The sequence below is a fragment of the Nocardioides pantholopis genome, assembly GCF_003710085.1.
In the GTDB taxonomy this organism is placed as follows: Bacteria; Actinomycetota; Actinomycetes; order Propionibacteriales; family Nocardioidaceae; genus Nocardioides; species Nocardioides pantholopis.
In genome coordinates this window covers 454,441-567,538 of record NZ_CP033324.1, presented here as the reverse complement: position 1 = coordinate 567,538, position 113,098 = coordinate 454,441, and the positions used below count along the sequence as shown (strand labels likewise).

Annotated in this window: 103 protein-coding genes, 6 tRNA genes and 3 pseudogenes (1 of these 112 cut by a window edge); 31 read left to right on the top strand and 81 right to left on the bottom strand. The window is 72.2% G+C overall.

Annotated elements, in window-relative coordinates:
• Nucleotides 1-1,046: 1,046 nt before the first annotated feature.
• From EBO35_RS02650 to EBO35_RS20135, 5 genes and pseudogenes are all read right to left on the bottom strand, one after another.
• On the bottom strand, nt 1,047-1,829 hold the full coding sequence (locus EBO35_RS02650) for a TatD family hydrolase (protein ID WP_122816346.1): 783 nt from the start codon (nt 1,827-1,829) through the stop codon (nt 1,047-1,049).
• Complete coding sequence (locus tag EBO35_RS02645) at nt 1,826-3,124, bottom strand: hypothetical protein (protein ID WP_122816345.1); 1,299 nt, start codon at nt 3,122-3,124, stop codon at nt 1,826-1,828. The genes EBO35_RS02650 and EBO35_RS02645 overlap by 4 nt, the downstream gene beginning before the upstream one ends.
• A complete protein-coding gene (locus tag EBO35_RS02640) occupies nt 3,121-3,930 on the bottom strand; it encodes a hypothetical protein (RefSeq protein WP_122816344.1) in 810 nt (269 codons plus the stop codon). Before EBO35_RS02640 ends, EBO35_RS02645 begins: the two co-directional genes overlap by 4 nt.
• The gene (locus EBO35_RS02635) at nt 3,920-5,803 is read right to left on the bottom strand and encodes a KAP family P-loop NTPase fold protein (RefSeq protein ID WP_241153831.1); all 1,884 of its coding nucleotides are present in this window, start codon (nt 5,801-5,803) and stop codon (nt 3,920-3,922) included. Before EBO35_RS02635 ends, EBO35_RS02640 begins: the two co-directional genes overlap by 11 nt.
• Before the next feature lie 382 nt (nt 5,804-6,185).
• Nucleotides 6,186-7,498, bottom strand: a pseudogene (locus EBO35_RS20135) (ISL3 family transposase).
• 127 nt (nt 7,499-7,625) lie between these two features.
• Between EBO35_RS20135 and EBO35_RS02625 the strand changes: the two are divergent.
• Nucleotides 7,626-7,820: pseudogene (locus EBO35_RS02625) on the top strand (integrase core domain-containing protein); the annotation flags it as partial.
• A gap of 59 nt (nt 7,821-7,879) precedes the next feature.
• Here EBO35_RS02625 and EBO35_RS02620 read toward each other — a convergent pair.
• The 13 genes from EBO35_RS02620 to EBO35_RS02555 all read right to left on the bottom strand — a co-directional run bounded on the left by EBO35_RS02620 (nt 7,880) and on the right by EBO35_RS02555 (nt 18,014).
• Nucleotides 7,880-9,310 (bottom strand): hypothetical protein, encoded by a 1,431-nt coding sequence (locus EBO35_RS02620; RefSeq protein WP_122816342.1) that lies wholly within the window; start codon nt 9,308-9,310, stop codon nt 7,880-7,882.
• Nucleotides 9,311-9,727: 417 nt separating this feature from the next.
• Nucleotides 9,728-9,961, bottom strand: a complete 234-nt coding sequence (locus tag EBO35_RS02610) for a hypothetical protein (protein WP_122816340.1) — start codon at nt 9,959-9,961, stop codon at nt 9,728-9,730.
• Between the two features lie 508 nt (nt 9,962-10,469).
• Complete coding sequence (locus EBO35_RS02605) at nt 10,470-10,790, bottom strand: hypothetical protein (RefSeq protein ID WP_164477770.1); 321 nt, start codon at nt 10,788-10,790, stop codon at nt 10,470-10,472.
• 308 nt (nt 10,791-11,098) lie between these two features.
• Entirely contained in the window at nt 11,099-11,434 is a 336-nt protein-coding gene (locus EBO35_RS02600; protein ID WP_164477769.1) for a hypothetical protein, read from the bottom strand.
• 11 nt (nt 11,435-11,445) lie between these two features.
• Nucleotides 11,446-12,363, bottom strand: a complete 918-nt coding sequence (locus tag EBO35_RS02595; RefSeq protein WP_122816337.1) for a site-specific integrase — start codon at nt 12,361-12,363, stop codon at nt 11,446-11,448.
• Nucleotides 12,360-12,629 carry a helix-turn-helix transcriptional regulator gene (locus EBO35_RS02590; protein ID WP_164477768.1) on the bottom strand — a complete coding sequence of 90 codons (270 nt, stop codon included), beginning with the start codon at nt 12,627-12,629 and terminating at the stop codon, nt 12,360-12,362. Before EBO35_RS02590 ends, EBO35_RS02595 begins: the two co-directional genes overlap by 4 nt.
• A gap of 158 nt (nt 12,630-12,787) precedes the next feature.
• Nucleotides 12,788-12,860 (bottom strand) — tRNA-Ala (locus EBO35_RS02585).
• A gap of 71 nt (nt 12,861-12,931) precedes the next feature.
• A complete protein-coding gene (gene sepX / locus EBO35_RS02580; RefSeq protein WP_455429449.1) occupies nt 12,932-13,738 on the bottom strand; it encodes a divisome protein SepX/GlpR in 807 nt (268 codons plus the stop codon).
• A gap of 65 nt (nt 13,739-13,803) precedes the next feature.
• On the bottom strand, nt 13,804-14,388 hold the full coding sequence (locus EBO35_RS02575; RefSeq protein ID WP_241153830.1) for a GNAT family N-acetyltransferase: 585 nt from the start codon (nt 14,386-14,388) through the stop codon (nt 13,804-13,806).
• A gap of 35 nt (nt 14,389-14,423) precedes the next feature.
• Nucleotides 14,424-14,900, bottom strand: coding sequence for a MogA/MoaB family molybdenum cofactor biosynthesis protein (locus EBO35_RS02570; protein ID WP_122816333.1), 477 nt, complete (start codon nt 14,898-14,900; stop codon nt 14,424-14,426).
• A complete protein-coding gene (gene moaC / locus EBO35_RS02565) occupies nt 14,897-15,379 on the bottom strand; it encodes a cyclic pyranopterin monophosphate synthase MoaC (protein ID WP_122816332.1) in 483 nt (160 codons plus the stop codon). The genes EBO35_RS02570 and moaC overlap by 4 nt, the downstream gene beginning before the upstream one ends.
• Nucleotides 15,380-15,400: 21 nt before the next feature.
• On the bottom strand, nt 15,401-16,621 hold the full coding sequence (glp, locus tag EBO35_RS02560) for a molybdotransferase-like divisome protein Glp (protein WP_122816331.1): 1,221 nt from the start codon (nt 16,619-16,621) through the stop codon (nt 15,401-15,403).
• Nucleotides 16,622-16,631: 10 nt separating this feature from the next.
• Nucleotides 16,632-18,014 (bottom strand): UTP--glucose-1-phosphate uridylyltransferase, encoded by a 1,383-nt coding sequence (locus EBO35_RS02555; protein WP_122816330.1) that lies wholly within the window; start codon nt 18,012-18,014, stop codon nt 16,632-16,634.
• 23 nt (nt 18,015-18,037) lie between these two features.
• Between EBO35_RS02555 and EBO35_RS02550 the strand changes: the two genes are divergently transcribed.
• Nucleotides 18,038-18,664, top strand: coding sequence for a 5-formyltetrahydrofolate cyclo-ligase (locus EBO35_RS02550; RefSeq protein WP_122816329.1), 627 nt, complete (start codon nt 18,038-18,040; stop codon nt 18,662-18,664).
• A 19-nt stretch (nt 18,665-18,683) separates the two neighbouring features.
• On the opposite strand, the gene EBO35_RS02545 is transcribed toward EBO35_RS02550, so the two are convergent.
• Nucleotides 18,684-21,320 carry a penicillin acylase family protein gene (locus tag EBO35_RS02545; RefSeq protein ID WP_122819230.1) on the bottom strand — a complete coding sequence of 879 codons (2,637 nt, stop codon included), beginning with the start codon at nt 21,318-21,320 and terminating at the stop codon, nt 18,684-18,686.
• 88 nt (nt 21,321-21,408) lie between these two features.
• Between EBO35_RS02545 and EBO35_RS02540 the strand changes: the two genes are divergently transcribed.
• The 3 genes from EBO35_RS02540 to EBO35_RS02530 all read left to right on the top strand — a co-directional run bounded on the left by EBO35_RS02540 (nt 21,409) and on the right by EBO35_RS02530 (nt 22,890).
• Nucleotides 21,409-21,708 (top strand): FmdB family zinc ribbon protein, encoded by a 300-nt coding sequence (locus tag EBO35_RS02540; protein WP_122816328.1) that lies wholly within the window; start codon nt 21,409-21,411, stop codon nt 21,706-21,708.
• 80 nt (nt 21,709-21,788) lie between these two features.
• Nucleotides 21,789-22,454 (top strand): SAF domain-containing protein, encoded by a 666-nt coding sequence (locus EBO35_RS02535; RefSeq protein ID WP_241153829.1) that lies wholly within the window; start codon nt 21,789-21,791, stop codon nt 22,452-22,454.
• 61 nt (nt 22,455-22,515) lie between these two features.
• The gene (locus EBO35_RS02530; protein ID WP_122819228.1) at nt 22,516-22,890 is read left to right on the top strand and encodes an MscL family protein; all 375 of its coding nucleotides are present in this window, start codon (nt 22,516-22,518) and stop codon (nt 22,888-22,890) included.
• Between the two features lie 2 nt (nt 22,891-22,892).
• On the opposite strand, the gene EBO35_RS02525 is transcribed toward EBO35_RS02530, so the two are convergent.
• Both EBO35_RS02525 and EBO35_RS02520 read right to left on the bottom strand, forming a co-directional pair.
• Nucleotides 22,893-23,072, bottom strand: coding sequence for a hypothetical protein (locus EBO35_RS02525; RefSeq protein ID WP_122819227.1), 180 nt, complete (start codon nt 23,070-23,072; stop codon nt 22,893-22,895).
• Nucleotides 23,069-24,367 (bottom strand): LCP family protein, encoded by a 1,299-nt coding sequence (locus tag EBO35_RS02520; protein ID WP_122816327.1) that lies wholly within the window; start codon nt 24,365-24,367, stop codon nt 23,069-23,071. The genes EBO35_RS02525 and EBO35_RS02520 overlap by 4 nt, the downstream gene beginning before the upstream one ends.
• A 208-nt stretch (nt 24,368-24,575) precedes the next feature.
• On the opposite strand from EBO35_RS02520, the gene EBO35_RS02515 reads away from it, so the two are divergent.
• The 3 genes from EBO35_RS02515 to EBO35_RS02505 all read left to right on the top strand — a co-directional run bounded on the left by EBO35_RS02515 (nt 24,576) and on the right by EBO35_RS02505 (nt 27,930).
• Nucleotides 24,576-26,501, top strand: a complete 1,926-nt coding sequence (locus tag EBO35_RS02515) for a DUF1800 domain-containing protein (protein ID WP_122816326.1) — start codon at nt 24,576-24,578, stop codon at nt 26,499-26,501.
• Nucleotides 26,498-27,778, top strand: a complete 1,281-nt coding sequence (locus EBO35_RS02510) for a DUF1501 domain-containing protein (RefSeq protein WP_122816325.1) — start codon at nt 26,498-26,500, stop codon at nt 27,776-27,778. The genes EBO35_RS02515 and EBO35_RS02510 overlap by 4 nt, the downstream gene beginning before the upstream one ends.
• 79 nt (nt 27,779-27,857) lie before the next feature.
• Nucleotides 27,858-27,930: transfer RNA gene (locus tag EBO35_RS02505), tRNA-Arg, on the top strand.
• A 24-nt stretch (nt 27,931-27,954) separates the two neighbouring features.
• Here the strand turns inward: EBO35_RS02505 and EBO35_RS02500 are convergent.
• Nucleotides 27,955-28,446: a MarR family winged helix-turn-helix transcriptional regulator gene (locus EBO35_RS02500; protein ID WP_122816324.1), complete on the bottom strand. Its 492-nt coding sequence runs from the start codon at nt 28,444-28,446 to the stop codon at nt 27,955-27,957.
• A 119-nt stretch (nt 28,447-28,565) separates the two neighbouring features.
• On the opposite strand from EBO35_RS02500, the gene EBO35_RS02495 reads away from it, so the two are divergent.
• Nucleotides 28,566-29,357, top strand: a complete 792-nt coding sequence (locus tag EBO35_RS02495; RefSeq protein WP_122816323.1) for an SDR family NAD(P)-dependent oxidoreductase — start codon at nt 28,566-28,568, stop codon at nt 29,355-29,357.
• Nucleotides 29,358-29,367: 10 nt separating this feature from the next.
• Here the strand turns inward: EBO35_RS02495 and dacB are convergent, their stop codons facing one another.
• A complete protein-coding gene (dacB, locus tag EBO35_RS02490) occupies nt 29,368-30,747 on the bottom strand; it encodes a D-alanyl-D-alanine carboxypeptidase/D-alanyl-D-alanine endopeptidase (protein WP_164477767.1) in 1,380 nt (459 codons plus the stop codon).
• 284 nt (nt 30,748-31,031) lie between these two features.
• Here dacB and EBO35_RS02485 point away from each other — a divergent pair, with 284 nt between their 5' ends.
• The gene (locus EBO35_RS02485; RefSeq protein WP_122816321.1) at nt 31,032-31,685 is read left to right on the top strand and encodes a TetR/AcrR family transcriptional regulator; all 654 of its coding nucleotides are present in this window, start codon (nt 31,032-31,034) and stop codon (nt 31,683-31,685) included.
• On the opposite strand, the gene paaE is transcribed toward EBO35_RS02485, so the two are convergent.
• The 7 genes from paaE to EBO35_RS02450 form a co-directional block, all read right to left on the bottom strand.
• The gene (gene paaE / locus EBO35_RS02480; protein WP_241153828.1) at nt 31,682-32,794 is read right to left on the bottom strand and encodes a 1,2-phenylacetyl-CoA epoxidase subunit PaaE; all 1,113 of its coding nucleotides are present in this window, start codon (nt 32,792-32,794) and stop codon (nt 31,682-31,684) included. The genes EBO35_RS02485 and paaE overlap by 4 nt on opposite strands.
• Nucleotides 32,794-33,333, bottom strand: a complete 540-nt coding sequence (gene paaD, locus EBO35_RS02475) for a 1,2-phenylacetyl-CoA epoxidase subunit PaaD (protein ID WP_241153827.1) — start codon at nt 33,331-33,333, stop codon at nt 32,794-32,796. The genes paaE and paaD overlap by 1 nt, the downstream gene beginning before the upstream one ends.
• Nucleotides 33,334-33,338: 5 nt before the next feature.
• Nucleotides 33,339-34,247 carry a 1,2-phenylacetyl-CoA epoxidase subunit PaaC gene (paaC, locus tag EBO35_RS02470; protein WP_122816320.1) on the bottom strand — a complete coding sequence of 303 codons (909 nt, stop codon included), beginning with the start codon at nt 34,245-34,247 and terminating at the stop codon, nt 33,339-33,341.
• A gap of 23 nt (nt 34,248-34,270) precedes the next feature.
• Nucleotides 34,271-34,564 (bottom strand): 1,2-phenylacetyl-CoA epoxidase subunit PaaB, encoded by a 294-nt coding sequence (gene paaB / locus EBO35_RS02465; protein WP_206422642.1) that lies wholly within the window; start codon nt 34,562-34,564, stop codon nt 34,271-34,273.
• On the bottom strand, nt 34,561-35,514 hold the full coding sequence (gene paaA, locus EBO35_RS02460) for a 1,2-phenylacetyl-CoA epoxidase subunit PaaA (RefSeq protein WP_122816319.1): 954 nt from the start codon (nt 35,512-35,514) through the stop codon (nt 34,561-34,563). The genes paaB and paaA overlap by 4 nt, the downstream gene beginning before the upstream one ends.
• A gap of 70 nt (nt 35,515-35,584) precedes the next feature.
• Nucleotides 35,585-36,355 (bottom strand): signal peptidase I, encoded by a 771-nt coding sequence (lepB, locus tag EBO35_RS02455; protein WP_122816318.1) that lies wholly within the window; start codon nt 36,353-36,355, stop codon nt 35,585-35,587.
• Between the two features lie 59 nt (nt 36,356-36,414).
• Nucleotides 36,415-37,599, bottom strand: coding sequence for a saccharopine dehydrogenase family protein (locus tag EBO35_RS02450; protein ID WP_122816317.1), 1,185 nt, complete (start codon nt 37,597-37,599; stop codon nt 36,415-36,417).
• A 51-nt stretch (nt 37,600-37,650) separates the two neighbouring features.
• Between EBO35_RS02450 and EBO35_RS02445 the strand changes: the two genes are divergently transcribed.
• Nucleotides 37,651-37,920 carry a DUF2277 domain-containing protein gene (locus tag EBO35_RS02445; RefSeq protein ID WP_122816316.1) on the top strand — a complete coding sequence of 90 codons (270 nt, stop codon included), beginning with the start codon at nt 37,651-37,653 and terminating at the stop codon, nt 37,918-37,920.
• Entirely contained in the window at nt 37,917-38,744 is an 828-nt protein-coding gene (locus tag EBO35_RS02440; protein ID WP_122816315.1) for an NAD-dependent protein deacetylase, read from the top strand. Before EBO35_RS02445 ends, EBO35_RS02440 begins: the two co-directional genes overlap by 4 nt.
• On the opposite strand, the gene EBO35_RS02435 is transcribed toward EBO35_RS02440, so the two are convergent.
• Nucleotides 38,741-39,427 (bottom strand): metal-dependent transcriptional regulator, encoded by a 687-nt coding sequence (locus EBO35_RS02435; RefSeq protein ID WP_122816314.1) that lies wholly within the window; start codon nt 39,425-39,427, stop codon nt 38,741-38,743. The genes EBO35_RS02440 and EBO35_RS02435 overlap by 4 nt on opposite strands.
• A gap of 111 nt (nt 39,428-39,538) precedes the next feature.
• On the opposite strand from EBO35_RS02435, the gene EBO35_RS02430 reads away from it, so the two are divergent.
• Together EBO35_RS02430 and EBO35_RS02425 are read left to right on the top strand one after the other, a co-directional pair.
• A complete protein-coding gene (locus tag EBO35_RS02430; RefSeq protein ID WP_122816313.1) occupies nt 39,539-40,288 on the top strand; it encodes a hypothetical protein in 750 nt (249 codons plus the stop codon).
• Complete coding sequence (locus EBO35_RS02425) at nt 40,285-41,916, top strand: glycoside hydrolase family 13 protein (protein WP_122816312.1); 1,632 nt, start codon at nt 40,285-40,287, stop codon at nt 41,914-41,916. The genes EBO35_RS02430 and EBO35_RS02425 overlap by 4 nt, the downstream gene beginning before the upstream one ends.
• Here the strand turns inward: EBO35_RS02425 and EBO35_RS02420 are convergent.
• The 6 genes from EBO35_RS02420 to pdxH form a co-directional block, all read right to left on the bottom strand.
• Nucleotides 41,858-42,361, bottom strand: a complete 504-nt coding sequence (locus EBO35_RS02420) for a MarR family winged helix-turn-helix transcriptional regulator (RefSeq protein WP_122816311.1) — start codon at nt 42,359-42,361, stop codon at nt 41,858-41,860. The genes EBO35_RS02425 and EBO35_RS02420 overlap by 59 nt on opposite strands.
• Nucleotides 42,358-43,962 (bottom strand): MDR family MFS transporter, encoded by a 1,605-nt coding sequence (locus EBO35_RS02415; protein ID WP_317983519.1) that lies wholly within the window; start codon nt 43,960-43,962, stop codon nt 42,358-42,360. The genes EBO35_RS02420 and EBO35_RS02415 overlap by 4 nt, the downstream gene beginning before the upstream one ends.
• 405 nt (nt 43,963-44,367) lie before the next feature.
• Nucleotides 44,368-46,317 carry an ABC transporter ATP-binding protein gene (locus EBO35_RS02410; protein WP_122816309.1) on the bottom strand — a complete coding sequence of 650 codons (1,950 nt, stop codon included), beginning with the start codon at nt 46,315-46,317 and terminating at the stop codon, nt 44,368-44,370.
• Nucleotides 46,314-48,059 (bottom strand): ABC transporter ATP-binding protein, encoded by a 1,746-nt coding sequence (locus EBO35_RS02405; protein WP_122816308.1) that lies wholly within the window; start codon nt 48,057-48,059, stop codon nt 46,314-46,316. The genes EBO35_RS02410 and EBO35_RS02405 overlap by 4 nt, the downstream gene beginning before the upstream one ends.
• Nucleotides 48,059-48,658: a TetR/AcrR family transcriptional regulator gene (locus EBO35_RS02400; RefSeq protein ID WP_122816307.1), complete on the bottom strand. Its 600-nt coding sequence runs from the start codon at nt 48,656-48,658 to the stop codon at nt 48,059-48,061. The genes EBO35_RS02405 and EBO35_RS02400 overlap by 1 nt, the downstream gene beginning before the upstream one ends.
• A 59-nt stretch (nt 48,659-48,717) precedes the next feature.
• Nucleotides 48,718-49,386 carry a pyridoxamine 5'-phosphate oxidase gene (gene pdxH / locus EBO35_RS02395; protein ID WP_122816306.1) on the bottom strand — a complete coding sequence of 223 codons (669 nt, stop codon included), beginning with the start codon at nt 49,384-49,386 and terminating at the stop codon, nt 48,718-48,720.
• 66 nt (nt 49,387-49,452) lie between these two features.
• On the opposite strand from pdxH, the gene EBO35_RS02390 reads away from it, so the two are divergent.
• Nucleotides 49,453-50,556: a citrate synthase 2 gene (locus tag EBO35_RS02390; RefSeq protein ID WP_122816305.1), complete on the top strand. Its 1,104-nt coding sequence runs from the start codon at nt 49,453-49,455 to the stop codon at nt 50,554-50,556.
• 28 nt (nt 50,557-50,584) lie between these two features.
• On the opposite strand, the gene EBO35_RS02385 is transcribed toward EBO35_RS02390, so the two are convergent.
• Nucleotides 50,585-51,094 carry a GNAT family N-acetyltransferase gene (locus EBO35_RS02385; RefSeq protein ID WP_241153826.1) on the bottom strand — a complete coding sequence of 170 codons (510 nt, stop codon included), beginning with the start codon at nt 51,092-51,094 and terminating at the stop codon, nt 50,585-50,587.
• A gap of 173 nt (nt 51,095-51,267) precedes the next feature.
• Here EBO35_RS02385 and serC point away from each other — a divergent pair, with 173 nt between their 5' ends.
• Nucleotides 51,268-52,392 (top strand): phosphoserine transaminase, encoded by a 1,125-nt coding sequence (gene serC, locus EBO35_RS02380; RefSeq protein ID WP_122816304.1) that lies wholly within the window; start codon nt 51,268-51,270, stop codon nt 52,390-52,392.
• Between the two features lie 38 nt (nt 52,393-52,430).
• Entirely contained in the window at nt 52,431-53,159 is a 729-nt protein-coding gene (locus EBO35_RS02375; protein WP_122816303.1) for a VOC family protein, read from the top strand.
• 10 nt (nt 53,160-53,169) lie between these two features.
• Here EBO35_RS02375 and EBO35_RS02370 read toward each other — a convergent pair whose 3' ends face one another.
• The 23 genes from EBO35_RS02370 to rplJ all read right to left on the bottom strand — a co-directional run bounded on the left by EBO35_RS02370 (nt 53,170) and on the right by rplJ (nt 83,703).
• Nucleotides 53,170-53,679, bottom strand: coding sequence for a macro domain-containing protein (locus tag EBO35_RS02370; protein ID WP_241153825.1), 510 nt, complete (start codon nt 53,677-53,679; stop codon nt 53,170-53,172).
• Complete coding sequence (locus EBO35_RS02365; RefSeq protein WP_122816301.1) at nt 53,676-54,677, bottom strand: DNA topoisomerase IB; 1,002 nt, start codon at nt 54,675-54,677, stop codon at nt 53,676-53,678. Before EBO35_RS02365 ends, EBO35_RS02370 begins: the two co-directional genes overlap by 4 nt.
• Before the next feature lie 59 nt (nt 54,678-54,736).
• Complete coding sequence (locus EBO35_RS02360) at nt 54,737-55,750, bottom strand: hypothetical protein (protein ID WP_164477766.1); 1,014 nt, start codon at nt 55,748-55,750, stop codon at nt 54,737-54,739.
• Nucleotides 55,743-56,981 (bottom strand): class I SAM-dependent methyltransferase, encoded by a 1,239-nt coding sequence (locus EBO35_RS02355; protein ID WP_122816299.1) that lies wholly within the window; start codon nt 56,979-56,981, stop codon nt 55,743-55,745. The genes EBO35_RS02360 and EBO35_RS02355 overlap by 8 nt, the downstream gene beginning before the upstream one ends.
• A gap of 76 nt (nt 56,982-57,057) precedes the next feature.
• Complete coding sequence (locus EBO35_RS02350; RefSeq protein WP_206422641.1) at nt 57,058-59,853, bottom strand: FAD-binding and (Fe-S)-binding domain-containing protein; 2,796 nt, start codon at nt 59,851-59,853, stop codon at nt 57,058-57,060.
• Nucleotides 59,850-61,118: a hydroxyacid-oxoacid transhydrogenase gene (locus EBO35_RS02345; RefSeq protein ID WP_122819222.1), complete on the bottom strand. Its 1,269-nt coding sequence runs from the start codon at nt 61,116-61,118 to the stop codon at nt 59,850-59,852. Before EBO35_RS02345 ends, EBO35_RS02350 begins: the two co-directional genes overlap by 4 nt.
• A 23-nt stretch (nt 61,119-61,141) precedes the next feature.
• Entirely contained in the window at nt 61,142-62,032 is an 891-nt protein-coding gene (locus EBO35_RS02340) for an NUDIX domain-containing protein (RefSeq protein ID WP_122816297.1), read from the bottom strand.
• Nucleotides 62,033-62,052: 20 nt separating this feature from the next.
• The gene (locus tag EBO35_RS02335) at nt 62,053-63,288 is read right to left on the bottom strand and encodes a geranylgeranyl reductase family protein (protein WP_122816296.1); all 1,236 of its coding nucleotides are present in this window, start codon (nt 63,286-63,288) and stop codon (nt 62,053-62,055) included.
• 128 nt (nt 63,289-63,416) lie between these two features.
• Nucleotides 63,417-67,307, bottom strand: a complete 3,891-nt coding sequence (locus EBO35_RS02330) for a DNA-directed RNA polymerase subunit beta' (RefSeq protein ID WP_122816295.1) — start codon at nt 67,305-67,307, stop codon at nt 63,417-63,419.
• A gap of 85 nt (nt 67,308-67,392) precedes the next feature.
• On the bottom strand, nt 67,393-70,860 hold the full coding sequence (gene rpoB, locus EBO35_RS02325; RefSeq protein ID WP_396954394.1) for a DNA-directed RNA polymerase subunit beta: 3,468 nt from the start codon (nt 70,858-70,860) through the stop codon (nt 67,393-67,395).
• A 223-nt stretch (nt 70,861-71,083) separates the two neighbouring features.
• Nucleotides 71,084-71,908 (bottom strand): DnaJ domain-containing protein, encoded by an 825-nt coding sequence (locus EBO35_RS02320; RefSeq protein ID WP_122816293.1) that lies wholly within the window; start codon nt 71,906-71,908, stop codon nt 71,084-71,086.
• Nucleotides 71,905-72,540, bottom strand: a complete 636-nt coding sequence (locus EBO35_RS02315; protein WP_164477765.1) for a hypothetical protein — start codon at nt 72,538-72,540, stop codon at nt 71,905-71,907. Before EBO35_RS02315 ends, EBO35_RS02320 begins: the two co-directional genes overlap by 4 nt.
• Nucleotides 72,501-73,790 carry an MCE family protein gene (locus tag EBO35_RS02310; protein WP_122816291.1) on the bottom strand — a complete coding sequence of 430 codons (1,290 nt, stop codon included), beginning with the start codon at nt 73,788-73,790 and terminating at the stop codon, nt 72,501-72,503. Before EBO35_RS02310 ends, EBO35_RS02315 begins: the two co-directional genes overlap by 40 nt.
• Nucleotides 73,787-75,226 (bottom strand): MCE family protein, encoded by a 1,440-nt coding sequence (locus tag EBO35_RS02305; protein WP_164477764.1) that lies wholly within the window; start codon nt 75,224-75,226, stop codon nt 73,787-73,789. Before EBO35_RS02305 ends, EBO35_RS02310 begins: the two co-directional genes overlap by 4 nt.
• A gap of 11 nt (nt 75,227-75,237) precedes the next feature.
• Entirely contained in the window at nt 75,238-76,377 is a 1,140-nt protein-coding gene (locus EBO35_RS02300; RefSeq protein ID WP_122816289.1) for an MCE family protein, read from the bottom strand.
• Nucleotides 76,374-77,375: an MCE family protein gene (locus EBO35_RS02295; protein WP_122816288.1), complete on the bottom strand. Its 1,002-nt coding sequence runs from the start codon at nt 77,373-77,375 to the stop codon at nt 76,374-76,376. Before EBO35_RS02295 ends, EBO35_RS02300 begins: the two co-directional genes overlap by 4 nt.
• Entirely contained in the window at nt 77,372-78,406 is a 1,035-nt protein-coding gene (locus EBO35_RS02290; protein ID WP_122816287.1) for an MCE family protein, read from the bottom strand. Before EBO35_RS02290 ends, EBO35_RS02295 begins: the two co-directional genes overlap by 4 nt.
• Nucleotides 78,403-79,689: an MCE family protein gene (locus EBO35_RS02285; RefSeq protein WP_241153824.1), complete on the bottom strand. Its 1,287-nt coding sequence runs from the start codon at nt 79,687-79,689 to the stop codon at nt 78,403-78,405. Before EBO35_RS02285 ends, EBO35_RS02290 begins: the two co-directional genes overlap by 4 nt.
• Nucleotides 79,686-80,513 (bottom strand): MlaE family ABC transporter permease, encoded by an 828-nt coding sequence (locus tag EBO35_RS02280; RefSeq protein ID WP_122816286.1) that lies wholly within the window; start codon nt 80,511-80,513, stop codon nt 79,686-79,688. Before EBO35_RS02280 ends, EBO35_RS02285 begins: the two co-directional genes overlap by 4 nt.
• Nucleotides 80,514-80,517: 4 nt before the next feature.
• On the bottom strand, nt 80,518-81,279 hold the full coding sequence (locus tag EBO35_RS02275) for an MlaE family ABC transporter permease (protein WP_122816285.1): 762 nt from the start codon (nt 81,277-81,279) through the stop codon (nt 80,518-80,520).
• 26 nt (nt 81,280-81,305) lie between these two features.
• Nucleotides 81,306-82,259, bottom strand: a complete 954-nt coding sequence (locus tag EBO35_RS02270) for an ABC transporter ATP-binding protein (protein WP_122816284.1) — start codon at nt 82,257-82,259, stop codon at nt 81,306-81,308.
• Between the two features lie 310 nt (nt 82,260-82,569).
• The gene (gene rplL, locus EBO35_RS02265; RefSeq protein ID WP_122816283.1) at nt 82,570-82,959 is read right to left on the bottom strand and encodes a 50S ribosomal protein L7/L12; all 390 of its coding nucleotides are present in this window, start codon (nt 82,957-82,959) and stop codon (nt 82,570-82,572) included.
• Between the two features lie 87 nt (nt 82,960-83,046).
• On the bottom strand, nt 83,047-83,703 hold the full coding sequence (gene rplJ / locus EBO35_RS02260) for a 50S ribosomal protein L10 (protein WP_122816282.1): 657 nt from the start codon (nt 83,701-83,703) through the stop codon (nt 83,047-83,049).
• Nucleotides 83,704-83,975: 272 nt separating this feature from the next.
• Here rplJ and EBO35_RS02255 point away from each other — a divergent pair.
• Nucleotides 83,976-85,264 (top strand): annotated as a pseudogene (locus EBO35_RS02255) (aminotransferase class I/II-fold pyridoxal phosphate-dependent enzyme).
• Between the two features lie 90 nt (nt 85,265-85,354).
• Here EBO35_RS02255 and rplA read toward each other — a convergent pair.
• The 5 genes from rplA to EBO35_RS02230 form a co-directional block, all read right to left on the bottom strand.
• A complete protein-coding gene (gene rplA / locus EBO35_RS02250) occupies nt 85,355-86,074 on the bottom strand; it encodes a 50S ribosomal protein L1 (RefSeq protein WP_122816281.1) in 720 nt (239 codons plus the stop codon).
• A gap of 81 nt (nt 86,075-86,155) precedes the next feature.
• Entirely contained in the window at nt 86,156-86,587 is a 432-nt protein-coding gene (gene rplK / locus EBO35_RS02245) for a 50S ribosomal protein L11 (RefSeq protein WP_122816280.1), read from the bottom strand.
• 106 nt (nt 86,588-86,693) lie between these two features.
• A complete protein-coding gene (nusG, locus tag EBO35_RS02240) occupies nt 86,694-87,602 on the bottom strand; it encodes a transcription termination/antitermination protein NusG (RefSeq protein ID WP_164477763.1) in 909 nt (302 codons plus the stop codon).
• A gap of 49 nt (nt 87,603-87,651) precedes the next feature.
• Nucleotides 87,652-87,897 carry a preprotein translocase subunit SecE gene (gene secE / locus EBO35_RS02235; RefSeq protein ID WP_122816279.1) on the bottom strand — a complete coding sequence of 82 codons (246 nt, stop codon included), beginning with the start codon at nt 87,895-87,897 and terminating at the stop codon, nt 87,652-87,654.
• A 53-nt stretch (nt 87,898-87,950) separates the two neighbouring features.
• Nucleotides 87,951-88,023 (bottom strand) — tRNA-Trp (locus EBO35_RS02230).
• Nucleotides 88,024-88,132: 109 nt separating this feature from the next.
• Between EBO35_RS02230 and EBO35_RS02225 the strand changes: the two genes are divergently transcribed.
• Nucleotides 88,133-89,194 (top strand): adenosine deaminase, encoded by a 1,062-nt coding sequence (locus EBO35_RS02225; protein WP_241153823.1) that lies wholly within the window; start codon nt 88,133-88,135, stop codon nt 89,192-89,194.
• A 6-nt stretch (nt 89,195-89,200) separates the two neighbouring features.
• Here the strand turns inward: EBO35_RS02225 and EBO35_RS02220 are convergent, their stop codons facing one another.
• Nucleotides 89,201-89,641: a VOC family protein gene (locus EBO35_RS02220; protein ID WP_122816277.1), complete on the bottom strand. Its 441-nt coding sequence runs from the start codon at nt 89,639-89,641 to the stop codon at nt 89,201-89,203.
• A gap of 361 nt (nt 89,642-90,002) precedes the next feature.
• Here EBO35_RS02220 and EBO35_RS02215 point away from each other — a divergent pair, with 361 nt between their 5' ends.
• Nucleotides 90,003-91,154, top strand: a complete 1,152-nt coding sequence (locus EBO35_RS02215) for a hypothetical protein (RefSeq protein WP_122816276.1) — start codon at nt 90,003-90,005, stop codon at nt 91,152-91,154.
• Between the two features lie 8 nt (nt 91,155-91,162).
• Here the strand turns inward: EBO35_RS02215 and EBO35_RS02210 are convergent, their stop codons facing one another.
• From EBO35_RS02210 to EBO35_RS02180, 7 genes are all read right to left on the bottom strand, one after another.
• The gene (locus tag EBO35_RS02210) at nt 91,163-92,191 is read right to left on the bottom strand and encodes a UDP-N-acetylmuramate dehydrogenase (protein WP_122816275.1); all 1,029 of its coding nucleotides are present in this window, start codon (nt 92,189-92,191) and stop codon (nt 91,163-91,165) included.
• Complete coding sequence (locus EBO35_RS02205; protein WP_241153822.1) at nt 92,184-92,585, bottom strand: MaoC/PaaZ C-terminal domain-containing protein; 402 nt, start codon at nt 92,583-92,585, stop codon at nt 92,184-92,186. The genes EBO35_RS02210 and EBO35_RS02205 overlap by 8 nt, the downstream gene beginning before the upstream one ends.
• Nucleotides 92,582-92,980, bottom strand: a complete 399-nt coding sequence (locus EBO35_RS02200) for an FAS1-like dehydratase domain-containing protein (protein WP_122816274.1) — start codon at nt 92,978-92,980, stop codon at nt 92,582-92,584. The genes EBO35_RS02205 and EBO35_RS02200 overlap by 4 nt, the downstream gene beginning before the upstream one ends.
• Nucleotides 92,981-93,076: 96 nt before the next feature.
• Nucleotides 93,077-93,247 (bottom strand): 50S ribosomal protein L33, encoded by a 171-nt coding sequence (gene rpmG / locus EBO35_RS02195; RefSeq protein ID WP_122816273.1) that lies wholly within the window; start codon nt 93,245-93,247, stop codon nt 93,077-93,079.
• 51 nt (nt 93,248-93,298) lie between these two features.
• Nucleotides 93,299-93,372: transfer RNA gene (locus tag EBO35_RS02190), tRNA-Met, on the bottom strand.
• Between the two features lie 52 nt (nt 93,373-93,424).
• Nucleotides 93,425-93,497, bottom strand: a tRNA-Thr gene (locus tag EBO35_RS02185).
• 62 nt (nt 93,498-93,559) lie between these two features.
• Entirely contained in the window at nt 93,560-94,972 is a 1,413-nt protein-coding gene (locus tag EBO35_RS02180; protein WP_122816272.1) for an amidase, read from the bottom strand.
• A gap of 50 nt (nt 94,973-95,022) precedes the next feature.
• On the opposite strand from EBO35_RS02180, the gene EBO35_RS02175 reads away from it, so the two are divergent.
• On the top strand, nt 95,023-95,643 hold the full coding sequence (locus EBO35_RS02175) for a flavin reductase family protein (protein ID WP_122816271.1): 621 nt from the start codon (nt 95,023-95,025) through the stop codon (nt 95,641-95,643).
• Here the strand turns inward: EBO35_RS02175 and EBO35_RS02170 are convergent.
• Nucleotides 95,630-96,220: a DNA-3-methyladenine glycosylase I gene (locus EBO35_RS02170; RefSeq protein ID WP_122816270.1), complete on the bottom strand. Its 591-nt coding sequence runs from the start codon at nt 96,218-96,220 to the stop codon at nt 95,630-95,632. The genes EBO35_RS02175 and EBO35_RS02170 overlap by 14 nt on opposite strands.
• A gap of 162 nt (nt 96,221-96,382) precedes the next feature.
• On the opposite strand from EBO35_RS02170, the gene EBO35_RS02160 reads away from it, so the two are divergent.
• The 5 genes from EBO35_RS02160 (at nt 96,383) to EBO35_RS20130 (ending at nt 103,112) form a co-directional block, all read left to right on the top strand.
• Nucleotides 96,383-97,234, top strand: a complete 852-nt coding sequence (locus EBO35_RS02160) for a hypothetical protein (RefSeq protein WP_164477762.1) — start codon at nt 96,383-96,385, stop codon at nt 97,232-97,234.
• Nucleotides 97,235-97,281: 47 nt separating this feature from the next.
• Entirely contained in the window at nt 97,282-98,028 is a 747-nt protein-coding gene (locus EBO35_RS02155; protein ID WP_122816267.1) for a hypothetical protein, read from the top strand.
• Complete coding sequence (locus tag EBO35_RS02150) at nt 98,025-99,146, top strand: fumarylacetoacetate hydrolase family protein (protein ID WP_122816266.1); 1,122 nt, start codon at nt 98,025-98,027, stop codon at nt 99,144-99,146. The genes EBO35_RS02155 and EBO35_RS02150 overlap by 4 nt, the downstream gene beginning before the upstream one ends.
• Nucleotides 99,147-99,199: 53 nt before the next feature.
• The gene (locus tag EBO35_RS02145; RefSeq protein WP_241153821.1) at nt 99,200-100,054 is read left to right on the top strand and encodes a metallophosphoesterase; all 855 of its coding nucleotides are present in this window, start codon (nt 99,200-99,202) and stop codon (nt 100,052-100,054) included.
• Nucleotides 100,055-100,256: 202 nt separating this feature from the next.
• Nucleotides 100,257-103,112 carry an FAD/NAD(P)-binding protein gene (locus EBO35_RS20130; protein ID WP_122816265.1) on the top strand — a complete coding sequence of 952 codons (2,856 nt, stop codon included), beginning with the start codon at nt 100,257-100,259 and terminating at the stop codon, nt 103,110-103,112.
• A gap of 18 nt (nt 103,113-103,130) precedes the next feature.
• Here EBO35_RS20130 and EBO35_RS02135 read toward each other — a convergent pair whose 3' ends face one another.
• Nucleotides 103,131-103,412, bottom strand: a complete 282-nt coding sequence (locus EBO35_RS02135; protein WP_164477761.1) for an SAV_915 family protein — start codon at nt 103,410-103,412, stop codon at nt 103,131-103,133.
• Between the two features lie 136 nt (nt 103,413-103,548).
• Between EBO35_RS02135 and EBO35_RS02130 the strand changes: the two genes are divergently transcribed.
• Nucleotides 103,549-104,076 carry a hypothetical protein gene (locus tag EBO35_RS02130; RefSeq protein WP_122816263.1) on the top strand — a complete coding sequence of 176 codons (528 nt, stop codon included), beginning with the start codon at nt 103,549-103,551 and terminating at the stop codon, nt 104,074-104,076.
• Nucleotides 104,077-104,131: 55 nt separating this feature from the next.
• Here EBO35_RS02130 and EBO35_RS02125 read toward each other — a convergent pair.
• Nucleotides 104,132-104,214 (bottom strand) — tRNA-Tyr (locus EBO35_RS02125).
• 132 nt (nt 104,215-104,346) lie between these two features.
• Here EBO35_RS02125 and EBO35_RS02120 point away from each other — a divergent pair.
• Nucleotides 104,347-104,838, top strand: coding sequence for a YajQ family cyclic di-GMP-binding protein (locus EBO35_RS02120; RefSeq protein WP_164477760.1), 492 nt, complete (start codon nt 104,347-104,349; stop codon nt 104,836-104,838).
• A 68-nt stretch (nt 104,839-104,906) separates the two neighbouring features.
• Here EBO35_RS02120 and EBO35_RS02115 read toward each other — a convergent pair whose 3' ends face one another.
• Genes EBO35_RS02115 through EBO35_RS02100 form a run of 4 tightly spaced genes read right to left on the bottom strand, consistent with a single transcriptional unit; the run spans nt 104,907 to nt 108,728 of the window.
• Nucleotides 104,907-105,899 carry a sulfate/molybdate ABC transporter ATP-binding protein gene (locus tag EBO35_RS02115; protein ID WP_122816262.1) on the bottom strand — a complete coding sequence of 331 codons (993 nt, stop codon included), beginning with the start codon at nt 105,897-105,899 and terminating at the stop codon, nt 104,907-104,909.
• A 58-nt stretch (nt 105,900-105,957) separates the two neighbouring features.
• Nucleotides 105,958-106,830 (bottom strand): sulfate ABC transporter permease, encoded by an 873-nt coding sequence (locus EBO35_RS02110; protein WP_317983516.1) that lies wholly within the window; start codon nt 106,828-106,830, stop codon nt 105,958-105,960.
• Nucleotides 106,823-107,674 (bottom strand): sulfate ABC transporter permease subunit CysT, encoded by an 852-nt coding sequence (cysT, locus tag EBO35_RS02105; RefSeq protein WP_122816261.1) that lies wholly within the window; start codon nt 107,672-107,674, stop codon nt 106,823-106,825. Before cysT ends, EBO35_RS02110 begins: the two co-directional genes overlap by 8 nt.
• A gap of 25 nt (nt 107,675-107,699) precedes the next feature.
• A complete protein-coding gene (locus tag EBO35_RS02100) occupies nt 107,700-108,728 on the bottom strand; it encodes a sulfate ABC transporter substrate-binding protein (protein ID WP_122816260.1) in 1,029 nt (342 codons plus the stop codon).
• Nucleotides 108,729-109,050: 322 nt separating this feature from the next.
• On the opposite strand from EBO35_RS02100, the gene EBO35_RS02095 reads away from it, so the two are divergent.
• The 3 genes from EBO35_RS02095 to EBO35_RS02085 form a co-directional block, all read left to right on the top strand.
• The gene (locus tag EBO35_RS02095) at nt 109,051-111,030 is read left to right on the top strand and encodes a 2-oxoacid:acceptor oxidoreductase subunit alpha (RefSeq protein ID WP_122816259.1); all 1,980 of its coding nucleotides are present in this window, start codon (nt 109,051-109,053) and stop codon (nt 111,028-111,030) included.
• A complete protein-coding gene (locus EBO35_RS02090; RefSeq protein ID WP_396954379.1) occupies nt 111,027-112,133 on the top strand; it encodes a 2-oxoacid:ferredoxin oxidoreductase subunit beta in 1,107 nt (368 codons plus the stop codon). Before EBO35_RS02095 ends, EBO35_RS02090 begins: the two co-directional genes overlap by 4 nt.
• A 145-nt stretch (nt 112,134-112,278) precedes the next feature.
• Nucleotides 112,279-113,098, top strand: partial view of an immune inhibitor A domain-containing protein gene (locus tag EBO35_RS02085; RefSeq protein ID WP_122816258.1) — the beginning only. 1,490 nt of this gene lie beyond the right edge of the window; 820 of the gene's 2,310 nt are visible here — the first part of the coding sequence; its start codon is at nt 112,279-112,281; the stop codon falls past the right edge of the window.

Sequence of the window (113,098 nt, the reverse complement as noted above, 5' to 3'; positions counted from 1 at the left end):
CTGGTGAGGCGCCGGAGTCGAGAGGGCCGTCGGTGCTCCGAGCCAACGCAGGGTGGACGCAAACTCTCGAACCACGCTGTCTGAGGACCGGCCGGCCTCCCTTGCTCTGACCGTCGCGATTCGCAATACGGCCCCGAGGAGAAGCTGAGCGTCGCCTTCCGTCAACCATTCGGCGATCCACTGTGTTGAGAACTCGCGCCAGCGCGCTCCGTCCCAAGTGGCGGCTGATACTCCGTGCTCGCTGACGGGTTCATCGGGCGGCGACAACCACAGTTCGTCGCCCCAAGCGTCCGGCCAATCCCTATTCCACCTCCACCACCACAGATGCCGGGAGTCCCAGAGGCTGCCGGGGAACCGTGTGAGATCCCCATTGCCCCGGAGCAGCCCAACGAGAGCCACTGCCGCGGCCGCCGACTCACGTTCGAGATCGCTGCGCACCCCTTCGGCAAGGAGCATAAGACGACTGCGAAGATCACCCGCTGCTACCTCGGCCCAAGCCTGGAAGCGTCCTTCCCCGCTCAACCAACCTTCGGTGCGCTCGATGAATGCGGCCGCCTCGCCGTACAGACCGTCACGAGACTGGTTCCAAGAAGACTGAGAGCGAGCGAGACTGGTATTGAACCCGAACCGTTCGAGAGTCTCGGGGCGGACGATCGAGAGACTGTCGTCGAATGAGAAAGGGACTGGCGCTGCGAGGGCGCCGACAATCGCGAATCTTGACGCGTTTGTTCCCTCGTGCTCAGGTGTGCTTGCGATGGAACGCTCGCTCGAATGGACGACGAACGTCTCCAGGTCCTCTTCCGCCATTCACTCTTCCCCATCTCAGGTGCGATCAATGAACTGCACCGACGCACACACCCAGAGTCTGAGGTTGGTTGAAACCGGTCACGTGACCTCTTTGGCGCACATCTTAGCGGAGTTCGGGTCTGCCCAAGCTTGGTTGACACCTTGATCATGCTCCTAATTGCCACCCAGGCGGCTAACCGAACCTGTCACCAGGTCGTGCAGCAGACCCGCACATTCGCGCCGACCTTCGAGGTCCTCCGTTATCTTTGGTTCTGACGCGCTCGGGTGAGCATTGCGCGGACCACGGACGGAAGTAGCCGATCAACGTCCAACGACTCGACCAGGCCGGCGAACGTCGTCCAGAACTGCTGCCGCACCGCATCGTCGGCCATGCCATATGCCGCCGCGATCTTGGTCTCAACATCCCTGGTTGATCCCGGCTGCCTCGGGAATGCACCCCGACGGTTGCCGCTCGGGTGATCTGTCTCTGGCAGCAGGCGTTCGGCTGGGACTCCAGCCGCTGCGAGCCGCTGCGGGTCCATGCTGCTGTTGATCGAGAAGAAGCATCCGAGGTCGAGGGCCCGACCCGTCTCAGCGGGGCTCCCCAGCCACCAGTGGAGGATGACGCCGCGAGCACCTGACCTCTCGATAACGTCGAGCGTCCGGTTCGTAGCTCGAGCGCTATGCACCGAAACTATGCGCGGGTCTCCAGCGACGAGGTTCAGGATCTCCGTGAAGACCTCAGTCTGCCGCTCCATCGGGACCTTAGAGACACCGTCCAGACCCACCTCGCCGACGAAGGCTGTGCGCGCCATCTGGTTCTGGAAGAGGTCGGCATCGAATTGGTCCTGGGACGCAGCGACGCCGGGATGACAGCCGGTACCCCAGATCGTGACTGCGTCGACGCGTGCCAGGGCGGCCTCTGCTTCGTCCAGCGACCGGGTCGCCGCGAACACAACGGCTCCCAGCCCCTCTAGCTCGCGGGCACCCACGCCGACGTCGATATGGGCGTGCAGATCGAGTGGTGGCAGTTGACGGCTCATGCCAGGAATGATCTCAACTCAGCGACGCCGCGCCGGCACAGATCGAGTGCCTGGTCAGGCGAATAACTGGCGGGCAGCGACATCCTCATGACGATGTGCGGTTTCGGGTCGTTCGCCACAAAGTCTCGCATCGCCTCAACGATCGACTTCTGCTGGACGAACTCCGCGTACCGGTTGGCGGGATCCGTCGCCAGGTAGGGGGTGGTATCCGCAACGCCACCAGCATGGAACGACGCGCGGCGGACGATGCAACCAAAACAGACCCCACACGAGGCACCCGGAGCTGCGCCCTGGAAGCGCCCGTCCGTGTGGGCGCAGGAATTGGATGCACTGAGGTAGGCCGAGGCCTCATCTGCGCCAACCAAGCCGACGATGCCGGCGAACATCTCACCCTTGGTGAGGGCCTGGAATGGATTCTCGATCAGGCCGTGCGCCCCCACCTTGGTGAGCACGTCCTGCAGTTCCGCCAGGAAGCGTGGGTGTGTTGTGTGTGTCGACAGCGCGCCACGGCGCTCTGGCCCGAGCGGGGGGTTAAGCGAGGCGAAGCCGTTTTCGGGAATGTAGAGCGGGCCATCCGACGGCTCGGCGGCCGCAAGGCCCAGAGCGAGGAACAGTAGCGAACGTGAGCGGCTGGAAGGCTCGGTCGGGAACGCCGTGCCGTCAAGGCGCTTGGAGTTCCGGTTGAGCGCCACGCGCCGGTGGATGATCGTTCGCCCGGGGGCCAGCGCGCGGATCCGCGCGGCCAGATCCTTCTGGAACGGCGAGATTGACGGCGCGCTGAAATGCGAGACAAGCTGGAGCGTTTCTCCGGCTGACATCTCGAGCGCCGCCTCGAGCGCACCCGCAGCCGAGTCGGCTCCGCCGCTGAGCAGCATCGTGCGACTCAGCGCCGGATTCTCGAGCCCGAGCTGCGAAGCCGGGTCCGGGGCCGGCACGCTCTGTATGAAGCGGAACGTCCACCGGTCACCAGTAAGGAAGCCGATCACGGACGCGAGCTCATCGGCATGCGCTGTCCAGGCGTCGGGCTTACCGACCTCGACGGTCAGGTCGATGTCGCGGGTGTTCCAGTCGGATCCGCCACCCTGACGGCGAACAGAACGGTCAGCCGAGAAGACACCGAGCGCGAGCCGAACGAGGTCGACGTTCTCCTGGCGCACACTGCCAAACGAGGTGAGATGCTGGTCGAGAGGCCCACCGAACGTGCTGCGTGGTGACAATCCGCTCCACAGCAGAACCTCATCGAAGCCGCCCGCATCCGCCGTTTCCTCGTCAGTCGCCAGAAGGAAGGTCGTCATTTGGTTTCTCCAAAGATGCGCACCAACTGCTCAATGCCGCCGTGAATGGCGGCAGCAATCTCCTGTTCGGAAGGACCGGTGGAGTTCAGCGTTACCTGACTCGCGTGGACCTGAGCGGCGTAGCGGATCTCTTCCTCGATTTCGGCACGCTTGTCCCGCGACGGCTCCGTACGGATGGTGTCGCCAACCTCAGTGAGGGTGACGTCAGTGATCATGAGTTCAATCGAACGGCGGACGATGTCGTCCGGCGTCGGTGTTTGGTCAGGCGGGCTCTCCAGGATCCACTCCACGACCTTGGCAATCGTCTCGCGTGACTCGTCGTCGGCGATCGTGCTGTCGGCGCGACTGTCGAAGGCCGCCTCGACGATACGGGTGCCGATCGCAACCACGCTGCCGAGTTCCTGCAACTCGCCGTAGTTGAGTCCGGCCTGCTCGAGGGTGGCCCGATCGCCTGTCGCATAGGCGCGGGCTAGGGCTCCAGCTCGACCAGCCGCACGCGACGTGCGGCTGGATGATCGAGTGGCGCCTCCGCCCGAGCGATCGCCCGAACCGCTACCGCCCCCGCGAGCTGCTCCCCCGCCGCCGCCAGGACCATCGCCGCCCCGACCACCACCAGAAATGATGTGGAGGGCTGGCCGTAAGTCGACGTTCGGCACCACGGGTGGTTGGCCAGCGACTGAGGTATCCCCCACAATGTCCGGAGCCGCAGGCGTGGCTGGTGGCGAATCGAGCCAGTCAGCAATCGAGTCGCGGAGATCCTTCGCGTCCTTGCCGCCGCTACCGCCGAACGAACCGCTAGTTCCCATTCGTGGCACTCCAGTGCTGACGGACCTCGCCGATGGTCCGGCGGGTCCGATCCTTCGCTGATGCCACGTCCCAGGCGGCAAGCACCGCCTCGAACACGTCAGCCGACTCCGGCTTGAGAAGCATGACGGTGCCGACCCTCACCTCACCTGGCGGCAGCAGCTTCAGTGCTGCGACAGTCGCTACCTCAGTGCCCGGGTGGGTCCGCGTCAGGCGGAGCATCCCCGGCACCGAGTACGGCTGAAGCGACGGCTGGTCCCTGGTAAGCCTGCCTAAGTATCCGACGAGCAACTGGCTGTCGGCAGCCGAGATCGCCCGGAGCGCGTCATGGGTGATCGCGGCGCGGTCGACCTGGACGCTCGAGGTCAGCGCGCTGGCGATATCGCGCAGGCGCTGCGGCAGCGCGTCGCTCACGAGCTGGATGCCCGCAAAGGACGCTGCCAGGTACAGGTAGCCGCCGATGTCCGACGCATCGAGTTTCGGCGGCAGCTTGGCCCAGCGGATCAGCGAATCGGAGAACTGCTGCTCAGGGGCAGCAGGCGCCATGCCGGCCGGCGCCGCCTTCGAGCTCACCTTCCTCTTCGGCGTGCCATCTGTAGGCTCCTCGGACCCGGGGGCCTCGACCTTCGGCGCCTCGTTGGCCGCACGGTCAAGTGCCTGGAGTTGGTCGCGGAGCTTGGTCTGGGCGAGCCAGGCAAGGACCACCTTGAAGTCATCCTCGAGGAGGCGTTCCAGCATCATGAGCTTGGCGACCGCATCTGGAGCCAGCGCAATGCCGCGACGCGAGGCCACGGCTTGGCGCACGTGCAGATCATTCAGAAAGCGCTTGATTCGGCGCGGGTTGCCACGGAACTTCTCGTAGAGCATTGGCGTCAGGCGCGATGCAGTGGCGAGTTCCCCAGCCAGGTCGACATCCGTTGGAAGCGTCAGGTCATCGAGCGAACCCGCCTTTAAGCGGAGCGCTGCAGTGGAGTCGACAAGTGCGTCGAACGTCGCCGGCTCGAGGTTACCTTCGGCAAGAAGCAGGAAAAGATACGCCTGGGTGTCGAACTGACTTAGCGCAGGGATCGGGATCGTCGTCTGGACGATCTTGTGCAGGTACAGCTCGGCGGGCGTCTCACCGTTGCCGCGCTCATTCGTCGGGGTGCCGAGGCGTTTCTGGATCGCATCTGCCACGCGGTCCTCGTCAGCGGCGATAACGAACGACATTCCCTTTGCCGAGAGGAAGAGGCGAATCGCCTCCAGGGTCTCCACGACCGTCTCAGGAAGGCAGCGATCCAAGTCATCGACAAGCACGACGACACGCGAGATGTGGCTCAGGCCGCCGGACTCGAGTAGTTCCGCGAACTCGTCACGGAACTGCGCAAGGCCGCGCTCGGCAGGCTCAGTCTCGCCATCTGCCGACTCCTCGCTCACCAGGTCGAGAACGTCCTCGACTTTCGGGAGCTGGAGGGTGATCGAGGTCAGTGCCGCTATCTTGATGGCCTTGGCCCACTTCACTCGCTTGGCCAGCTTGAGCAGCAGATTCTGGGCTTCCGCCCCCTTGGACGGGTCGATCTCCCCCTTGAGGGCATCGAGTACTTCGGAGATGAGGCTCTCCTTGGGACCGACACTGGGGTCGTAGCCCCAAGGCTGCGTGGGCACGACTAGAACCCTCGTGTCCGCTACCTTCGCCCGGCTCTCGACCTCCTGCTTCACCAACTCGAGCACGCTCGTCTTACCACTACCCCACGATCCCGAAAGACCCAGGGCAATCGGGTCAAGCCGCTCGTCGAGAACTGCATCTGCGACCGTCTCAGCGACGGCCATGAATGACAGCAGGTCACGAGCCGAGGGCTCGTCGGACCAGAGCGAACTGCGGCCGGTCTCGGTCACGCCCCTTCCCCTTCTGCGAGCGGCGCCGGGTGGAGCACGTCGGCAGTGCTCCGCATGGGAAACCACCGGTCGGACTTCCTGAGAGCCACAGCTGATCTTCCTGGTCGAGATTTGGACAGGCATATCTACGGCTCATTACCATCAATCTCGAACGTGTGTTCGATCTCGATCGCTAGGGCGCAGGGCGCAGGGCGCAGAGGAACCGAGAGACCAACAATCCCCGCTACCGGGGACTTTAGCGATCTGTTCGACAGAGCGCGGCGAACTGACAAGAACCGCATGAGCGCCGCCGTGGCAAGCATTGCCTGGTCATGGGTCGACGACCAGGAGTTCGACGAGAGCATTCGACGACCTCTTGCGGTGGTTCGGCGGGCAAACTGGCTCATCCCAATCGAGGGTGTAGGAGTCGTGGTCTGAACCCACCGGTCTCGAGCAGGGATCTGGCGATGGAGTTGGTCAGGTTGCGGAAGCCGAGGGCTGATCCGCGGAGGTGTTCGAGGCGGCCGTTGATTGCCTCGGTGGGTCCGTTGCTGGTGCCGGGTCGGTCGAAGTAGGCCAGCACGTCGGCGGCGCGCTTGGTCAGCGTCTTGCCCAGCGTGGTGACCTCGACGAGGGCCTTCGGGACACCGGTGCTGACCGAGGCGATGAGCTTCTCCATCAGTGCGCGCCCCCGGAAGCGGTCGGGTTCGCGGTAGGCGCCGATCATCCGTTGGTAGATGCCCCAGGTCGCCTCGACCTCGATATGGGTGTCGGTGGCGAACAGGACGCTCAGTCGTTGCCGCTGTTTGTCGGTGAGGAGGGCGGCGCCGGTGTGCAGGGTGCGGCGCGCCGTAGAGCGGGTCGTTCTTGCGGCCCCGGTGGCCGTGGAGGTTCTGCTGGACCCGACTGCGGCAGCGATCGAGGACGGTCGCCGGCCAGGCGGACCACGTGGAAGGGATCCATCACCGTGACCGCGTCGGGTAATTCCTCGGTGGTGGCGCTCTTGAATTCGGTGAACCCGTCCATCGCGACGACCTCCACTTGGTCACGCCGGCCCTAGGGGCGGGCGGCGAGCCAGGTCTTGAACGTCTGCTTCGAGCGGCCCTCGACCATGTCCAGCAGCCGTGCGGGGCCGGTGCCGTCACGGATCGGAGTCAGGTCGATGATCACCGTGACGTATTTGTCGCCGCGTCTGGTGTGGCGCCACAGGTGTTCGTCGACACCGAGAACTCTGACGCCATCGAACCGAGCGGGATCCTCGATCAGTACCCGTCGACCTTCGGCCAGGACGGCGTCGTTCGCGGTGTCCCACGCGACCCCGAGGCCGCCAGCGGCGCGGGCCACGCTGAGGTGCTGCACCACGATCCCTTCCAACGCCCATCGCAGCCCGCGGCGCGACAGCTTCGCTCGTGGCTCGGCCGCCCGGGCGGTGTCTTGGCGCCACACGTGCCCACAGTCGGCGCAACGGTAGCGACGGATGCTCACGACCAGCGTGGTTGGAAGCCAGCCGAGTGGTTCGTGGGCCAAGGTCCGGGTCACGGTGTCGCGTGGGCGGCCTTCGCAGCCGCAGCGTCGGCACCACTGGTCAGGCTCGACGACCCGACACGCCAGGACCGCCCGATCAGGCTCGAGGCGCTGGCCGACCACGACGAGACCGAGCTCATCGAGTCGGCAGAACTTGGTCAGGTCAGGGCAAGCGAAGGTAGCGTCAGACAAGTCGAGGTCTCCCAAATGGCGAGCGTGAGAACTTCCATCTTGTGGAGACCTCGACCCCTATCCGAGCACTGACGCGCCGACGACCCCGGAGAAGGCCGCTACACCTTCATCTGGGATGTGCCTTTAAAAGGCCGAATGCACCCGCACGACCGTCTTCCACGACGGGCCCTACAAGACCATCGCCGACGTCGAGTACGCCACCGCCGGCTGGGTCGACTGGTACAACAACCGACGCCTGCACTCGACCCTAGGCAACGTCACACCCGTCGAGAACGAGCAAGCCCACTACACTGCCCTCAACCGAGAGCCGTACCCCGTATAGGAACGGCAGAGGACCTGGCGCGCTTCACGTTCGCTTGAACAAGCTGACAAGTTGAACAGTCAGAACTTCCCATTCACAGAAAAGCTAGCAAAGGCGCCGCCATCTGCGACTGCACGAACCCAGATGTCGGTGCCGTCGACGACGCCGACGCCGCGCCACTCCAGCACGTACGCGATGCTGGCGGTGACCGGCGCTGATTCCTCATCCCCGTCGGTGGTGGGCAAGACCCGCAGGGCGCCGAAGTACTTCGACCGCACGCCTTCCGGGCGCATTTCTGGCCGGTTGGTGATGAAGACCTGCACTCGCTCGGCAACCAACTTCCTGTCCGCGTCGAGCAGGCGCGCGGGACCTTCGTACGTCTTCACCTTCGGACCATGCTTCGTCTCACGATGCACCTGAGCAGCAGAGACCTCACCCGGACCGTTTCCAACGCGGGCGCCAGCGCCCACCCCAATGATTCGAGTGGGCGTCGGCTGCCGCTTCGGAGGCAGATTCGCTAGCGCATGCTCCAGGGCATCGAGCCAACCGCCCGGGTGCTCCTCGACTAGTACGACCGCGCCCCCGCGGGGAGCTCCCAGCGTCTCGCTCGCGACCTTGACGATGTCGTGGAAGCGCTTATCCGTAGTGAGCAGGTAGTCACAGTCGGGCAGGTGGGAGGCGTGTGCTGCATCCATGCCGTTGCTGTTCTGGAGTCGTTTTCCTAATTGAAGTATCTCAACAGTTCCGCGCCACCAGCACCGAGGGACGTTCCAGCCCTCGATGTCGAAAAGGAAGAACCTGTTGAACGACCCGCGGTCCTTCCGCATCGCTTTCAGGTCGACGTAGGCGCCGAGGGAGTCCTCTAACGTTTTGTCGCTGTATCCGATGAGTCGTCCAGCAGCCTCGCGCCCGAGGGTCGCCCACATGACGTCTCGCGCGTTCACACGCCACAATAGGACCGGAGTATCCGTTGGCCATCCGAGTCGAGATCTGGGGTCTGAGTCAGGGTGGTCCTCGGCGGTGTTCGCAGCCAGGGCAGCTGACTTGAGGTCACCTTCGAGGAATGGCCACGAAGCCTTGTTCGCGGCCTGGACCCGAGCGATCTCCGCTTCCGCGTCATCTTCTGCTGTCGCCTGGGCCAGTCTCTCAAGGACCTTGTCAGGCTGGGTCTTTGCATCGCGCCAGTACACCTTCGTCCAATAGTCCCGGAACGAGTGCAAGCGGTCGGTCTTCGGTATCGAACGCAACCACTCTGGCCGCAAGCGCCTGACCTCTTCGACGAGCTCCATCGCCTCACCATCAGCAGGAAGCTTGCGCCAGTGCGGCGAGGCCATCATGTTCACGATTGCTGTCCGCTTAGCGACGTCGCAGGTGCGCAGACCTTCGGTGAGCATCATCGAGTTCAGCACGGCTTGGTGGCCGGTTCGCTTGAGAAGCATGGCGACAGCGTCAGGAGTCGTTTCTTCGGCCAGGTAGGACCACACGTTGGTGTCGATTAGCAGTGCGCTCACGCGGGCGCCTCCAAGAGTCTTGAGGGGAACGGATGCCGAATCGACCGGTGCGGTTAGGTCTGCCTGGTCAAGGCAAAGTGGACGCCGTTACGGCCCAGGTGTTCCATCCGTATCCTCGACTGCTTGCCCTGTACGGGAGCCCAGGGGCGTTGCCTCGTGGCCTGACCTGACCCGAGGCAGAACTGCCTGGCCTCGACCTCCATGACCGCGGCTATGGCGACGATCTCGCGGAAGATGCTGGCCGCAACACTTCCGATCTCAGAGAAGTCGAGGATCGGCGACTCGGCGCCCTCATGGGTGGCACGGAGACCGACTCGACGCCGGTGGCGATGACCGATTCGATGACTGGGGCGCGCCATTCCTGGACCCTCGGCAAAGCCCATGCCCGCCACCCGAAGGCCAGCCAGTGTCGGTGGTCTACTGAGAGTCGTCGGCCTGGCGCTCGCTCGACACCGGCGAACCGTGCTGCTCTCGCCGGGCTAGAAACGTCGTCTCGTCGGGGCACGAGCCGTAGCCATGCACAAGCTTCGCGTTCTCCTTCGCGAACTCGTGGTCGAACTGGAGCAAGCCCTTGCGCCCGCACTTCGGACACTCGAAGCGGGCGAAGTTGCCCATCCCCTGGACGCGCTGCAACTCATACCTGAAAGCCATGGTCGGCGGAAGCTCCTACTTCTTGCGGGGGCAATTGCGCTTGTCGTGACCGCGGTTCCCACAGACGCTGCACTTGCCTGCGTTCGCGGGCACCGTGCACGAGCGCCGGTCGTGGCCGGGCATGCCGCAGTGGGAGCACGTCCGAGTACGTCCGGTGATGCTCATGTGGTGGGTGTCCCTCTCGGGTGGTCCGGATACTAGGTCAGCAAGAATATGACGACGAGATCCGGCGCGCTGACGTTTCTGGTTTCCCCCGGTCACCGTATCGACATGCGTTTCGTTTGCCACCTTCCTGGGTGCCACCAGCGGCCACACGTTCAGGGTGCCCCCCAGTACGCCGCGGCCAGCGGGGCGGCCGAACTCGACTAGGTCGGAGACCCGGCACACCCACGAAATGACCTTCCTGGTGTTGACTGCGAGGAAGCCCTAACCGGCCGCGCGACGGCGTCATTCCGTAGCCGCAACCGCGGCGTAAATCGCAGCCTGCCTACAGCGACGTTTCGGTCGCTCACTCGACGATGGGGAGCTGGAAGCTGCCTTGCGACATGCGGCCGATCATGAAGAACGTGACGCCGAGCTGATTCACGGCGTGCTGGTACGCCTGGTTCTCGAGGATGTGGTCCACCGCGATCCGGCACAGGAGGTCGTCCATGAACCGGCCGAGGAGGTAGGGGTCCTGGATGCGCTCCTCGTGGGCGAGGTGGCGACACCGGTCGCTGCAGTAGATGCGGGGTCGCCCCCTCCCGGTCCGTGGCGGAAGCGGGTTCCCGCACAGCTTGCACGTCGTGGTCGGCTCGTCCATGTCGAACAGGTGCGCTCGGATCGCCACCACGCCGCAGGTACCCCTCGATCTGCAAACCGTGTGACGAAAAGACGGTGTGGAGAGCGCGACGGGCGGACGAGGACGAGGCTTCGGAGGCGGTGGCTGATCGAGGGCCTGGACATGTGGCGAGGTGGCGGGCCGGTGGCGGGTGGTGCACCTGGGAGGTGGAGCCGGAGTGCGGGACTCGTGGGCTGTGGACCCGGTCCGGGAGCCGGGCTGAGGGGGTGACTACGGTTCCGCACCCGGTGCGGGGCCGTAGCCAGGCTGCGGGGGCGACTACGGTTCTGCACCCGGTGCAGGACCGCAGCCAGGCCTCACTCGAGGGCGTCGCCGGCGTCTTCCTGGTCGTCGGCCTCGAGCAGGTCCTGCTCGCCGAGCACCGGCCCGGCGGCGAGCAGCGAGCCGTCGGGCCGGTCCGGGCGCAGGGTCCGGTCCAGGTGCCCGGCCGGGGTGCGGTCGACGCTGCGGTCCGGCTCGATGTAGTGGCCCTCGGTGATCACGGTGGAGCTGTGGCCGAGGAAGGTCGCGGCGGCCGCGGTGCCGGCGCTGCGGGCGATCACGGTGGCCCCCGTGCGCCGGTACCAGCGCAGGCTGATTCCGGAGCCGGCCAGGCCGGCGAGGACCAGGAACTCCCGGAAGGTACGCCGCACGTTGTACGGGCTCAGCGGCCCACCGCCGCGGTTGGCGAAGATGGTCCGGTCCCGATCCTCCGGGCCGAGCCCGGCCAGCCGGCGGCGCAGCACCTCGGCCGCGAACTCGGGTACGGCGATCCGGCGGACGGACGCGTCCGTCTTCGGGCGGTCCTGGCGGTCCCGGCGTGCTGGACGACCGTGCCGGTCACGCTCGCGACCATCCCGCCCGGCCGGTCCTCGAGATCGCGGGGGCGCAGGGCGAGGACCTCGCCGGGGCGCATCGCGGTGCCGAGCAGGACCTCGACGATGTCGCGGACCTGGCCGTCCGGCCGGGGCCCGGGCAGACCCGGCTGGGTGCGCCACTGGGCGCCCGCCCGCCGGATCGCGGCGATCTGGTCCAGGGTCAGCGCCCGGGGCGCCTTCTTGGCCGCGCGCAGCGGCGAGGTGCCCTCGACCGGGTTCCGCGCGATCGCGTCGTGCCGCAACGCGAACCCGAAGAGCAGGTTGAGCAGCGTCCGGGCCTGGCCGGCCCGGGACGGCGACACCGCGGCCTGCCCGGCGAGGAACCACTCGACCCGGCCGGTGGTGACCTCGGCGAGCGCGTAGTGCTCGAACCCCGGGCGCACGTGCAGCCGCAGGCAGGTGCGGTAGTTCTCCTTGGTGCTCTGCGCCAGGTCGCGTCGCTCCAGGTCCGCGAGCCACAGGTCCGCGAGGTCGGCGAAGGAGCTGGTGGGGCGCAGCGCGCCGGCGCTCGGCATCGCCGGGCGCTCGCGGATCCGCTCGAGCAGGTGCGCCCGGGCGGCGGCCGCGGTGGGGGCGCTGGCGCGGACCTGGCGCAGCCGCCCGTCGATGTCGCGGACCCGCGTCTCGGCGACCACCCGGCGACCGCGGCGGCGGGTGTTGATGGTGCCGTGGGTGCCGATCGGGGTGCGGGGGCGCCCGGTCATCGGGCCGGGTGCGGGTGTCGGGCGGCGTCGTCGGCCTCCAGCTGCGCCAGCCACGCCTGGACCTCGCTGACCCGGAACCGGAGCACCCGGCCCACCCGGAAGCCGCGCGGGCCGCGGCCCTGGCTGCGCAGGTCGTAGAGCGCCTGGACGCTGACGCCGAGCTCGGCGGCCAGCTCGGCGAGCGTGAGCACCGGGTCCAGGCGACGCTCGAGGCGACGCTCCGAGGAGCCGGGGGCGCCCGCGGGGCGGGGGGTGCTGGGGTCCATGACCCCCAGGTGCGCGAGCCGCGTCGAGCGCGCCCGAGCGCACCCCAGAGGGGCCGAGACGGCCCGGTGCGGCACCGCGTTCGTGCTGACTAAATGCTGAGAGGCCATGTACTTCTCCTGTTTCAGGATCCGTACATGGCCTCTGACCAGCTGATTTGTGGAGCTGAGGGGATTCGAACCCCTGACCTTCTCATTGCGAACGAGACGCGCTACCAACTGCGCCACAGCCCCAACGCGCCGGTGAGGACGCGGAGCGAAACGTTAGCACCCGCGCTCCCGCGGCGCCGAATCGCCCGGGTGGTTCAGGAGCCGACGGCCCGCTGGTCGTCGCCGTCGGCGCGGCGCGCGTCCCGCTCGGCCTGCTCAGCCTCCCGGGCCAGCTGGCTGTCGGCCTCGGTGTGCCCGGAGGTCCACACCCCGGTGCCGTCGAGGTCGATGGTGCGGACCGTGCGCGCGGCCGCCGGCTTCGAGACGTACGTCGGGAGCGTGACCGGCACCGGGTCCCACAGGGCGGGGTCGACCCGGACGTCGGAGCGGACCTCGATCTCCTCGGCCACGACCGGGACGTCCTGGGTGAGCTCGGCGTCCGCGGGGTCGACGGCGTCCGGGGCGGCCGGGACCCCGAGCGGCGCGGAGGCGGACGGAGCCTGACGGCGGGTGATGCCGCGCTCCTGGCGGACCATCACCCGGCAGGCGACCAGCCACGCGACCAGCACGGCGGCCGGGATCGCGACGTACCACCAGGAGAAGAGCGCGAAGGCGGCCAGCGCGACGACCAGCGCGTTCGCGACGAGGATCGCGGTGAGCACGCGACGGCGCCGGCGCGCGGCCCGGTTCGCCGCCTCCCGGCGGGCCCGGCGCTGCGCCGGGGTGAGCTCGGCCGGGGCCGGGCTCGCCGAGGCGACGGCCGTCGACGCGGGACCACCCGGGGTGACCACGAGCCGCGCGCTGCGCTCGTCGACCGGCTCGCGCCGGGCGAGCACGCGCATGGCGTCGGAGAACCCCTCCACCGAGCGGCTGCTCGCGCCCTCGTCGTGGTGCCGCAGGGCCTTGGGGACGAGGTAGACCGCCCACGCCACTGCCAGGGCGACGAAGATCAGCGCACTCATGTCCACGGACCAACCCTAGGGCGCGGCCTCACCGTGGGACGAACGAAAACAGGTGTGTCGCAGAACTACTTCTGAGACTGGTGTGACTGGGGAGTCGACGCCGGGGGATCCAGGCGGGCCAGCAGCCCGCCGGGGCACTCCTCGCGGGTGATCGCGTAGATCCGGTGGTCGCGCCAGGCCCCGTCGATGTGCAGGTAGCGCGGGGCGTAGCCCACCTCGTCGAGGCCGAGCTTCTCCACCACCCGCAGCGAGTTGGAGTTCTCCGGCCGGATCGCCACCTCGATCCGGTGCAGGCCCAGCGGGCCGAAGCAGTGGTCGACCACCAGCGCCACCGCCCGCGGCATCACGCCCCGCCCGGCGACCTCACGGTCCAGCCAGTAGCCGATCGACGCGAACTGCGCCGACCCGCGGACCACGTTGTTCACGGTCACCTGGCCGACGAACCGGCCGTCGACCTCGACCGCGAACGGGTACGTCGTGCCGTGCGCCGCCTCGCGGCGCAGCCGACGCACCAGCGCCCGGTACGTCGTGGGGCGGGCCGGGCTGTCGGGGGGCGCGGTCGCGTCCCACGGCGCGAGCCAGGCGAGGTTGCGCTGCCGGGTCTCGCGCCACGCCCGCTGGTCGCTGCGGCGCAGCGGCCGCAGCGTCACCGGCCCGGACGCGAGCCGAGCCGGCCATCCGGCGGTCAATGGTCGCTCCCCACCACCTGCTCGGCGGCGTGCACGAGGAACGGCTCCAGCACCGCGAGCCCGTCCGCGACGCCGCCGCGGGAGCCGGGCAGGTTCACCACCAGGCAGGTCCCGGCCACCCCGGCGAGGCCGCGGGACAGCACCGCAGAGGGCACCCCCTGCGCCACGCCGTACGCGCGGATCGCCTCGGCGATGCCGGGCACCTCCCGGTCCAGCAGCGGCCGGGTGGCCTCCGGCGTGCGGTCGGTGGGCGTCAGACCGGTGCCGCCGGTGGTCAGCACGACCCGCGCCCCGGCGTCGACGGCGGACCGGATCGCGGCCCCGACCGGCTCGCCGTCGGCCACGACTGCCGGCGCCTGGACCGTGAACCCGAGCCGCCGCAGGAACTCGACGATCACCGGCCCGGTCGTGTCCTCGTAGACCCCCGCCGCCGCGCGGTTGGAGGCCACGACGACCGCCGCGGGCAGGCTCACGACCGGCTCCAGTCGCCGGACCGGCCGCCGGTCTTGGTCTCCACCCGGATGTCGGTGATCACCGCACCCTTGTCGACGGCCTTGACCATGTCCACGACCGTCAGCGCCGCGACCGAGACCGCCGTCAGCGCCTCCATCTCCACGCCGGTCCGGTCGGTGGTGCGCACGGTGGCGCTGATCTCGACGGCCCACGGCGCCGCGTCGGTGACCACCAGGTCCACGCTCACCCCCGAGATCGCCAGCGGGTGGCACAGCGGGACCAGGGTCGGGGTCTGCTTGGCGGCCAGGATGCCGGCGACCCGCGCCACCCCGAGCGCGTCGCCCTTGGGCATCCCCTCGCCGCGCAGCAGGTCCGCGACCGTGGCGGAGACGAGCACCCGCCCGGACGCCGTCGCCGTGCGGGCGGTGACGTCCTTGGCCGAGACGTCGACCATCCGGGCCGCGCCCGTCTCGTCGACGTGGGTCAGGCGGTCGGTCATCGGGTCTCCCGGGGTAAGGGCTCAGTAGGTGGTGTCGAGCGGCAGCACGTCGACCTGGTCGCCGGCGGCGAGGCTGGTCACGTCCTCGGGCACCACGATCAGCGCGTCGGCGGCGGCCAGGTCGCCCACGAGGTGCGACCCCGGGCCGCCGACCGGGCTCACCGAGCGGTGCTCCGGGTCGAGCTCGCCGCGGCGGAACTGGCGGCGGCCGGGCGGCGAGGTGATCGCGTGGGTCAGCCGGGCCCGGACCGGCCGGCGGACGTACGGCGCCATCCCCATCATCTTGCGCAGCGCCGGCACCACGAAGAGCTGGAAGGAGATGTAGGAGGAGACCGGGTTCCCGGGAAGCGTGAAGATCGGGGTGCGGTCCTCGCCGACGTGGCCGAAGCCCTGCGGCTTGCCCGGCTGCATGGCCAGCCCGCCGAACCACACCCCGGTCGGGGCGAGCGCCTCCTTGACGACGTCGAAGTCACCCTGGGAGACCCCGCCGGAGGTGACCACCACGTCGGCGCGCACCAGCTGGTCGTCGAGGGCCTCGAGGAAGGCCGCCGGCTCGTCGGGGACGATCCCGACCCGGTAGGCCAGCGCCCCGGCCCGCCGGGCGGCCGCCGCGAGCAGGAACGAGTTGCCGTCGTAGATCGAGTCGTGGCCGAGCGGCGTGCCGGGCTCGCGCAGCTCGGTGCCGGTGGACAGGATCACCACCCGCGGCCGGGGCCGGGTCCGCACGGTGGCGCGCCCCACCGAGGCGAGCAGGCCGAGGTGCCGCGGCCCGAGCACGGTGCCGCGCTCGAGGACCTGGTCGCCGAACGCGACGTCCTCCCCCGCGGGACGGATGTGCTGGCCGGGCTGCGGAGCCCGGTCGATGCGCACCTGGGCGACGCCGCGGTCGGTCCACTCGTACGGCACCACGGCGTCGGCGCCGGTCGGCACCGGCGCGCCGGTCATGATCTTGACGGCCGTGCCGGGGGCGAGGGCCAGCACGCTGGCGCTGCCGGCCCCGATCTCGCCGACCACCGGCAGGTGCACCGGCGTCTCCGCGGTGGCGGTGGCGACGTCGCGGTGCACGACCGCGTAGCCGTCCATCGCGGAGTTGTCGAACGCCGGGAGCGCGACCTCGGCGACCACGTCCTCGGCCGCGGCCAGGCCGAGCGCGTCCATGAGCGGCTGGGGGAAGTCCGGCAGCGGCTCCACGCCACCCAGGACACGGTCGAGGTGGTCCTCGACGGAGATCAGGTCAGGCATGCGGTGGCCGTCAGGCATCCGCGGAGAGGACGGCGCCCGGCTGCACCCGGCGCGGGGCGTCGGCGGCGAGGCTGACCTCGCCGATCACCTCCACGCCCTTGCCGAAGGTCCAGTCGCCCGCGACCCGCAGCGCGGCGGCCTTGCGCATCGAGGGCGCACCCTCGGGGAAGCGCTTGTCGAACTCCCCGACCAGCTTGTAGTGCGCCGGGTCCAGCTCGACGAACGGCACCTCCTCGCTGGTCTGGTCCAGGACGAAGTCCGGCCCGATGTCGTAGACGTCCGAGCGCAGCACCAGCAGGTCGTTGGTGGTCTTGACCGGCACGAACCGGTCCCGGCCCACCTCGATCAGCCGGGAGCCCTCGAACACCTCCACCGCGGCACCCATGGCGGTCTCGACCTGGACCACCTCGGGGCTGCGGGAGTCCCCGGGGTCGACGTGCTTGACGTTGCGGATCATCGGCAGCCCGAGCACGCCGTCGCGCTCGTCGAGGACCCGCTTCATCGCGACCGGGTCGAACCACAGGTTGTTGGTCGAGCTGAACCGGTGCCGGGTCAGGTCGGCGAGCGCCGCGCGGTCCTCCTCGAGGGTCTGGGCGGTCTCGCGCAGCACGATCCGGCCGTCGGAGCGGCGCCGCGCGAAGTGCCCGCCCTTGCGGTCCGAGGGAGTACGCCGGACGGCCTCGATCGCGAACGGGGCGCCGGTCTGGGCGAACCAGCCCGCCACCCGGGCGTCCGGGACCGCGCCGAGGTTGTCGGAGTTGGAGACGAAGACGTGGCGGTAGCCGGCCTCGATGAGCCGGTCGAGCAGGCCGGTGCCGCGCAGCGCGGTGTACAGGTCGCCGTGGCCGGGGGGACACCACTCCAGGTCGGGGTCCTTGGGCCAGCTGACCGGGGTCAGCTTGTCGAGCAGGAGCTTGGGCTCCTTGTTCTGCAGGAACTCCAGCGGCAGCCCGGCGACCGGCAGGTCCTCGTAGCGGGCCAGCGCGGCCATCGTGTCGGAGCTGGTGCGGAAGCTGTTCATCAGGATCAGCGGCAGCGGGGCGTCGTACTCGCCGCGCAGGTGCAGCACCTGGCGGGCGATGATGTCGAGGAACGACAGCCCGCGGCGCACGCACAGCAGCGACTTGGCGCGGTCCATGCCCATCGAGGTGCCGAGCCCCCCGTTGAGCTTGATCACCGCGGTGTGCCGGATCGCCTCCGCGGCGACGTCCTCGGCCACCTCGACGTCGGCGAGGGCCTCCATCTCGACCGGCTCGATCGACGCCTCCGGGATCATCCCGGTCTCGCCGTGCTCGAGCAGTCGGTAGTAGTGGGCGAAGGTCTCGATCGCGACCTCGTCCACGCCGGCGGCCATCATCTTCTCGCGCGCCTTGGTCAGGCCTGCACTACCCATGAGGCCGATCGTAGGCTCGCGGGGTGACCGAACGGGAACCGAGTGGGACAAATGACCTTTCGGGTGGTCCGGCGGGCAAGCTGGCGCTGCGCGACCAGCTGCTCACGGCCCGCCATCGGCGCCCCCTGCTGGAGGTCGGGAACGCCGGACGGGCCATCGCCCTGCACCTGCTCGCCACCCCCGAGGTACGCCGTGCGGCGAGCGTCGCGGCGTACGTCTCCGTGGGCGCCGAGCCCGGCACCGGCCTGCTGCTGCGGGCCCTGGCCGAGAGCGGGCGGCGGGTGCTGCTGCCGCGGTTGCTGCCCGACCGCGACCTGGACTGGGGCACCTACCGCGGCGACGCCGGGCTCCAGCCCGCACGGCTCGGCCTGCTGGAGCCGCCCGACTCCCTCGGCGTCGAGGCGATCGCGACCGCCGACGTGGTGCTGCTGCCCGGGCTGGCGGCGTCCCCGCACGGCTGGCGGCTCGGGCGCGGCGGCGGCTCCTACGACCGGGCGCTGGCCCGGGTCCCGGCCGGCACCTTCACCTGCGTGCTGCTCTACGACGACGAGGTCGGCGTGCCGGTCCCGGTCGAGCCGCACGACCGGCCGGTGAGCGCGGCCTGCTCCCCCGCGGGGCTGGTGCGGTTCCCGGCACCCCCGCCCGGCTAGCCCGGGACCGGGTGGCCGGTCAGCGGTCCGGGTCCGTGGCCGGCACCAGCTCCAGGCGGTGCCCGGCGGCGTCGGCCACGGCCTCGGCGCTGAACGCCCACGGCAGCGTCTCGCCGCGCGCCCACAGGTCGGTCTGGTCGGTGTAGTGCTCGCTGCCCGGATGCCCGGAGACCCCGGTCAGGTTGATCCAGCGGGAGTCGTCGAGGTCGGCCAGCGAGACCACCATCCGCATCGACGGCGCCGAGGTCACCTGGTAGCCCTCGGCGGCGTCCCACGCGGTGGCGTCGACCGTCGAGCTGCCACCGCCGACCAGCCAGCCGTCCCGGTTCACCAGCCGCTCCACGGGCCCGATCCCGGACTCCCCCAGCGAGGGCGAGCGCAGCTCGAGGCGGTGCAGGTGGCCCCACGACCACTCCCCCGGGTCGCGCGCCTGGCGGCGGGTCATCTCGTCGCGGGCGTCGCGCAGCGCCTGCTCGAGCACGTCGTCGCGGTCCTCGACCACGTCCTCGGTCCGCACGTCGTCCCACCACGGGTCGTCCGGGTCCTCGAGCAGCCGCTCGACGACGGCGTACCACCGCTGCCCGCCGTCGGGCCACAGCTCCTCGGGCAGCTCGTCGTGGAAGGTCAGCGCGAGCAGGTTGCTCCACGCCACGTTGAAGTACGCCGCGGCGCCACTGTCGGCGTCCTGCGCGAAGTCCCAGTCGGCGAGCAGGTCCTGGCCGCCGGACCAGTAGCCGGCCGGCAGCTCCACGTCGAGCAGGTACGGCGTGAGCACCGGCCCCAGCGGGTGCCGGTCGTCGAGCTGGAGCTGCGCGGTCTCGGCGACCGACACCTTCGGCTCGGCCTCCAGCTGGCCCCGGATCCGGCTGGCGCGGTAGCCGCGGTCCCAGTCGTCGGTGAGGTGGTAGGGGTAGCCGGGACCGGTCACGGCCTGGTTGGCGGTCACCACGAACCCCTCCTCGGGGTCCAGCTCGTGCGGCAGGCCCTCGAACGGCACCACCTCGCCGGTCCAGTCGTTCTCCGGGCGCCAGCCGGCCGACGGCACGCTGCCGTCGTTGCCGGACTTGCGGATCGGCACCCGGCCCGGCGCCTGGTAGCCGATGTGGCCGGCCCGGTCGGCGTAGACGAGGTTCTGCGCCGGGACCGCGAAGTCGGCGGCCGCGGCGCGGAAGGAGTCCCAGTCGTCGGCGAGGTTGAGGGCCAGGATCGCGTCGGCGGTCGGCGCCGGCTCCAGGGCCGTCCACGCCAGCGACACGGCGTACTCGACGCTGGAGCCGCGCTGCCCGGCGGCGGTCCGGCCGACGTCCGCGAGCTCCTCGGAGACGTCGGAGAGGATCGGGCCGTGGGCCGTGGAGCGCACAGTCATCTCCACGTCGTCGCCGCCGGCGACCTCGATGGTCTCGGTGCGGGTCTCCAGCTCGCGCCACCGCCCGCCGTGGCGCCAGCGGTCGCCCTCGACCTTCTCCAGGTACAGGTCGGTGACGTCGGGCCCGAGGTTGGTGAAGCCCCACGCGATGTCGGCGTTGTGGCCGATCACGACCCCCGGGACCCCGGAGAACGTGAAGCCGGCGACGTCGAGGGGGCAGGCCTCGGACGTGGTGCGGCAGTGCAGACCCATCTGCATCCAGACCCCCGGCATGCCGACGCCCAGGTGCGGGTCGTTGGCGAGGATCGGCTTCCCGGTCGTGGAGTGGTCGCCGTCGACGACCCAGCTGTTGCTGCCGATGCCGTCGCCGCTGCCGAGCAGGTCCGGCAGCCGCTCCAGGCCGTCGCGGACCCCGGCGAGGGCCGCCGGCGCGGAGCGCCGGTCGGCGGTGAACGCCGGCCGCAGCGGCTTGCGGCTGTCCGGTCCGGAGGCGCCCGGCTCGAAGACGCCGTCGATCACAGCGCCCCCCGAGACGATCGGCGGGTGCTCGGCGAAGGGGTACGCCGGGCGCAGCTGCGCCGCGCGCCGCGCCCCGACCTCGCTCTGCTCGAGGAGCCGGTCGATCTCGTCGCTCATGTTGCCGCGCAGGTCCCAGGCCATCGCCTTGAGCCAGGCCAGCGAGTCGACAGGGGTCCAGTCCGCCGGCGCGTAGTCGAGCCCGCCGAGGTTCAGGACCGTGTACTCGACCGCCAGGTCGGCGGGGTCGTGGGCGTCGAGGTAGGCGTTCACGCCGGCGGCGTACGCCTCCAGCGCACGGCGGGTGTCCGGCGAGACCAGTGCCAGCTCCTGCTCCGCCACCCGGCGCCAGCCCATCGAGCGCACGTAGCTGTCGCTCTCGACGGCGTCCTCGCCGAACAGCTCGGCCAGCCGGCCGGCGGTGGCGTGGCGGCGCACGTCCATCTCGAAGAACCGCTCCTGGGCGTGCACGAACCCCTGCGCCCGGACCAGGTCGGTCAGCGAGTCGCCGTAGAGCTGCGGGATGCCGTGCTCGTCGCGCAGCACCGTGACCGGGGCCGCCAGGCCGGGCACGGCCAGCTCGCCCTCCTCCTGCGGCAGCGGGTGCCGCACCGCGACCACCACCGCGACGAGCCCGGCGACGAGCACCAGGACCAGCGCCACCACGGCGTACGTCGAGGCGCGCAGCGGGCGGGGCAGCGCGCGGAAGCCGGCGCGGGCCCGGCGCAGCCGGCCGCGCTCGGGCGGGGAGTCGCTCGCCGGAACCTCGGTCATCGTGCGGACCATTCTGCCTGTGGCGTATCCTTGGCACTCGCACACGTCGAGTGCCAAGAACACAGCGCAAGATCACAGCGGGGACCAGATGCCGACCTATCAGTACGCCTGCACCGAGTGCGGGCACGCCTTCGAGCAGTTCCAGAGCTTCTCCGACGACGCCCTGACCGAGTGCCCCCAGTGCCAGGGGCGGCTGCGCAAGCTGTTCAACGCGGTCGGCGTCGTGTTCAAGGGCTCCGGCTTCTACCGGACCGACAACCGGACCGGCTCCGCCGCCAGCTCGAGCCCTGCGCCCAGCGGCGACGGCTCCGCCTCGGCGGCATCCTCCGACTCCGGGGGGTCCACCCCCAAGCCGGAGACCAAGAGCGCGGCCAGCACCGCCGACTGACCCCCGCCCACCGGAGCCCGGCTCCGGTGGCCTGTGGAGAGCCGGCGCTGCCGGGCCCCCCGAGCGCCTAGCGTCGACGGGTGCTCCCCGACGTGCCCGACCTGCCAGTGCTGCCCGACCGCCACGTGTCGCGGCTGCGGCGTGCCGCCCTCGGCGTACGCCGTGCGGTGCTGTCGCGGCGCCGGCTCCTCGCCGCCGTGCTGGCCGCCGTCGCCGTGGCTGCCGGGCTCCAGGCCGCGGCGGGTCCGCCGCCAGCGACCGAGCCGGTGCTGGTGGCCGCCCGCGACCTCGATCCCGGGCGGCCGCTGGCCGCGGGCGACCTGGTCGAGGCCCGGTTCGCCGCCGGCACCGCGCCGGCCGGGCTGGCCGGCGACCCCGTCGGGCGGGTGCTCGCGGCCCCGCTGCGCCGCGGCGAGCCGGTCACCGACGTCCGGCTGGTCGGCCCGGAGCTGGCCGCCGGGCACCCGGGCCGCGTCGCGGTGCCCGTGCGGCTGCCCGACCCGGCGATGGCCGGGCTGCTTCGCGTCGGCGACGTGGTCGACCTGGTGGCCGCTGACCCGCAGGGCGACGAGCCGGAGGTCGTCGCCCGGGACGTGCCCGTGCTCGCGGTCCCCGACGTCGTCGCGGACGCCGCCGGAGACGGGGCACCGGGCCGTTTGGTCGTGGTCGGCGCCCTCGATGCCGACGTGCCGGGCCTGGCCGACGCCGCCGTACGCCGCTACCTCACGTACTCCTACAGCCGCTAGCCTGCCGAGAGGCCGGATCTCGGCCGACCCGGCACATCTCGGACCCTGGGAGCGCACCATGCTGAGCGGCTTCAAGAACTTCCTGCTGCGCGGGAACCTGATCGAGCTCGCCGTCGCGTTCATCATCGGTGGCGCGTTCGCGACAGTCGTGGCCGCCACCGTCGACGTGCTCCTCGACCTGGTCGGCAAGATCGGCGGCACCCCGGACTTCTCCAACTACGAGCCCGGTGGCGTCTCGGTCGGCGCCTGGCTGACCGCGGTGATCTCGTTCGTGATCCTGGCGGCGGTCGTCTACTTCTTCATCGTCACGCCGTACACGAAGGCCAAGGAGCGCTACTTCCCCAGCGCCCCGCCCGGTACGCCGGAGGACGTGCAGCTGCTGCGCGAGATCCGGGACCTGATCGCCACCCAGCAGGGCCGGACCCCGCCAGCCTGAGCTCAGACCTGGCCGTGGTGCGGCGGCACCTGGGACCGCAGCCAGGCGTCGGTGCTTCGCTCGTCCCCGGAGCCGCCGGGGTCGCGCTCGTCGCTGGTGGTCTCCGGCAGCGTGTCGCCGAAGACCTCGGCCAGCCGGCGCCGGCGCTCCCAGGCGGCCTGGTCCCGGTCGGGCTCGCTCACGTGCACAGCCCCGCTGCCTCGAGGGCGGCCGTCTGGCTCTCGTCGCGCGGCGCGGTGCTGGCGCCCGGGGACTCCGGTCCACCCGACTCCGACTCCGACTCGGACTCGGAGGCCGAGGGCGACTCGGACTCGTCCTCGTCACCGCCGTCCGGGGTGCTGCGCGGCGAGCCCGGCACGTTGCCGGCCGTGAGCAGGCCGCTGTCGAGCCGCTTGGAGATGGTCTGGTCGTTGCGGATCCGCTGCCAGACCGTCTCGGCCTGCTCGGTCCACACGATCCGGCCGCGGAACTCCTCGCGGCTGTCGTACTCGAACGGCACCGTGATGAACCGGATGTTGTCCAGCCCGATGTCCTGGAAGCCGAGGCCGACCTTGCTGAGCTTCACCACGTTGCCCATGCCGGGGTCGACGGTCAGCGACTTGGTCGCGGCCCGCAGGAACCCGACCAGCCGGTCCGGGCGGGCCAGGACGCCGCCGGAGACGACCTTGTTCGCCATCCCCGCGATGAATGCCTGCTGGCGCTTGACGCGGCCGATGTCCGAGCCGTCGCCGAGGGTGTAGCGGGCCCGGACGTAGTTCAGCGCCTCGTCGCCGCGGATCTCGCGGGAGCCGGCCTCGATGTTGATGCCGTGGGCGGGGTCGGAGATGTCCTCGGGGATGCAGACCGGGACGCCGTCGATGGCGTCGACCATGTCCTTGAACCCGGCGAAGTCCACGACGACGTAGTGGTTGATGCGGACGTCGGTGGTCTGCTCGAACTGCTGGATCGTGCAGGCCGGCCCGCCGACCGCGAAGGCCTCGTTCCACATCGCGTCCTCGGCGCCCGGGATGTTCTCCCCGTCGGGGCCGGTGCAGTCGGGCCGGGTGACCAGGGAGTCGCGCGGGATGCTCACGCCGTACGCGTGCTCGCGGTCGGCGGAGAGGTGGAAGAGGATCGTGGTGTCCGAGCGCTGCCCGTCGCCGGTGAGCCCGTCGATGTTGTTGCCCTCGCCGTCGCGGTCGTCGGAGCCCATCACCAGGATGTTCACCGGCTCCTGCGGGCCCTCGACGTCGACCTCGTCGGGCCGGTCGGTGAGCTGACCGGTGACGTCGGTGACTGTCAGGTTGCCGTTGAGGTCACGGTAGAGCCAGACCGTCGCCAGCGCGGTCACCATGGCCAGGGCGAGGCCGGTGACGACCAGGACCCGGGCGACCGTGTGCCGGCGCGGCGGGCGGGCCCGCCGCCGGCCCCGACGGGCCTGACCGGCGCGTGGGGTCGGTCCATCGTCCGGGGAGCCGGCGGGCTGCTCTTCGGACATGCGGGTCACCTCAGGTCGCATCGGGGCCACGGTGACAGTACGTGGACCCGCCAATTCTCCGCCGCCCGCTCCTGAGCGCCAAACCGCCGTCCCCCTCGGGGGCGATTCTCACGGTCTTCTCAAGATTTCCTCAACTAGCGCCCGACCCGGGCCGATGGGCACCTCGTCCCCCTCCGTCGCAGCATCCCCGTCCCCCCGGGAGCCTCGCGTGTCCGCCGCCGCACCCCCTCCTGTCGACAGTTCCAGCGCCCGCGGCACCTCCCGCCGGCTGCTCTCCCGCGGCCTGGTCGGCGGGCTCGCCGTCACGGCGGTCGGGCCGCTGCTCGGCGCTCAGGACGCCGCCGCGACGACCGCCGACGCCCGGTCGGCCGCGCGCACCAAGCGCCGGCACCGGTCGGTCTGCCGGCACTGGCACCGCTGCCCGCAGCACCCCCGGCACACCTGCCGCCGCAAGCACCGCTGCCGCCACCAGCACCACCGGGCCCCGAGGCGGACCACGGACCCGAGCCCCACGTCACCGGCGCCGACCCCGCAGCCCGCGCCGGGACCGACCCCTGCCGATCCCCCGATCGAGATCCCGACCGAGACTCCGGCCCAGCCCCCGGCCGAGACTCCGTCCGAGCCCCCGACCGAGACTCCCACCGAGCCCCCGACCGAGACTCCGACCGAGCCCCCAGTCCCCCAGCCGGACCCGGACTTCACCAGCGCCCCGCTGCCGACCCCCGCGTCGCTGCACCTGGCCAGCCGGTTCAGCTACGGCATCACCCCGCAGCTGCACGCCGAGATGCAAGCCGCCGGCAGCCCCGCCGGGTGGTTCGAGCAGCAGCTCGACCCCGCCTCGATCCCCGACCCCGACGGCGACGCAACCGCCTCCTGGTGGTTCTCGATCGGCGCCTCCGCCGCCCAGGTCGTCCAGCGTGACGAGGAGGAGGTCGAGAGCGGCTGGAGCGCGATGGCCAACTACGCGCGCTGGTGCCTGGCCCGTCGCATCGTCTCCCGTCGCCAGGTCCTCGAGGTGATGGCGGAGTTCTGGGAGCACCACCTGCACGTCCCGGTGCACGACGACGGCGTGCACCCGTTCCGCGCCGACTACGGCAAGCTGGTCCGCAGCCACGCCCTGGGCCGCTTCGACGACCTCCTGGTCGCGGCGATCACCCACCCCGCGATGGGCGTCTCGCTCGACAACGCGTCCTCGACGAAGCGGGCGCCGAACGAGAACCTCGGCCGCGAGCTGCTCGAGCTGCACACGCTCGGCACCGGCCACCACACCGAGGACGACGTCAAGAACGCCGCCCGGATCCTCACCGGCTACCGGGTGCGCACCTGGTCGACCTGGCAGGTCTGGTACGACGCGGCGAGCCACTGGACCGGCCCGGTCCGCGTCGCCGGCTTCGCCCACCCGAACGCCGCGACCGATGGGCGTCCGGTCGCCGAGGCGTTCCTGCGCCACCTCGCCCACCATCCCGACACCGCCCGCCGGATCGCCCGCAAGCTGGCCGTCCGGTTCGTCTCCGACGACCCCTCCCCCGCGCTCGTCGACCACCTGGCGCAGGTGTTCACCGAGCACGGGACCGAGATCAAGCCGGTGCTGCGCGCCCTGGTGGCGCACCCGGAGTTCGCGGCGGCCGCGGGCGCCAAGGTGCGCACCCCGACCGACGACGTGGCCGCGACGTACCGCGCGCTGCAGGTCCGGCTCGCCCGACCGACCACCGACCAGGCGGCCGCCAACGCGATGATCTGGCAGGCCGCCGACATCGGCCAGGCCCCGTTCGACTGGCCCCGCCCCGACGGCCAGCCCCAGGACAACCGGTCCTGGTCCTCGGTCTCGCGGCTGCTGGCGTCCTTCGACGCGCACTACAGCATCGTCAACGGCTGGTGGCCGAAGATCGACATCACCTACCGGCGGCCCGCCCAGTGGCTGCCGGCGGCGTCGGTCCGCTTCGACGTGCTCGTCGAGCATCTGTGCGGCCAGCTCCTGGGCCGGTCGGCGTCGCCGCGGCTGCTGCAGGCGGCCTGCGAGGCGACCGGCCTCGGGCCCGCGACCGTGATCACCGAGCGTCACGCCCTGGTGCGGTGGAGCTTCGGGATGCTGCTGACCACCCTCCTCGACACCCCGGAGCACCTGCACCGATGACCGAGATCCCCGACTCCAACGCCCCCTGCTGCGACGACTTCCGCGCCACGTCGCGCCGCGGCTTCCTCCGCGGCTCCGTGGCCGTGGGCGGCGCGGCCCTGGTCGGCGTCGCCCACGGCACCGCGTTCACCGAGACGGCGTACGCCGCCACCGGCACGGCCGACCGGGTCCTCGTCGTGCTCTCGATGCGCGGCGCTGCCGACGGCCTCAGCCTCGTGGTCCCGCACGCCGACCCCGCCTACTACGCCGCCCGCCCCTCGATCGCGGTGCCGGCGGACCAGCTGCTCGCCCGGGACGCGATGTTCGGGCTGCACCCCTCCCTCGCGCCGCTGCTGCCGCTGTGGCAGGCGGGCCGGATGGCCGCCGTCCACGCGACCGGGCTCCCGGTGCCGAACCGCTCGCACTTCTCCGCGATGGAAGAGGTCGAGGACGCCGACCCGGGCTCCCCGGAGCGGATCGGCTGGCTGAACCGGCTCGTGGGCCGCAACGGCACCGGGTCGCCGCTGGAGGCCATCCAGTACGGCGGCGGGGTGCCGGCGATGGCCGTCACCGGGCCGCAGCCGACCCTCGCCTCCTCCGACGTGGACAGCGTCTGGCTGGCGGGCCCGACCGAGCCCGACGGCGCGGCGGCCCGGCGGGCGGCCCTGCGCACCGCCTGGGCCGGCAGCAGCGGCCCGCTCGCGAACGGGATGGCCGCGACCATCGACGTCGTCGACGAGTTCGCGGCGGTGCGCGCCGTTCCGGCCGCCCCCGGCCACGGCGCGACGTACCCCGCCGACGACCTGGGCAAGGCGCTGGCCTCCGCCGCGCGCACGATCCGTGCGGACGTCGGCGCCGAGGTGATCACTGTCGACCACGGCTCCTGGGACCACCACACCTGGATCGGCACGACCGCGAGCGGCAACCTGACCAGCATGGCGCAGGTCTTCGCCCGCTCGGTCGCGGCGTTCTTCACCGACCTCGGCCCGCTCGCGGACCGGGTGACGCTGGTGACGATCAGCGAGTTCGGCCGGCGGGTCGTCGAGAACGCGAACGGCGGCCTGGACCACGGCCACGGCAACGTGATGTTCCTGATCGGTGCCGGGGTCCGGGGCGGGCGCTACTACGGCACCTGGCCCGGCCTGACCCGCACCAGCGACGCGGACCTGCTGGTCACCACCGACTACCGCCAGGTGCTCGGCGAGGTCGTCACCACCAGGCTGGGCGCCTCCTCCGCCCAGGTCTTCCCGGGGTTCAGCCCGCAGGACCCGGCGCTGGGCGCGATGAGCTCGCTGTGACCCGCCCTCCCAGCCGTCGCTCCGGCCGGCGGGGCCGACTCGGATCCGGCGACCCGACCTGCCAAGATATGCAGCGTTCGCCCCAGTAGCTCAGTGGATAGAGCAGCCGCCTCCTAAGCGAAAGGTCGCCAGTTCGACTCTGGCCTGGGGCACCCGGACCGGCGTAGGGCTCGCTCCTACGCCGGGGGCGGGCGCCAGCCGCCCTCGTCGCCGATCGTTGCCGTGATCCGCCGGGCGATCGAGCGCAGCTGTCGCGCCTGGGCCTGCGTCAGCGGGTCGAGCACCAGCCGGTGGACGGTCTGCACATGCCCCGGCGTGGCCTCGTCGACCTTCTCGCGCCCCACGTCGGTGAGGACGGCCAGGGTGTAGCGCCCGTCGGCGGGGTCGGGCTCGCGGCGCACCAGTCCCCTGTTCTCCAGGCGCGCGGCAGCACGCGAGAGTCGGGACAGCGAGCTGTTCGCGTAGCCGGCCAGCACGCTCATCCGCAGGGTTCCCCCCTCGGCAGTCGCGAGCGCGTACAGGACGCCGTACTCGAAGTGCGTCAGCCCGGCGTCGCGCTGCAGCTGTGCGTCCAGGGCGGCGGGCAGCCACTCCAGGACTGTCGCCAGGGCCGACCAGGTCTCGAGGTCCTCGCCACGGAGTGCTCCCGACGGGGCGGATTCAGGCATGGGCAGCACAGTACGCGGGCTCCGCTGACTTGATCAAGCAAGTCATTCGGCCTACCTTTCACTTGACCAAGCAAGTGATTGCGCCCGCGGGCGCACCCCAACGGGATGGCAGGAACACCGTGGATCTTCAGCTGGCGGGCAAGACCGCCTTCGTGAGCGGCTCGACGCAGGGAATCGGCTACGCGATCGCCGAGGCGCTCCTGCGCGAGGGAGCCTCGGTGATCGTCAACGGCCGGGATCAGGACCGGGTCCGAGCGGCGGCAGCCGCCCTGGAGGCGGCGGTTCCGGGCGCGGTCGTCTCCGGGATCGCCGCCGACTTCGAGCAGCCCGAGGAGGTGGCCCGGCTGCTCGAGTCGCTGGGCGACCTCGACATCCTGGCCAACAACGTCGGCCTGTTCGAGCTCGGGCAGTTCACGGACCTCACCGATGACGACTGGCAGCGCTACGTCGACGTGAACCTGATGAGCGGCGTTCGCCTGTCCCGACACGCCCTGCCCTCGATGCTCGCCCGGGGCTGGGGCCGGATCATCTTCGTCGCCAGCGAGTCCGGGGTGAACGTTCAGGCCGACATGGTCCACTACGGCGTCACCAAGGCCGGGACCCTGGCCCTGAGCAACGGGCTCGCGAAGCTGACCCGCGGCACCGAGGTGACCGTCAACGCGATCCTCGGCGGGCCGACCTACTCCGACGGCGTCGCACGCACCGTCGAGCAGCTCGCGCGCGTCCAGGGGGTGCCGACCGAGGTGCTGAAGGGGGCGATCATCGGGGAGAACCGGACCTCCCTGCTGCAGCGGTTCATCGAGCCGAGCGAGATCGCGAGCCTGGCGGCGTACCTGGCCAGCCCGATCTCGTCAGCGACCAACGGCGCCGCGGTCCGAGCCGACGGGGGCGTCCTGACCGGCGTGCTGTGAGCCGGTCGGGCTACCAGCTGCCGTGCACCGTCGCGGCGAGCCCGTCGAAGGCCTGCTTGGTGCTCAGCGTGCTGGGGCTGCCGTTCTGCATGAACGCGTAGGCCAGCAGGTCGCCGTCGGCGCCCCGGGTGACGCCGGCGAGCGTGACGACGTCGTGCAGGGAGCCCGTCTTGCCCTTGACCTGTCCGGTCGCGGCCCGCGACTGCGGGGTCGTGAACCGGCCCAGGCTGCTGTGCAGGGTCCCCTTCGTGCCGGCCACCGGGAGCCCCACCTTGAGCGGCCACATCCTGCGGTGCCGGCCCTTGGCGTAGGCGGCCCGGAGGATCGAGGTCAGGTGGGCCGCCGAGACCCGGTCCGACCGGGACAGCCCGGACCCGTCGTAGAGCCGCATCCCCTCGGTCTCGACCCCGAGCCTCCTCAGCACCTCCAGCTGGGCCCGGGCGCCGCCGCGCCAGGTCCCCGGCCGGCCGGTCTCGACAGCCGTCAGCCGCTGCAGGCTCTCGGCCAGGTCGTTGTCGGAGACGAGCAGCATCTCGATGACCACCTCGCAGACCGGGGTGCCGCACCTGGCCACCGTCCTCGCGCCGTCGGGAGCCTCACCCCGTGCGGTGGAGACGACCCGGAGGCCGTGCTCGCGAAGCCGCTGGGCGAAGATCCGCCCGGCGTCCATCGCGGTGTCCATCACCTGCCGCTCGTCGACGACCAGGGACCGGACCGGCGTCACGTTGGAGGTGTAGTAGCCCGGCGACCAGCCCGGACTCAGTCTCGGCGCGGCGAAGAGGGTGTCGTCGACGCGCACCCGGTAGCTCACCCCCCGCTTCACCGACCGGGCCGTCCTGGCGGCCAGGCGGCTCAGGTCCCGGCCGGTCAGCAGGGCGTCGCCGCCGCCGACGATCGTGATGGTCCGACCGGAGGTCCGGACCTCGGTGGTCAGCCTCCGGTTCGGCCCGAGCGCCTGGAGCGCCGCGACCGCAGTCCCGACCTTGGCGGTGGAGGCGGGCATCAGCTCCTTGCGGCCCCCGTCGCTCCACACGGTGCGCCCGCTGCGGACGTCCAGGACCCGGCCCGTGACGTTCCTGCCGAGCCGGCCGTTGCGGACCCGGACCCGGAGCTTGGCGGCCATCCTCCGGTCGGCGCGGCTCAACGGAGCCTTCCGGGCCCGCTCCTTCCGGGCCCGCTCCTTCCCGGCCTGCTCCCCGGTCTCGGTCGGGGCGCGCGCGGCGTCCCGGGCGTCGGCGACCCGTGGTTCCGCGGGCGGCTGGTCGTCGATCGAGGCGACCAGCCCGGGGGCGAGGGACCCGCTGAGCACCAGGCCGATCGAGGCGGCGGTGAGTGCGGTGCGGCGGCGCGGACGGGACAGCAGTCGGGGAAGGCGCGCACGGCGCGGCATGAGGGACGACCTCCGGGTTCGGTTGCCGGACAGCAGCATCCGAGAGCGGTCACGGGGCCGGCCGCACCGGCGCGTGCGTGGCAGACCGCCCTGCGGGGCGACCACGGCCGCCTCACCCCAGCACCCGGGGATCACCCGAGGCATCCCGTGGCCTTGCGAAGGCACCATCCATTCTACGATCCCGCCCGGCTCGTTCACGGGGCTCGGACGCGGACCTCGTCACACCGTGCCGACCCCTGGCCGCCCCTGTGGGAGCCTTGATCGTCCGGAACCGGGAGGGAGCCATGGCCGACGCCGCCTCATCCTCCTCGCCTTCTGCCCCGTCCGCGCCGACCACGCCGACCGGGGCGCCGGTACGACGGGGCCGGCCCGGCTACGACCAGGCCACGGTGCTGCGCCGCGCGATCGAGCTGTTCATCGAGCGCGGCTACGACCGGACCAGCGTCGGCGACCTGGCCCGCGACCTCGGGATCAGCAAGTCCGCGATCTACCACCACGTGCCGAGCAAGGAGCACCTGCTCGCCGCGGCGCTGGACGAGGCCCTCGACGGGCTCTCCGCGGCGCTCGACGCCGCGGTCGCCGCCCCCGCGCCGAGCGCCGCCGAGCGGCTGCGCAGCGCGATCCACCAGTCGGTCGAGATCCTCGTCGAGCACCTGCCCGCTGTCACGCTGCTGCTGCGGGTGCGCGGCAACAGCCCGGTCGAGCTGGCAGCCGTCGAGCGGCGGCGGGCGATCGACGAGCAGCTGGCCGGCCTGGTCGCCGCCGCGGCCGCGGAGGGCTCGCTGCGCGACGACATCGCGCCGGACCTGATCAGCCGGCTGCTCTTCGGCATGGTGAACTCACTGGTCGAGTGGTACCGCCCCGGAGGCCCGGTCGACGCCGCGGTGCTCGCGGACTCGATCACCGCGCTCGCGTTCGACGGGCTCCGCAGACCCTAGGCGTCGAAGTCCACCGCGACCCGGTCGCCGACCGGGTGGGTCTGGCAGGTGAGGACGAAGCCGCGGCGCACCTCGTCCTCGTCGAGGGCGTAGTTGCGCCGCATGTCGACCTCGCCCGCCGTGACCAGCGCCCGGCAGGTCCCGCAGACCCCGCCCCGGCAGGCGAACGGCAGGTCGGCCCGGGTCTGCGACGCCCCGTCGAGGATCGGCTGGTCGCGCGGCAGCCGGACCGTGGTCGTGCGCCCGTCCAGCACCACGGCGACCTCGCTGGTCCCGCCCCCGCCGGCGCCGGTCGCCACGTCCGCGTCCGCGCTCCGGCGTACGTCGGGCGGCGGCTCGTCGACGAAGAACAGCTCCGCGTGCACCCGCCCGGCCGTCACGCCGAGCTCGCCGAGGACGGCCCGCGCGTCGGTGACCAGGCCGAACGGACCGCACAGCCAGACGTGGTCGAGCTCGGCGACGGGGACCAGCGCGGTGAGGATCCGCTGGAGCCGCTCACGGTCCAGGCGGCCCGAGAACAGCTCGACCTCGCGCGGCTCCCGGGAGAGCACGTGGACGACCTCGAGCCGGGCCGGATAGCGGTCCTTGAGGTCGGCGAGCTCCTCGGCGAACATCACCGACCGGCTGGTCCGGTTGCCGTAGAGCACCGTGACGTGGGCGGCCGGGTTGGCCAGCACCGAGGCGGCGATCGAGAGCACCGGGGTGATGCCGGACCCCGCGGCGACGCACAGGTGCCGCCCGCCCGCCTCGGGGTCGGCGCAGAACCGGCCGGTCGGCGGCTGCACCTCGACGACGTCCCCGGGCCGCACCGAGCGCACCAGCCAGGTCGAGAACAGCCCGTCGGGCACCTCGCGGACCCCCACGCGGGGCGGGGCGCCGGCCGGGGCGCAGATCGAGTAGGTCCGGCGCTGCTCGATCCCGTCGACAGTGCGTCGCAGCGTGAGCGACTGCCCGGGCCGGAACGCGAACTCGTCGGCCAGCTCCGCGGGCACCTCGAAGGTGACAGCGGCGGCGTCGTCGGTCAGCCGCTCCACCTCGGCGACCCGCAGGGCGTGGAACGTGGAGCGGCGCGTGGCCGGGGCCACGGCGGGCGACATCCCCGGCGTCATCAGCGCTCCTTGACGTGGGAGAAGATCTCCAGGCAGGCCCGGCACCGGTAGAGCGCCGTGCACGCGGTCGGGCCGAACTCCGAGGTCAGCCCGGCATCGGCGGCGCCGCAGCGCGGGCAGGCCGGAGACCGGCGGGTGGGCAGCAGGCTCAGGGGCACCGGCCCGGTCCCGCGCGGGGCCGGCCCCGGCGGGGAGATCCCGTACGCCGCCAGCGCCTCCCGCCCGCGCGCCGAGATCAGGTCCGTGGACCACGGCGGGCTCAGGCTGACCCGGACCCGGACCTCCGCGAACCCGTCCTCGCGCAACGCATGCACCAGGTCGTCGCGCATGGTGGCCAGCGCCGGGCAGCCGCTGTAGGTCGGGGTGATCGTGACCGTGACGGCCCCTGCGGTGTCGACCTCGACCTCGCGCAGCACACCCAGGTCGGCGAGCGTGAGCACCGGCAGCTCCGGGTCGAGCACCGCGGCCGCGACCTCCCGGGCGCGCCGGGCCCGGGACTCCATCGGGATCACCATCGGGATCACCACCGGGATCTCCATCGGGATCACCACCGGCCCCGCGGGTGCGCGCGGGCCACGACCTGCATCTCGGCCAGCATCGTTCCCAGCGCCTCGGTGTGCCGGCCGGCCCGGCCGGCACCGCCGGCCTGCGGGACCCGGGGCGCCTCGATCCCGGCGGCCGCGAACACCTGCCCCAGCACGTCCTCGACCTCGCCGGCGACCTCGGCCGGGTCCACCCCGATCCCCTCGGCGGCGGCCGTCCGCTCGACCTCGTGGGTGGCGAAGAGCTCGTCGCGGAAGGGCCACACCAGCTCCAGCCCGGCCAGCAGCCGGCGGCGGGACTCCTCGGTCCCGCGGGCCAGGGTCACCAGCCACCGCGCGGCGTAGTCGCGCTGGTAGGCCAGCTCGGGGACGGCCTTCGCGGCGAGCGCCGCCAGCACCGGGTCCCGGCTCGCCGTGAGCCGCTGCATCACCGCGAGCCGGTGGGTGGCGAAGAGGACGAGCCGCGCGACGGTCGCGGCGAAGTCGCCGTTCTCGGCCTCGACCAGGCGCACGTTGCGGAACTCCGCCGCCTCCCGGAAGTAGGCCAGCGCGTCCTCGGCCGGCACCGGCGACCCGGCGGGCAGCGCGGGGACCAGCGTGCTGTCGGCGGCGGCCGCCCGCGCGAGCAGCAGCCGGGCCTGGCCGAGCAGGTCCAGGGCGAGGTTGGCCAGCGCGATGTCGTCCTCGAGGTCGTGGGCGCGCCCGCACCACTGCGCGAGGCGGTGCGAGGCGACCAGCGCGTCGTCGCCGAGCATCAGCGAGTACGCCGCGAGGGCGCGCGCGTCCACGCCGGGCGGCACCGTGGCGTCGATCCCGGCGAGCGGGTCCGCGAAGCCGGTCCCGAAGGCCCACCGGGAGTCGTCGAGGACCGGGTCCAGCTGCAGCTGGGTCGGCTCGGTCGGCTGGGTCATGGGGGCTCCTCCGTGCTCCGCGCTCACAGGTGCGGGACGTCCTCGGGGACGGCGTAGAAGGTGGGGTGCCGGTAGACCTTGTCGCCGGCCGGCGCGAACATCGGGTCCTTCTCGTCCGGGCTGGAGGCGCTGACGGCGTCGGAGCGCACCACCCAGATGCTCACGCCCTCGTTGCGTCGGGTGTAGACGTCTCGGGCATGGTGCAGCGCCATCGCGTCGTCGGCGGCGTGCAGCGACCCCACGTGCACGTGGTTGAGTCCGCGCCGCCCGCGGACGAATACCTCGTAGAGCGGCCACTGGCCCGCGGTCCCGCTCACGGCGCCACCTCCTGCGCCGGGCGCGCGGCGTACGCCCCGGCCGCCTCGCGGACCCAGGCGCCGTCCTCCCAGACCCGGCGGCGGTGCGCGATGCGCTGGGCGTTGCACGGACCCTCGCCGCGGATCACCGCCGCCAGCTCCGCCCAGTCCGGCTCCCCGAAGTCGTGGTGGCCGCGCTCCTCGTTCCAGCGCAGCTCGGGGTCGGGCAGCGTGACGCCGAGCGCGCGGGCCTGCGGCACTGTCATGTCCACGAACTTCTGGCGCAGCTCGTCGTTGGTGTCGCGCTTGATCCCCCAGGCCATCGACTGGGCGGTGTTCGGGGAGTCGGCGTCCGGCGGGCCGAACATCATCAGCGCCGGCCACCAGAAGCGGTCGACGGACTCCTGCACCATCGCGCGCTGCTCCTCGGTGCCGCCCATCATCGTCGCGAGCAGCTCGAAGCCCTGCCGCTGGTGGAAGGACTCCTCCTTGCAGATCCGGACCATGGCCCGCCCGTAGGGGCCGTACGACGTCCGGCACAGCGGCACCTGGTTGCAGATCGCGGCGCCGTCGACCAGCCAGCCGATGGTGCCGACGTCGGCGTAGGACAGGGCCGGGTAGTTGAAGATCGATGAGTACTTCTGCCGACCGTCGAGCAGCCGCTCGACGAGCTCCTCCCGGGTCACCCCGAGGGTCTCGCACGCCCCGTAGAGGTAGAGACCGTGGCCGGCCTCGTCCTGCACCTTGGCCAGCAGCACCGCCTTGCGCCGCAGGCTCGGCGCCCGGGAGATCCAGCCGCCCTCCGGCTGCATGCCGATGATCTCCGAGTGCGCGTGCTGGGCGATCTGGCGCACCAGCGTGGCGCGGTAGCGCTCGGGGACCCAGTCCCGCGGCTCGATGCGGTCGTGGCGGGCGATCGTCTCCTCGAATGCCGCCAGCAGGTCGGGCTCGTGCGTGGTCGCGGCCGTCATGACACCTCCAGCAATTACCGACCGAGCGGTCAGTAAGAGTGAAGCACGTCACCGTCGGCGACGCCAGGGGTCACTCGGGGTCGGGGGCGTCCCGCAGCGGCTCGGAGCTGTCGACCCCGCCCATCCGCCCGGCCGGCCACAGGCGGACGAACACCTTGCCGACGACCAGGTCCTCCGGGACGAACTCGCGGCCCGAGACGCAGTCGGTCTCCCGGGGGGTGCACAGCCGCGCCGAGGAGTCCGAGGAGCTGGCCCGGTTGTCGCCCATCACGAACAGGTAGCCCTCCGGCACCGGGCCGGCCGTCCACGCGCACTGGCCGGGCATCGGCCCGTAGCACTCGGCGTCGTCGGGCCGCGCGTAGCCGGACTCGTCGACCGGCTCGCCGTTCACGATCAGCCGGCCCTCGGCGTCGCAGCACTCGATCACGTCGCCAGCGGTCCCGACGACCCGCTTCACCAGGTGCCCGCCCGCGGGGTACAGCCCGATCTTGGACAGCACGCTCACGACCGGGTTGGACGGCTCGGAGTCGGTGGCGGGCAGCCAGCTGCCCGGGTCCTCGAAGACCACCACGTCGCCGCGCTTCGGCTCCCCGAACCAGTAGGACCACTTCTCGACCAGGATCCGGTCGTTGACCTGCAGGCCCGGCTCCATCGAGGAGGAGGGGATGTAGAAGGCCTGGACGAAGAACGTCTTCACGACCAGCGAGAGCACGACCGCGACGACGAGCAGGACGAGCGTCTCCTGCCACACCTTCCAGTGCTTCTTGGCCCGCGCGGGCCGCTCCCCGTCCCCCGAGCCGCCGTGGGCCTCGTCGCTGCCCTTGCCCTCGGTCTCGCTCACGCGGCCGACCCTATCCCCGCCGTCGGACCCGTCCCGCTCGCCCCTCGACCCGCGGATCCTCACCCGACGACCTCGAACCGCATCCCGCCCGACCGCAGCCGCGCAGTGAGGTTCTCCCCCATGGCCTGGGCGGTCGTGACGGAGCCGGCGGTCGGCGGGTTGTCGTCGAGCAGCAGGCACAGGGCGGACTCCCCGAGCATCCGCGCCGTCTCGTCGTAGCCGGGGTCGCCGCCGCTGACCCGCGCGTGCAGGGCGCGGCCGTCCCCGTCCCCTCCGGGACCGGTCTCGGCGACCACGTCGACGGTGAACCAGGACCGGGCCCGGCGCTGCTCGTCGGGACCCTCGCCCTGCTGGACCCGCTGGAGCAGCTGCCGGCGCAGCGGCGGGACCTGGGCGGCCGCCGCCAGCGCCCCGACGCCGGCGGCGCCGCCCACGGCGTACCGCAGGGTGCGGGTGCCGGCGTAGTGGGAGTAGCGGAAGTCCGGGCCGTACGCCGCGAGCGCGGCACCGCTGCGCGCGACCACGAGCGGGTCGACCGTCGGCAGCGGCAGCAGCCACATCCCCAGCAGCGGGTCGCGGTGCGGGCGGCCAGCGACCGCCCGGGAGGAGCGGCCCTGCGGGCGCGGCTCGACCCGGCGCCGCTCGGCCGCGGCCTCCTTCATCTGCCGGGCCCGGGAGGCGGCGGTGACCGCGGAGTGGAAGGTGCCGCCGGAGAACGTGGCCGAGGCCCGCACGACGCCCCGCACCCGCAGCGGCCCGTCGGCCTGCAGCTGCTGGACGGCGAAGAGCACCCCGAGGTCGTGCGGGACGGAGTCGAAGCCGCAGGCGTGCACGATCCGGGCCCCGGTCCGGACCGCCGTCGCGTGGTGGGCCAGGTACATCCGGTCGATGAACTCCGGCTCCCCGGTGAGGTCCACGTAGTCGGTGCCGGCCTCGGCGCACGCGGCGACCAGCGGCTCGCCGTGGGTGAGGTAGGGGCCGACCGTGGTGACGACGACCTTGGCCCGACCGGCGACGTCGGCCAGCGAGCCGGGGTCGGTGACGTCGGCGTGGAGCAGCTCGAGGTCCCCGAGGTCGGGCCTGATCGCGGCCAGCCGGTCCCGCACCGCGGCGAGCTTCTCGGCGTTGCGGCCGGCCAGTGCCCAGCGCAGCCCGGCGGGAGCGTGCCGGGCGAGGTGCTCGGCGGTCAGCCCCCCGGTGAAGCCGGTGGCGCCGAACACGACCAGGTCGAGATCTCGGATCATGGCCACACTCTGACAGGAGCGCCCAGCGTCGCGGCGCCGTACGCTCGAGGCATGTGCCGCAACATCCGTCCGCTCCACAACTTCGAGCCGCCGGCCACCCGCGACGAGGTCAGCGCCGCGGCGCTGCAGTACGTCCGCAAGGTCAGCGGCGCCACGAAGCCGTCGCAGGCCAACCAGGCCGCCTTCGACCGCGCGGTCGCCGAGATCGCGCACGTCACCGAGCACCTGCTCGCCGAGCTCGTCACGACCGCGCCACCGAAGAACCGCGGGGTGGAGGCCGACAAGGCCCGGGCCCGCGCGGCCCTGCGCTACGCCCGATGACGCTCACCGCCGGCCCCGCAGGCGGGTACGCCGAGGCGCTGGCGCTGCTGCGCGGCCGTCCGCTGGTGGTGCTGACCGGCGCGGGGCTCTCGACCGACTCCGGCATCCCCGACTACCGCGGGCCGGGGTCGCCGGCGCGGGCACCGATGACCTACCAGGAGTTCGTGGCGACGCCGGAGGCGCGGCAGCGCTACTGGGCGCGCAGCCACCTGGGCTGGGGGCGGATGCGGCACGCCGAGCCCAACCCGGGCCACGCGGCCCTGGCCCGGCTCGATCCCGACCTGCTGATCACCCAGAACGTCGACGGCCTGCACGAGCGCGCCGGGTCCCGGCGGGTGGTCGCCCTGCACGGCCGGATCGCCGACGTGGTGTGCCTGGGCTGCCGCGCCACCTCGGCCCGCGACGCACTGCAGCGCCGGCTGGCCGAGCTCAACCCGGGCTGGGCCGAGCGGCACGCGCACGTCGCGGTGCGGCCCGACGGTGACGTGGACCTCGAGGAGACCGACGGGTTCGTGGTGCCGGACTGCGCGGAGTGCGGCGGGCTGCTCAAGCCCGACGTGGTCTTCTTCGGCGAGAACGTCCCCGCGCCGCGGGTGCAGCGCTGCTACGCCGCGGTGGACGCGCTGGCCGACACCGGCGGCGCGCTGCTGGTGGCCGGCTCGAGCCTGACCGTGATGAGCGGCCTGCGGTTCGTGCGCCGGGCCGCGAAGAACGGCACCCCGGTGGTGATCGTCAACCGCGGCGCCACCCGCGGCGACCCGCTCGCGGCGTACACGCTCGAGGTGGGGTGCAGCGAGTTCCTGGTGGGGCTGGCCTCCGGCTAGAGCCGCCGCACGAAGATGTGGTCAGCGGCCTCGGGGACGATCTCGGCGGTCTCGCCGCCGGTGCCGAGCAGGACGCCGTCGGGGGTGGCGATGATCGTGACCGTCTTGTCCGGCAGGGCGCCGACGCGACGCAGGGCGCTCATCAGCATCTCGTCCTTCTGCATCTCCTCGGAGATCCGTCGGATCAGCGCGCGGCCCTCGTGCGGGCCGGCCACCCGCGAGAGCGGCTCGACGCCGTTCATGAAGTCCTCGCCGACGGCCTCCTGGCCGAGCTCGTCGAGGCCCGGGATCGGGTTGCCGTACGGCGACTCGGTGGGCGAGCCCAGCAGGTCCAGCAGCCGGCGCTCCACGGTCTCGGACATGACGTGCTCCCAGCGGCACGCCTCCTCGTGGACCAGCTCCCACTCCAGGCCGATGACGTCGGTGAGCAGCCGCTCGGCGAGGCGGTGCTTGCGCATCACCCGGGTGGCCAGCCGCAGCCCCTCCTCGGTGAGCTCGAGGTGGCGGTCGCCCTCGACGGTCAGCAGGCCGTCGCGCTCCATCCGCGCCACGGTCTGGGAGACGGTGGGGCCGCTCTGGTGCAGCCGCTCGGCGATCCGGGCACGCAGCGGGATGATCCCCTCCTCGACCAGCTCATAGATGGTCCGGAGGTACATCTCGGTGGTGTCGATCAGGTCGCTCACGCGGACCATTGTGTCCCACCGGCGCCGCACAGGCATTTTTGACATCGGCGGCCCTGGACCCTCCCCCGCCCGCCTCCGTCCCGGGCTGGCCCGGTGAGGCACGATCGAGGGGTGAGCGATCCCGAGCTGCTGGTCCCCGCCCGCTACTGCGGACCCCCCGACTCCGGCAACGGCGGCTGGGTCAGCGGCAGCGTCGCGGCCCTGGCCGACCCCGGCACCGGCACCAGCACCGGGCACCGCTGGCCGTCGATCGAGGTGACCCTCACCGCACCGCCACCCCTCGACGTGGCGTTGCGCACCTCCCGGGAGACGCCGGAGGGTCCGCTGACGCTCTGCGCCGGCGAGACCACCGTCGCCGCAGCCCGCCCCTGGGCTACCGATCCCGACCCGGTGCCCCCGGTGAGCCCGGCCGTGGCGCGTGCCGCGGCCGCGGCGTTCTCCGGGGCCGGGCACCCCTTCCCCACCTGCTTCGTCTGCGGCCCCGACCGCGCCGAGGGCGACGGGCTGCGGATCTTTCCCGGCCCCAGCGGCGACGGCCCGGCGGACGCCCGCCGGGTGGCGGCGACCTGGACCCCCGACCGGAGCGACGCCGACGACACCGCTGGCCGCGCGTCGCTGCCGGTGACCTGGGCGGCCCTGGACTGTGCGGGCGGCTGGGCCGGCGGCATCGGCGAGCGGGTGATGGTGCTCGGCCGGATGACCGCGCGCATCGACCGGCTCCCGGCCCTCGACGAGGAGCACGTGGTGGTCGGCGAGGTCCGCGGCCACGAGGGCCGCAAGACCTTCGCCGCCACCAGCCTGTACGACGCGTCGGGCGCCCTGGTCGGGTGCGCCGCCCAGACCTGGATCGAGCTGCGATGAGCGAGCGGGACGCCGAGCACCAGCAGTGGTGGCGGCACGCGGTGACCTACGAGGTCTACGTGCGCAGCTTCGCCGACGCCGACGGCGACGGGGTCGGCGACCTGCCCGGCCTCACCGCCCGGCTGCCGCACCTGCGCGACCTGGGCGTCGACGCCCTGTGGATCACGCCGTTCTATCGCTCGCCGCAGCGCGACCACGGCTACGACGTCGCGGACTACACCGACGTCGACCCGCTCTTCGGGACCCTCGACGACGCCGACGCGCTGGTGGCGCGCGCCCACGAGCTGGACCTGCGGGTGATCGTCGACCTGGTCCCCAACCACACCTCCAGCGAGCACCCCTGGTTCCGCGCGGCCCTCGAGGCGGGCCCGGGCAGCCCCGAGCGGGCCCGCTACCTGTTCCGCGAGGGCCGCGGGGCGGACGGCAGCCTGCCTCCGAACAACTGGCGCTCGGTCTTCGGCGGGGCGGCCTGGACCCGGGTCCCCGACGGGCAGTGGTACCTGCACCTGTTCGACTCCTCCCAGCCCGACCTGAACTGGCGCAACCCCGAGGTCGGGGACATGTTCGAGTCGGTGCTCCGGTTCTGGCTGGACCGCGGCGTGGACGGCTTCCGGATCGACGTCGCGCACGGCCTGGTCAAGGAGGAAGGGCTGCGCGACCAGGTGGTCCCCGAGGGGTCCGAGCCCGGCAGCGCGGCCCCGACCGGCGGCTCGATGATCGAGCGGACGCTGCGCGACGAGCCGATGTGGGACCAGCCCGAGGTGCACGAGGTCTACCGGCGCTGGCGCCGGGTCCTCGACGAGTACGCCGGGCCGCGCGGCGACCGGATCCTGGTGGCCGAGGCGTGGACCCAGACGCCGGAGTCGATGGCCCGCTTCGTGCGTCCCGACGAGATGCACCAGGCCTTCAACTTCTCCTGGCTGCTGGCGCCGTGGTCGGCCGAGGCGTTCGCCGCGGTCGTCACCGGGACGCTGGAGGCGGTCGGCCCGGTCGGCGGCTCGCCGACCTGGGTGCTCAGCAACCACGACGTGATCCGCCACCCCACGCGGTACGGCGGCGGGCCGCGCGGACTGGCCCGGGCCCGGGCCGCGACGCTGACGATGCTGGCCCTGCCCGGCTCGGCGTACCTCTACCAGGGCGAGGAGCTCGGCCTGGAGGAGGTCGACGTGGCCCCCGAGCACCGGACCGACCCGTCCTGGTTCCGCACCGGCGAGGCCGGCCGCGACGGCTGCCGGGTCCCGCTCCCCTGGGACGGCGACGCTGCGCCGTACGGCTTCGGGCCGGGCACCGGCCAGCCCTGGCTGCCCCAGCCCGCGGGCTGGGGCCCCCGGAGCGTGGCCGCCCAGCAGGCGGACCCCGGCTCGACGCTGGCGTTCTACCGGGCGGCGCTCGCCGCCCGGCGCACCTTCGCGACGACCGCCGGCGAGAGCGTCACCGACCTGCGGGTCGAGGGCGCGGTGCTGAGCTTCCGACGCGGACCGGTGACCGTGGTGCTCAACTGCGGCAGCGAGGCGGTCCCGCTGCCGCCCGGCGAGGTGCTGGCCAGCAGCGCCCCCGCCGGGACGGTCCTCAGTCGGGATCTGCCTGCGGACTGCGCCGTCTGGCTTCGGGACCCAGCGGCTCGCTGAGCAGCGCGTTGTAGCGGGCGAGCGACTCGGCGAAGCCGGCGAGCTCCGCAGCGTCCCACTCGCCCAGGCGCTGGTCCAGCCAGGCGAGGCGCTCGTGGGAGACGTCCGCGAGCCGGCGCTTGGCCTCGGCGCTCACCGCCACCTGGGCGGCGCGCCGGTCCTCCGGGTCGGGGGTGCGCTCGGCGAGCTCGAGGTCCACGAGGTGCTGGACCTGGCGACTGATCGCGCCCTTGTCGACGTTGAAGGTCTCGGCGAGGTCGCTGGAGCGCATCGGGCCGTGCTGGGCGAGGTAGTCCAGCATCAGGTACGACGCCGGCTGCAGCGCCGGGTCGACGGCCCGGGCGCGCTCGCCGATCACCCGCTTGATCCGTCGGATCAGGACGCCGACCTCGCGCTCGACGGTGCGCAGCGACTCGGCGCGGTCCCGGTCGTCGGACCCGCTCACCGCTGCGCCTCCGCGTCGACGGTGTCAGCTGCGGTGTCCCCCACCGGAGCGGGCCGCTCCAGGCCGAGGGTGGTCCGCAGCGGGACCTCCTTGATGAACAGCACGCACAGGAAGGCGAGCGCCGCCGCCGGGGCCGCGATCAGGTACAGCTCGCCGATCGAGGCGCCGAAGCCGTGCTCCCAGATCTGCGCCTCCCACCCGGGCAGGCCCCGCAGGTCGGGGATCGCGTGGCTGCCGAAGTCGCCGCTCGGCATCCGCTGGGCCTGCTCGTAGCCGGCCGCCACCCGGTCCGCGACCTGGGTGCCGAGGATCGCCCCGAGGACGGAGACGCCGACCGAGCCACCCATGCTGCGGAAGAAGGCCACCACGGAACTGGCAGCGCCGAGGTCGGCCAGGGAGACGTTGTTCTGCACCGCGAGCACGAGGTTCTGCATGGTGGCGCCCATGCCGAGGCCGAGGACGCCCATGAACAGGCAGACGACCGGGAGGTGGGTGGTCTCGTCGATGGAGCCGAGCAGGGCGAGCCCGGCGACGACCAGGGCCATGCCGCCGACCAGCCAGCGCTTCCACACGCCAGTGCGGGTGATGACCCGGCCGCTGACCAGGCTGGAGAGCATCAGCGGGACGACCATGGCGATCGTCATCAGGCCGGCCTCGGTGGGCGACATCCCCCGGGCGAGCTGGAAGTACTGGCTGAGGTAGACCGTGGAGCCGAACATCGCGACGCCGACCAGGACCGAGGCGATCGTGGCGAGGGTCATCGTGCGGTCCGCGAAGAGCCGCATCGGGACCACCGGGTCGGCGGCCACCTTGATCTCGACATACACCGCGGCGACCAGGACGAGCACGCCCACGGCGACCAGGATCGCGGTGGTCGAGGACATCCAGTCGAACTGGTTGCCGGCCAGCGAGACCCAGACCAGCAGGATCGAGACGCCGGCCATGATCAGGGTCGCGCCGAGGTAGTCGATGCGCACCTCGCGCTTGATCACCGGCAGGTGCAGGGTCTTCTGCAGCAGCACGAACGCGACCGCCGCGAAGGGCAGCCCGATCGCGAAGCAGCCGCGCCAGCCCAGCGGGCTGTCGACGATCAGGCCGCCGACGAGCGGGCCGCTGATCGTGGCGACCGCGAAGACCGCGCCGATGTAGCCCGAGTAGCGCCCGCGCTCCCGGGGGCTCACCATCGTGGCGATGACGACCTGGACCAGGGCGGTCAGGCCGCCGATGCCCAGGCCCTGCACCACCCGGGCCCCGATCAGCACCTCCATGCTGTCGGCCAGCGTGGCCACGACCGACCCGACCGAGAAGATCACCAGCGCCGTCTGCACCAGCACCTTCTTGCTGAACAGGTCCGAGAGCTTGCCCCAGATCGGGGTGGTGGCGGTCATCGCCAGCAGCGTCGCGACCACCACCCAGGTGTAGCCGGTCTGGCTGCCGTCCAGGTCGGTCACGATGCGGGGCAGCGCGTTGCTGACGACGGTGCTGGAGAGCATCGCCACGAACATCGCCAGGAGCAGCCCGGAGAGCGCCTCCAGGATCTGGCGGTGGGTCATCGCCACCTCGCCGGAGGCGGAGGATGCGGGGGGTGCGGGGTGGGTCACGGGCTCTCGCTTCACGGCCGGTCAAAGGTTGTCCCGATCAACTTTATTCCGACGGTTCCACTCCTCGGCCACGACCCCCGGACACCGACGCCCCGGACACCGACGACCCCGGACACGCAGCGACCCGCAGGCGTGGCCGCGGACCTGAAGTCCGGCGGGCCGCCCCCGGGGGACGTTCCCGGGTTCGCCTGCGGGTCGGGCAGCTGCTGTGGATTCGCCAGCAGCGTCACGGGCACTCGGCCCGATCGTCCTGCTGGGCTGCTAGCGGGCAGCCACCTCACGCGTCCTGAAAGAACTCATTCCTCGGACCACCTCCTTTCCCGTGTACGACGACCGTAGATCGCCGCCGCGGGCCGCACAAGGCGATTTGCAGCTCTGTGCGTCGACCGGATCCGCGCCCCGGAGTCAGGTACTGGGGACCGCCTCGCCCTCGAACTGCGAGCGGTACAGCCGCGCGTACGCGCCCTGCGCGGCGAGCAGGTCGTCGTGGCTGCCCTGCTCCACGATCGCGCCGGCCTCCATGACCAGGATCAGGTCCGCGTCGCGGATCGTGGAGAGCCGGTGGGCGATCACGAACGAGGTGCGGTCGGTGCGCAGCGCGGCCATCGCCTGCTGCACGAGCAGCTCGGTGCGGGTGTCCACCGAGGACGTCGCCTCGTCGAGGATCAGCAGGGCCGGGTCGGTCAGGAACGCGCGGGCGATCGTGATCAGCTGCCGCTCCCCCGCCGACAGGTTCGCGCCGTCCTCGTCGACCACCGTGTCGTAGCCCTGCGGGAGCGAGTGCACGAACCTGTCGACGTACGTCGCCCGGGCGGCGGCGAGCACCTCGTCCTCGCTCGCCTCGGGCCGGCCGTAGGCGATGTTCTCGCGGATCGTGCCGCCGAAGAGCCAGGCGTCCTGGAGCACCATCCCGACCCGGCTGCGCAGCTCGGCGCGCGGCAGCGTGGCGACGTCCACGCCGTCCACGGTGATCCGTCCGCCGTCGAGCTCGTAGAAGCGCATCACGAGGTTCACCAGCGTGGTCTTGCCGGCGCCGGTCGGCCCGACGATCGCGACCGTCTGGCCCGGACGGGCCACGAACGACAGGTCGGTGATCAGCGGCCGCTCGGGGTCGTAGGAGAACGTGACGTCCTCGAAGGCCACCTCGCCGCGGGTGACGGCGGGGGCGCCGCTCGACGGCGGGTCCGGGGACTCCTCCTCGGCGTCGAGCAGCTCGAAGACCCGCTCGGCGGAGGCCACCCCGGACTGGAGCAGGTTCACCATGCTCGCGACCTGGGTGAGCGGCTGGTTGAACTGGCGGGCGTACTGCACGAACGCCTGCACCTCGCCCAGGGTCAGCGACCCGCTCGCGACCCGGAGCCCGCCGATGACGGCGATCAGGACGTAGCCGAGGTTCCCGACGAACATCATCGCCGGCATGATCAGGCCGCTGACGAACTGCGCGCCGAAGCTCACCCGGAACAGCTCGTCGTTCTCCCGGCCGAAGGTCTGCTCGACCTCGGCCCGGCGGCCGTAGACCGAGACCAGCGCGTGACCGGAGAACGCCTCCTCGACCTGGGAGTTCAGGACGCCGGTGCGCCGCCACTGGGCGACGAACTGGCCCTGGGAGCGCTTCATGATCGCGCGGGTGATCAGCAGCGAGATCGGGACCGAGACCAGCGAGACCAATGCCAGCGCCGGGGAGATCCACAGCATCATCGAGAGCACCGCGAGGATCGTCAGCACCGCGGTGAGCAGCTGGCTCATCGTCTGCTGCAGGCTCTGGCTGATGTTGTCGATGTCGTTGGTGACCCGGCTCAGCAGCTCCCCGCGCGAGGACTTGTCGACCGCCGCCAGCGGCAGCCGGTGGATCTTGGCCTCCACGTCGGCGCGCATGCCGCGCACGGCGTTCTGGACCACGCCGGTGAGCAGGTAGCCCTGGAGCCAGCCCAGCAGGGACGCGCCGAGATAGACCGCGGCGACCAGCATCAGGACCTGGCCGACGGCGCCGAAGTCGACGCCCGCGCCGGGGACGACGTCCTGGCCGCGGATCGCCTCCGGCAGCTCGGACTCCGGGGTGCCGGCCGGCAGGTCGCCGGCGAGCACGCCGCTGAAGATCAGGTCGGTGGCGTGGCCGAGCAGCCGGGGCCCGATCGCGGTGAGCAGCACCGAGACCACGCCGAGCACGATCACCAGCGCCACCGCGGTCCGGTCCGGGCGCAGCCGGGCGGCCAGGCGGCGGGCCGAGGGTCCGAACGTCATCGCCTTCTGGGCGACCATGCCGGCTCCGGGGCCGCCCGGCCCGCGCCCGGGGCCGCCGGCCGGTGCCTGGATCCGCTCGGTGCTGCGCAGGCCGCCGCTCTGGCGCTCGCTCATGCCACTCCTCCGGTCGCCTCGACGCCGAGCTGCGAGGCGACGATCTCCTGATAGGTGGGGCACTCGGCGAGCAGCTGCGCGTGCGTCCCCTCGCCGACCACGCGGCCGTCGTCGAGGACCACGATCAGGTCGGCCTCGAGGATCGAGGAGACCCGCTGCGCCACGACCACGACCGTCGCGTCGCGGGTGATCGGCCGCAGCGCCGCCCGCAGCCGGGCGTCGGTGGCCACGTCGAGGGCCGAGAAGGCGTCGTCGAGCAGGTAGATGGCCGGGCGCCGCACGACCGCGCGGGCGATCGCCAGGCGCTGGCGCTGGCCGCCGGAGAAGTTGCTGCCGCCCTGGGAGACCGGGGCGTCGAGCCCCTCGGGGGACGCCGCCACGAAGTCGCGGGCCTGCGCGATCTCGAGCGCCTCCCACAGCTCCTCCTCGGTCGCCTCCGGGCGGCCGTGGAGCAGGTTGCTGCGCACCGTGCCGCTGAACAGCCAGGCCCGCTGCGGCACCAGGCCGATCTGCGCCCACAGCTCCTCGGCGCGCCAGCGGCGTACGTCGGTGCCGCCGACGCGCACCGCGCCGACGGTGGCGTCGACCAGCCGCGGCACCAGGTTGACCAGCGTGGTCTTGCCGGACCCGGTGGACCCGACCACGGCCACGGTCTGCCCCGGCCGGGCCGAGAAGGAGACCTCGGCCAGCACCGGCGCGTCCGCGCCCGGATAGGCGAAGCTGACCCGGTCCAGGTCCAGCCAGCCCCGGCGGGCCGGGTCGGGCTCCACCGGGTCGGCCGGCGGGGTCACCGAGGTGCGGGTGTCGAGAACCTCGGCGACCCGTTCCGCGCAGACCGCGGAGCGCGGGACCTGCATGAGCATGAAGGTGGCCATCACCACCGACATGAAGATCAGCATCAGGTAGGACAGGAACGCGGTGAGCGCGCCGACGCCCATCTGGCCCTCGTCCACCCGGTGGCCGCCGAACCAGATCACCGCGACGCTGGCCATGTTGACCACGAGCAGACCGAGCGGGAAGAGCGTGGCCATCCAGCGGCCGGCGCGCACCGCCACCTCGGTCAGGTCGTCGTTGGCCCGGGCGAAGCGCCGGGTCTCGTCGCGCTCGCGGACGAACGCCCGGACCACGCGGATCCCGGCGATCTGCTCGCGCAGGATCCGGTTCACCTCATCGATGCGGACCTGCATCAGCCGGAAGCTCGGCACCATCCGGGAGACCACGCCCGCGACGCACACGCACAGCGCCGGCACGGTCACCGCCAGCACCCAGCCCAGGCCGAGGTCCTCGCGCAGCGCCATCACCACGCCACCGACCATCATGATCGGCGAGGTCACCGCGATGATCGAGGCCATCGCGACCAGCATCTGCACCTGCTGGACGTCGTTGGTGGTCCGGGTGATCAGCGACGGGGCCCCGAAGTGGGCGACCTCGCGGGCCGAGAAGGTGCCGACCCGATGGAAGAGCGCGGCGCGCAGGTCCCGGCCCAGGCTCATCGCGGCGCGGCCGCCGTACCAGGCGGCGCCCACCGAGCAGAGCAGCTGGACCGCCGAGACCGCGAGCATCACGGCGCCGACGCGCCAGATGTAGCCGGTGTCCCCGGCGGCGACGCCGTTGTCGATGATGTCGGCGTTGAGGCTCGGCAGGGTGAGCGCGGCGATCACGCCGAGCCCCTGGAGGACCACGACCGCGACCAGCCAGGTGCGGTACGGCGCGAGGTGGGTGCGCAGCAGGCGGACGAGCATCAGGACTCCTCGCCCTCGGGGCGCCGCAACAGGCCGTGCAGGACGGTGCGCACGGCGGCCTCGGCACCGAGCGTACGCCCGTCGGAGAGCTCGGGATGGCTGCCGACGAAGACCAGGAGCCGCAGCCGGTGCACGAACTCCTCGGCCGGGACGTCGAGGAGGTCGGCGTCCGCGCCCACGATCTCGACCATCAGCGCGGTGAGCCGCTCGAGGTGGGACTCGCGGTGGACGGCTGCCGGGCTCGACTCCGGCGGGCGGACCAGCCCCACCTTCGCCATCAGGTCGAACGTCGCGCGGTAGCGCGCCTGCAGCACCTCGGCGACCAGCACCATCCGCTGCTCGAACGGGGCGTCCCGGTCGATCTCGGCCAGCCGGTCCAGGACCTCCCCGGGGACGAACGCGCGCTCGATGGCCGCGGCGACCAGCTCCTCCTTGGAGGCGCAGGCCCGGAAGATCGTGCCCTCGGCGATCCCGGCGGCCTGCGCGATCTGCCGGGTGGTCACGTCGCGACCGTGCTCGCGCAGCAGCTCCAGGGTGACGTCGACCAGCGCCTCGCGACGCCGCTCGGCCGGCATCGGCGTGGCCCGGGGTGGCGTCATGGCGGCCACCTTAAGTGAGTGAGCACTCACTCACGAGTGGTTTCCACGGATCGGCCCGCTCAGGGCGCGAGCCGCTCGGTGCGCCAGCCGTCCGCCGCTCGTCGGTACACCAGCCGGTCGTGCATCCGGCCCGGCCGGCCCTGCCAGAACTCGACGGCGTCCGGGCGCACGACGTACCCGCCCCACTCGTCGGGCACCGGCACCTCCCCGCCCGCGAAGCGCTCGGCCGCCCGGTCGTGGGCCGCGAGCAGCTCCTCGCGGCCGCCGACCACCCGCGACTGGCGCGACGCCCAGGCCCCGAGCTGGGAGCCCCGCGGCCGACCGGCGAAGTACGTCGCGACCGCGTCGGGCCCCAGGGGCGTGGCGACGCCGTCGACGCGGACCTGCCGCTCGAGCGGGTGCCAGGGGAACAGCAGCGCGCAGCGCGGGTTGGCGGCCAGCTCGCGGCCCTTGCGGGAGGCCTGGTTGGTGTAGAAGACGAAGCCGGCCGCCGAGAGGCCCTTGAGCAGCACCATCCGTGAGGACGGCACCCCGTCGGCGTCGGCGGTGGCGACCACCATCGCGTTGGGCTCGTGCATCCCCGAGGCGAGCGCCTCGCCCAGCCAGCGGCGGAACATGGCCTCCGGGTCCGGGTCGAGGTCCGCCTCCACGAGCCCGGCCCGGGCGTACTCCTCGCGCAGCTCGGCCAGGTCGAGGTCGGGCTCGTGGTCCGGGTCACGGTCGGGCATGGGCAACACCGTAGTTCGGGGGCAGAATGCCGGAGGCCCATCCCGCAGACGAAGGACGCGCACGCCATGAGCGAGGTACAGCACGGACTGGAGGGCGTCGTCGCCTTCGAGACGCAGATCGCGGAACCGGACAAGGAGGGCTCGGCGCTGCGCTACCGCGGCGTCGACATCGAGGACATCGTCGGGCGGGTCCCGTTCGAGAACGTGTGGGGCCTGCTCATCGACGGCAGCTACAGCCCCGGCCTGCCGCCCGCCGAGGCGTTCAACCTGCCCGTGCACACCGGGGACGTGCGGGTCGACGTCCAGGCCGCGATCGCGATGCTCGCGCCGGCGTTCGGCTTCCGCCAGACCTACGACATCTCCGACGAGCAGGCCCGTGAGGACCTCGCCCGGGTCGCGGTGATGGTGCTCTCCTACGCTGCCCAGTCCGCGCGCGGGCTGCACCGGCCGGTGGTGCCGCAGTCGGTGGTCGACGAGGGCGCCAGCCTCGCGGAGAAGTTCCTGCTGCGCTGGAAGGGCGAGGCCGACCCCCAGCACGTCAAGGCGATCGACGCCTACTGGTCCAGCGCCGCCGAGCACGGCATGAACGCCTCGACCTTCACCGCCCGGGTGATCACCTCCACCGGCGCCGACGTCGCGGCGGCGTTCTCCGGCGCCATCGGCGCCATGTCGGGCCCGCTCCACGGCGGCGCCCCCTCGCGGGTGCTCGGCATGATCGAGGACGTCGAGAGGTCCGGCGACGCGCGCGCCTACGTCAAGGGCCTGCTCGACTCCGGGGAGCGGCTGATGGGCTTCGGGCACCGGGTCTACCGCGCCGAGGACCCCCGCGCGCGGGTGCTGCGGCGGACCGCCCGCGAGCTCGACGCGCCGCGCTACCAGGTCGCCGAGGAGCTGGAGAAGGCCGCGCTGGCCGAGCTGCGCGAGCGCCGTCCGGACCGGGTCCTGGAGACGAACGTGGAGTTCTGGGCCGCGATCGTCCTGGACTTCGCCGAGGTGCCGGCGCCGATGTTCACCTCGATGTTCACCTGCGCCCGCACCGGCGGCTGGTCGGCCCACATCCTGGAGCAGAAGCGCACCGGCCGACTGATCCGCCCCTCCGCCGTGTACGCCGGCCCCGCCCCCCGCCCCGCCGACGCCGTCGACGGCTGGCGGACGGAGTGGGCCGACTGAGGGGGCGGGGGATCGGACCGGTCGAGGCTCAGTCGACCCGCTTGGCGAAGCAGCGCGAGATCGGGGAGTCCTGGTAGTAGCCGAAGCCGGGGATCTGGAGGTAGCCGGCGGACTCGTAGAGCGCGATCGCCTCCGGCTGGCGGGTCCCGGTCTCCAGCACCAGCGCGGCGTAGCCGGCCTCGGCCGCGGTGGCCTCCAGGTGCGAGAGCATCCGGCGGGCGTGCCCCTGCCGCTGCGCCGCGGGCACGACGTACATCCGCTTGATCTCGGCGGTCCGGGTGGTGCCGAGCGCCGCCACCCCGGACTCGCGCCAGGCGCCGGTCGCGACAGCCGTCTCGCCGAGGTAGCCGACGAAGAAGCTGCCCACGGGCGGCACGAACATCAGCGGGTCGATCGGGCTCTCGTCGGGGCCGCCGTAGCGGGCGACGTACTCCTCCTGGACCTGCGCCATCAGCCGCATCGCGTCCTGGTGGCCGTAGTCGACCCGGACGATCGTGAGGCCTCCGGCCTGCGGGGAGGTCGACTCCACAGCGGTCACCAGAACCTCGTCTCGTGCTCGGGCGTACGCCGTGCGCGCGGCGTCCGGGCCGCCGGCGCGGCCGCATCCATGATGCCGCGGCCCCGTCCGCGGACCGGCTCCGGGTTCGGTCGCGCCGGTGCGGGGCTGACAGAATGAGCGGGCCACACCACGCGACCTCCGGAAGGCAGCTCATGACCGAGGCCCTGCGCATCCCCGCCGACCTGCTCCCCGCGGACGGCCGCTTCGGTGCGGGCCCGTCGAAGATCCAGACCTCCCACGTCGACGCCCTCGCGGCCACCGGCACCTCGCTGATGGGCACCTCGCACCGCCAGGCGCCGGTGCGCGACCTGGTCGGCCGGGTGCGCGCGGGACTCGCCGAGCTGTTCTCGCTGCCGGACGGCTACGAGATCGTGCTCGGCATCGGCGGGGCGACGGCGTTCTGGGACATCGCGACCTACGGGCTGATCGAGCGCCGCAGCCAGCACCTGCAGTTCGGCGAGTTCACCTCGAAGTTCGCCCGGGCCGCGGCCGCCGCGCCGTGGCTGGCCGAGCCGAGCGTGATCGCCAGCGCCCCGGGCACCCGCCCGTCCCCGGTCGCCGAGGACGGGATCGACGTCTACGCCTGGGCGCACAACGAGACGTCCACGGCCGTGATGGCGCCCGTGGCCCGTCCCGCCGGGACCAGCTCCGAGAGCGCGCTCGTGCTCATCGACGCGACCTCCGGTGCCGGCGGCCTCCCGGTGGACCTCACCGAGTGCGACGTCTACTACTTCGCGCCGCAGAAGTGCTTCGCCTCCGACGGCGGGCTGTGGCTGGCCGCGATGTCCCCGGCCGCCCTGGACCGCGCCGCCCGGATCGCGGCCTCGCCGCGGCACGTGCCGGCGTTCTTCGACCTGCCGACCGCCATCGAGCAGTCCACGAAGAACCAGACCTACAACACGCCGTCGATCGCCACGCTGTTCCTGATGGCCGAGCAGCTGGACTGGATGCTCGCCAACGGCGGCCTGGCCGGGATGGTCGGGCGCACCACCCGTTCCTCCCAGGCGCTCTACGGATGGGCCGAGACGAGCCCGTTCGCCTACCCCTACGTCGCCGACCCCGACCACCGCTCGCTGGTCATCGGCACCATCGACTTCGAGGAGCCGGTCGACGCCGCGGCGATCGCCGCCGTGCTCCGGGCCAACGGGGTCGTGGACACCGAGCCGTACCGCAAGCTCGGGCGCAACCAGCTGCGGATCGCGATGTACCCCGCCGTCGACCCGGCCGACGTCGCGGCGCTCACCGCCTGCATCGACTGGGTGGTCGAGCGGCTCTGAGCCGAGCGCGCCCCGCCGGCTGGGCCTACGGTGGGGTCATGTACCTGGAGAACCTCGTCGTCGACGCCGCGCAGCCGCAGCGGTTGGGCCGGTTCTGGGAGGCGGCGCTCGGCGCCGAGCGGCTCACCGACGAGCCCGAGGGGTTCGAGACCCGGGTCGCCGTCGAGGGCGGGCCGGTGCTCGACGTGTGCTTCCAGCGGGTCGCCGAGCCGGCGACCGAGCCGCCGCGCCTGCACCTGGACCTGGCCGGCGGGACCCGTCAGGCCGAGGAGGTCGAGCGGCTGCTGGGGCTCGGCGCCCGGCACCTCGACATCGGTCAGGGCGACGTGCCGTGGGTGGTGCTCGCCGACCCCGAGGGCAACCCGTTCTGCGTGCTCGAGGACCGGGCGACGTACGCCGGCGCCGGGCCGGTCGCCGCGCTCCCGCTCGCCTCGGCGGACCCGGACCGGGACGCGGTGTTCTGGTCCTGGCTGACCGGTTGGACCGCCACGGACGGCGACGCACCCCGGTCGCTGCGGCACCCGTCGCTGCGCGGCCCGCTCCTCGAGCTGTCCCCGGAGCCGGCACCCAAGAGCAGCGCCAAGAACCGGCTGCACCTCGACCTCCGCCTCGAGGCCGGCGACGAGCTCGACGGTCCCGACGGCATCGCCGCGGGCATCGCCGAGCGCGGCGGCCGCGAGCTGCACCTGGGCTGGGGCGACCTGCCCTGGCGGCACTTCGCCGACCCCTCCGGCAACGAGTTCTGCGTGCTGCCGGCGCGGTCCTGAGCCGACCGGCTCAGCCCACCGCCCGCCGCACCACGTCGTACGCCGCGCGCCCGTACGCCACGAGCCGCACCTCCTCGACCCCGGTGCCTCGCTGTTCCGCGGCGGCGACCCCCTCCAGGGCGGCCGCCACGGACTCCTCGTCGCTCCAGCCGTAGGCCCCCGCCCCGACCAGCGGGAACGCGATCGTCCGCGCGCCCAGCTCGTCGGCCGCCTCCAGCGCCCGCACGTAGCAGGAGAGCAACTGGGACCGGTCCGTCTCGCCCGCGTTCCGGTTGGGCCCGACCACGTGCACCACCCACCGCGCCGGCAGGTCCCCGGCGTCGGTCCAGCCCGCGTCGCCGGTCGCCAGGCCGTGCGGGAAGCGGCGCACGCAGTCGGCCAGCACCGCGGGGCCGCCGACCCGGTGGATCGCCCCGTCGACTCCTCCCCCGCCGCGCATCCCCCGGTTAGCCGCGTTGACGACCGCGTCCACCTCCTGGTCGGTGATGTCGCCCTGGATCGCCGTGACCCGCATCCTCATGCCTCTCTCAGCAGCTCGAGCGTGGCGGCCTCCAGGGCCGCCTGGCGCTCGTCGGGGGTGTCGTACTCCTGGCCGGTCGTCCCGATGATCGTCCGGCCCTCCTCGTAGGCCTCGATGACCCGCGGGTCGACGTAGGAGGACCGGGCCAGGGTCGGGGTGTTCCCGAGGAAGCTCGACACCTCCTTCATCGCGGTGCTCACCGCCCGGCGGCGCGAGGCCTGGGTGGCTCCCGGCTCGTCGGTCTCGGCCAGCGCCGCCGCGGCCAGCACCGTCGCGTGCCAGGTGCGGAAGTCCTTCGCGGTGGCCTCGATCCCGGTGCTGCTCCGGATGTACTCGTTGACCAGCGCCGGCAGCAGGTCGCGCCAGCTGCGGCCCTCGCGGTAGGAGAGCAGGCGCCCCGCGCCGCGGCGCCGGCGCATCGCCTCGATGGTCTCGACGACGACCGCGTCGTCGATCTCGATGCGGTGCTCGACCCCGGACTTCCCGACGAACCCGAAGACCAGCCGGTCCTGGCGCCGGCGCACGTGCCGCCGCTCCAGCGTCGTCAGCCCGAAGCTGCCGTTGGTGTCGGCGTACACGTCGTTGCCGATGCGGAAGTAGCCCAGGTCCAGCAGCCGCACGGCGGCCGCGCAGGCCCGCTCCAGCGGCATCCCCTCGCGGCCCAGGTCGGTGACCACCAGGTCCCGGGCCTGGGCCAGCGCGGCGCCGAACGCGAGCATCCGGTCGAACTTCTCCGCGTCGCGGCGCTCGCGCCAGGCCGGGTGGTAGAGGTACTGGCGTCGCCCGGCGGCGTCGGTGCCGACCGCCTGCAGGTGACCGTTCGGGTGCGGCGTGACCCAGACGTCGGTCCAGGCCGGCGGGATCACCAGGTCGCGCACCCGCTGGGCGTCGTCCGCGTCGAGGCGGGTGCCGTGCTGGTCGAGGTAGACGAAGCCGCGACCGGCCCGGCGGCGGGTCCACCCCGGCTGGTCCGGGGAGGTACGACGCAGGCGCGGCATGGCGGCTCGGTAGCCGGGCCCCGTTCCGGACAAACCTGCCCGGCGTTGGAACGGGCGGGTCAGCGGCGCCCGCGGGCCCGGCGCCACCCGAGCAACGCGGCCGAGCCCACCAGCGCGACGACCAGCACGCCCAGGAGGAGCATCAGCACTCCGGCGCCGATCCAGGGCCACTGCACGCCGGTCAGGTCGGGCTCCTCGCCGACCGCGTCCTGGGCGTCCGACTGCTCGGGCGGGGCCGGCGGGGTGGCCGGAGCCGACGGGGTAGCCGGGGCCAGGGCCGCCGCCAGCTCGGCAGGCACCGGCACCCGGGCGACCGGCGAGTGCAGCCCCTCGGTGCTGACGTAGACCTGGCCGTCGGCGGCGACCGCGATCCCCTCGCCCTGGGGCTGGTCGGGCAGCTCGAGCTCCCCCACCTGCCCCAGCGACGGCCAGGCCAGCACGGTCGCGCCGCGGTAGCCGCGGACCACCAGGTGCCGCCCGTCGGGGAAGAACGCCGCGTCGGTGGCGATCGCGGGCGCCGAGCCGACCGCGCGCAGCCGGTTCGGGCGGTCCGCGTCCAGGCGCCGCGGCGCGACCTCGACGACCCCGCCGAAGAAGCTCTTGGTGATCACGACCAGCTGGCCGGTGACCGGGTGCGCCAGCAGGCTCTCGGCGTCCGCGGCGCCGTCGGCGTGGACCAGCTCGTAGCGCTGCGGGTCGACCTCCCGGTCGCCCCGGCCGACCGGCACCCGCAGCACCTCGACAAAGTCGCGGGCGCCGCGGTTGTCCCCGATGTCGCCGACCCACACCTCGCCCGGACCGGCGGGCGCGAGCGCCTCGACGTCGGTGGGCTCCGCGGCCCAGCTGGTGGTGCCGACGGTCTCGCCGGCGGCGTCGACGGCGAAGACCCGGCCGGCGTCCCCGGAGTCGTTGACGGTCACGAACAGGTCGTCGGTGACGACCAGCCCGCTGGACTCCACGATCGCGGGGTCGGCGAGCTCGAAGACCACGTCTCCGTCGTCGGCCGGCGGTGCGGCGGCCGCGCCCAGCAGGAACGGCACCGCGACGACCAGCGCGAGCAGCCGGTCAGGCATCGGGCCCGGCGCCGGCCGCCAGCAGCTCGGCAAGCCGGGGCCGCACCGACCAGGCGGCCACCAGCTCGTCGTACTCCGAGCGGAGCCCGCCGCCGGAGACCCGGCCGCCGGTCCGGACGGCGCGCAGCAGCGTGTTGCGCGGGGTGTGCTCGCTCTCCACGAACTGCACCACGTCGACCCGGTAGCCCTCCAGCCGCAACAGCGAGGCCCGCAGCGCGTCGGTCAGGGTGTCCGCGAACCGCTCGCGCAGGATGCCGTGCCGGGTCAGCGCGGCGTACGGCGCCGGAGTGGGCGCCTTGCGCAGCTGGGCGGCGATGTCGTGGTGGCAGCACGGCGCCGCCAGCACGACCGAGGCGCCCCAGCCCACGGCCCGGGCCAGCGCCTCGTCGGTGGCGGTGTCGCAGGCGTGCAGCGCCAGCACCACCTCGGGGTCGCGCTCCAGCCGGACGCCGCCGATGCTGCCGACGACGAACTGCGCCTCGGCGAGGCCGGCCTGGTCGGCCAGCTGCCGGGCGACCCCGGTGTTGTGCTCGCGCGACTGCTCCTTGACGTCCACGCCGGTCACCTCGACCGGCAGCCCGCGCACGTCGCTGAGGAAGCGCTGCGCGGCGAAGGTCAGGTAGGCGTTGCCGCAGCCGAGGTCGACGACCCGCAGCGGGTCCTCGGGCGTCGGCCGGCGCAGGTGCCCCTTGTCCAGCGCCTCGGTGATCGAGGCGTCCAGGAGCCGCAGGAACTCCTCGACCTGGCGGTACTTCGCCTGCCGGCTCGGCTTGAGCCGGCCCTGGGCGTCGGTGAGCCCGAGCACCGCGAAGACCGGGTCGTCGGCGGCGAGCAGCCGCTCCTTGCCGCGGTCGTGGCCGCGGCCGACCTCGACCGGGGCAGTGCGCTCGGTCGAGTGCAGCAGCGCCTCGAGCTTCTTGGTGACCCGGACCTGGTGGCTGTGGGTGGTGGTCTCCACGTGCCAGTTGCCGAACGGCTCGTCGAGCAGCGCGTCGACGGCCTCGCGGGCCGGCTCCCCCACCGGGTGGTTCGCGGTGTGCGCCTGGGTCTCGTCGTACGCCGTGACCTGCAGGTGGCGGCCGGCCTTGAGGTCGACGTAGCGCAGCTCGATCCGCTTCCAGCGGGGCTGTCGGCCCTTCTGGCGCCCGGAGCCGACCGCCCGGACCAGCCGGTCGGGGTCGAGCAGGTGGCTGCGCATCTGCGCCAGCACCCGCAGCAGCGGCTCGCTCACAGGACCGCGGCCACCACGACGATCACCAGCAGCAGACCCAGGCAGAGCGGGATGACGAGGCGTCGCTGGCGGGGGCTCACGCCTCCAGTCTAGAAGCGAACAGCTCGGCCAGGTGCATCGCCGGGACCCCGGCAAGGTCGTCGAGCTGGACCCGGCACGACATCCCGTCCGCCAGCACCACCGCGTCGGGCTGGGCCCGCACGGCCGGCAGCAGGTGGGTCTCCGCGACCGCGACCGACACCTCGTAGTGCCCCTGCTCCATGCCGAAGTTCCCGGCCAGGCCGCAGCAGCCCGCCACCCGGGTGACCCGCGCACCGGCCCGGCGCAGCAGCTCCTCGTCGGCGGCCCAGCCGAGCACCGAGGACTGGTGGCAGTGCGGCTGGGCGACGACCTCGACCCCGGTCAGGTCCGGCGGCTCGACCTCGAGCCGGGCGAGCACCTCGGCGAAGGTGAGCACCCCGTCCGCGACGACCGCGGCCGCCGGATCGTCGGTGAGCTCGACGGCGTCCGAGCGCAGCGTGGCCAGGCAGGACGGCTCCAGCCCGACGACCGGCACCCCGCTGGCGACGTACGGCGCCAGGGTGCGGACCGTGCGGGTCATGATCGAGCGCGCCTTGTCGAGCTGGCCGGTGGTCACCCAGGTCAGCGCGCAGCAGGCGCTCTCGTCGATGACCCGGACCCGCAGCCCCCGGGCTTCGAGGAACCGGATCGCGGCGTGCCCACTGTCGGGCAGGAAGTGGTCGGTGAACGAGTCCGCCCAGACCCAGACGTCCGGCTGCTCCGCGGACCCCGGGGCGGGAGCCGGCGTGGTCTCCGCGGCGCGCCGGCTGCGGCGCAGCGTGGTGGGAGCGAAGGTCGGGATCGAGCGGCGCTGGTCGATGCCGGCCACCGCCCGGGCGACGGTGGCGAGCGGCCGCAGTCGCAGCGCGGCGTTGGCGACCGGCGCGAGCGGCGCGGTCAGCGCCGCCCAGCGGGGCAGTCGGCCGAGCAGGTAGTGCCCGCGGGGGCGGACCTTGCCCGCATAGGTCTGGTGCAGCACCTCGGACTTGTAGGTCGCCATGTCGACACCGGTCGGGCAGTCCGAGGAGCAGCCCTTGCAGGACAGGCACAGGTCCAGCGCCTCGTGCACGGCCGGGTCGGCAGGCCCCTTGACCAGGGCGCCGTCGAGGGCCTCCTGCAGCACCCGGGCCCGGCCGCGGGTGGAGTCCTTCTCCTCGCGGGTGGCCAGGTAGGAGGGGCACATCACGCCGGCGGTCGAGGGCGCCACGCACTTGCCGACCCCGGTGCACCGGTGCACTGCGTTGCCGAACGAGCCGTCGTCGTGGAGGAAGCGCAGCGCGGTGCGCGGCTCCTGGCGCGGGCGCGCCGGTCGCAGGTCGGCGTCCAGCGGGGCGGGGTCAACCAGCACCCCGGGGTTGAGCACGCCGGCCGGGTCGCAGATCGCCTTGACCGCGCCGAAGAGCCGCACCGACTCCTCGCCGTACATGATCGGCAGCAGCTCCGAGCGGTGCCGCCCGTCGCCGTGCTCGCCGGACAGCGAGCCGCCGTACTCGGCGAGCTTGTGGGCCCCGGCGGTCATGAAGTCGCGGAACGACGCGCCGCCGTCGGCGAATGTGAAGTCGATGCGCACGTGCACGCAGCCGTCGCCGAAGTGGCCGTACGGCACGCCGTCGAGGTCGTGGGCCTTGAGCAGCGCGTCGAAGTCGCGCAGCCAGGCGCCGAGCTGCTGGGGCGGGACCGCGGCGTCCTCCCACCCGGAGTACGCCGGGGTCGGCAGGCTGCGGGCGGCCAGGCCGGCGCCGTCCTCGCGGATCCGCCACAGCGCGGCGGCCTCGGCGGCGGAGGTGACCACCGCGTGGTCGAGGGACCCGGCGGCCTCGATCACGGTCGTGAGCAGGGCCGGGTCGACGACCTCGACGAAGAGCCAGCCGGCCCCGCGGGGCAGGTCGGGCACGGCCCCGCCGCGAGCACGGACCAGCTCGACGATCCGGGCGTCGAGGCCCTCGCAGGCCACCATCCCGGTGCCGTCGGTGGATGCGGTGCCGGACACGTCGCCCTGGCCGACCGCGGCCAGCAGCGCCGGCACCGCGTCGGCCGCCTCGAACATGCTCGGGTAGCCGAGCACCACGAGGTGCCGCTCGACCTCGGGGACCAGGCGGACGGTGGCCCGGCGCACCAGCGCCAGGGTGCCCTCGGAGCCGACCAGGAACCGGTCCACCGAGCGCCGCTCCGGCAGCAGGTGCTCCAGGGAGTAGCCGCTGACCTGGCGCGAGAAGCGGCCGAAGGAGGTGCGGACGTGGCCCAGGTGGCCCTCGACCAGGGCGGCGAGCCGGCCGGGCACGTCGCCGTCGGCGGCGTACGCCGCGTCCAGCGCGACCACGTTGTCGGAGGTGCGGCCGTAGCCCAGCGCGCGGGAGCCGCAGGCGTTGTTGCCGATCATCCCGCCGATCGTGCAGCGGGTGTGCGTGGACGGGTCCGGCCCGAAGCGCAGCCCGTGCGGCGCGGCGGCGCGCTGCAGGCGGGCGTGCACCACGCCGGGCTCGACGACAGCGGTGCGCGCCTCGGGGTCGATCTCCCCGATCCGGTTCAGGTGCCGCAGGGTGTCCACGACGATGCCCGGGCCGACGGCGTTGCCGGCGATCGAGGTGCCGGCGCCGCGCATGGTCAGCGGCACCCCGAGGGTGCGCGCGGCGTCGAGCAGCGCGTCGAGCTCGTCGACGTGGCGCGGGTGCGCCACCGCCCGCGGCACCACGCGGTACAGCGAGGCGTCCGAGGAGTGCAGCGCCCGCGCGAGCGTGGAGTCCTCGACGTCCGTGACGCCGCGCCGGCGCAGCTCGGCGAGCAGGTCCCCGGCCTCCGGACCGGCGCTCACCAGTGTTCCATCGAGCCGCGGAAGACGCCGGCGAGGTCCTCGGCGTCGACCGCCCGGGGCGCGGTCGCCAGCAGCCGCTGCTGCTTCAGCGCCCCGTCGACCAGCCCGGTCACGTCGTCTTCGCCGTAGCCCACTTCGGCCAGGCCGTTCGGGATGCCGATGTCGCGCATCAGCCGGGTCAGCACCCCCGGCAGCGCGTCGGGGCCCGCGCCCAGGTCCGCGCCGGGCTCGAGGATCCGCGCGGCGCGCAGGTGCCGGTCGGGGTCGGCGTCGAAGGTGAACCGGAACGCCTCGGGCGCCGTCAGCGAGACCGCCATGCCGTGCGGCACGATCGGCTCGTCGTCGGGGTAGTCGGCCGGGCGGAAGTCCCGGACCCGGCCGGCGATCGGATAGGCGTTGGCGTGCGGGATGTGCACGCCGGCGTTACCGAAGCCGAGCCCGGCGAAGGTCGCCGCCATCGCCATCTGCTCCCGGGCAACCGTGAGGTCGCCGTCGCCCCGCACCGCGGTGCGGAACGCACCGGCCAGCAGCGACATCGCCTTCTCCGACCACATGTCCGCGACCGGGTTGGCGCCGCAGTAGGGCACCCGCTGCTCCGGGGTCTTCGCGTCGAAGTCGGCGTACCAGCGGGCGGTGTAGGACTCCAGCGCGTGGCAGAGGATGTCCATGCCGGACGCGGCGGTCACCATCGCCGGCTGGGTGGCGCTCAGCGCCGGGTCCACGACGGCCAGCCGGGGCCGCAGCGCGGGGTGGCTGATGCCGGTCTTGACCTGGAGCGCAAGCACGTCGAGCACGCAGATCGTGGTGCTCTCCGCGCCGGTGCCGGTGGTGGTCGGGACCGCGACCAGCGGCAGCAGCGGCCGGCTCGGTGCCAGCGCCCGGCCCACCGGCGCGTTGACGTAGTCCATCAGCTCGCCGGGGTTGGTGGTCAGCAGGTTGACCGCCTTCGCGGTGTCGATGGCCGAGCCGCCGCCCACCGCGAGGATCGCGTCGAAGGGCCCGGCGTCGCGGGCGAACTCGATCGCGTCGGTGAACGACTCGTCGGTCGGCTCCACCCGCACCCGGTCGTACGTCGTCACCTGCAGGCCGCGGGCGGTGACCTGCTCCGCGATCCGGGCCGGATGGCCGGTGGCGGCGACCCCGGGGTCGGTCACCAGGAGCACGCGGCGGGCGCCGAAGCCCGCCAGGTCGTAGCCGACCTCGGCGGATGCGCCGATCCCGAACTTCAGCGCCGGCGCGGCGTAGGTGAAGACAGTCTCGTGCACGCGGGCCACGATATCCGGCCCGGTCAGCGCGCGCGCCGCTCGTCCGCGGCGAGCCCGGCCCGGACCACGTCGAGCACCGGCACCGAGCCGTCGCGGACCCGCCCGACCGGCACCCAGGCGACTGCGTCGGTGGTGCCGTCGACCTCGCCGACCCGGGGCTCGGCGTCGCCGGGGACGGTGGTCCGGAAGACCAGGTGCAGGCCGTGGAAGTCCTCGCGCCGCCCGCCCGGGGCGGTGCCAGTGAAGTGGGTGTCGTGGACCTCCAGGACCTCGCCGACCTCGCAGTCGACGCCGCACTCCTCGCGGACCTCGCGGCGCAGCGCGGCCCGCGGCTCCTCGCCGTGGTCGATGCCGCCGCCGGGCAGCGTCCAGGCCCCGGCGTGGTGGCCCAGGGCGGAGATCCGGGTCAGCAGCACGTCCTCGCCGCGCCGGGCCAGCGCGTAGGCCGCCACCCGCTGGTGCCGGTGGATGGTGTGCCCGGCCAGCGCCTCGCGCACCAGCGAGGTGGTCGGCACGGTGCCGTCGAGGACCGCGGCCAGGGGCTTCCAGGCCGCGTCGACTGTCGAGCCGTCCACCTCCATGACCCGGGGCGCCGGCGAGTCGACCGGCACCCATCCGTCGTACACGATCCGCACCGACCAGGCGTCGACCCGGCGACCCTCCCAGCGGGCATGCGGGTTGTGGAAGGTCAGCACCCGCGCGGTGTCGCCGACCTCGACCTTCAGGCCGGTCTCCTCCATCACCTCGCGCGCCACCCCCGCCTGGGGGTCCTCGCCGTGGTCGAGGCCGCCGCCGGGCAGCGTCCACAGCTCGCTCTCGCTGATGCGGGCGGCCAGGCGGCTGAGCAGGATCTGGTCGTCCCGGAGGATCACTGCGTACGCCGCGAGGCGCTGGACCGGCGGGGGCGGGCTCATGACCTCAACCTAGGGGGCGGTCAGGAGAACGGCGGACGGTGGTCGCGTGCCAGCGAGCGGCGCCCCGCCCAGCGCCACACCCGGGCGGCCGCGTCGCGGTCCTCCTCGGTGACGAGGTTGCCCATCCACCGCAGCGCCAGCGTCATCAGGGCCCCCGAGCGCATCCCGACCGGACCCAGCGTCGGCAGCACCCGCGGCACCGTGGCGATGCCGGCCAGCCGGCGGGCGATCGAGAACGACTCCCCGTAGTGCTCGCGCAGCACCGCAGGCCACGCGGTCGCCAGGTCCGCGTCCTCGGCCAGCAACCCGGCGACCAGCCGGCCGGTCTCCAGGCCGTAGTCGATCCCCTCGCCGTTCAGCGGGTTCACGCAGCCGGCGGCGTCGCCGATCAGTGCCCAGTTGGCGCCGGCGACTCCGGAGACCGCCCCGCCCATCGGCAGCAGCGCGGAGGTGGGGGCGCGCAGCTCGCCGGAGAGCCCGAACCCGTCGCGGCGCTGCTCGGCGTAGTGCCGCATCAGCGGCTTGACCGCGATGTCGGCAGGCCGCTTCGCGGTCGCGAGGGTGCCGACGCCGAGGTTCACCTCGCCGGTGCCGAGCGGGAAGATCCAGCCGTAGCCGGACAGCACCTGGCCCGCGGGGTCGCGCAGCTCCAGGTGCGAGCTGATCCACGGGTCGTCGCTCTGCGTGGAGGCGACGTAGGACCGGCCGGCCACGCCGTACACGGTCTCGCGGTGCCACTCGCGGCCCAGCAGCTTGCCCAGCGGGGAGCGGACGCCGTCGGCGACGACGAGCCGCTCGCAGGCGATCTCGAAGGTCTCCTCGCCGCTGCGGAAGACGACGGCGGCCACCTGGTCGCCGTTGCGGCGCACGTCGACCGCGCGGGCGCCGTCGATCGCGAGCGCACCGGCCTTGGTGGCGGTGGTGCGCAGGTGGTCGTCGAGCTCGGTGCGCGGGACCGCGGAGCCCCAGTCGGGAAGCGTGCCGCCGGGCCAGGGCAGCAGGAGCGTCTGGCCGAACCCGTGGGCGCGCAGCCCGTGGTTGACGGTGTGGGCGCGCAGCCAGTCCTCGAGTCCGAGCAGGCACAGCTCGGCGATCGCGCGCGGCGTCAGCCCGTCGCCGCAGGTCTTGTCCCGCGGGAAGACGGCGGCGTCGGCCAGGACCACGTCGGCCCCGGAGCGGGCGGCCCAGGCTGCCGCGGCGGACCCGGCGGGGCCGGCGCCGACGACGAGCACGTCGGTCTTGACGGGTTTGCTCACGCCCCGATTGTCGCAGGCACGCCCGAGCGCCCCGGCATCCGGACCGCTCCCCCGGGCTGCCACGGCGAATGCCGAACGGCCCCGTCCCTGGCGGGACGGGGCCGTTCGGTACTGCTAGGGGACCGGACTCAGTTCTGGTAGGAACCGAAGTCGAAGTCGTCCAGGGCCACGGCGGTGCCCCCGGCGGGACCACCGAACTCGTAGTCGTAGGAGTCGTAACCCGAGACGGAGTACGCCGCGGCGCGCGCCTCCTCGGTCGGCTCCACCCGGATGTTGCGGTACCGCTCCAGGCCGGTGCCGGCCGGGATCAGCTTGCCGATGATCACGTTCTCCTTCAGGCCGCGCAGCGAGTCCGAGCGACCGTGGATGGCCGCGTCGGTGAGCACCCGGGTCGTCTCCTGGAAGGAGGCGGCCGAGAGCCACGACTCGGTGGCCAGCGAGGCCTTCGTGATGCCCATGAGGACCGGGCGACCCGAGGCCGGCTTGCCGCCCTCGGAGACCACGCGACGGTTCTCCTCCTCGAACAGGGCCCGGTCGACCAGGTCGGAGGGCAGCAGGTTCGTGTCACCGGACTCGATCACCGTGACCCGGCGCAGCATCTGCCGCACGATGATCTCGATGTGCTTGTCGTGGATCGACACGCCCTGGCTGCGGTAGACCTCCTGCACCTCGTCGACGAGGTGCTCCTGGGCCCGCCGGACCCCGAGGATCCGCAGGACGTCCTGCGGGTCGGGCGTGCCGGAGGTCAGGTGGTGGCCGACCTCGATGTGCTCGCCGTCCTCGACGTTGAGGCGCGAGCGCTTCGAGACGGGGTACTCCTGGACCTCGGAGCCGTCGTCGGGGGTGACCAGGACCTTGCGGGCCTTGTCGGTCTCCTCGATCTCGACCCGGCCTGCGGCCTCGGCGATCGGCGTACGACCCTTGGGCGAGCGGGCCTCGAAGAGCTCGACCACGCGGGGCAGACCCTGCGTGATGTCGTCAGCGGAGGCCACACCACCGGTGTGGAAGGTACGCATGGTCAGCTGCGTGCCGGGCTCACCGATCGACTGGGCGGCGATGATGCCGACCGCCTCGCCGATGTCGACGAGCTTGCCGGTGGCCAGCGAGCGGCCGTAGCACTTCGCGCAGGTGCCGGTGCGGGCCTCGCAGGTCAGGACCGAGCGGACCTTGACCTCCTCGATCCCGGCGGCCACCAGCTCGCCGATCTTGACGTCGCCGAGGTCGTCGCCCGCCGCGGCGAGGATCTCGCCGGTCTTCGGGTGGGCCACGTCGACGGCCGCCGTGCGGGCGTACGCAGCGGTCTCGGCGTTCTCGTTCTTGACCACGACCGAGCCGTTGTCGCGCTCGACGAGGTCGCCGATCCGCTTGGGCAGGCCGCGCTCGGTGCCACAGTCGTCCTCGCGGATGATGACGTCCTGGGAGACGTCGACCAGCCGGCGGGTCAGGTAGCCCGAGTCGGCCGTCCGCAGCGCGGTGTCGGCCAGACCCTTGCGGGCACCGTGGGTCGAGATGAAGTACTCGAGCACCGAGAGGCCCTCGCGGAAGTTGGCCTTGATCGGGCGCGGGATGATCTCGCCCTTCGGGTTGGCCACCAGACCACGCATGGCGCCGACCTGACGGATCTGGTTGAAGTTACCGGAGGCGCCGGAGTCGACCATCATGTAGATCGGGTTCGCCCGGTCGAAGGCCTTCTCCATCGCGTCACCGACGCGCTTGCCGGCCTCGGTCCAGATCTCGACGAGCTCCTGGCGGCGCTCCTCGTCGGTGACGAGGCCGCGCTCGAACTGCTTCTGGACCTTCGCGGCCTGGGCCTCGTACCCGGAGAGGATCTCGGCCTTGTCCGGCGGCGTGGTGACGTCGTCGATCGAGACCGTGACACCCGAGCGGGTGGCCCAGTGGAAGCCGTTGTCCTTCAGCGCGTCCAGCGACGCCGCGACCTCGACCTTGGTGTAGCGCTCGGCCAGGTCGTTGACGATCGCGCCCAGCTGCTTCTTGCCGACCTCGTAGTTCACGTACGGGTAGTCGGAGGGCAGCGTGTCGTTGAAGATCGAGCGGCCCAGCGTGGTGTCGAGCACCAGCGCGTCGCCGGGCTGCCAGCCCTCGGGAACCACGACGTCAGCGGACGGGACGACGCCCTCGAGACGGATCCGGACCCGCGACTGCAGCGAGATCTCGGCCCGGTCGAAGGCCATGATGGCCTCGGCCTGCGAGGAGAAGGAGCGCCCCTCGCCGGGCTGGTCGGTGCGGTCGGCCGTCAGGAAGAACAGGCCGATGATCATGTCCTGGGTAGGCATGGTCACCGGACGGCCGTCCGAGGGCTTGAGGATGTTGTTGGTCGAGAGCATCAGGATCCGCGCCTCGGCCTGGGCCTCGGCGGACAGCGGCAGGTGCACGGCCATCTGGTCACCGTCGAAGTCCGCGTTGAACGCGGTGCAGACCAGCGGGTGCAGCTGGATGGCCTTGCCCTCGATCAGCTGGGGCTCGAAGGCCTGGATGCCGAGGCGGTGCAGGGTGGGTGCCCGGTTCAGCAGCACCGGGTGCTCGGTGATGACCTCCTCGAGCACGTCCCACACGACCGGACGGGCGCGCTCGACCATCCGCTTGGCGGACTTGATGTTCTGCGCGTGGCTCAGGTCGACCAGGCGCTTCATCACGAACGGCTTGAACAGCTCCAGCGCCATCTGCTTGGGCAGACCGCACTGGTGCAGCTTCAGCTGCGGACCGGAGACGATGACCGAACGGCCCGAGTAGTCCACGCGCTTGCCGAGCAGGTTCTGACGGAAGCGACCCTGCTTGCCCTTGAGCATGTCGGAGAGCGACTTCAGCGGCCGGTTGCCCGGGCCGGTGACGGGGCGACCACGACGGCCGTTGTCGAACAGCGAGTCGACGGCCTCCTGGAGCATCCGCTTCTCGTTGTTGACGATGATCTCGGGCGCGCCGAGGTCGAGCAGCCGCTTGAGCCGGTTGTTCCGGTTGATCACGCGGCGGTACAGGTCGTTGAGGTCGGAGGTCGCGAAGCGGCCACCGTCGAGCTGCACCATCGGACGCAGGTCCGGGGGGATGACCGGGACGGCGTCGAGGACCATGCCCTGGGGCTTGTTGCCGGTCTTGCGGAACGCGTCGACGACCTTGAGGCGCTTGAGGGCGCGGACCTTCTTCTGGCCCTTGCCGTTGGCGATCGTGTCGCGCAGCGACTCGATCTCGGCCTCGATGTCGAAGGACTGCAGGCGCTTCTGGATCGCCGTGGCGCCCATGTGGCCCTCGAAGTACTTGCCGAACCAGTTCTTCATCTCCCGGTACAGCATCTCGTCACCGGTGAGGTCCTGGACCTTGAGCGTCTTGAAGGTGTTCCAGACCTCCTCGAGACGGTCGATCTCGCGCTGCGCACGGTCGCGCAGCTGCTTCATCTCCCGCTCGGCGCCGTCGCGGACCTTGCGGCGCTGGTCGGCCTTGGCGCCCTCGGCCTCGAGCTGGGCGAGGTCCTCCTCGAGCTTCTTGGAGCGGTCCTCCAGCGACTGGTCCCGGCGCTTCTCGAGGCGCTCGCGCTCCAGGCCGACCTTGCCCTCGAGGGAGGACAGGTCGCGGTGGCGGGCGTCCTCGTCGACGTCGGTGATCATGTACGCCGCGAAGTAGATGACCTTCTCCAGGTCCTTCGGGGCGAGGTCGAGCAGGTAGCCGAGCCGGCTGGGAACACCCTTGAAGTACCAGATGTGGGTGACCGGCGCGGCCAGCTCGATGTGACCCATCCGCTCACGACGCACCTTGGACCGGGTCACCTCGACGCCGCAGCGCTCGCAGATGATGCCCTTGAAGCGGACTCGCTTGTACTTGCCGCAGTAGCACTCCCAGTCCCGGGTGGGACCGAAGATCTTCTCGCAGAAGAGGCCGTCACGCTCGGGCTTGAGCGTGCGGTAGTTGATGGTCTCCGGCTTCTTGACCTCGCCGTGGCTCCAGGTACGGATGTCGTCCGCGGTGGCCAGGCCGATCTGAAGCTGGTCGAAGAAGTTCACATCAAGCACGATGGCTGTTGTCCTTCGTTAGTTCTGAATCAAAGCTTGTGGACTGGGGGCGGGCCGCCCGCCCGAAGGCGGGCGGCCGCACTCCTCAGACTTCTTCGACGCTGCTGGGCTCGCGACGCGACAGGTCGATGCCGAGCTCCTCCGCCGCGCGGAAGACGTCCTCCTCCGCGTCACGCAGCTCGATGCTGCTGCCGTCCTGGCTGAGCACCTCGACGTTCAGGCACAGCGACTGCATCTCCTTGACGAGCACCTTGAACGACTCGGGGATGCCGGAGTCGGGGATGTTCTCGCCCTTGACGATCGCCTCGTAGACCTTGACGCGTCCGGGGACGTCGTCGGACTTGATCGTGAGCAGCTCCTGCAGGGCGTAGGCGGCGCCGTACGCCTCCATCGCCCAGACCTCCATCTCACCGAACCGCTGGCCGCCGAACTGGGCCTTACCGCCCAGGGGCTGCTGCGTGATCATCGAGTAGGGGCCGGTGCTGCGCGCGTGGATCTTGTCGTCCACCAGGTGGTGCAGCTTCAGGATGTACATGTAGCCGACCGAGACCGGGTCCGGGAACGGCTCGCCGGAGCGGCCGTCGAACAGGTTGGCCTTGCCGGTCTCGTTGATCATCCGGTTGCCGTCGCGGTTCGGGATGGTCGAGCCGAGCAGGCCGGTGATCTCGTCCTCGCGGGCGCCGTCGAACACCGGGGTCGCGACCTTGGTGTTCGGCTCGGCCTTGTCCGCGTGGATCTTGATCAGGCGCTGCTTCCAGTCCGAGTCCGCGGGGTCGTCGGAGAGGTTGAGGTCCCAGCCCTGCTTGGCCAGCCAGCCCAGGTGCAGCTCGAGGATCTGGCCGATGTTCATCCGGCGCGGGACGCCCAGCGGGTTGAGGATCACGTCGACCGGGGTGCCGTCCTCCATGAACGGCATGTCCTCGATCGGCAGGATCTTCGCGATGACGCCCTTGTTGCCGTGGCGACCCGCGAACTTGTCGCCCACGGAGATCTTGCGCTTCTGCGCCACGTAGACGCGGACCAGCTGGTTCACGCCCGGGGGCAGCTCGTCGCCCTCCTCGCGGTCGAAGACGCGCACGCCGATGACCGTGCCGGACTCGCCGTGCGGCACCTTCATCGAGGTGTCGCGGACCTCGCGGGCCTTCTCGCCGAAGATCGCGCGCAGCAGGCGCTCCTCGGGGGTCAGCTCGGTCTCGCCCTTCGGGGTGACCTTGCCGACCAGGATGTCGCCGGTGGTGACCTCGGCGCCGATGCGGATGATGCCGCGCTCGTCGAGGTCGGCCAGCATCTCCTCGGAGACGTTCGGGATGTCCCGGGTGATCTCCTCGGGGCCGAGCTTGGTGTCGCGGGCGTCGACCTCGTGCTCCTCGATGTGGATCGAGGTGAGGTAGTCCTCCTGCACCAGCCGCTGGCTGAGGATGATCGCGTCCTCGTAGTTGTGGCCCTGCCAGGGCATGAACGCCACGAGGAGGTTCGTGCCCAGCGCCATCTCGGCGTCGTCGGTGCACGGACCGTCGGCGATCGGGCTGCCGACCTCGAGCCGGTCGCCCTCGCTCACCAGCGGGCGCTGGTTGATGCAGGTGCCCTGGTTGGAGCGACGGAACTTCGCCAGCCGGTAGGTGGAGTAGGTGCCGTCGTCGTTCATCGTCTCCACGACGTCGGCGGACACGTCCTTGACCACACCGGCCTTCGTGGCGGTGACCACGTCGCCGGCGTCGACCGCGGCGCGGTACTCCATGCCGGTGCCGACCAGGGGGCTGTCGCTCTTGATGAGCGGCACGGCCTGGCGCTGCATGTTGGCGCCCATCAGCGCGCGGTTGGCGTCGTCGTGCTCGAGGAACGGGATCAGGGCGGTCGCGACCGACACCATCTGGCGCGGCGAGACGTCCATGTAGTCGACCTCGTCGGCCAGGATCTCGGAGACCTCGCCGTCGCGCTGGCGGACCAGGACCCGCTCCTCGACGAAGGTGCCCTCGTCGTCGATCGCCGCGTTGGCCTGGGCGATGACGAAGCGGTCCTCGTCGTCGGCGGTCAGGTAGTCGATCTGGTCGGTGACCCGGCCGTTCTCGACCTTGCGGTACGGCGTCTCGACGAAGCCGAACGGGTTGATCCGGCCGTAGGAGGCCAGCGAGCCGATCAGGCCGATGTTCGGGCCTTCCGGCGTCTCGATCGGGCACATGCGGCCGTAGTGCGACGGGTGCACGTCGCGGACCTCCATGCCGGCGCGGTCACGGGACAGACCGCCCGGGCCGAGCGCGGAGAGGCGACGCTTGTGCGTCAGGCCCGCGATCGGGTTGGTCTGGTCCATGAACTGGCTCAGCTGGGAGGTGCCGAAGAACTCCTTCAGCGCCGCCACGACCGGGCGGATGTTGATCAGCGACTGCGGCGTGATCGCCTCGACGTCCTGGGTCGTCATCCGCTCGCGGACCACGCGCTCCATCCGGGCCAGGCCGGTGCGCAGCTGGTTCTGGATCAGCTCGCCGACCGTGCGCATCCGGCGGTTGCCGAAGTGGTCGATGTCGTCGGCCGCGATGTCGAGGGCGCCCTGGGGCGCCTCGACCTGCTGGCGGCCGTCGTGCAGCGCGACGATGTAGCGGATCGCGGCGACGATGTCGTCGACGGTCAGCGTCTGCTGGTCGAAGGCCTCGGTCAGCCCGAGCTTCTTGTTGATCTTGTAGCGACCGACCTTGGCCAGGTCGTAGCGCTTGGGGTTGAAGTAGTAGTTGTTCAGCAGCGTCTGCGCGGCCTCGCGCGTCGGCGGCTCGCCCGGGCGCAGCTTGCGGTAGATGTCGAGCAGCGCGTCGTCCTGGCCCTGGGTGTTGTCCTTCTCCAGGGTCAGCATCATCGACTCGTACTCACCGAACTCCTCGCGGATCTGCTCGTTGGTCCAGCCGAGGGCCTTGAGCAGCACGGTGACGTTCTGCTTGCGCTTGCGGTCCAGGCGGACGCCGACCAGGTCGCGCTTGTCGATCTCGAACTCCAGCCACGCGCCGCGGCTCGGGATCATCTTCGCGGTGTAGATGTCCTTGTCGGAGGTCTTGTCCGCGGAGCGCTCGAAGTAGACGCCGGGGCTGCGGACCAGCTGGCTGACCACGACGCGCTCGGTGCCGTTGATGATGAAGGTGCCCTTGTCGCTCATGAGCGGGAAGTCGCCCATGAAGACCGTCTGGCCCTTGATCTCACCGGTGTCGTTGTTGGTGAACTCCGCGGAGACGTAGAGCGGAGCGGAGTAGGTGAAGTCCTTCTCCTTGCACTCGTCCACGGTGTACTTGGGGTCGTAGAAGACCGGGTTCTCGAACGAGAGCGACATCGTCTCGGAGAAGTCCTCGATCGGGGAGATCTCCTCGAAGATCTCCTGGAGACCGGACTTGCTGGAGACGTCCTCACCCTCGGCGCGGCGGCGCTCGACGGTGGCCTCCCACTTCTCGTTGCCGACGAGCCAGTCGAAGCTGTCGGTCTGGAGAGCGAGGAGCTGGGGGACCTCGATGGGGTCCTGGATCTTGTTGAAAGAGATGCGGCGGGGGTTACCGGAGGTGCTGCGCGTGGCCAACAGGTGTCCTTCGACGGGGTCGCACTGTGAGATGGCGCCACCCACCACTAGGTCATCCACCGGGCAGGAGACAAGCATCTGAGGGCAGGCGCAAAGCGCAACGATACCCTATGCGAGGGCGCGCGACAATCCCGCGGGCCCGGAGCTGCCGGTTCTGCGGAAGATGATGCGTCCCCGGCGCGCACAGGTCAAGCAGCACGGCCGGTCGCCCGGGCGTGTCGCGGCCTCAGGCGCGGGTTTTCATCCCGTCGACGAGCCAGTCCCCGGCCACGCGCGCCATCTCCACGGTGACCCAGTACTTGATGACCGTGGGCTCCTTGGCCGCCTTGTTGGTCGTGGCCTGGTCCACCACCACGAGCACCTCGGCGCGGTCCTCCCCCGAGCGCACGATGCCCGAGCGGATCACGGAGGCCTCCACCACGGTGCCGGTGCGCGGGGCGTTCTCCTCCATCACGCCGCCGAAGAACTGCTCGTACTCCTTGCGGTAGGAGGGGGTGAGGTAGGACACCGCGGCCTCGCGGGACTCCTCCAGCGCGGCCGCGTCGTAGGAGAGCACCGGTACGACGGCGGTCTCGGCAGCCGCCCGCGCGGCGCTGGTGGCCGCCTCGACCTCGCTGTCGGAGGCGTCGCGCTCCTGCCAGAGCCACAGGCTCGCCCCCGCGCAGACCAGTGTCAGCACGGCGAGCACGGCCAGCAGCGCCCCCGGCACCCGGCGGCGTCCGGCCGGCTCCCCCACCGGGTCCGTGTCCTCGGGGTCCGCCGGCTCCACGGGCTGGACGGGCTCGTCTGCCTGGGCTGCCTCGTCTGCCTGGGCTGCCTGGGCAGCCGCGGCCAGCTCGGCGTCGTACGCCGCGCGACGCTCGCCGTCCAGCAGCACCTCCGCGGCCTGGTTGTGCACCCGGAAGCGTCGGTCGGTCGGGTCCAGGTCGGCGATCGCCGCCTTCCAGGCCGCCCGGATCTCGGCCTCGCTCGCCGACGGGTCCACGTCGAGGAGGTCGTACCAGGACGGGGTCGCGGGGCTGACCGCCCGGCTCCCCGGTCCCGCGCTCACTGCTCCGCCTTCGAGACCTGGGCGAAGTCGTCGACCAGCCAGGTGCCGTCGGAGTCGACGAGGTCCACGACCACCCGGAACAGGTCCTCGCCCGCCGAGACGTCCTTGCCCTTCGCGTCCAGGTAGCGGGTGCTGATCTGGCCGGTGACCAGGACGGTGCCCGAGTCGTCGTCCAGCGTCTCGACCCCGACGCCGAGCACCTCGACGCTCCGGCTCACGCCGGACTCCTTCGCGAGCTGGTCGGCCGCCGTGGCCGCCTTCTCGAACTCCGCGTAGAACTTCGGGGTCATGATCTCCTTGTTGAGCCGGCGGTACTCGGCGAGCTGGCCGGCCTCGTCGAGCTGGTCCGGGCCGTAGGTCTGGTTGCGGAGCATGAACTGCCGCGCCTGCGACATCGCCTCCTCGCGCTGGGCCTGCCGCTCGCGTCCGCCGTCGCGGTCGCCGCGGGCCTGCTCGACGCCGAGCCAGCCCAGCGTGCCCAGCGAGGCCAGGAACGCGAGCACGAGCACCGCGAGCAGGACCGGCCGGAGCCGGTCGGGTCGCGCCGGCGCCGGCGCGGCTGGGGTCGGCGCCGCCGCGACCTCGTCGGTGGTCACGGCGTCGTCGAGGTCAGGGGTTGGAGGTAGAGCCACTTCCAGGAATCCTCTCCGAGTGAGGCCGGCGCTGCGCTGCCCGACCCGCGGGCCAGCCGCTCCGCCTTGGCGCCCCAGGTGATCGTGCCGGACTGGGGGTCCAGGGCCGCGACAGGGGTCCCGTCGTAGTCGGCGCCGGCGCGCGGCGCGAGGTTCTGCGCGCCGCGGGCGTTGGTCCGTTCGGCCGGCTCGGTGCAGCCGGCCGCGGTGTTCATCGGGCGGTTCTCCCCGTCCTGCGGGATCCGTCGGTCGGTGCCCTCGTAGCCCTCGAGGCAGGCCGGGTTGGTGGTGAGCACCAGGCCGAAGTGGGCGTCGTACAGGCCGGTGCCCGGGGACTTGGAGACCACCGTGAAGCCGCCCTCCACGATGTAGGGGTAGACCACCAGCAGCTGCTCGACGCCGGGGAGGTTCTTCTGGACCACCTCGCCACTGGTGCGCGCGTCGTTGATCAGCCCGGCGAGCTCGACCTCGTTCTCCTCCAGGAACGTGCGCAGCTGGTTGGCCGCGCTGGACCCGGTGTCGATGAGGCGGCGCAGGTCGCGGTCGGACCCGGCCAGCGTGCCGGTGAACAGCGACAGGTCCCGGGCGAAGGTGCGCAGGGAGCTCTCGGAGTCGGCCTGGCCCTGCAGGACCGTGTTGGCGTCGCGGATCAGGGCCGTGGTCAGGTCGAAGTTGGCGTTGGCGGTCTCGATGAACGACGTGCCGGTGTCGATGATCCGCTGCAGGTCGGGGCCGGTGCCGCCGAAGGCCGTGCCGAGCTCGGTCACCGTCGTGCGCAGCGCGTCCTGGTCGACCGAGGCGACGGTCCGGCTCAGGTCGCCGAGGAGCTTCTCGGTCGCGACCGGGGTGCGGGTGTCGGCCGCCCGGATCCGGGAGCCGTCGCGCAGCGCCCGGCCGGCGTCGACCTGCGGCTGCAGCTCGACGTACTGCTCCCCCACGGCGGAGCGGTTGCCGACGACCGCGAGCGTGTCGGCGGGGATGTCGTCGTACTCGTCCTCGATCTCCAGGTGCACCTCGACGCCCTGCTCGGTGAGCTCGAGCTCGTCGACGCGGCCGATCCCCACCCCGCGGTAGGTCACCTCGGCACCCGCGAAGATCCCGCCGGACTCGGTGAACTGCGCGAGCACGGTGTAGGAGTCGTCGACGAAGAAGCGGTCCAGGTCGGCGTAGCGGGCCCCGACGAACGAGACGCCGGCCAGCGTGATGATCGCGAAGACCAGCAGCTGGAGCCGGGTGCGGCGCGTGATCATCGGGCCTCCTTCCGCTTCGTCCGGGCCGGCGGCGCCGACTCGGAGGCGATCAGCCCGGGCACCAGCAGATCCACCAGCGCCGGGTCGAAGGACTGGCGCAGCTGGTCGCCGGTGAGGCCGCGCCCCACCACCGCGCCCCCGGCGCCGGGCGCGGGCCGGTTGCGGCCGAGCCCGCCGGCGAGGTCGCCGGTCAGCTCGGGCAGCGTCGGCACCCCCTTCAGCGTCGGGAGGCCGGGGACCTGGTTGAGGATCCGGCAGACCACTGTGTCGCGGTTCGCCGGCTTCTGGCACTCCTCCCTGAGCGTGAGCAGCGCCTGCAGGTTGCCGCGCACCTTCTTGCACTCCTCGCCGTTGAAGTCCGCGCTGGCCAGGCAGTCGAGGACGTTGCGCACGATCGTGCCGGGCGCGACGTCGCTGGGCAGCAGCTCGGGCAGCTCCGCGCCGGGCGTGATGCCGAGCGAGAGGTCGATGTCGAGCTCGATGGAGAGGTTGGTGTAGTCGCCCATGTGCAGGTTGCGGGCGACCTGCGGGTCCCGGCCGACGACCTCGTCGACGAAGGGGTAGGTCAAGGCGACGTGGAACGCGTTGACCAGGGAGTCACCGGAGTTCGCGAGCTCGGAGAGCACCGGCTCGAGGTTGCGGACCGTCGCGATGGTCGCGGACTTCGACCGGCGTACGACGTCGACGCCGACGTCGCCGAGCTCGTCGAGCGCCTCGAGCATCCGGACCAGGTCCTCGCGCTGGGAGTCGAGGCTGGTCAGGGCGCTGGGCAGCTCCTCGAGCGCGGCGTCGATGGTCCCCTGCTGCTTGCGCACGGAGACCGCGAGCCGGTTGAGCGACTCGATGGCGCGCACGATGTCTGCCTTGTTGGCGTCCAGGGTCCCGACCAGCTGGTCGACCTGGGTCAGCACCGATCGTGCGGAGTCCTCCCGGCCGTCCAGGGCGAGGTTGATCTCGCTCGCGATGCTCTTGAGCTGGGCGATGCCGCCCCCGTTGAGGACCAGGCTGAGGGCGCCGAGCACCTCCTCGACCTCCGGGTTGCGCCCGGTGTTCTCCAGCGCGATCCGGTCCCCGCTCTCCAGCACGCCCTTGGGGCTCTCCGGCGCGCTCAGCGAGACGAACTTCTCGCCGAGCAGGCTGGTCTGCCGGATCTCGGCGCGGGCGTTGTCGGGCAGCTCGGTGTCCCCGCGCAGCTCGAGGGTCACCTCCGCGGTGTATCCGTCGAGGCTGACCTCCCGGACCTCGCCGACGTTGACGTCGTTGACCTTGACCGCCGACCTGGGCACCAGGTCGAGCACGTCGACGAACGAGGCGGTGATCGTGATCGGGTCGTCGCCGACGTCGGTCCCCCCGGGCAGCGGCAGCTGGTAGACGTCGAAGTCGCAGCCGGTCAGCAGCACCGCTCCGGCCACCATGCCGAGCACGGTGCGCAGCATCCGCCGGGGCCTCATTCGACGACCTCCACGAGTCCGCCGAAGCTCGGGTCGACCGGCTGCTCCTCGCGGGCGGCGCCCCGGTCGCCGGCCAGCGCCCCGGGGCGCGGCAGGATCGTGTCCAGGATGTCGCACAGGGTGCCGGTCTTGTCGACCTGTGCCACGAAGCTGCACAGCAGCAGGGCCGGGTTCGACCCGATCTCGGTGGCCAGGTTCCCGAGGTTCGGGTTGGTGTCCAGGGTCCCGGTCTGCGGGTTGTAGGCGAGATAGAGGTTGTTCAGCGCCAGCGGGCCGGCCCGGAGGATCTCGTCGAGGGCCGAGCGCTGCTTGACCAGCACCTTGGCGACCCGGTTGAGCCCCTTGATGTTGCGCCCGAGGCTGGCCCGGTTGTCCCGCACGAACGTCGTCACCTCGCCGAGGGCGCCGGAGAGGTTCTCCAGCGAGGCCGCGAGCTCCTCCCGCTCGCCGGCGAGCATCGTGGAGACCTCGCCCAGCGACTCGTTGAAGCCGCGCACGGTCTGGTCGTTGCGGGCCAGCGTGCCGACGAACTTCTCCAGCTCCGCGGCGGAGCCGAACAGCTCCTCCTTGTTGTCGTCCAGGGTGGTGCTGAGCTTCCCGAAGTCCCTGATCGTCTGGTTGACCCGGGCCCCCTGCCCGCCGAAGTTCTCAGCGGTGCTGCGCAGCAGGTCGGTCAGCGCGCCGTCCGCGTTGGCGCCGTCCGGGCCCAGGGCGACGGTGAGGTCGTCGATGCTGGAGTAGATCTGGTCCAGCTCGACCGGGACCGCCGTGCGGTCGGTGTCGAGCGTGGCGCCGTCGGCCAGCACCTTGCCCCCGTCGTACGCCGGGGTGAGCTGGATGTAGCGGTCCCCCACCAGCGACGGCGCGACGATCACCGCCTTCGCGTCCGCGGGGAGCTTCACGTCGGTGTCGTAGTGCATGGTGACCACCACGTCGGTGCCCGAGGGCGTCACCGTGTCGACCTCCCCGACCGGCACTCCCAGGACGCGGACGTCGCTGCCCTCGTAGATGGAGATCGTGCGCGGGAAGTGCGCCGTCAGCGTGCGCTGCTCCTCCCCGCCGAAGACGGTCAGCGCGAAGGCCACGGTCAGGGCCAGGACCACCAGCGGCGCCGCCGCGCGTCGCAGCATGCTCATCGCAGTCCCCCCTCGATGCCGCCGTTGCCGGCGGTCAGGTCCGGCACCGGCGGGATGTTCTGGATGTAGGTGTCGAACCAGGGCCCGCCGCCGAGGGTGCTGGAGAAGACCCGGTAGAACGGCGCCATCAGCCGCAGGCTGTTGTCGAGGTTCTCCTCGTTCTTGTTCAGCACCTGCACGACGCTCTCGAGCTGGGCCAGGGCGGGCGCGAGGTCGGCCCGGGTCCTGGTCACCAGCCGGGTCAGCGACTTGGAGAGCCGGGTGGTGGAGACCAGGAGCTCGTGGACTGCCTCACGCCGCGCGACCAGCGAGGTGAACAGCACGTCGGCGTCCCTCATCAGCGCCACGATGTCGTCGTCGCGCTCGCCGAGGACGCCCGAGACCCGGCGCAGGTTCTTCAGCAGCGTGTTGATCTGCCCGTTCTTGGCAGCGATGTTGGTGGAGAGCGACGAGACACCCTCGATCGCCGCCTGGAACTCCTCGGGGGTGTTGCGGGTGAGGTCGGCCAGCGTGCGCAGCGAGGCGGCGAGCTGGTCGGTGTCGATCTCCTCGGCGGTCTCCGCCAGGCCCTCGAACGCCTCCACCACGTCGTACGGCGAGGTGGTGCGGGCCACGGGGATCTCGCTGTCCTCCTCCAGCTGGCCGCCGCCCGCGGGCTCGAGCGCGAGGTACATCGCGCCGAGCAGCGTCTTGACCCGGATCGAGGCCCGGGTGTCGACCCCGAAGGTCGCGTCGGTCTTGATCCGGAAAGTGGCCACCACCCGGTCGCCGTCCAGCTCGACCTTCTCGACCTTGCCGACGCGCACGCCGGCGAGCCGGACCTCGTCGTCGGCCTTGAGCCCGCCCGACTCCGTGAAGGCGGCCCGGTAGGTGTCGCCGCCGCCGATCAGCGGCAGGTCCTGGGCCCGGAACGCGCCGACGATCAGCAGCGCGATGACTGTCAGGCTGACCGCACCGATCACCACCGGGTTGCGCTCCCGGAACGGGATGGAGCTCATCCGAGATCACACCTCTCCGAGGGGATGCTGACCTTGAGGGATGGTGCGATCCCGCCGGGCAGCCGGATCCGGCCGCCCACGTGGCACAGGTAGAAGTTGAAGAACGACCCGTACGTCGCGGTGCGCCCGATCTTCTCCAGCTTGATCGGCAGCACCTGCATGGCCCGGTCCAGCTCGCCCTTGTTCTTCGCGATGTTGCCGGTCAGTCGGCGCAGCTGCTTGACGTCCTCGACGAACGGGTCCTCGATCCCCTCGACGAGCCCGGCGGTCTCGGTGGAGAGCGCCGAGATCGACTCCAGGGATCCCAGGATCGCCTTGCGGTCGTCCTTGAGCCCGCCGACCAGGGTCCGGAAGTTCACGATCAGCCGGGACAGCTGCTCGTCGCGGTCGCCGAGGTGGTCGAGCACGTCGTTGAGGTTGGTGATCAGCGCACTGATCACCTCGTCGCGGTCGGCGAGGGTGGTCGTGACCGAGGCGGTGTGGCCCAGCAGGCTCTCCAGGGTGCCGCCCTCGCCCTGGAACACCTGGACGATCTCGTAGGAGAGCTTGTTGAGGTCGGCGGGCGAGAGCGCCTGGAACAGCGGTTTGAACCCGTTGAAGAGGACCGTGAGGTCGAGCGCGGGCTTGGTCCGGCCGACGGGGATCGTGGTCCCCTCCTCGAGCCGCTTGGTGTCGCCGACCTCCTCGGTCAGCGTGAGGTACCGCTGCCCGACCAGGTTGCGGTAGCGGATCGCGACGTGGGTGGACCCGCTGACCCGGGTCTCCTCGGCGACGTCGAAGGTGACTCGGGCACGACTGTCGTCGACGATCTCGACGGCGCTGACGCTGCCGACCTTGACCCCGGCCACCCGGACGTCGTCGCCCTTCACGACCCCGGTGGCGTCGACGAAGTCGGCGCTGTACTCGCGGCTGTCGGCGAAGGAGAGGTTGCCGATGACGACCACCAGCACGCCGGTGGCCAGCGTCGTCACGACGAAGAACACCAGGAGCTTGACCAGGTCGGCGCCGGTGCGCCGGTCGAGGACCTTCATCGCAGCGACACCTCCGCGCCCCGGGCCATCGGACCCAGCAGCAGCACGCCCAGGTCGTCGACGTCCTCGGGCGGGGTGCCGGACGCGGTGCCGAGCAGCGAGCGCAGCAGCTCGGTCTCGGCCACCGTCCCGGCCCGGTCGCCGCCGGTCAGCCCGTAGTCGGGAGCGACCCGCATGGTGCCCTTCCCGGTCGGCCGGTCCACGCCGTCGTCCATGTTCGGCTGGCGGCGCAGCGGGTTCTCCTGGCTGCCGCCCGGGTTCGGCAGGTGCAGGCAGGTCGGCCCGCGGTCCTCGCCGAAGCGCGGCTTGTCCCCGGGACCGTAGGGCCGGGGCTGGTTGGGCAGCAGCTCGAGCACGATGTGCAGGGTGTAGCCGCGGAACGCCTCGGCCTGCAGGTTGCCCGCGCCCACGATGCCCTCCAGCAGGCACGGGTACTCCGGCGCGTACTTGGCCAGCAGCCGGGTCACCGGCTCGCTGACCTCGCCGAGTCGCACCAGGTTGTCGCCGTTGTCGGCCAGGAAGTCCCGGGTGGTGCCCGCGAAGGCGCCCACGTCGGTGAACAGCGCGTTGAGGTCGCCCTCCCGCTCCTCGAGCGTGCCGGTCGTCTTGATCGTGTCCTTGAGGATCTGCCCGACCTCGGGCAGCACGTCCGCGTAGATCTCGGAGACCTCCGCGGTCAGCCGGAGGTCCTCGACCAGGGCCGGGATCTCCGGGTTGATGCGCTTCAGGTAGCCGTCGAGGACCTCGATGCTCTCGCCGAGCTGGGCGCCCCGGCCGTCGAGGGCGGTCGCCAGCGCGTTCAGGGTCCGGTTCAGGTCCGCCGGCTGCACCGCGCGCAGCAGCGGGTAGAGGTCGGAGAGGACCGCCTCGACCTCGGTCGCGACCCGGGTCCGCTTGATCGTCTGGCCGGTCCGGATCGGCTTGGCGGCCGGCTGCTCGGGCACCACCAGCGAGACGTACTTCTCGCCGAACAGGGTCTTCGGGACGATCGCGCCGGTGACGTTGGCCGGGATCGTGGCGCGCTCGTCGGGATAGATGCCCAGCGTCAGCTCGGCGCCGCCGGCGGTGGTGTCGAAGTCGAGCACCTCGCCGACGATGACCCCGCGGATCTTCACGTCGGCCCGGGTGGGCAGCTGCAGCCCGATCGACGAGGTCTGCAGCGTCACCCGGTCGTAGTCGGTGAACTTCTTGGTGAACGTCGCGTAGGTGAGGTAGACCGCCCCGACCACGAAGGCCAGGAACACGATCCCCAGCAGCCGGGTCCGCAGCACCAGCGCGCTCACCCGGCCAACCTCACCGTGGTCGTCGTCCCCCAGATCGCCATCGACAGCATCAGGTCGATGACGTTGATGGCCACGATGCTGGTGCGCACCGCCCGGCCCACCGCGATCCCCACGCCGGCGGGGCCGCCGCTGGCCGTGTAGCCGTGGTAGCAGTGGATGAGGATCACCACGACCGCGAAGACCATCACCTTCCCGAAGGACCACAGCACGTCCTCGGGTGGGAGGAACTGGTTGAAGTAGTGGTCGTAGGTGCCGGTGGACTGGCCGAAGAACGTGGTCAGGGTCAGCCGGGTCGCGAAGTAGGAGGAGAGCAGCCCGACGACGTACAGCGGGATGATCGCGATCAGGCCGCCGATGATCCGCGTCGTGACCAGGAACGGCAGCGACGGGATCGCCATCACCTCGAGCGCGTCGACCTCCTCGGAGATGCGCATGGCGCCGAGCTGGGCGGTGAAGCCGCACCCGACGGTCGCGGCGAGGGCGATGGCAGCCACCAGCGGCGCGATCTCGCGGGTGTTGAAGTACGCCGAGAGGAAGCCCGAGAACGCCGCGGTGCCGATCTGGTTGAGCGCGGCGTACCCCTGCAGCCCGACCTCGGTGCCGGTGAAGAAGCACATCGCGAGGATCACGCCCACGGTGCCGCCGATGACGGCCAGCGCGCCGGAGCCGAGCGTCACCTCGGCGAGGATCCGCAGGATCTCCGCCTTGTAGCGGCGCACGGTGCGGGGCGTCCACGCGAGCGCGCGGACGTAGAACGCCAGCTGGGCGCCGAGGGCGTCCAGGGACTTCAGGGGCCGTTCGTAGACGGCGCGCAGGTTGGCCACCGGATCACCCCGTCTTCGGTGGGACGAGCTGCAGGTAGATCGCGCTCATCACGAAGTTGACGACGAACAGGAGCAAGAAGGTGATGACGACCGACTCGTTGACCGCGTCGCCCACCCCCTTGGGGCCGCCCTTGGCGTTCATCCCCTTGTAGCAGGCGACGACCGCGGCGATCAGGCCGAAGGCCAGGGCCTTGACCATCCCCTGCCACAGGTCCGGCAGCTGGGCCAGGGCGGTGAAGCTTGCGAGGTAGGCCCCCGGGGTGCCGTCCTGGAGCACGACGTTGAACACGTAGCCACCGGCCACGCCCACGACGCTGACCAGGCCGTTGAGGAAGACCGCGATCAGCATGCAGGCCAGCACCCGTGGGACGACGAGGCGCTGGATCGGGTCGATGCCCAGCACCATCATCGCGTCCAGCTCCTCGCGGATCTTGCGGGCGCCGAGGTCGGCGGCGATCGCCGAGCCGGCGGCGCCGGCGATCAGCAGCGAGGTGGCGATCGGCCCGGCCTCGCGGACCACGGCGAGCACCGCGGCGGACCCGGTGAAGGACTGGGCGCCGAACTGCTTGATCAGCCCACCGACCTGCAGGGCGATGACCGCGCCGAAAGGGATGGCGACCAGCGCCGTGGGGATGATCGTCACCGAGGCGATGAACCAGGCCTGCTGGATGAACTCGCGCAGCTGGAAGGGACGACGGAACAGCGCGCGGGCGACGTCGAGGCCGAACGCGAAGAGCTTGCCGGCGGTGCCGACGGGAGCGAGCACCCGGGGGTGGTGGTCGAGGTCATCGCTCAGCCGCCCGCCGTCAGGGCCAGCTGCGGCGAGAAGGAGCCCGGGGGCGGGGTCACGCCATGCTCGCGGCACCAGGCACCCGGCTCGCGCTGGCTGCGCCGCGGGACGCCGTTGGACGGCTCGAGCTGGAGCGGGATCGGGGGCAGCGGCGGCATCGCGATGTGCTGCTCGGCCGCGAGCTCGTCGGCGTCCTTCTCCTCCGACATCCCGATCGGCCCCACGGTCTGGGCGTTGAGGAACTGGCGGACCACGGGCTCCTCGGACGAGAGCAGCATCTCCCGGGGCCCGAACATCGCCAGGTGCTTGTGGTAGAGCAGGCCGATGTTGTCCGGGACCGTGCGGGCGGTGTTGATGTCGTGGGTGACGATCAGGAACGTCGCGTCGATCTGGGCGTTCAGGTCGATGAAGAGCTGGTTGATGAACGACGTGCGCACCGGGTCCAGCCCGGAGTCGGGCTCGTCGATGAGGAGGATCTCGGGGTCCAGGACCAGCGCCCGGGCCAGGCCCGCGCGCTTGCGCATCCCGCCCGAGATCTCACCGGGGAGCTTGGTCTCGGCGCCCACCAGGCCGACCAGGTCCATCTTCTCCATGACCACGGCACGGATCTCGGACTCGGTCTTCCTGGTGTGCTCGCGCAGCGGGAACGCGACGTTGTCGAAGAGGTTCATCGAGCCGAACATCGCGCCGTCCTGGAACAGCACGCCGAAGAGCTTGCGGATCTCGTAGAGGTCCTTCTCCGAGCAGCTCGCGATGTCGGTGCCCTCGATGAGGATCGAGCCCCGGTCGGGCTTGAGCAGGCCGATGAGGGCCTTGAGGAAGACCGACTTGCCGGTGCCCGAGGGGCCCAGCATCACCGAGACCTCGCCGGCGGGGATGGTGAGCGTGACGCCGCCCCAGATCAGCTGCTTGCCGAAGGACTTGGTGAGGTCGTCCACCCTGATCTCCACGCCCACGCCGTGTCCCCTCTCCGTGCGTCACGCCGCTGTCCGCATCAACACGTGTTCGTACACGTGTCCCACTGACGAGTAACAACGGCAGTACGGCCCGGAGGTTACGCCACTACGTGGTTGTCGTCACATGCAGGGGCCGCGCCCTCGGCGCGGCCTTCCGCGGCATACCCGGCGTGATTGTGACGGAAACCTCATGTCCAGGGGGTGACCGGCGGGATCCCCAGAAACGCCGCAGGGGCGGCCATCCGTCTCCGGATGGCCGCCCCTGGCGGTCGTGCTCAGCCGGCGGGCGCGAACGCCCGGCGGCCGTGGGTCACTTGAGGGTGACGGTGGCCCCGGCGCCCTCGAGCGCCTCCTTGGCCTTGTCCGCAGCGTCCTTGGCAACCTTCTCCAGGATCGCCTTCGGCGCGGCCTCGACCAGCTCCTTGGCCTCCTTCAGGCCGAGGGAGGTCAGGGCGCGCACCTCCTTGATGACGTTGATCTTCTTCTCGCCAGCGGACTCCAGGATGACGTCGAACTCGTCCTGGGCAGCGGCCTCCTCGGCGCCCGCGCCACCGCCGGCGGCGGGAGCAGCGGCAACGGCGACCGGGGCAGCGGCGGTGACGCCGAAGGTCTCCTCGAACTCCTTCACGAACTCGCTGAGCTCGATGAGGGTCATCTCCTTGAACGCGTCAAGCAGCTCGGAGGTGGTGAGCTTCGCCATGATGGCGTTTCCTTCCGTTCGGTGGCCGGGACCGTCGAGCGGCCGGCCGGGGTTTCAGGTGGTGGTGTAGCCGTGACTGAGCGGAGCTCAGGCCTCGGCGGTGTCGCCCTCGTCGGAGGCGGCCGGCTCGGCCGCCTCGTCGGCGGGGGCCTCGTCCGCGGCAGCAGCCTCGGCCGGGGCCTCCTCGGCGGCGACCGGCGTACCGGCACCACCTGCGAGGATCGAGGGGTCCTGCTCGGCCTTTGCCTGCAGGGCGCCGGCGAGCCGGGCAGCCTGCGCGAGCGGGGCGTTGAGCAGGTAGACGGCCTGGCTGAGCGACGCGAGCATCGCGCCAGCCATCTTGCCCAGCAGCACCTCACGCGACTCGAGGGACGCCAGCTTGGCGACCTCGGCAGCGTCGAGGAACTTGCCGTCCAGGACGCCGCCCTTGATGACAAGGGCGGGGTTGGCCTTGGCAAAGTCACGCAGACCCTTGGCGGCCTCGACCACGTCGCCGTTGATGAAGGCGATCGCGGTGGGACCGGTCAGCAGGTCGTCGAAGCCGTCGATGTCCGCCTGGGTGGCGGCCAGCTTGGCCAGCGTGTTCTTGACCACGGCGTAGTTGGCGTTCTCGCCGAGGGAGCGCCGCAGTTCCTGCAGCTGCTTCACGGTGAGACCGCGGTACTCGGTCAGCACGGCACCGGCGGACCCGTTGAAGGACTCAACGATATCCGCGACGGCCGCCTGCTTGTCTGCCCGCGCCATGGGTCTCCTTCCGTACTTAGGAGACCGCCGCACAGGGCCCGACACGACAAACGCCCCGAGCACAGGCTCAGGGCGTGGACTGCGGGCCGGGGCCCGGGTCTGGCTCTTCACCTGCGCTGGCCGTCCGCTGCTGCGGAACCTTCGGTCGTGCTGCTGATGCGGCATGACAACCGGCGGTCTCTGGTTTCAGGTGCAGACTGTACGCAGCACCCGCCCGGTCACCAAATCGGACCGCCGACCCACCGGGTGGACGGCGCTGGCAGGATCGGACCATGACGTCGCGCGCCCCACTCCGCTCCCTGTCCTCCGACGAGCTCGCCGACTTCCGCACGGCGAAGCAGGCCGAGTACGCCGACCTGCAGGCCCGTGGCCTGAAGCTCGACCTCACCCGCGGCAAGCCGTCCCCGGCCCAGCTCGACCTCTCCGATGCGCTGTTGCGGCTCCCGACCACCACCCGCGACCGTTCCGGCGCCGACGTCCGCAACTACGGCGGCCTCGAGGGCCTGGCCGAGCTGCGCGAGATCTTCGCCGAGCTCCTCGACGTCGAGGTCGCCCAGGTCGTCTGCGGCGGCAACTCCAGCCTGACGTTGATGCACCAGGTCATCACCTCGATGGTGCTGCACGGCGGGCCCGGCTCGCAGCGCCCGTGGAAGGACGAGCCGGTGGTGAAGTTCGTCTGCCCGGTGCCGGGCTACGACCGGCACTTCGCACTGCTCGCCGACCTCGGCATCGAGATGGTGACGGTGCCGATGCGCGCCGACGGCCCCGACCCGGACGCGGTCGCCGCTCTCGTGGCCGAGGACCCGGCGGTCAAGGGCATGTGGCTGGTCCCGACGTACGCCAACCCCACCGGCTCGGTCTGCTCCCCCGAGGTCGCCCGGCGGCTGGTGTCGATGCCGACCGCCGCCCCGGACTTCCGCATCATGTGGGACAACGCCTACGCGCTGCACCACCTGACCGACGAGGAGGCCCGCAGCGCCGACGTGCTCACGCTGGCCGCCGGGGCGGGCAACCCGGACCGGCCGGTCCTGTTCGCCTCGACCTCGAAGATCACCTACGCCGGAGCCGGGGTCTCGGTGCTGGCCGCGTCGGCCGCCAACAAGGCCTGGTACCTCCAGCACCTCGGCAAGGCCTCGATCGGCCCCGACAAGGTCAACCAGCTGCGGCACGCGGAGTTCTTCGGCGACGCCGAGGGCGTGCGCGCGCTGATGCGGCGCCACCGCGAGATCATCGCGCCGAAGTTCGCCGCGGTCGACACCGCACTGGAGCAGGGTCTCGGCGGGCTCGACGTCGCGGAGTGGAGCCACCCGGCCGGTGGCTACTTCGTGAACCTCGACGTCCTGGACGGCACCGCCACCCGGGTCGTCGAGCTCGCCGCCCAGGCCGGCATCGCACTGACCCCCGCCGGCTCGGCGTTCCCGCACGGACACGACCCCGGGACCGCAACATCCGCCTGGCACCGACCTTCCCCCAGCTGCCCGAGGTCGAGACGGCCATGGCCGGCGTGGCCACCTGCGTCGCCCTGGCCGCCGCGGAGAAGCTCGCCGCGGACGCGGGCTGACCCGCCGGGCCCCCGGGGTCCCGCATCCCACGACGACGAGGCCCCGGTCACCGAAAGGTGACCGGGGCCTCGTGCGTGGCGTACGGCAGGTCAGGCCTGCGCGTCGTCCTCGAGCGCAACGTTCTTGGTGCGGTTCGGGTCGACCTGGACGCCGGGGCCCATGGTCGTGGAGACCGTCACCTTGCGGATGTAGCGGCCCTTGGAGCTGGCCGGCTTGAGCCGCAGCACCTCCTCGAGCGCCGCGGCGTAGTTCTCCGCGAGCTGGGTCTCGGAGAACGAGGCCTTGCCGATGATGAAGTGCAGGTTCGCGTGCCGGTCGACCCGGAACTCGATCTTGCCGCCCTTGATGTCGGAGACAGCCTTGGCGACGTCCGGCGTGACGGTGCCGGTCTTCGGGTTCGGCATCAGGCCACGGGGGCCGAGCACGCGGCCGAGGCGGCCGACCTTGCCCATCATGTCGGGGGTCGCGACGACGGCGTCGAAGTCGAGCCAGCCGCCGCTGACCTTCTCGATCAGCTCGTCGCCACCGACGACGTCGGCGCCGGCCTCACGCGCCGCCTCGGCCTTGTCGGCGTTGGCGAACACGAGGACCCGGCTGGTCTTGCCGGTGCCGTGGGGCAGGTTGACGGTGCCGCGCACCATCTGGTCAGCCTTGCGGGGGTCCACGCCGAGGCGCATGACCACGTCGACGGTCTCGTCGAACTTCTTCTTGCTCGCGGCCTTGGCGATCTTGATCGCGGCCAGCGGGGCGTAGAGCTCGTCCTTGTCGAACGTGTCCGACGCCGCGCGGTAGGTCTTGCTGCGCTGCATGTCTGGTCTCTCGTTTCTTTCCAGGTGTGGTCACTCGGGCCAGCGCGGCCCTGCCACAGGTGTGTCGTGCGGGGGGATGGGTCAGTCGGTGGTGACGCCCATGGAGCGGGCGGTGCCCTCGACGATCTTCATCGCCGCGTCGACGTCGTTGGCGTTCAGGTCGGGCAGCTTGGTCTGCGCGATCTCACGGATCTGGTCCTTGGTGAGCTTGCCGACCTTCTCCTTGTGCGGGACGCCGGAGCCCTTCTGCAGACCGGCGGCCTTCTTGATCAGCTCCGCGGCCGGCGGGGTCTTCGTGACGAAGGTGAAGGACCGGTCCTCGTAGATCGTGATCTCGACCGGGATGACGTTGCCGCGCATGGACTCCGTCTGGGCGTTGTACGCCTTGCAGAACTCCATGATGTTGACGCCGTGCGGGCCCAGGGCGGTACCGACCGGCGGGGCCGGCGTGGCAGCGCCGGCCTGCAGCTGCACCTTGACCAGGGCAGCGATCTTCTTCTTCTTGGGAGGCATGTGCGCTTCTCTTTCTGTTCTGTGGTCATGACGAGGAGCGTTCGTCCTCTGCCACGGTGGTGCGAGTGCAGCCCGGCGAGTGCTGCCCGGGCGTGCGGTACTGGCCTCAGACCCGCTGGATCTGGCTGAAGCTCAGCTCGACCGGGGTCTCCCGGCCGAAGATCTCGACGAGCGCCTTGACCCGCTGGGCCTCGGCGTTGATCTCGGTGATCGTCGCGTGCAGCGTCGCGAACGGGCCGTCGACGACCATGACCGAGTCGGAGACGTCGAAGTCGGCGACCTCGACCGGCTTGCGGGCGGTGGTGGCCCCGCCACCGGAGGGGGCTGCGGTGCCGGCCGCGGCAGCCTCTGCCTCGGCCTTGGCGACGACGGCCGGGGCCAGCATGCTCTCGACCTCGCTCATGCTCAGCGGCACCGGCTGGTGGCTGTGCCCGACGAAGCCGGTGACCGACGGCGTGTGCCGCACGGCGGACCAGGACTCGTCGGTGAGGTCCATGCGGACCAGGACGTAGCCGGGGAGGACGGTGCGCTTGACCATCTTGCGCTGGCCGTTCTTGATCTCCGCGACCTCTTCGGTGGGGACCACGATCTCGTGGATGTAGTCCTCCATGTTCAAGGAGATGATGCGGTTCTCGAGGTTCGACTTCACCCTGTTCTCCATGCCGGAGTAGGTGTGCACCACGAACCAGTCGCCGGGCTTGGCCCACAGCTCGCGGCGGAACGCCTCGAGCGGGTCGTCCTCGTCGGCGGAGTCCTCGTCCTCGTCGGCGTCCTCGCCGGCGGAGTCCTCGGACTCGTCGCCCGCGGGCTCGACGACGTCGGTGTCGACGGCGCTCGCGCCGTCATCGACGCCCATCGCGGCGTCGGTGTCCTCGTCGGTCACCTCGGTGTCGAGGGCAGGATCGGCCACGACCTCGTCACCCTCGTCGGGCTGGCCGAACTTGTCCTCGAGGTCACCCTCGGGGGTCTCGTCGACCTCGAACGGGTCCTGCTGCTCCGGCACGTGGTGCTCCATCGATTCTGGTGCTCTGGCCGCGCGGGTCAGCCCGTCGCGGACGTGGTCACTACTGGTTCGGCCCGGTGAAGATCGAGAAGGCGAGCCTTCCGAAGGCCAGGTCGAGTAACGAGACCAGGGCCATCATCACGACCACGAACCCGAGGACCACGAAGAAGTACGTGATCAGCTGGTCGCGCGTCGGGTAGACGACCTTGCGCAGCTCGGTGACGACCTGCCGGTAGAACGTGGCCGGTCCGGTGCGCTTGCGCGCCTTCTCGTCCCGGGGCCCGCGGACTGCGTTGCTGTCCGACACGCCGTCACCTCATCTCGTTCGTCCGGCTGGCCGTCTTCGACCAGTTTGTCTCGCAGGGCACGAGGGACTTGAACCCCCAACCTTCGGTTTTGGAGACCGATGCTCTGCCAGTTGAGCTAGTGCCCTTCGGTGGACTCGGGGCATGCCGAAGCATGTGGGAATCCACCAAGCGTGGAGTCTACGGGTAGGACCGAGGCCGCGTCCAAACGTACCGGGCCACACCTACGATGGCGCGGTGACCTCGACGCCCGTGCAGCAGCCTTCCCGGGCACACCGGGCCCGTGATCTGAGCCAGCTCCCCAAGGCCCACCTGCACCTGCACTTCACCGGGTCGATGCGCCACGGGACCCTGCTGGAGCTCGCTGAACGGGACGGCATCGTGCTGCCGGACTCGCTGGTCGAGGACTGGCCGCCGGAGCTCTCGGCGGCCGACGAGAAGGGCTGGTTCCGCTTCCAGCGCCTCTACGACGTGGCCCGCTCGGTGCTGCGCACCGAGGACGACGTACGCCGGCTGGTGCTCGAGGCGGCCGAGGACGACGTCCGCGACGGCAGCCGGTGGCTGGAGATCCAGGTCGACCCCAGCGGGTACGCCGCCCGGTTCGGCGGCATCACCGCGTTCACGGACCTGGTCCTGGACGCCGTTCGCGACGCCTCCGAGCGCACCGGGCTCGGGATGGCCCTGGTGGTGGCCGCCAACCGCACCCGGCACCCGCTCGACGCCCGCACCCTGGCCCGCCTCGCCGCCCAGTACGCCGGGCGCGGCGTGGTCGGCTTCGGCCTCTCCAACGACGAGCGCCGCGGCTCCACCAGCGAGTTCGCCGGGGCGTTCCGGATCGCGGAGCGGGCCGGGCTCGCGCTGGTGCCGCACGGCGGCGAGCTGCGCGGGCCGCGCCACATCGAGACCTGCCTGGACCTGCTGCACCCCGACCGGCTCGGCCACGGCGTCCGCTCCGCGGAGGACCCCGACCTGCTGGCCCGGGTCGTCGACGCGGGCGTGGCGCTCGAGGTCTGCCCGGTCTCCAACGTCGCCCTCGGCGTCTACTCCGACCTCACGTCGGTGCCGCTGCCCACGCTGCTGGCCGCCGGCGCCACGGTCGCGCTCGGCGCTGACGACCCGCTGCTGTTCGGCTCGCGGCTGGCCGGTCAGTACGCCACGATGCGCGCCGCCCACGAGCTGGACGACGCCACGCTGGCCGAGCTCGCCCGGATGTCGGTGCGGGCCTCCCGGGCCCCCGAGGACGTGCGCTCCGCCGTGCTGGCCGACATCGACGAATGGCTGGCCGCGCCGGCGCAGTGAGGGCGCTCAGCTCACGCAGAACTCGTTGCCTTCGGGGTCGTGCATGACGACGTAGTAGAACGGATCCTCCGGGTCGTCGCCGCGCGCCCGGCTCGCCACGCCGGCGCCCAGGCCGACCAGCTCGGCCACCCTCGCCTCGACGATCCCGATGCGCGCCTCCAGCGGCAGCGCGTCGTCGCGGCCCGTGGGAGAGAGGTCGAGGTGAAGCCGGTTCTTGCCGGCCTTCCTCTCGGGCACCTCCTGGAACCAGAGCGGCGGGCCGAGCCCCGCCGGGTCGAAGAGGCGGTCCTCGAACGCCGCGTCGTCGCCCAGGCGGGCGCGGTAGTGGGCGTGCCACGTGGTCCGCGGTGCCTCCGGCGGGACCGGGCGGTAGCCGAGCGCCTGCGCCCAGAACCGTGCCAGGAGGCGAGGATCGTTCGCGTCGATCGTCAGCTGCCAGACGGTCATGCCGCGACGCTAATCGCCGGTGCCGGCCGCCGCCCAGGGCCGGATGGGGCTTCCCAAGCCGGGAGCGCGGCCCAGGTGAGAGGCTCGAGGACTGAAGGTTCCAGCTGCTCGCAACCCCGCGGAAATGTCGGTGGTCACTGCTGGAATGAGTTCATGGACGAGCCGCAGGGACTCGAGGCGATGGCCGAGGACGAGATCCTCGACTACGCGGAGTCCTGCGCCGAGGCCGCACGGCGGGCGGAGGTCGACCTGCTCCGGGCGGCCAACCAGTGGGCGGTGGTGCACTGCGCCGACCGGCTCGACCCCGTCGAGTCCGGGCGGCCCGGGCGGGAGCGGGCCCGGCTACTGGGGGGTCCCGGAGGTGACCGAGTTCGCGGCCGCGACCCTCGGCGCCCGGATCGGGCGGACGACGTACGCCACGTCCCAGCTGATCGCCGACGCCCAGGACCTCCACCACCGCCACCCGATGCTCTGGTCGCGCGTGCGGGCCGGCGAGGTGCGGGCGTCCTACGCGCGCCACGTCACCGCCCGGACCCGCGAGCTCTCGGCAGCCGAGGCGGGGTACGTCGATGCCGCGGTGGCGGAGTCCGCGGACGGCCGGATCCCGTGGACGCGGTTCGAGGCGCTCGTGGAGGCGAAGGTGGCCGCCGCGGCCCCGGAGCTGGCCCGGGCCCGGGAGGAGCGGGCCCGGCGGGCGAGCTTCGCGAAGCGGCTGCACGGCGAGCAGCACGGGATGGCCTCGTTCCTGGTCCGCGCCGACGTCGCGACGATCGCGCAGCTCGACGCCGCCGTCACCGCGATCGCCGCCCGACTGTCGGAGGACCTGCCCGCCGACGACCGGCGGGTGCACGCCGTGCGCCTGCTGGCCGCCGGGACCCCGGCGACCGCCGACCGCGACCTGCGCGACCTGATGCCGACCGCGACCCTGCACCTCCACGCCTTCGCCGGCGGCGCCGCCGGTCTGGTCACCGAGCACGACCAGGAGGGCCGACCGGTGGAGGCGATTGCCCGGCTCGAGGGCCACGGTCCGGTCACGGAGTCGTGGATCCGGCGGGTGCTCGGCCCGAGCTGTCGGTTCACCGTGCGGCCGGTGCTGGACATCGAGGGCCAGGTGCCGGTGGACGCGTACGAGGTCCCGGACCGGCACCGCCGCGCGGTGCGGCTGATGACCCCGGCGGACGTCTTCCCCTGGGGCTCCACCCTCGGCCCCGGGCAGATCGACCACACCGAGCCCTACGTCTCCCCCGACGACGGCGGGCCACCCGGGCAGTCCCGGATCGGGAACTACGGGCCGCTGACCGCCCAGCACCACCGGGTCAAGACCCACGGCGGCTGGGACGTTCAGCAGCCGTTCCCCGGAATCTACGTGTGGCGCGATCCCCACGGCGGGCTCTACCTCGTCGACCACACCGGCACCCGGCGGCTTCGGTCACCGGCACACTCCCCCGCCCCGGCGAGGGCGCCCGTCGTCGAGCTGTGGCGCCCGCCCGTGCAGCTGGAGTACGCCGCCTGAGCGACGCCTCAGAGCTCGCAGCCCACCAGCACCGGCTCGTTGACCAGCCGGACCCCGAAGCGCGCCTGCACGCCGTCGCGGATCTCCCGGGCCAGCGCGAGGACGTCGGCGGCGCTGGCGTCGCCGCGGTTGGTCAGGGCCAGGGTGTGCTTGGCGGAGAGCGAGGCGGCGGGTCCGCCGTACCCCTTGGTGAAGCCGGCGTGCTCGATCAGCCAGGCGGCGCTGGTCTTCACGGTGCCGTCGGGCTGCGGCCAGGCCGGAGCACCCTCGGGGACCTCGGCGGGCGGCAGCACCGGGTTGGTGAAGAACGAGCCGGCGCTCCAGGTGTCGTGGTCCTCGGCGTCCAGGACCATCCCCTTGCCCCGGCGCAGGCCCAGCACCGCAGCGCGGACGTCGGCCAGCGGCGCTCGCTGCCCGGTCTCGACCCCGAGGGTGCGGGCGAGCTCGGCGTACGCCACCGGAGCGCCGAGGTCGCCCTGGCGGAACTGGAAGGTCACGTCGAGCACCACGTGCCGCCCGGGGTCGGCCTTGAAGCGGCTGCTGCGGTAGCCGAAGCCGCAGTCCGCGGCTGCGAACGTGCGCACGCCGCGCAGCCGCCGGTCCCAGACCCGCACCGAGGCGATGGTCTGGGCGACCTCCTGGCCGTAGGCGCCCACGTTCTGGATCGGCGTCGCGCCGACGGTGCCCGGGATCCCCGACAGCGCCTCGACGCCCACCCAGCCCTTCTCGACGGCGGTGCTGACCAGCTCGTCCCAGTCGTGCCCGGCGCCCGCGGTGACGCTCACGCCCCCGCAGGAGGGACCCTCGCCGTCCTGGTCGACGCGCAGCGCGTCATGACGCACCTGCACGACGGTGCCGGGGAAGCCCTCGTCGGCCACCACCAGGTTGCTGCCGCCGCCGAGGACCAGCAGCGGCTCGCCGCGCTCGTCGGCCTCGCCGACGGCCGCGACCAGCTCGCGCTCGTCGGCGGCGACGACCCAGCGGCGCGCGGGCCCGCCGACCCGCAGCGTGGTGTGCGTGCGCAGCAGCTCAGCCACGGACGACGGCCTTCGGCATCCCGAGGACCTTCTGACCCTGGCAGGTGACCTCGAGGCCGATCGTGACCAGGCCGTCCTCGACCGACTTCACGGTGCCGGCCACCCGCACCACCACGCCGCCGTCGTCGTCGGGGACCACTACCGGGTTGGTGAACTTGCAGCCGAGGTCGACGACCTCGGCGCCGTCGGTCCAGGCCGCGACGGCGCGGGCGGCCAGCGCCATCGTGAACATGCCGTGCGCGATCACGCCGGGCAGGCCGACCGCGGAGGCGACCCGGTCCGACCAGTGGATCGGGTTGAAGTCGCCGCTGGCCCCGGCGTAGCGGACCAGGTCGGCGCGGGTGACGGCGTACTCCTGGGGCGCGAGGGAGGCGCCCGCCTCCAGCGCGCTCACGCCTCGCCCCGGTGCACCAGGGTGGCGCTGGTCGAGCAGACCAGGTCGCCGGCGGCGTCGCGGATCTCGCTGGTGGTGCCGATGATGTCGTTGCCGCCGATCTGACGCAGGCTCGCGACGCTCAGGGTCGCGCTCAGCACGTCGCCGGGGACCACCGGGCGCGCGTAGGCGAACTTCTGCTCGCCGTGCACGATGCGGAACAGGTCGACCTGCTCGGCGGCGAGGAAGTCGTTCATCGCGCGGAACGCCACCACGATCGGGAAGGTCGCGGGCGCCGGCCCGCCGGCGTACGGCGTGCCGGTGGCGGCGGCGAACTCGCGGACCTTCTCCTCGGACACGGCGTACGGCGTGGTCGCGGGGAAGACCCGGCCGACCAGGGAGCTGTCGACTGGCATGGGCACACCCTAGGACCCCGGCCGGGGCCGGCTGGAAATGCCGACGACCCGCCCGAGGTCATCGGGCGGGTCGTCGAAACGGACGAGAGTGGTCGCTCAGCGGGTCTCGCGGTGCGCGGTGTGCGCGCGGCAGCGCGGGCAGAACTTCGCCAGCTCCAGACGGTCGGGGTCGTTGCGGCGGTTCTTCTTGGTGATGTAGTTGCGCTCCTTGCAGTCCACGCAGGCGAGCGTGATCTTGGGGCGAACGTCGGAGCTCTTGCTGGCCACGGAAAGTCCTTGAGGTCGAGAGTTGCTGCGGGTCCTGCTCGGTGGTCTGAGTAGCGGGGGCGGGACTCGAACCCGCGACACCACGATTATGAGCCGTGTGCTCTAACCACCTGAGCTACCCCGCCACACGGGCTGAGGCGTGCGGCCAGTGTATCGACGGCCACAACCCTCACCCAGAGCCCCTTTACGGAATCGAACCGTAGACCTTCTCCTTACCATGGAGACGCTCTGCCGACTGAGCTAAAGGGGCAACGACGCAGAACGATACACAGACCCTGACGGAACGAAAAATCGGGCCCCCACCGGGCGTTCTCAGCCCCGGAATGCGGCCTGGATCGAGGCGAACGGAGCGGCCTGCTCGAGCTCCAGCGCCAGCTCCAGCAGGGTCCCCTCGCGGCCGGCGCCGGCGGCCAGCATCATCCCCTGCGGCAGCCCGTCGGCGGCGGTCGCGAGCGGCAGCGAGAGCGCCGGGTCGCCGGTCACGTTGTGCCAGGGCGTGAACGCCACCCAGTCCTCCAGGCGGTCCAGGACCAGCTCCGCGTCCTGGGTCGGGTCGAGGTACCCCACCAGCGGCGTCGGCCCCGCCACGGTGGGCATCAGCGCCACGTCGTACCGCTCGTGGAAGGCGGCCGAGACCCGCCGGGCCCGCTTCAGCCGGCGGATCGCGCCGGGCACGCGGTGCAGCTGGCGGCGACCGCGACGGGCCAGCCCGAGCGTGAGCGCGTCCAGCCGGGTGGGGTCCCAGGTGGGTCCGTTGGTCCGCCGTCCGGTGCTGACCAGCATCGTCGCCAGGAAGGACCAGTAGAGCAGGAAGTCGTCGCGGAAGCCGGGCGTGGCCGGCATCGCGACCTCCTCGACCTGGTGGCCCAGGTCGGCGAGCAGCGCGGCGGTCTCCAGCGTGAGTTTCGCCACCTCCGGCGTCGCGGACCGGCCGGGTCCGGCCGTGTGAACCCCCACCCGCAGCCGGCGGCGGCCGGGCCCCTGCACGTCGCCGATCGGGGGCAGGTGCAGGGCCCGGTAGACCTTCTCGGCCTCCCGCAGGAACGCCGCCGTGTCGCGCACCGTCCGGGTCAGCACGCCGTCGGCGACGATCCGCACCGGCATCTCCCGGGTGAGCCGGTCCTGGGCGAGCCGGCCGCGGGTCGGCTTCAGCCCGACCAGCCCGTTGACCGACGCCGGGATCCGGATCGAGCCTCCGCCGTCGTTGCCGTGCGCCAGCGGGACGGCCCCGGCCGCCACCAGCGCCGCCGAGCCGGCCGAGGACGCGCCCGCGATGTGCTCGGTCGACCAGGGCGAGCGCACCGGCCCCAGCCGGGGGTGCTCGGCGCTCGCGCTCAGGCCGTACTCGGAGAGCCGGGTCTTGCCCAGCGGCACCACGCCGGTGGCGAGGAGCATCCGCGCGAGGTCGCCGTCGCGGCGGCGCGGCGCGTCCACCCAGGCGTCGGTGCCGTGCTGGGTGGGCATGTTCGCGACGTCGACGTTGTCCTTGACGAACGTCGGCACGCCGGCGAAGTAGCCGCCGCGCGGGTGCCGCGCCTCGGCCCGCGCCCGGTCGTAGGCGACGTACGCGACCGCGTTGAGGCGGTCCTCGACGCTGGTGGTGCGGGCGATCGCGGCCTCCACCACCTCCGGGACCGAGACCCGGCGGGCGTGCAGCGCGGTGACGATCCCGACCGCGTCCAGGTCCCCGAGGGCGTCGTCGGTGAAGGCGTGCACGCGCGTCATGCCCACCAACCTAGGGGGCGGCCCGTGGCCCCGACGCCTACGGTGACGGGGTGAGCGCCACCAGCGAGCGCCGGGTCTTCGACGCGGCCGACCCCGACGTGAACGTCTACCGGCTGCTGACCGCGGTGGTGGTGCCCCGGCCGATCGCCTGGGTGTCCACGCTGTCGGGCGACGGGCGGGGCAACCTGGCCCCGCACTCGTTCTTCACTGTCGCCTGCGCCCGGCCGCCGGTCGTGCAGTTCACCTCGGTCGGCTCCAAGGACACCCTGCGCAACGCCCGGGAGACCGGGGAGTTCGTGGTCAACCTGGTGAGCCGCCCGCTGCTCGAGGCGGCGAACGGCACCAGCGCGCCGTTCGACCACGGGGTCGACGAGGCCGAGGCGCTCGGCGTGGAGATGGAGCCCAGCGAGCAGGTCCGCCCGCCGCGGGTGCGCCGCTCCCCCGCCTCCATCGAGTGCCGGCTGCACTCGACGATCGAGCTCGGCGACTCCACGCTGGTCCTGGGCGACGTCGTGGCGATCACCGTGCGCGCCGAGGCCCTCGAGGGCGACCACCCGGCGATCGCGGCCCTGGAGCCGGTCTCCCGGCTCGGCCGCGACGAGTGGGGGCTGCCCCCACAGGTGCTCCGGGTCCCCCGGCCCCGGCGCCCCGAGGACGTCACCGGACGTTGAGACCTCGCCGGTGGCACCCCACCAGGTGCGGGTCGAAGACGCCGATGGCCTCCATCAGCGCGTACATCGTGGTGGGGCCGACGTGGGCGAAGCCGCGCCGCTTCAGCTCCTTCGACAGCGCCAGCGACTCCGGCGAGGTGGTGGCCAGGTCCGCGGTGGTGTGCGGGACCGGAGCCGGCTGCGGGGCGTGGGCCAGCACCAGGCGCTCCAGCCCGCCGTCCGCGCGCAGCGCCACCGTCGCGCGGGCGTTGGTGACCGCGGCCTCCACCTTGCGGCGGTTGCGGACGATGCGCGCGTCGCCCATCAGCCGCTCGACGTCGTCCGGGCCGAAGGCGGCCACGGCGTCGGCGTCGAAGCCGTGGAAGACCTCGCGGAACGCCTCGCGCTTGTTCAGGATCGTCGACCACGACAGCCCGGACTGGAAGGCCTCCAGGGTGAGCCGCTCCAGGTACGCCGACTCGCCGTGCACGCGACACCCCCACTCGGTGTCGTGGTAGTCGCGCATCACTCCGGGTCCGCCGGCCCACGGGCAGCGGGCCAGGCCGTCCTCACCGACGACCGGGCCGGTCCCCGCCATCAGGAGCGTCCGCGCGGGCGCGGTGGTTGCTGCGGTGCGGCGCCGCGAGCGGCGACCTCGTCCTCGGGTGCTCGTCGGGCCATGGCCCATACATACCCGCTCCCCGGCGCGGGGCACTAGGTTCTGGGGGTCCAGTTCCGTCCCGGCGCGCCGAGGAGCACCATGTCCGCCCACGAGCCTCCCGCCAGTCCGCCCGACGGTCCCCGGCCGCCGTACGTCCCCGGCCCGCCGCCGGGTGGCTACGGCCCACCGCCGGGATACGGCCCGCCTCCGGGATACGGTCCGCCGCCCGGCGGGTACGGCCCGCCCCGTCCGGGGTCCCACTGGAACCTCGGCGACGCGCTCGGGTACGGCTGGGCGAAGTTCCAGGCGCACCTCGGCCACATCCTGCTGGCGGCGCTGGCGGTGCTGGTGACCGTGGCGATCGCGGTCGGCATCGCTGCCGTGCTCCAGACGGTGCTGCTGGACCAGGCGAGCGTGCGGTACGACGAGGACTCCGGCAGCTTCCGGACCACCGACGGATCGGGCCTGCTCGCCACCCTCCTCGTCACCGGCCTCACGGTCGTGATCGTGTTCCTCCTCGTCCAGATCGTCACCGCCGGCGTGATCCGGGGCGCGCTCGCGATCACCGAGGGCCGGCCCTTCCAGATCTCCGACGTCTTCCGACTGGACCAGATCGGCGCGGTGGTGGTCACCAGCCTGGTCATCTCCGTCGCCTCCGGCATCGGGACCGCGCTGTGCTACTTCCCCGGCCTCGCCGTCTCGTTCGTGACCAGCTACAGCCTGTACTTCGTGGTCGACAAGGGCCTGGGGCCGATCGAGGCGATCACCGCCAGCGTCACGCTGGTCAAGGACAACCTGGCCAACGCGCTGGTCTGGTACCTCGTCAGCGGCCTCATCGCCGCCAGCGGTGCCCTGCTGTGCGGCGTCGGCCTGCTGGTGACCGTGCCGGTCGTGCTCATCGGCACTGCCTACAGCTACCGGATGTTCACCGGCCAGCCGGTCGCCCCCTGACCTCCCGAGGCCGCAGCCGCCCCGGCGCCGGTGGCTACGGTGACGGGGTGTCGATCCCTGCTGCGCTCGCCGCCCTGCTCGCCGTTCCCGTTCCCACTCCCCCCGCGTCGTCCCCCACCGAGGCGGCCCTGGTCGGGTCGCTGCTCGTCGAGGACACCGGCCTTCCGGGCCTGGACCGCACCCTGGACGCGCCGCTGACCCTGGTCACCACCGGCGGTGCCGGCCAGGTCGCCGGGCCCGCGGCGTACGCCGCGCGGGAGGGGCTCGCGCTGGGCGCCCTGCGGGTCACCCTGCGCGACCTCGACGCCCCGGCCGCCAACGTCCGGCGGGTGCTCGCCGCGGTCGACGCGGCCCGCGCCGACGGGGCCCTGGCCGAGGACGTCCCCGTGCAGGTCGAGGTGCCGGACGTCGAGCCGTCGTACTCCTGGCTCGCGGCCGCGGACGAGATCGCGGGCGCCGAGCTGCACCTGGCGCTGCCGGCGCAGTCGCCGGCGCTGGCCCGCTGGGTCGACGTCGCGCTGGACCGGGAGACCCCGTTCGCGTGCACCCGCGGCACCGGCCGGGCCCTGGCCGCCGCCGGGGCGCCCGGCGCCCTGGGCCTCCTCGCCGCCACGGTCCTGGCCTTCGACGGTGCCGGTTCCGGCGCGGTCGGCGCGGCACTGGCCGCCACCGACCCGACCGCCCTCCCGGACCTCGACGAGCTGGCGCGCGCCCGTCGGTGGCTCACGGCGGTCGACGCGCCGGGGACGGCCGCGGCCGCCGCCGACCTGCGCGACCTCGGGATGCTCGCGTGAGCACGCCGGGGAGCCGGTACGGCGGGTTCGGCCTCGACCACCTGCCGTACGGCGTCTTCTCGGTCGCCGGCGGCGAGCGCCGGGTCGGGGTCCGGTTGGGCGACACAGTGCTCGACCTGCATGCGCTCACCGGGCGGGCGGAGTTCGCGGCGCCCACGCTCAACGTCTTCCTCGCGCTGGGCCCGGAGGTGTGGCGCCAGACCCGTGAGCAGGTCGCCGCCCTGGCCGCCGACGCCGAGGGGATCGAGCTGGCCGACGCCACCCTGCACCTGCCGTTCGAGGTGGCCGACTACGTCGACTTCTACGCCTCCGAGCACCACGCCGCGAACGTCGGCCGGATCCTGCGTCCCGGCCAGGAGCCGCTCGCCCCGAACTGGCGGCACCTGCCGGTCGGCTACCACGGCCGCGCCGGGACCGTCGTGGCCTCCGGCACGCCCGTGGTGCGGCCCGCGGGGCAGCGCCGCGACCCGGGCGCCGAGGCACCCGTGCACGGCCCCACCCGGCAGCTGGACCTCGAGGCCGAGCTCGGGTTCGTCGTGGGCGTGCCGTCCCCGCCGGGGGTGCCGGTGCCGTACGCCGCCTTCAGCGAGCACGTCTTCGGCGTGGTCGGCCTCAACGACTGGTCCGCGCGCGACATCCAGGCCTGGGAGAGCCGGCCGCTGGGCCCGTTCCTCGGCAAGTCCTTCGCGACCAGCATCGCGGCCTGGGTGACCCCGCTGGCCGCACTGGATGCCGCCTGGTGCGACCTGCCGCCCCAGCAGCCCCGCCCGCTGGACTACCTCGGGCCCGGGCACGTGCGGGGGCTCGACGTCGCGGTCGAGGTCGAGGTCGACGGCGAGGTCCTGAGCCGGCCCCGGTTCCGCGACATGTACTGGTCGCCGGCCCAGCTGCTGGCCCAGCTCACCGCCAACGGGGCCGCGCTGCGCACCGGCGACCTGTTCGGGTCCGGCACCATCAGCGGGCCGGCCCCCGACCAGCTCGGCTGCCTGCTGGAGCTGTACGCCGGGGAGCGCTTCCTCGCCGACGGCGCCCGGGTCGTGCTGCGCTACTCCGCGCCCGGCACCTCCGGCGCCCCGATCACGCTCGGCGAGGTCTCGGGCGTGGTCCGCCCGGCCTGAGCAACCGCCGGGGATCCACCGCGAGCGGCGACCCGCGCCCGTAGCCTGCACGGATGCACCTCCAGCTCGGCCAGCACCCCGCGCCCACCCATGCCGTCGCCCACCTCAGCGACCCGCACCTGCTCACCGACGGGGCACGCCAGTACGGCGTGGTCGACACCGAGGCCGGACTGCAGTGCGCCCTGGCCCGGCTGCGGCACGTCCACCCGGCGCCCCAGGTGCTGGTCTTCACCGGCGACCTGGCCGACCGCGCCGAGCCCGCGGCGTACGCCCGCCTGCGGGCGATCGTCGAGCCGGTGGCCGCCGAGCTGGGGGCCCAGACGGTCTGGGTGATGGGCAACCACGACGAGCGGCCGGCGTTCTCCGCGAGCCTGTACGGCACGGCGTCCCAGGAGCCCCAGGACCGCGTGCACGATGTCGACGGGCTGCGGGTCGTCGCCCTGGACACCAGCGTCCCGGGCTACCACCACGGCGACCTCACCGACGCCCAGCTGACCTGGCTCGCCGAGGTGCTGGCGACCCCCGCCGAGCACGGCACGGTGCTGGCGATGCACCACCCGCCGATCCCGGTCCCGATGCTGCGCGCCGGGGAGCTGATCGAGCTCGCGGACCAGGAGCGGCTCGCCGAGGTCGTGCGCGGCACCGACGTGCGGGCGATCCTGGGCGGGCACTTCCACTTCTCGTCGTACTCGACCTTCGCAGGCATCCCGGTCTCGGTGGCCTCGGCCAGCTGCTACACCTCGGACCCGGCTCCGGTGGACCGGTTCGTCTCCGGCGTCGACGGCCACCAGGCGTTCACGATGATGCACGTCTACGCCGACCGGGTCGTGCACACGGTGGTCCCGCTGGCCCCGGCCCCGAGCTCACCGGCTATCCGAGCGACGCGGCGGCGCAGCTGGCGACGCTGAGCCCCGAGGAGCGCCGCGAGCTGCTCTCCCGCAAGGACTCGGACTTCAACGCCACCTACGAGAACCACGAGCCGCGGGCCAGCCCGACTGTGTAGTCCCGCGCCGGCTCGGCGCGCCACGGGCTCCTCGGCGCGACGAACTGGCGTGCAGTCGTTTAAACTCTCCTTTGTCTTGTTTTCTTATTGATAAAGGTTGGTGGATCATGGGCGCTTCCGCGAACGGATCGGCACGGCCCGGGCGACCCACTGTCGCGATCGTCGGCGCCGGCGCCGCCGGGTCCCTGACCGCCCTGCACCTGGCCCGGACCGCCGCCCGTCGCAGCAGCGGCCTCGATCTGGTCCTGATCGACCCGGCCGAGCGCTGTGCCCGCGGGGTCGCGTTCGGCACCAGCGAGGACCAGCACCTGCTCAACGTCCCCGCCTCCGGCATGAGCGCCCTGCCCGAGGACCCCGGCCACTTCGTGGCCTGGCGGCACCGGGAGGACCCCGCGCAGCCCGCCGAGCCCTACGTGTTCGCGCCCCGCCGCCAGTGGGGGCGCTACCTCGACGACACCCTCGAGGACGCCCTGCGCAACGCCCTGGGCGAGGTCTCGGTGCGGCACCTGCGCACCGAGGCGCTCGGGATCCGGCGTACGGCGGACGGGGCGGCGGTCCGCACCGCCGCCGGCGAGGAGATCGCCGCCGACGCCGTCGTGGTCGCGCCCGGGCTCCCCGAGGCCGGTCACGCCTGGGCGCCGGACTCGCTGGCTGCCTCTCCGTTCTTCGTCCCCGACCCCTGGGCGCCCGGCGCCCTCGAGGTCATCCGGCGGGACCGGGTCGGGCCCGCGGACGTGCTCCTGGTCGGCACCGGGCTGACGATGGTCGACGTCGCGTTCTCGGTCACCGACCCCCGCAACCGGTCCGACCGGACCGTGCACGCAACCTCGCGCAACGGCCGCCTGCCCCAGGCGCACGCCACCCAGCTGCAGCTGGCCGCGATCCCGGACATCTCCGACTGGGGCGGGACGCTCGAGGAGATCCGCGCCGAGGTGCACCGCCACGTCGCCGAGGTGCTGGCCAGCGCCGGCGACTGGCGCCCGGCGCTGGACGGGCTGCGCTTCCGCGTGCAGGAGCTGTGGAGCCGGCTCGGCGAGGCGGACCGGGTGGCGTTCCTGGCCCGGGACGCCGGCACCTGGGGGGTGCACCGGCACCGGATGCCGCCCTCGAGCGCGGCGAGGATCGCCACCCTGCGCGACCAGGGCCGGCTTCAGGTCGGAGCCGCGACGGTGGTGGCCGCCGAGCCGCTGCCGGCCGGCGGGCTGCGGGTCACCCTCTCCGACGGCTCCGAGCGCGAGGTCGGCTGGGTGGTCAACTGCACCGGGCCGCAGACCGATGTCCGCCGGCTCGACAACCCCGTGCTCGACGACCTGCTGCGCGGACGCGGAGGCGCGGCGCTGGCCACCCCCGCCACCGCCGGCCTCGGCCTGCGCACCCGCGAGGGCCGACTGATCGCCGCCGACGGCAGCACCGACGCCCCGCTGTGGACGCTGGGCGCCATGCGCCGCGGCGACCTGTGGGAGAGCACCGCGATCCCCGAGATCCGCGCCCAGGCCGCGGCGCTGTCGCGCTCGGTGCTGGACGCCGTCGCGCCGCTCCCCCGCCGGCTCGCCGACGGCCGTCTGGTCGGTGGCCACCACCCGGTCGCCCGGCCGCGGGACCCGCTGGGCCTGCCGCTGTCGACGACCACCGACGCCGCCGCGGCGTACAACGCGGGGCTGGAGCGGGTGATGCGGCTCCAGGACGGCGCCGAGGGGCTGCTGCGCCGGGCGACCGAGCTGGACCCCGGCTTCGCGCTGGCCCACGCGGCCCTGGCGATGCTCGGCCACGAGGCCGGCGCCGACGCCGACGTCCATGCCTCCCTCACCGCTGCCCGCGACGCGGCGCGGGAGCGGGGCGACGAGCGGGAGCGGAGCCTGGTCTCGGTCGTGGACCAGCGGGTCCAGGACGTCCGGCGGGCGGGCGCGGACGCGCTGATGCGCCACATCGCCGCCCACCCGCGCGACGTGCTCGCGGTCTCCGCCGCCGTCCCGACGATCGCGTTCTCGGGGGTCACCGACGTCCAGCAGGAGGCCTGGGACCTGGTCGAGGGCCTGGCCCCGGCGTACGGCGACCACTGGTGGTACATCTCGCTGCTCGCCTTCACCCGCCAGGACCAGGGCCGCTTCGAGGAGGCCGGGCTGCTCGCCGAGAGCGCCCTGTCCTGCGAGCCGTCCTCGGGCCACGCCGTGCACGCCCAGACCCACGTCCTGTACGAGACCGGGCAGCACGAGACCGGCCGGGTCTGGCTGGACCACTGGGTCACCGAGAGCGGCCGCTCGGCCAGCCACGCCGCCCACTTCTCCTGGCACGCCGCCCTGCACGAGCTGGCCATCGGCGACACCGAGGCGGTGCGCCGGCGCTACTACTCCCAGCTGGCAGCGCCGGCCGTCACCGGCGTGCGGGCCCTCATCGACTCTGCCTCGCTGCTGTGGCGCTGGCGGGTCACGACGACCGACTGGGACGGCGCGATCGAGCGCGGGCTGCCGACGGCAGCGGGCGGCGCGTTCGCCGGGGAGATGTCTCCCCCGCCGGTCGAGCCGGTGCTCGCGGCCGTCGACGCCGGGCTGCTGACCCGCCCGGAGACCCCGTTCGTGGCCCTGCACGCGGCGATCGCGCTGGCCGCGGCCGGCGACCTGCCCCGGCTCGCCGGTCTGGCCCGGCACTGCCGCAGCTCCTCGGACGCCGTGGTCCGCGGCACCGTCGCCGCCGTGTGCGACGCGCTGGCGGCGGCCGTCGAGGGGCGCTGGGCCGAGGCCGCGGCCCTGCTGACCGACCTGCTCCCGGCGCTGGTGCGGGTGGGGGGCTCCGCGGCCCAGCGCGAGGTGATCGAGGAGACGCTGCTGCTGTGCCGGGTCAACGCCGGCGACGCCCCCGGGGCGCTGGCGCTCCTGGACCAGCGCCTGGACCGCCGGCCCTCCCCGCTCGACCGGCGCCGGCTCACCTCGCTGGCGCCGCGACCCCCGGTCGGCGTGCCCGGCTGAGGGAGGGCCCGCCCGGGGTCAGGAGGCCGCGCGGCAGGGCGTGGGCGGCCGCAGCACGGCCTCGGGGTCGACCTGGACGGCGTACACGCCGAGGTCGGCGAGCATGGCCCGCAGCCCGGACAGGCTCAGCGCCAGGTGCGGCTGGCCGACGCCCAGGGCGCGCTCCAGGGCCGCTGCCGACCCGAACGCCAGGCCCGTGCGTACGCCGTCCGGTCGGCGGCACAGCACCAGGGTGGTCGCACCGGAAACGTTGAGCCGCACCGGGACGAACACGGTGTCGCGATGTTGAGAGCCATTCACGTGCACCACCCTGTCGGGGCGGCGCGGCCCCCGGTAGTGGCCGGGCCGTCAAGATCGCGGCGTACGCCGTCAGGGTGCCGTCAAGGTTGCGTGAGCGCCCTTCCAGGGGCGGCTGCGGGCCGCGCAGCATCGACCCGTGACCGACTCCGACCTGCACTGCCTGCTCAGCTCCACCACCCGCGCCTTCGAGAAGACCCTGCGCGCCGTGCTCGACGGCGACAAGCCGGCAGCACGCCAGGTGCTGCGCGGCTCCGCCGGTCGACGCCGGGCGCGCGCCGCCGCCAGCGACGCGGTGCGGACCAAGGTCTGGGTGCCGGTGCCGCTGCTGGTCGAGCAGCTGCAGTTCGTCGCCGACCTCGGCCGGGTCGGGGACCTCGTCGACCAGCTCGCGCGGCACGTGGTCGGCGGCGGTGACTCGACGCCGCTCAGCCCCGCCCGGCGCATGGAGGTCACCGTGCTCCTCGATGCGGGCCGGCGCCGGCTGCGCCAGCTCGACGACGGCCCCGTCGCCGCCGGGCTGGAGCCCGGCTACCGCAGCTGCGGCGACGACATCCGCGAGGTCGCCCACCGCTGCTCGCGCGACCGCTCGGCGACCCTGGCCCTCTGCTCGGCCCTCGCCGCCACGTTGCTGCACGCCTCGCGGCACGCGACCCGGGCTGCCTGAGGCGGCCCCCGAAACCCAGAGCGCCCCCGGTCCTGAGGACCGGGGGCGCTTGCTGTGGCAGGTGAAGGATTCGAACCTTCGAAGGTATACACCGACGGATTTACAGTCCGCTCCCATTGGCCGCTCGGGCAACCTGCCTGGGCTGGCTGCCGCGCCGGCTTGGCCGGGCGACAACGAGACGAAAGAATAGCGCAGCCGCAACCGCAGAGAAAAAACGCCGGCGCATCGTCTCGTGGAGGCGTACGCCGGCCCGATGGAGGAGCACCAATCATGGCCGACTCGTCGTTCGACATCGTCAGCAAGCTCGACCGCCAGGAGGTCGACAACGCGCTGGGGCAGACCGCGCGCGAGATCGCCACCCGGTTCGACTTCAAGGGCACCGGCGCCACCATCGAGTGGGCCGGCGACGAGGCGATCGAGATCACCGCGTCCGCGGACGACCGCGCGCGTGCGGTCCTCGACGTCTTCCAGGGCAAGCTCGTCAAGCGCGACGTCAGCCTCAAGGTGCTCGACGCCGGCGAGCCGCGCCAGTCGGGGCAGCAGAGCAAGGTCACCATCGCCCTCAAGGAGGGCATCAAGACCGAGGACGCCAAGAAGATCTCGAAGCTGATCCGCGACGAGGGCCCCAAGGGCGTCAAGGCCCAGATCCAGGGCGACGAGCTGCGGGTCTCCTCGAAGAAGCGCGACGACCTCCAGGCCGTCCAGGCCCTGGTCCGCTCCCAGGACTACGACTTCGCGGTCCAGTTCACCAACTACCGCTGAGGGACAGAAGACCGCCCGCCTGAGGAGGGGTGCAGTCTCCTCAGGCGGGCGGCCGGTCGGGGGCCGTCTCAGACGACGGCGGCGGTGGCCCCGGCCTGGGTGGCGGCGGGGATCGTGATCGCCCCGTCCGCGGGGGTCAGCCAGACCTGCTGGCCCTCCTCGAGACCGAGCTGGCGCACGTGGGTGCGGGTCAGCACGACCGTGACGTCGTGCTCCTCGGTCGCGACGGTGGCGCGCACCTCGAAGCCGATCCGCAGCAGCCGCTTCACGGTGCCGGGGATCGCGGCGCCGCCGGTCGGGACCTGCGAGACCTCGATGTCGTGCGGGCGCAGCTGGATCGAGCCCAGCGTCGTCACCTCGCCGAGGAAGCCCATCACGAAGTCGTTCGCGGGCGCGTCGTAGAGCTGGTCGGGGGTGCCGATCTGCTCCACCCGGCCCTCGTTGATGACGACGATCTCGTCGGAGACCTCCATGGCCTCCTCCTGGTCGTGGGTCACGAAGACAGTGGTCACGTGCACCTCGTCGTGGAGCCGGCGCAGCCAGTCGCGCAGCTCCTTGCGGACCTTCGCGTCCAGGGCCCCGAACGGCTCGTCGAGCAGCAGCACCGTCGGCTCGACGGCCAGGGCCCGCGCCAGCGCCATGCGCTGGCGCTGACCGCCGGAGAGCTGGGCGGGCAGCCGGTGGGCGAACTGGGAGAGGTGGACCAGCTCCAGCAGCTCCGCCACCCGCGCCGCTACCTCCGGCTTGGGCCGCTTGCGGATCTCCAGGCCGAACGCGACGTTCTTCGCCACGGACATGTGCTTGAACGCCGCGTAGTGCTGGAAGACGAAGCCGACGTTGCGCTTCTGGGGCGGCAGCCGGGTGGCGTCCACCCCCTCGATCTCGATGCTGCCGGTGTCGGCCGACTCCAGGCCGGCGATGATCCGCAGCAGGGTGGACTTGCCGCCACCACTCGGGCCGAGCAGGGCGGTCAGCTGACCGCGGGGGATCGAGACGTCGACGTCGTCGAGCGCGACGAAGTCGCCGAACCGCTTGCTCACCCCCTTGACTTCGATGCTCATGAGCTCAGGAACCTTTCGGAGTGCGGGCCGGAGGACCGGGCGAGGCGGATCGGGCCGCTCATCGCCGGTGCTCCTTGGGGCGGATGATCGCGACGATCACGATGCAGGCGACGGAGACCATCGCGAGCAGGAAGGCGACTGCATAGGCGCCCTGCTGGTCGAAGTTGAGGTACTTCTCCTCGACCACCAGCGTCGCCGTGCGGGTCTGGCCCAGGACGTTGCCGGAGACGACCTTGACCGCGCCGAACTCGCCCAGGGACCGGGCCAGGCTCAGCACGACGCCGTACACGACCGCCCACTTGATCGAGGGCAGCGTGATCCGCCAGAACGTCTGCAGGGCGCTGGCGCCCAGGCTGCGGGCCGCCTGCTCCTGCTCGATCCCGATCTCCTCGAGCACCGGGACCACCTCGCGGATCACCAGGGGCAGCGCCACGAACGAGGTCGCCATGATGATCCCCGGCGTGGCGAAGATGACCTGCAGGCCCGCGTTCTCGAGCGAGGGCCCGAACCAGCCGTCCCGCCCGCCGTAGACGAGCACCAGCGAGACGCCGACCACGATCGGGGACACCGAGAGCGGCAGGTCGATCAGCGCGCTGAGGATCCGCTTGCCGGGGAAGGTGTAGCGCACCAGCAGCAGCGAGACGCCGACGCCGAAGACCGTGTTGATCACGACCGCGCAGACCGCGACCAGCACGGTCAGCCGCACCGCGGTGACCACGTCGGGGTCCTCGAGGACCGCCTGGATCGAGTCGAACCCGTCCTCGAAGGTGTTGGTCACGACCAGCGCGACCGGCCAGGCGACCAGCAGCACCAGGTAGGCCACGACGATCAGCCGGAGCAGGTAGGTCAGCGGCCCCTTGCGTCGCCGTGCCGTACGGCGTGGGGCGGGCGCCGGCGCGGCCGGGCGCTCGAGGGTCTGGGCGCTAGCCACGGGAGGCCACCTTCCGCTGGATCACGTCGAGCGTCACGATCACGGCCAGCGAGATCACCAGCAGCACCGTCGCGACCGAGGCCGCGCCGGCGAGGTTGTTGTTCTCGACGCTGCCCAGGATCCGCACCGAGACCACCTCGGTCTGGAACGGCAGGTTCCCCGAGAGCAGCACCAGCGCGCCGTACTCGCTCACCCCGCGGGCGAACGACAGCGCGGCGCCGGCGGCGATCGCCGGCGCCAGGCTCGGCAGGATGACGCGGCGGAACGTCGTGGCCCGGCTCGCGCCGAGCGAGGCGGCGGCGTCCTCGACGTCCTTCTCCATCTCCTCCAGGACCGGCTGCACCGTGCGCACCACGAAGGGCAGCGTCACGAACAGGTAGGCCAGGAAGACCGAGCTCCGCTGGTTGGCCACGTCGAACCCGAGCGGGCTGTCGGTGCCGTAGAGCGAGAGCAGGACCAGGCCCGCCACGATCGTCGGCAGCGCGAACGGGATGTCGATGAGCACCTCGAGGGCGGCCTTGCCGGGAAACCGGTCGCGGACCAGCACCCAGGCGATGAGCGTCCCCATGACGACGTTCACCGCCGTGACGGCGGCAGCTGTGAACACCGTCAGCCGGATCGCGGCGGCAGTCTGGTCGTTGGTGATCGTGGTCCAGAAGGCACCCCATCCCCCCTCGGCCGCGGTGACGACGACCGCGCACAGGGGGATCAGGACCAGCAGGCTGAACCAGATCATGGCGACGCCCAGCCCGATGCCGGACGCCGTGGTCAGGTTGGTGGGTGCGGCCGACCGGCGAGGTCGTCTCCTCGCCGGTCGGGCACCGCTGAGCTGATTCGTGGTCATCTCGCCACGGAGGGGGTGGAGGTGGTCACTCGGCCTTGCCGGAAGCGGCAATGGCCTGGGTGATGATGCCGTTCTCCTCGTCGAAGAACTTCGTGGACAGCGCGTCCCAGTCCCCGAAGTCCTTCTCGACGGTGAGCAGGTTCGGCACGGCCGGGAACGGCTCGCTCGGGTCGGTCGCGCCCTCGACGGTGCCGCCGTAGTCCACGTCGTCGCGGATCGGACGGAAGCCGGTCAGCGCGAACTGGCGCTGGCCCTCGTCACTGAGGACGAACTCCAGCCAGTCCTCGGCCGCCGGGGTGGCCTTCTCGAGGATCGCGCCCGGGTTCTCGATGAGCAGGGTGGTCTCCGGGATGATGTACTCGAAGCCCTCGCCCTTCTGGGCGGCCAGGATCGCCTCGTTCTCGTAGGCCATCAGCACGTCGCCGGTGCCACCGAGGAAGCTGGTGGTGGCGTCGCGGCCGCTGCCGGGCAGCGAGACGACGTTGGCGAAGAACTTCTCCACGTACTCCTGGGCGTCGGCCTCGCTGCCGCCCTCGGCGACGACCTGCCCGTACGCCGCGAGCGCGTTCCAGCGGGCCGCGCCGGAGGAGGCGGGGTTCGGGGTGACGATCTCGACGCCGGGCTTGACCAGGTCGGCCCAGGTCTCGATGTTCTTCGGGTTGCCCTCGCGGACCCCGAAGACCACCACGGACCGGGAGACGATGCCCTTGCTCTCCCCCGCGTCCCAGTCGTCGGCGACCAGGCCGGCGTCGACGAGGCGGGTGACGTCGCTGGCCACCGAGAAGTGGACGTAGTCGGCATCCAGGCCGCTCTCGACGGCGCGGCTCTGGTCGCCGGAGGCGCCGTACGACGTCTGGAACGCGACGTCCTTGCCGGCGTCGGTCTGGGTGAACTCCTCGGCGATCGCCTTGTTGGCCTCCTCGGGGACCGCGAAGCCGACGATGCTGATCGTCTCGGAGTCGCTGCCCTCCGAGTCCCCGCCGCAGGCGGCCAGGCCCAGGGCGAGCGTGCCTGCGGCCAGTCCGGCCGCCAGTGTCTTGAGCTTGCGATTCATGCCGTGCACCCTTCGTTCGCCCGGTTGGTCAACCTGGGCAGATTACTTATGTCGGTCAGACTAGTGCACTTAAGCGACGAATGTGGGACCGATCGCCAGATGGACGTGTCGGTCCAGACCGGAGTGGCGCTCGCCACGCATCCCAGACCGGGAGACGAGTGCTCTCCGGCGAGCCGGCGAACTATCGTGGGGAACGCCGCGCCGTACCAGAAACGCGGGATCGTATATTCGATACGACATACCCCTAGTACGATCGTGCGGAGGTCCGCAGCCGCACGTGGCGTCGGGGAGACCAAGACAGCAAGAGGGAAGTGGCGCGAGGGTGTCCAGCCAGACCACGAAGCAGGTCAAGCAGCTCGATCGGGTGATCATCCGGTTCGCGGGTGACTCCGGTGATGGGATGCAGCTGACCGGTGACCGGTTCACGCAGGAGTCCGCGTCGTTCGGCAACGACTTGGCGACGCTGCCGAATTTCCCGGCCGAGATCCGGGCGCCTCAGGGCACGATCCCGGGGGTCTCCTCGTTCCAGGTGCACTTCGCCGATCACGACATCCTGACCCCCGGTGATGCTCCCGACGTGCTGGTCGCGATGAACCCGGCGGCGTTGAAGGCGAACCTGATGGACCTGCCCAAGGGTGCGACTATCATCGTGGACACCCACGACTTCACCGCCCGGAACCTGACCAAGGCCGGCTACGACACCAACCCGCTCGAGGACGAGTCTCCCGACGGGCCGCTGGCCGACTTCGCGGTGCACCGGGTCGACCTGACCGGGATGACGGTCGCGGCGGTCAAGGAGTTCGGGCTCTCCCGCAAGGACGCCGCGCGGGCGAAGAACATGTTCGCGCTGGGCCTGTTGTCGTGGATGTACGGGCGGCCCACCGAGTCCACGACCGCGTTCTTGACCAAGCGGTTCGCGAAGGTTCCCGCGATCCGGGACGCGAACCTGACCGCGTTCAAGGCCGGCTGGTACTTCGGAGAGACCACCGAGGCGTTCGCGGTCTCCTATGAGATCAAGCCGGCCCCGGTCACCGCGGGCACCTACCGCAACATCACCGGCAACCTCGCCCTGGCCTACGGGCTGGTCGCGGCCGGGGTCCAGTCCGGGCTCCCGGTGTTCTTGGGCACCTACCCGATCACGCCGGCCTCCGACATCCTCCACGAGCTGTCCAAGCACAAGTCGTTCGGGATCATGACCTTCCAGGCCGAGGACGAGATCGCCGGCATCGGTGCCGCGATCGGGGCCTCGTTCGGTGGCGCGCTGGGCGTGACCTCGACCTCGGGGCCCGGGGTGGCGCTGAAGTCCGAGGCCCTGGGCCTGGCGGTGATGACCGAGCTGCCGCTGCTGGTGGTCAACGTCCAGCGCGGCGGCCCCTCCACCGGGCTGCCCACCAAGACCGAGCAGTCCGACCTGCTCCAGGCCATGTTCGGCCGCAACGGCGAGGCCCCGGTCCCGATCGTGGCCCCCCAGTCGCCCGGGGACTGCTTCTCCGCCGCGGTCGAGGCCGCCCGGATCGCGATCACCTACCGCACCCCGGTGCTGCTGCTCTCCGACGGCTACCTCGCCAACGGCTCGGAGCCCTGGGCGATCCCCGACGTGGCCGACCTGCCGGTCATCGACCCCAACTTCGCCACCGAGCACAACCACACCAAGGCCGACGGAACCACCGAGTTCTGGCCCTACCTGCGCGACGAGGACACCCTGGCCCGCCCCTGGGCCGTGCCCGGCACCCCGGGCCTGGAGAACCGGATCGGTGGCCTGGAGAAGGGCGACGGACACGGCAACATCTCCTACGACCCCGCCAACCACGAGCTGATGGTCCGGACCCGGCAGGCCAAGATCGACAGAATCGCCGACTCCCTGCCCCCGCTGCAGGTCGACGACCCCTCCGGACAGGCCAAGGTCCTCGCGATCGGCTGGGGCTCCACCTACGGCCCCATCGGCGCCGGCGTACGCCGAGTCCGCAAGGCCGGCTTCAACGTCGCCCAGGTCCACCTGCGCCACCTCAACCCGTTCCCCAAGGACCTCGGCGAGATCCTCGCCCGCTACGACAAGGTCCTGGTCCCCGAGATGAACCTCGGCCAGCTCTCCAAGCTCCTGCGCGCCGAGTACCTCGTCGACGCCATCGGCTACAACCGCGTCAACGGCCTCCCGCTCAAGGCCGCCGAGCTCGCCGAAGCCATCGCCGACCTCGTCGGCCAGGCCGAGGGCCGCACCGTCGACCTCACCAACACCGACACCGACGACACCGACGTCACTCCCCTCAGCACCGGCACCGACACCGCGGAGGCACTCTCGTGACCGCCCAGCCCACCGATCTCCCCCAGCCGACCCTGCGCTCGGGCACCGATCTGGTCCCGACCACCGATGCCCCGCAGACCGGCAAGGACTTCACCTCCGACCAGGAGGTCCGCTGGTGCCCCGGCTGCGGGGACTACGCAGTGCTCAAGGCCGTCCAGGGCTTCCTGCCCGGCCTCGGGCTGCGCCGGGAGAACATCGTGTTCGTCTCCGGGATCGGCTGCTCCAGCCGGTTCCCCTACTACCTCGACACCTACGGGATGCACTCCATCCACGGCCGCGCCCCCGCGATCGCGACCGGGCTGGCCACCAGCCGCGAGGACCTCTCGGTCTGGGTCATCACCGGCGACGGCGACGCGCTCTCCATCGGCGGCAACCACCTCATCCACGCCCTGCGCCGCAACGTGAACATGACCATCCTGCTGTTCAACAACCGCATCTACGGCCTCACCAAGGGCCAGTACTCCCCCACCAGCGAGGCCGGCAAGGTCACCAAGTCCACCCCCATGGGCTCGGTCGACCACCCCTTCAACCCCGTCTCCCTGGCCCTGGGCGCCGAGGGCACCTTCGTGGCCCGCACCATCGATTCGGACCGCAAGCACCTCACCTCGGTACTCTCCGCGGCCGCCGCCCACCGCGGCACCAGCCTGGTCGAGATCTACCAGAACTGCCCGATCTTCAACGACGGCGCCTTCGACGCCATCAAGAACCCCGACACCAAGGCCGACGCGATCATCCCGCTCGTCCACGGCGAGCCGATCCGCTTCGGCAACCCCGACGAGAGCGGCGCCGGGTCCAAGGGCCTGATCCGCGACCCCGCCACCGGCGGCGTCACCGTCGCCGAGGTCGCCGAGGTCGGCACCGACGCGATCCTGGTCCACAACGCCACCAACCCCGACCCCTCCACCGCGTTCGCGATCTCCCGCCTCACCGAGATGGGCTACCTCAACCAGACCCCCATCGGCATCTTCCGCCAGGTCGAACGCCCCACCTACGACGACCAGGCCCGCACCCAGGTCAACACCGCCACCACCGACGCCACCGGCGACCCCACCGACCGCCTCACCGCCCTCCTCGGCAGCGGCGACACCTGGACCGTCGTCTGAGCCGACCCGACGAACCGCGCTAGACCACGCAGGGCCCCCGCCGACCGGCGGGGGCCTTCTGCTGTCCGGAGCGGTCCGGACCTGATGGAGTTCGACAGCACCCCGCCCGTCGCCCCGGCGCAGCGGCCTGACCTCCGGAGGAACTGTGAACCGACGCATCGCGAGCACCGTGGCCGTGGTGGCGGGCCTGGCCCTCACGGCCGGCGCCGGGGCCGGCCCCGCGGCGGCTGAGCCCGCCGGGACCACCACCGCGGCGTACGCCGACCAGCGCACCGCCGAGGCCGCCACCCGCCGACCCGACGACCGCACCGACCACCTCGAGGAGCGCCGCCGGGCCCTGCGGGAGCGGGCCAGCGAGCTCGTGGCCCGCGGCAAGGCCGCGGTCCAGCGACGCGGCTCCTCACGCTCGGTGCGCGTCGCCCCCGGGCAGTGGGTCGAGCACGGCGTCCAGGACACCTCGCAGCTGCTGTCGTTCCTCGTCGAGTTCGGCGACCAGACCGACCCGCGCTTCCCCGACGCCCCCGCCGGGCCGCTGCACAACGAGATCCCGGAGCCCACGAAGCTGGACAACAGCAGCTACTGGGTCGAGGACTTCGACCGCGAGCACTACCGCGACATGCTCTTCGACGGCCTGCGTGCGCAGCGCGGGGAGTCGATGCGCGACCTGTACCGGGAGATGTCCAGCGGCCGCTTCGACCTGCGCGGCGACGTCAGCGACTGGGTGCAGGTCCCGTTCCACGAGGCCAGCTACGGCACCACCGAGACCCTCGAGGACCTCACCCGCTACATCGGCGACACCGCGACCGCCTGGTACGACGCGCAGGTGGCCGCCGGCCGGACGCCGGCCCAGATCCGGACCTACTTGGAGCGGTTCGACGCCTGGGACCGCTACGACCACGACGGCGACGGCGTCTTCGCCGAGCCGGACGGCTACGTCGACCACTTCCAGGCCATCCACGCCGGCC

Bases quoted from the DNA above. Each gene is read 5' to 3' on its own strand.
- EBO35_RS02650 (WP_122816346.1), bottom strand. From the start codon at position 1,829: ATGAGCCGTCAACTGCCACCACTCGATCTGCACGCCCATATCGACGTC.
- EBO35_RS02645 (WP_122816345.1), bottom strand. From the start codon at position 3,124: ATGACGACCTTCCTTCTGGCGACTGACGAGGAAACGGCGGATGCGGGC.
- EBO35_RS02640 (WP_122816344.1), bottom strand. From the start codon at position 3,930: ATGGGAACTAGCGGTTCGTTCGGCGGTAGCGGCGGCAAGGACGCGAAG.
- EBO35_RS02610 (WP_122816340.1), bottom strand. From the start codon at position 9,961: ATGGCTTTCAGGTATGAGTTGCAGCGCGTCCAGGGGATGGGCAACTTC.
- EBO35_RS02595 (WP_122816337.1), bottom strand. From the start codon at position 12,363: ATGACCGGGCGCCCCCGCACCCCGATCGGCACCCACGGCACCATCAAC.
- EBO35_RS02590 (WP_164477768.1), bottom strand. From the start codon at position 12,629: ATGGACCCCAGCACCCCCCGCCCCGCGGGCGCCCCCGGCTCCTCGGAG.
- sepX (WP_455429449.1), bottom strand. From the start codon at position 13,738: ATGAGTGCGCTGATCTTCGTCGCCCTGGCAGTGGCGTGGGCGGTCTAC.
- moaC (WP_122816332.1), bottom strand. From the start codon at position 15,379: ATGACCGACCGCCTGACCCACGTCGACGAGACGGGCGCGGCCCGGATG.
- glp (WP_122816331.1), bottom strand. From the start codon at position 16,621: ATGCCTGACCTGATCTCCGTCGAGGACCACCTCGACCGTGTCCTGGGT.
- EBO35_RS02555 (WP_122816330.1), bottom strand. From the start codon at position 18,014: ATGGGTAGTGCAGGCCTGACCAAGGCGCGCGAGAAGATGATGGCCGCC.
- EBO35_RS02545 (WP_122819230.1), bottom strand. From the start codon at position 21,320: ATGACCGAGGTTCCGGCGAGCGACTCCCCGCCCGAGCGCGGCCGGCTG.
- EBO35_RS02540 (WP_122816328.1), top strand. From the start codon at position 21,409: ATGCCGACCTATCAGTACGCCTGCACCGAGTGCGGGCACGCCTTCGAG.
- EBO35_RS02520 (WP_122816327.1), bottom strand. From the start codon at position 24,367: ATGTCCGAAGAGCAGCCCGCCGGCTCCCCGGACGATGGACCGACCCCA.
- EBO35_RS02510 (WP_122816325.1), top strand. From the start codon at position 26,498: ATGACCGAGATCCCCGACTCCAACGCCCCCTGCTGCGACGACTTCCGC.
- EBO35_RS02500 (WP_122816324.1), bottom strand. From the start codon at position 28,446: ATGCCTGAATCCGCCCCGTCGGGAGCACTCCGTGGCGAGGACCTCGAG.
- dacB (WP_164477767.1), bottom strand. From the start codon at position 30,747: ATGCCGCGCCGTGCGCGCCTTCCCCGACTGCTGTCCCGTCCGCGCCGC.
- EBO35_RS02485 (WP_122816321.1), top strand. From the start codon at position 31,032: ATGGCCGACGCCGCCTCATCCTCCTCGCCTTCTGCCCCGTCCGCGCCG.
- paaE (WP_241153828.1), bottom strand. From the start codon at position 32,794: ATGACGCCGGGGATGTCGCCCGCCGTGGCCCCGGCCACGCGCCGCTCC.
- paaD (WP_241153827.1), bottom strand. From the start codon at position 33,333: ATGGAGATCCCGGTGGTGATCCCGATGGTGATCCCGATGGAGTCCCGG.
- paaC (WP_122816320.1), bottom strand. From the start codon at position 34,247: ATGACCCAGCCGACCGAGCCGACCCAGCTGCAGCTGGACCCGGTCCTC.
- paaA (WP_122816319.1), bottom strand. From the start codon at position 35,514: ATGACGGCCGCGACCACGCACGAGCCCGACCTGCTGGCGGCATTCGAG.
- EBO35_RS02450 (WP_122816317.1), bottom strand. From the start codon at position 37,599: ATGATCCGAGATCTCGACCTGGTCGTGTTCGGCGCCACCGGCTTCACC.
- EBO35_RS02445 (WP_122816316.1), top strand. From the start codon at position 37,651: ATGTGCCGCAACATCCGTCCGCTCCACAACTTCGAGCCGCCGGCCACC.
- EBO35_RS02440 (WP_122816315.1), top strand. From the start codon at position 37,917: ATGACGCTCACCGCCGGCCCCGCAGGCGGGTACGCCGAGGCGCTGGCG.
- EBO35_RS02425 (WP_122816312.1), top strand. From the start codon at position 40,285: ATGAGCGAGCGGGACGCCGAGCACCAGCAGTGGTGGCGGCACGCGGTG.
- EBO35_RS02410 (WP_122816309.1), bottom strand. From the start codon at position 46,317: ATGAGCGAGCGCCAGAGCGGCGGCCTGCGCAGCACCGAGCGGATCCAG.
- EBO35_RS02405 (WP_122816308.1), bottom strand. From the start codon at position 48,059: ATGCTCGTCCGCCTGCTGCGCACCCACCTCGCGCCGTACCGCACCTGG.
- EBO35_RS02400 (WP_122816307.1), bottom strand. From the start codon at position 48,658: ATGACGCCACCCCGGGCCACGCCGATGCCGGCCGAGCGGCGTCGCGAG.
- pdxH (WP_122816306.1), bottom strand. From the start codon at position 49,386: ATGCCCGACCGTGACCCGGACCACGAGCCCGACCTCGACCTGGCCGAG.
- EBO35_RS02390 (WP_122816305.1), top strand. From the start codon at position 49,453: ATGAGCGAGGTACAGCACGGACTGGAGGGCGTCGTCGCCTTCGAGACG.
- serC (WP_122816304.1), top strand. From the start codon at position 51,268: ATGACCGAGGCCCTGCGCATCCCCGCCGACCTGCTCCCCGCGGACGGC.
- EBO35_RS02375 (WP_122816303.1), top strand. From the start codon at position 52,431: ATGTACCTGGAGAACCTCGTCGTCGACGCCGCGCAGCCGCAGCGGTTG.
- EBO35_RS02370 (WP_241153825.1), bottom strand. From the start codon at position 53,679: ATGAGGATGCGGGTCACGGCGATCCAGGGCGACATCACCGACCAGGAG.
- EBO35_RS02365 (WP_122816301.1), bottom strand. From the start codon at position 54,677: ATGCCGCGCCTGCGTCGTACCTCCCCGGACCAGCCGGGGTGGACCCGC.
- EBO35_RS02360 (WP_164477766.1), bottom strand. From the start codon at position 55,750: ATGCCTGACCGGCTGCTCGCGCTGGTCGTCGCGGTGCCGTTCCTGCTG.
- EBO35_RS02340 (WP_122816297.1), bottom strand. From the start codon at position 62,032: ATGAGCCCGCCCCCGCCGGTCCAGCGCCTCGCGGCGTACGCAGTGATC.
- EBO35_RS02310 (WP_122816291.1), bottom strand. From the start codon at position 73,790: ATGATCACGCGCCGCACCCGGCTCCAGCTGCTGGTCTTCGCGATCATC.
- EBO35_RS02305 (WP_164477764.1), bottom strand. From the start codon at position 75,226: ATGCTGCGCACCGTGCTCGGCATGGTGGCCGGAGCGGTGCTGCTGACC.
- EBO35_RS02300 (WP_122816289.1), bottom strand. From the start codon at position 76,377: ATGAGCATGCTGCGACGCGCGGCGGCGCCGCTGGTGGTCCTGGCCCTG.
- EBO35_RS02295 (WP_122816288.1), bottom strand. From the start codon at position 77,375: ATGAGCTCCATCCCGTTCCGGGAGCGCAACCCGGTGGTGATCGGTGCG.
- EBO35_RS02290 (WP_122816287.1), bottom strand. From the start codon at position 78,406: ATGAAGGTCCTCGACCGGCGCACCGGCGCCGACCTGGTCAAGCTCCTG.
- rplL (WP_122816283.1), bottom strand. From the start codon at position 82,959: ATGGCGAAGCTCACCACCTCCGAGCTGCTTGACGCGTTCAAGGAGATG.
- rplJ (WP_122816282.1), bottom strand. From the start codon at position 83,703: ATGGCGCGGGCAGACAAGCAGGCGGCCGTCGCGGATATCGTTGAGTCC.
- rplA (WP_122816281.1), bottom strand. From the start codon at position 86,074: ATGCAGCGCAGCAAGACCTACCGCGCGGCGTCGGACACGTTCGACAAG.
- rplK (WP_122816280.1), bottom strand. From the start codon at position 86,587: ATGCCTCCCAAGAAGAAGAAGATCGCTGCCCTGGTCAAGGTGCAGCTG.
- nusG (WP_164477763.1), bottom strand. From the start codon at position 87,602: ATGGAGCACCACGTGCCGGAGCAGCAGGACCCGTTCGAGGTCGACGAG.
- EBO35_RS02220 (WP_122816277.1), bottom strand. From the start codon at position 89,641: ATGACCGTCTGGCAGCTGACGATCGACGCGAACGATCCTCGCCTCCTG.
- EBO35_RS02200 (WP_122816274.1), bottom strand. From the start codon at position 92,980: ATGCCAGTCGACAGCTCCCTGGTCGGCCGGGTCTTCCCCGCGACCACG.
- EBO35_RS02180 (WP_122816272.1), bottom strand. From the start codon at position 94,972: ATGACGCGCGTGCACGCCTTCACCGACGACGCCCTCGGGGACCTGGAC.
- EBO35_RS02170 (WP_122816270.1), bottom strand. From the start codon at position 96,220: ATGGCGGGGACCGGCCCGGTCGTCGGTGAGGACGGCCTGGCCCGCTGC.
- EBO35_RS02160 (WP_164477762.1), top strand. From the start codon at position 96,383: ATGTCCGCCCACGAGCCTCCCGCCAGTCCGCCCGACGGTCCCCGGCCG.
- EBO35_RS02145 (WP_241153821.1), top strand. From the start codon at position 99,200: ATGCACCTCCAGCTCGGCCAGCACCCCGCGCCCACCCATGCCGTCGCC.
- EBO35_RS20130 (WP_122816265.1), top strand. From the start codon at position 100,257: ATGGGCGCTTCCGCGAACGGATCGGCACGGCCCGGGCGACCCACTGTC.
- EBO35_RS02120 (WP_164477760.1), top strand. From the start codon at position 104,347: ATGGCCGACTCGTCGTTCGACATCGTCAGCAAGCTCGACCGCCAGGAG.
- EBO35_RS02115 (WP_122816262.1), bottom strand. From the start codon at position 105,899: ATGAGCATCGAAGTCAAGGGGGTGAGCAAGCGGTTCGGCGACTTCGTC.
- cysT (WP_122816261.1), bottom strand. From the start codon at position 107,674: ATGACCACGAATCAGCTCAGCGGTGCCCGACCGGCGAGGAGACGACCT.
- EBO35_RS02100 (WP_122816260.1), bottom strand. From the start codon at position 108,728: ATGAATCGCAAGCTCAAGACACTGGCGGCCGGACTGGCCGCAGGCACG.